This window comes from Nocardia sp. NPDC047648 (assembly GCF_040642815.1).
GTDB classification, from domain to species: domain Bacteria; phylum Actinomycetota; class Actinomycetes; order Mycobacteriales; family Mycobacteriaceae; genus Nocardia; species Nocardia gamkensis.
Genome location: NZ_JBEYSX010000019.1, coordinates 57473 through 163353, shown reverse-complemented (window position 1 = coordinate 163353; position 105881 = coordinate 57473). Strand labels below are relative to the sequence as shown.

General features: G+C 69.9%; 94 protein-coding genes (1 of these 94 cut by a window edge). 46 read left to right on the top strand and 48 right to left on the bottom strand.

From position 1 onward, the window contains the following. Positions 1-181 precede the first annotated feature (181 nt). Positions 182-1474: a 3-phosphoshikimate 1-carboxyvinyltransferase gene (gene aroA / locus ABZ803_RS31175; RefSeq protein WP_357044805.1), complete on the top strand. Its 1293-nt coding sequence runs from the start codon at positions 182-184 to the stop codon at positions 1472-1474. Continuing rightward, positions 1471-2472 (top strand): ribosome small subunit-dependent GTPase A, encoded by a 1002-nt coding sequence (gene rsgA, locus ABZ803_RS31170; RefSeq protein ID WP_084467132.1) that lies wholly within the window; start codon positions 1471-1473, stop codon positions 2470-2472. The genes aroA and rsgA overlap by 4 nt, the downstream gene beginning before the upstream one ends. 6 nt (positions 2473-2478) lie before the next feature. Here the strand turns inward: rsgA and ABZ803_RS31165 are convergent, their stop codons facing one another. Both ABZ803_RS31165 and secA read right to left on the bottom strand, forming a co-directional pair. Then, complete coding sequence (locus ABZ803_RS31165; RefSeq protein ID WP_357044803.1) at positions 2479-2856, bottom strand: nuclear transport factor 2 family protein; 378 nt, start codon at positions 2854-2856, stop codon at positions 2479-2481. A gap of 183 nt (positions 2857-3039) precedes the next feature. After that, positions 3040-5904: a preprotein translocase subunit SecA gene (secA, locus tag ABZ803_RS31160; protein WP_357044801.1), complete on the bottom strand. Its 2865-nt coding sequence runs from the start codon at positions 5902-5904 to the stop codon at positions 3040-3042. A gap of 591 nt (positions 5905-6495) precedes the next feature. Here secA and ABZ803_RS31155 point away from each other — a divergent pair. The 7 genes from ABZ803_RS31155 to ABZ803_RS31125 all read left to right on the top strand — a co-directional run bounded on the left by ABZ803_RS31155 (position 6496) and on the right by ABZ803_RS31125 (position 13658). After that, positions 6496-7917, top strand: coding sequence for a wax ester/triacylglycerol synthase family O-acyltransferase (locus ABZ803_RS31155; protein WP_357044799.1), 1422 nt, complete (start codon positions 6496-6498; stop codon positions 7915-7917). Positions 7918-7927: 10 nt separating this feature from the next. Then, entirely contained in the window at positions 7928-8476 is a 549-nt protein-coding gene (locus ABZ803_RS31150; protein ID WP_062973899.1) for a hypothetical protein, read from the top strand. A gap of 125 nt (positions 8477-8601) precedes the next feature. Then, positions 8602-9759, top strand: a complete 1158-nt coding sequence (locus ABZ803_RS31145; protein ID WP_357044797.1) for a ferredoxin reductase — start codon at positions 8602-8604, stop codon at positions 9757-9759. A gap of 45 nt (positions 9760-9804) precedes the next feature. Continuing rightward, positions 9805-11241 carry a fatty acid desaturase gene (locus ABZ803_RS31140; RefSeq protein WP_357044795.1) on the top strand — a complete coding sequence of 479 codons (1437 nt, stop codon included), beginning with the start codon at positions 9805-9807 and terminating at the stop codon, positions 11239-11241. A gap of 99 nt (positions 11242-11340) precedes the next feature. After that, positions 11341-12597: a fatty acid desaturase gene (locus ABZ803_RS31135; protein WP_357044793.1), complete on the top strand. Its 1257-nt coding sequence runs from the start codon at positions 11341-11343 to the stop codon at positions 12595-12597. Between the two features lie 127 nt (positions 12598-12724). Continuing rightward, positions 12725-13345 carry a 5,6-dimethylbenzimidazole synthase gene (bluB, locus tag ABZ803_RS31130; protein WP_357044819.1) on the top strand — a complete coding sequence of 207 codons (621 nt, stop codon included), beginning with the start codon at positions 12725-12727 and terminating at the stop codon, positions 13343-13345. Between the two features lie 145 nt (positions 13346-13490). After that, positions 13491-13658: a hypothetical protein gene (locus ABZ803_RS31125; protein WP_157172863.1), complete on the top strand. Its 168-nt coding sequence runs from the start codon at positions 13491-13493 to the stop codon at positions 13656-13658. A gap of 73 nt (positions 13659-13731) precedes the next feature. Here ABZ803_RS31125 and ABZ803_RS31120 read toward each other — a convergent pair whose 3' ends face one another. Continuing rightward, positions 13732-15024 (bottom strand): acetyl-CoA C-acyltransferase, encoded by a 1293-nt coding sequence (locus ABZ803_RS31120; protein WP_357044791.1) that lies wholly within the window; start codon positions 15022-15024, stop codon positions 13732-13734. A 310-nt stretch (positions 15025-15334) separates the two neighbouring features. Here ABZ803_RS31120 and ABZ803_RS31115 point away from each other — a divergent pair, with 310 nt between their 5' ends. The 4 genes from ABZ803_RS31115 to ABZ803_RS31100 are packed head-to-tail and all read left to right on the top strand — an operon-like array spanning position 15335 to position 18150. Next, entirely contained in the window at positions 15335-16036 is a 702-nt protein-coding gene (locus tag ABZ803_RS31115; RefSeq protein ID WP_357044789.1) for a helix-turn-helix transcriptional regulator, read from the top strand. Positions 16037-16046: 10 nt separating this feature from the next. After that, positions 16047-16481 (top strand): hypothetical protein, encoded by a 435-nt coding sequence (locus tag ABZ803_RS31110; protein ID WP_357044787.1) that lies wholly within the window; start codon positions 16047-16049, stop codon positions 16479-16481. Positions 16482-16528: 47 nt separating this feature from the next. Further along, positions 16529-17053, top strand: coding sequence for a hypothetical protein (locus ABZ803_RS31105; protein ID WP_357044785.1), 525 nt, complete (start codon positions 16529-16531; stop codon positions 17051-17053). Beyond that, positions 17050-18150 carry an MAB_1171c family putative transporter gene (locus ABZ803_RS31100; RefSeq protein WP_357044783.1) on the top strand — a complete coding sequence of 367 codons (1101 nt, stop codon included), beginning with the start codon at positions 17050-17052 and terminating at the stop codon, positions 18148-18150. The genes ABZ803_RS31105 and ABZ803_RS31100 overlap by 4 nt, the downstream gene beginning before the upstream one ends. Before the next feature lie 39 nt (positions 18151-18189). Here ABZ803_RS31100 and raiA read toward each other — a convergent pair whose 3' ends face one another. The 15 genes from raiA to cofD all read right to left on the bottom strand — a co-directional run bounded on the left by raiA (position 18190) and on the right by cofD (position 33754). After that, positions 18190-18804 carry a ribosome-associated translation inhibitor RaiA gene (raiA, locus tag ABZ803_RS31095; protein ID WP_245664033.1) on the bottom strand — a complete coding sequence of 205 codons (615 nt, stop codon included), beginning with the start codon at positions 18802-18804 and terminating at the stop codon, positions 18190-18192. A 303-nt stretch (positions 18805-19107) separates the two neighbouring features. Next, on the bottom strand, positions 19108-19752 hold the full coding sequence (locus ABZ803_RS31090) for a ComF family protein (protein ID WP_357044781.1): 645 nt from the start codon (positions 19750-19752) through the stop codon (positions 19108-19110). Between the two features lie 135 nt (positions 19753-19887). Continuing rightward, positions 19888-21711, bottom strand: a complete 1824-nt coding sequence (lpqB, locus tag ABZ803_RS31085; RefSeq protein ID WP_357044779.1) for an MtrAB system accessory lipoprotein LpqB — start codon at positions 21709-21711, stop codon at positions 19888-19890. Then, positions 21708-23750 (bottom strand): MtrAB system histidine kinase MtrB, encoded by a 2043-nt coding sequence (mtrB, locus tag ABZ803_RS31080; RefSeq protein WP_357044777.1) that lies wholly within the window; start codon positions 23748-23750, stop codon positions 21708-21710. The genes lpqB and mtrB overlap by 4 nt, the downstream gene beginning before the upstream one ends. 8 nt (positions 23751-23758) lie before the next feature. Then, positions 23759-24445 carry an MtrAB system response regulator MtrA gene (mtrA, locus tag ABZ803_RS31075; protein ID WP_174315456.1) on the bottom strand — a complete coding sequence of 229 codons (687 nt, stop codon included), beginning with the start codon at positions 24443-24445 and terminating at the stop codon, positions 23759-23761. Positions 24446-24514: 69 nt separating this feature from the next. After that, positions 24515-25162 carry a dTMP kinase gene (locus tag ABZ803_RS31070; protein WP_357044774.1) on the bottom strand — a complete coding sequence of 216 codons (648 nt, stop codon included), beginning with the start codon at positions 25160-25162 and terminating at the stop codon, positions 24515-24517. A gap of 244 nt (positions 25163-25406) precedes the next feature. Further along, on the bottom strand, positions 25407-26891 hold the full coding sequence (gene ahcY, locus ABZ803_RS31065; protein WP_357044772.1) for an adenosylhomocysteinase: 1485 nt from the start codon (positions 26889-26891) through the stop codon (positions 25407-25409). Positions 26892-27018: 127 nt separating this feature from the next. Then, on the bottom strand, positions 27019-28176 hold the full coding sequence (locus ABZ803_RS31060; RefSeq protein WP_357044770.1) for an alkane 1-monooxygenase: 1158 nt from the start codon (positions 28174-28176) through the stop codon (positions 27019-27021). Between the two features lie 170 nt (positions 28177-28346). Beyond that, the gene (locus ABZ803_RS31055) at positions 28347-28967 is read right to left on the bottom strand and encodes a TetR family transcriptional regulator (RefSeq protein ID WP_357044768.1); all 621 of its coding nucleotides are present in this window, start codon (positions 28965-28967) and stop codon (positions 28347-28349) included. A 40-nt stretch (positions 28968-29007) separates the two neighbouring features. Continuing rightward, positions 29008-29190: a rubredoxin gene (locus ABZ803_RS31050; protein ID WP_040869242.1), complete on the bottom strand. Its 183-nt coding sequence runs from the start codon at positions 29188-29190 to the stop codon at positions 29008-29010. Continuing rightward, complete coding sequence (locus ABZ803_RS31045; RefSeq protein WP_040869243.1) at positions 29187-29360, bottom strand: rubredoxin; 174 nt, start codon at positions 29358-29360, stop codon at positions 29187-29189. The genes ABZ803_RS31050 and ABZ803_RS31045 overlap by 4 nt, the downstream gene beginning before the upstream one ends. 70 nt (positions 29361-29430) lie before the next feature. After that, positions 29431-30678, bottom strand: a complete 1248-nt coding sequence (locus ABZ803_RS31040; RefSeq protein ID WP_357044767.1) for an alkane 1-monooxygenase — start codon at positions 30676-30678, stop codon at positions 29431-29433. 178 nt (positions 30679-30856) lie between these two features. Further along, positions 30857-31375 carry an NUDIX domain-containing protein gene (locus ABZ803_RS31035; RefSeq protein WP_357044765.1) on the bottom strand — a complete coding sequence of 173 codons (519 nt, stop codon included), beginning with the start codon at positions 31373-31375 and terminating at the stop codon, positions 30857-30859. Between the two features lie 37 nt (positions 31376-31412). After that, positions 31413-32759, bottom strand: coding sequence for a coenzyme F420-0:L-glutamate ligase (locus tag ABZ803_RS31030; RefSeq protein WP_357044763.1), 1347 nt, complete (start codon positions 32757-32759; stop codon positions 31413-31415). After that, positions 32756-33754: a 2-phospho-L-lactate transferase gene (gene cofD, locus ABZ803_RS31025; RefSeq protein WP_357044761.1), complete on the bottom strand. Its 999-nt coding sequence runs from the start codon at positions 33752-33754 to the stop codon at positions 32756-32758. The genes ABZ803_RS31030 and cofD overlap by 4 nt, the downstream gene beginning before the upstream one ends. A 492-nt stretch (positions 33755-34246) precedes the next feature. Between cofD and ABZ803_RS31020 the strand changes: the two genes are divergently transcribed. The 7 genes from ABZ803_RS31020 to ABZ803_RS30990 all read left to right on the top strand — a co-directional run bounded on the left by ABZ803_RS31020 (position 34247) and on the right by ABZ803_RS30990 (position 40730). Continuing rightward, complete coding sequence (locus tag ABZ803_RS31020; protein WP_029901515.1) at positions 34247-34480, top strand: WhiB family transcriptional regulator; 234 nt, start codon at positions 34247-34249, stop codon at positions 34478-34480. 123 nt (positions 34481-34603) lie between these two features. Continuing rightward, positions 34604-35083 (top strand): metallopeptidase family protein, encoded by a 480-nt coding sequence (locus tag ABZ803_RS31015; RefSeq protein ID WP_168434228.1) that lies wholly within the window; start codon positions 34604-34606, stop codon positions 35081-35083. A 288-nt stretch (positions 35084-35371) separates the two neighbouring features. After that, entirely contained in the window at positions 35372-35761 is a 390-nt protein-coding gene (locus ABZ803_RS31010; protein WP_217999270.1) for a DUF3499 domain-containing protein, read from the top strand. 51 nt (positions 35762-35812) lie between these two features. Then, positions 35813-37189: a phosphomannomutase/phosphoglucomutase gene (locus tag ABZ803_RS31005; RefSeq protein WP_357044759.1), complete on the top strand. Its 1377-nt coding sequence runs from the start codon at positions 35813-35815 to the stop codon at positions 37187-37189. A gap of 118 nt (positions 37190-37307) precedes the next feature. Next, positions 37308-38510 carry a hypothetical protein gene (locus ABZ803_RS31000; protein WP_062973824.1) on the top strand — a complete coding sequence of 401 codons (1203 nt, stop codon included), beginning with the start codon at positions 37308-37310 and terminating at the stop codon, positions 38508-38510. Continuing rightward, on the top strand, positions 38510-39730 hold the full coding sequence (gene manA, locus ABZ803_RS30995) for a mannose-6-phosphate isomerase, class I (protein ID WP_357044757.1): 1221 nt from the start codon (positions 38510-38512) through the stop codon (positions 39728-39730). The genes ABZ803_RS31000 and manA overlap by 1 nt, the downstream gene beginning before the upstream one ends. Positions 39731-39803: 73 nt before the next feature. Further along, entirely contained in the window at positions 39804-40730 is a 927-nt protein-coding gene (locus tag ABZ803_RS30990) for a cation diffusion facilitator family transporter (protein ID WP_357044755.1), read from the top strand. A gap of 73 nt (positions 40731-40803) precedes the next feature. On the opposite strand, the gene ABZ803_RS30985 is transcribed toward ABZ803_RS30990, so the two are convergent. After that, positions 40804-42273, bottom strand: a complete 1470-nt coding sequence (locus ABZ803_RS30985; protein ID WP_357044753.1) for an NAD(P)/FAD-dependent oxidoreductase — start codon at positions 42271-42273, stop codon at positions 40804-40806. Positions 42274-42443: 170 nt separating this feature from the next. After that, positions 42444-43028: a TetR/AcrR family transcriptional regulator gene (locus ABZ803_RS30980; protein ID WP_357044751.1), complete on the bottom strand. Its 585-nt coding sequence runs from the start codon at positions 43026-43028 to the stop codon at positions 42444-42446. A 110-nt stretch (positions 43029-43138) separates the two neighbouring features. Between ABZ803_RS30980 and ABZ803_RS30975 the strand changes: the two genes are divergently transcribed. Beyond that, positions 43139-43564: a DUF4267 domain-containing protein gene (locus ABZ803_RS30975; RefSeq protein WP_357044749.1), complete on the top strand. Its 426-nt coding sequence runs from the start codon at positions 43139-43141 to the stop codon at positions 43562-43564. 111 nt (positions 43565-43675) lie between these two features. Then, positions 43676-43891, top strand: coding sequence for a DUF4287 domain-containing protein (locus tag ABZ803_RS30970; RefSeq protein WP_357044747.1), 216 nt, complete (start codon positions 43676-43678; stop codon positions 43889-43891). Between the two features lie 113 nt (positions 43892-44004). Here the strand turns inward: ABZ803_RS30970 and ABZ803_RS30965 are convergent, their stop codons facing one another. After that, on the bottom strand, positions 44005-45369 hold the full coding sequence (locus ABZ803_RS30965; RefSeq protein WP_357044745.1) for a cation:dicarboxylase symporter family transporter: 1365 nt from the start codon (positions 45367-45369) through the stop codon (positions 44005-44007). A gap of 188 nt (positions 45370-45557) precedes the next feature. Between ABZ803_RS30965 and ABZ803_RS30960 the strand changes: the two genes are divergently transcribed. Further along, entirely contained in the window at positions 45558-47063 is a 1506-nt protein-coding gene (locus ABZ803_RS30960; protein ID WP_357044817.1) for an ATP-binding protein, read from the top strand. Continuing rightward, positions 47060-47764: a response regulator gene (locus ABZ803_RS30955; protein WP_040869265.1), complete on the top strand. Its 705-nt coding sequence runs from the start codon at positions 47060-47062 to the stop codon at positions 47762-47764. Before ABZ803_RS30960 ends, ABZ803_RS30955 begins: the two co-directional genes overlap by 4 nt. Here ABZ803_RS30955 and ABZ803_RS30950 read toward each other — a convergent pair whose 3' ends face one another. From ABZ803_RS30950 to ABZ803_RS30940, 3 genes are all read right to left on the bottom strand, one after another. Then, positions 47765-49066: a cytochrome P450 gene (locus tag ABZ803_RS30950; protein ID WP_357044815.1), complete on the bottom strand. Its 1302-nt coding sequence runs from the start codon at positions 49064-49066 to the stop codon at positions 47765-47767. Between the two features lie 105 nt (positions 49067-49171). Then, positions 49172-49894, bottom strand: coding sequence for a TIGR03089 family protein (locus ABZ803_RS30945; RefSeq protein WP_040869268.1), 723 nt, complete (start codon positions 49892-49894; stop codon positions 49172-49174). A gap of 3 nt (positions 49895-49897) precedes the next feature. Next, positions 49898-51322, bottom strand: coding sequence for an LCP family protein (locus ABZ803_RS30940; protein ID WP_357044813.1), 1425 nt, complete (start codon positions 51320-51322; stop codon positions 49898-49900). A 242-nt stretch (positions 51323-51564) separates the two neighbouring features. Here ABZ803_RS30940 and rfbD point away from each other — a divergent pair, with 242 nt between their 5' ends. From rfbD to ABZ803_RS30925, 3 genes are all read left to right on the top strand, one after another. Next, complete coding sequence (gene rfbD, locus ABZ803_RS30935; RefSeq protein ID WP_357044743.1) at positions 51565-52434, top strand: dTDP-4-dehydrorhamnose reductase; 870 nt, start codon at positions 51565-51567, stop codon at positions 52432-52434. Positions 52435-52514: 80 nt separating this feature from the next. Continuing rightward, entirely contained in the window at positions 52515-53411 is an 897-nt protein-coding gene (locus ABZ803_RS30930; protein WP_357044741.1) for a glycosyltransferase family 2 protein, read from the top strand. A 44-nt stretch (positions 53412-53455) separates the two neighbouring features. Beyond that, positions 53456-54535: an NDP-sugar synthase gene (locus tag ABZ803_RS30925; RefSeq protein WP_040869274.1), complete on the top strand. Its 1080-nt coding sequence runs from the start codon at positions 53456-53458 to the stop codon at positions 54533-54535. A 198-nt stretch (positions 54536-54733) separates the two neighbouring features. Here ABZ803_RS30925 and ABZ803_RS30920 read toward each other — a convergent pair whose 3' ends face one another. Beyond that, positions 54734-56329 (bottom strand): carboxylesterase/lipase family protein, encoded by a 1596-nt coding sequence (locus ABZ803_RS30920; RefSeq protein ID WP_357044738.1) that lies wholly within the window; start codon positions 56327-56329, stop codon positions 54734-54736. Positions 56330-56640: 311 nt separating this feature from the next. Here ABZ803_RS30920 and ABZ803_RS30915 point away from each other — a divergent pair, with 311 nt between their 5' ends. Continuing rightward, positions 56641-56868, top strand: coding sequence for a zinc ribbon domain-containing protein (locus ABZ803_RS30915; protein WP_084499109.1), 228 nt, complete (start codon positions 56641-56643; stop codon positions 56866-56868). Positions 56869-56884: 16 nt separating this feature from the next. On the opposite strand, the gene ABZ803_RS30910 is transcribed toward ABZ803_RS30915, so the two are convergent. The 4 genes from ABZ803_RS30910 to ABZ803_RS30895 form a co-directional block, all read right to left on the bottom strand. Next, on the bottom strand, positions 56885-57160 hold the full coding sequence (locus ABZ803_RS30910; RefSeq protein ID WP_357044736.1) for a SelT/SelW/SelH family protein: 276 nt from the start codon (positions 57158-57160) through the stop codon (positions 56885-56887). A gap of 18 nt (positions 57161-57178) precedes the next feature. Beyond that, positions 57179-57568, bottom strand: a complete 390-nt coding sequence (locus ABZ803_RS30905) for a YchJ family metal-binding protein (RefSeq protein ID WP_357044734.1) — start codon at positions 57566-57568, stop codon at positions 57179-57181. A 116-nt stretch (positions 57569-57684) separates the two neighbouring features. After that, positions 57685-58173, bottom strand: coding sequence for a hypothetical protein (locus ABZ803_RS30900; RefSeq protein WP_357044732.1), 489 nt, complete (start codon positions 58171-58173; stop codon positions 57685-57687). A 7-nt stretch (positions 58174-58180) separates the two neighbouring features. Beyond that, a complete protein-coding gene (locus ABZ803_RS30895) occupies positions 58181-60625 on the bottom strand; it encodes an AAA family ATPase (protein WP_357044730.1) in 2445 nt (814 codons plus the stop codon). 433 nt (positions 60626-61058) lie between these two features. On the opposite strand from ABZ803_RS30895, the gene ABZ803_RS30890 reads away from it, so the two are divergent. The 4 genes from ABZ803_RS30890 (at position 61059) to ABZ803_RS30875 (ending at position 68731) form a co-directional block, all read left to right on the top strand. Then, entirely contained in the window at positions 61059-63935 is a 2877-nt protein-coding gene (locus tag ABZ803_RS30890) for an SWIM zinc finger family protein (RefSeq protein ID WP_357044728.1), read from the top strand. Continuing rightward, positions 63932-65032, top strand: coding sequence for an AAA family ATPase (locus ABZ803_RS30885; RefSeq protein ID WP_357044726.1), 1101 nt, complete (start codon positions 63932-63934; stop codon positions 65030-65032). The genes ABZ803_RS30890 and ABZ803_RS30885 overlap by 4 nt, the downstream gene beginning before the upstream one ends. After that, complete coding sequence (locus ABZ803_RS30880) at positions 65029-67437, top strand: DUF5682 family protein (protein WP_357044724.1); 2409 nt, start codon at positions 65029-65031, stop codon at positions 67435-67437. Before ABZ803_RS30885 ends, ABZ803_RS30880 begins: the two co-directional genes overlap by 4 nt. A gap of 136 nt (positions 67438-67573) precedes the next feature. Further along, a complete protein-coding gene (locus tag ABZ803_RS30875) occupies positions 67574-68731 on the top strand; it encodes a VWA domain-containing protein (RefSeq protein ID WP_357044722.1) in 1158 nt (385 codons plus the stop codon). A 256-nt stretch (positions 68732-68987) separates the two neighbouring features. Here the strand turns inward: ABZ803_RS30875 and ABZ803_RS30870 are convergent, their stop codons facing one another. The 8 genes from ABZ803_RS30870 to ABZ803_RS30835 all read right to left on the bottom strand — a co-directional run bounded on the left by ABZ803_RS30870 (position 68988) and on the right by ABZ803_RS30835 (position 77961). Further along, positions 68988-69809 (bottom strand): phosphatase PAP2 family protein, encoded by an 822-nt coding sequence (locus ABZ803_RS30870; RefSeq protein WP_357044720.1) that lies wholly within the window; start codon positions 69807-69809, stop codon positions 68988-68990. Between the two features lie 484 nt (positions 69810-70293). After that, the gene (locus ABZ803_RS30865; RefSeq protein WP_357044718.1) at positions 70294-72822 is read right to left on the bottom strand and encodes an FtsX-like permease family protein; all 2529 of its coding nucleotides are present in this window, start codon (positions 72820-72822) and stop codon (positions 70294-70296) included. 34 nt (positions 72823-72856) lie between these two features. Continuing rightward, on the bottom strand, positions 72857-73633 hold the full coding sequence (locus ABZ803_RS30860; protein WP_357044716.1) for an ABC transporter ATP-binding protein: 777 nt from the start codon (positions 73631-73633) through the stop codon (positions 72857-72859). 62 nt (positions 73634-73695) lie between these two features. Next, on the bottom strand, positions 73696-74622 hold the full coding sequence (locus tag ABZ803_RS30855) for a hydroxymethylglutaryl-CoA lyase (RefSeq protein WP_357044714.1): 927 nt from the start codon (positions 74620-74622) through the stop codon (positions 73696-73698). Continuing rightward, positions 74619-74786 (bottom strand): hypothetical protein, encoded by a 168-nt coding sequence (locus tag ABZ803_RS30850; protein WP_357044712.1) that lies wholly within the window; start codon positions 74784-74786, stop codon positions 74619-74621. The genes ABZ803_RS30855 and ABZ803_RS30850 overlap by 4 nt, the downstream gene beginning before the upstream one ends. Next, positions 74783-76003, bottom strand: coding sequence for a CaiB/BaiF CoA-transferase family protein (locus tag ABZ803_RS30845; RefSeq protein WP_357044710.1), 1221 nt, complete (start codon positions 76001-76003; stop codon positions 74783-74785). Before ABZ803_RS30845 ends, ABZ803_RS30850 begins: the two co-directional genes overlap by 4 nt. A 162-nt stretch (positions 76004-76165) precedes the next feature. Beyond that, positions 76166-77095, bottom strand: a complete 930-nt coding sequence (locus tag ABZ803_RS30840) for a TauD/TfdA family dioxygenase (protein ID WP_357044708.1) — start codon at positions 77093-77095, stop codon at positions 76166-76168. Between the two features lie 95 nt (positions 77096-77190). Continuing rightward, positions 77191-77961, bottom strand: a complete 771-nt coding sequence (locus ABZ803_RS30835) for a deoxyribonuclease IV (protein ID WP_357044706.1) — start codon at positions 77959-77961, stop codon at positions 77191-77193. Positions 77962-78084: 123 nt separating this feature from the next. Here ABZ803_RS30835 and ABZ803_RS30830 point away from each other — a divergent pair, with 123 nt between their 5' ends. From ABZ803_RS30830 to ABZ803_RS30820, 3 genes are all read left to right on the top strand, one after another. Beyond that, positions 78085-79224 (top strand): serine/threonine-protein kinase, encoded by a 1140-nt coding sequence (locus tag ABZ803_RS30830; protein WP_357044704.1) that lies wholly within the window; start codon positions 78085-78087, stop codon positions 79222-79224. A 124-nt stretch (positions 79225-79348) separates the two neighbouring features. Then, entirely contained in the window at positions 79349-81175 is a 1827-nt protein-coding gene (locus ABZ803_RS30825; protein ID WP_357044702.1) for a protein kinase, read from the top strand. Positions 81176-81178: 3 nt separating this feature from the next. Next, positions 81179-82804, top strand: coding sequence for a serine/threonine-protein kinase (locus ABZ803_RS30820; RefSeq protein ID WP_357044700.1), 1626 nt, complete (start codon positions 81179-81181; stop codon positions 82802-82804). Between the two features lie 30 nt (positions 82805-82834). Here ABZ803_RS30820 and ABZ803_RS30815 read toward each other — a convergent pair whose 3' ends face one another. Beyond that, positions 82835-83665, bottom strand: a complete 831-nt coding sequence (locus ABZ803_RS30815; RefSeq protein ID WP_357044698.1) for a GNAT family N-acetyltransferase — start codon at positions 83663-83665, stop codon at positions 82835-82837. A gap of 89 nt (positions 83666-83754) precedes the next feature. Beyond that, positions 83755-84036: a hypothetical protein gene (locus ABZ803_RS30810; protein WP_040869308.1), complete on the bottom strand. Its 282-nt coding sequence runs from the start codon at positions 84034-84036 to the stop codon at positions 83755-83757. A gap of 291 nt (positions 84037-84327) precedes the next feature. Between ABZ803_RS30810 and ABZ803_RS30805 the strand changes: the two genes are divergently transcribed. Then, a complete protein-coding gene (locus tag ABZ803_RS30805; protein ID WP_357044696.1) occupies positions 84328-84762 on the top strand; it encodes a hypothetical protein in 435 nt (144 codons plus the stop codon). A gap of 39 nt (positions 84763-84801) precedes the next feature. On the opposite strand, the gene ABZ803_RS30800 is transcribed toward ABZ803_RS30805, so the two are convergent. Both ABZ803_RS30800 and ABZ803_RS30795 read right to left on the bottom strand, forming a co-directional pair. Next, positions 84802-85926, bottom strand: a complete 1125-nt coding sequence (locus tag ABZ803_RS30800) for an acyl-CoA dehydrogenase family protein (RefSeq protein WP_357044694.1) — start codon at positions 85924-85926, stop codon at positions 84802-84804. Positions 85927-85935: 9 nt separating this feature from the next. After that, a complete protein-coding gene (locus tag ABZ803_RS30795; RefSeq protein ID WP_357044692.1) occupies positions 85936-87108 on the bottom strand; it encodes an acyl-CoA dehydrogenase family protein in 1173 nt (390 codons plus the stop codon). A 204-nt stretch (positions 87109-87312) separates the two neighbouring features. Between ABZ803_RS30795 and ABZ803_RS30790 the strand changes: the two genes are divergently transcribed. Then, positions 87313-88002 (top strand): hypothetical protein, encoded by a 690-nt coding sequence (locus tag ABZ803_RS30790; RefSeq protein WP_357044690.1) that lies wholly within the window; start codon positions 87313-87315, stop codon positions 88000-88002. A gap of 71 nt (positions 88003-88073) precedes the next feature. Here ABZ803_RS30790 and ABZ803_RS30785 read toward each other — a convergent pair whose 3' ends face one another. Then, positions 88074-89246 carry an epoxide hydrolase gene (locus tag ABZ803_RS30785; RefSeq protein WP_357044688.1) on the bottom strand — a complete coding sequence of 391 codons (1173 nt, stop codon included), beginning with the start codon at positions 89244-89246 and terminating at the stop codon, positions 88074-88076. 97 nt (positions 89247-89343) lie between these two features. Here ABZ803_RS30785 and ABZ803_RS30780 point away from each other — a divergent pair, with 97 nt between their 5' ends. Further along, positions 89344-90330 carry a YafY family protein gene (locus ABZ803_RS30780; protein WP_357044686.1) on the top strand — a complete coding sequence of 329 codons (987 nt, stop codon included), beginning with the start codon at positions 89344-89346 and terminating at the stop codon, positions 90328-90330. Between the two features lie 74 nt (positions 90331-90404). On the opposite strand, the gene ABZ803_RS30775 is transcribed toward ABZ803_RS30780, so the two are convergent. Beyond that, complete coding sequence (locus tag ABZ803_RS30775; protein WP_357044684.1) at positions 90405-91316, bottom strand: hypothetical protein; 912 nt, start codon at positions 91314-91316, stop codon at positions 90405-90407. A 108-nt stretch (positions 91317-91424) separates the two neighbouring features. Between ABZ803_RS30775 and ABZ803_RS30770 the strand changes: the two genes are divergently transcribed. The 5 genes from ABZ803_RS30770 to ABZ803_RS30750 all read left to right on the top strand — a co-directional run bounded on the left by ABZ803_RS30770 (position 91425) and on the right by ABZ803_RS30750 (position 95347). After that, entirely contained in the window at positions 91425-92141 is a 717-nt protein-coding gene (locus ABZ803_RS30770) for an alpha/beta fold hydrolase (RefSeq protein WP_357044682.1), read from the top strand. 34 nt (positions 92142-92175) lie between these two features. Continuing rightward, complete coding sequence (locus ABZ803_RS30765) at positions 92176-92610, top strand: hypothetical protein (protein WP_357044680.1); 435 nt, start codon at positions 92176-92178, stop codon at positions 92608-92610. Further along, positions 92603-93910, top strand: a complete 1308-nt coding sequence (locus ABZ803_RS30760) for a hypothetical protein (protein ID WP_357044678.1) — start codon at positions 92603-92605, stop codon at positions 93908-93910. The genes ABZ803_RS30765 and ABZ803_RS30760 overlap by 8 nt, the downstream gene beginning before the upstream one ends. Continuing rightward, positions 93892-94713 carry an ESX secretion-associated protein EspG gene (locus ABZ803_RS30755; protein ID WP_357044676.1) on the top strand — a complete coding sequence of 274 codons (822 nt, stop codon included), beginning with the start codon at positions 93892-93894 and terminating at the stop codon, positions 94711-94713. Before ABZ803_RS30760 ends, ABZ803_RS30755 begins: the two co-directional genes overlap by 19 nt. 109 nt (positions 94714-94822) lie before the next feature. Further along, positions 94823-95347: a gamma carbonic anhydrase family protein gene (locus tag ABZ803_RS30750; protein WP_357044674.1), complete on the top strand. Its 525-nt coding sequence runs from the start codon at positions 94823-94825 to the stop codon at positions 95345-95347. Positions 95348-95353: 6 nt separating this feature from the next. On the opposite strand, the gene ABZ803_RS30745 is transcribed toward ABZ803_RS30750, so the two are convergent. Continuing rightward, positions 95354-95977 (bottom strand): phosphoribosyltransferase family protein, encoded by a 624-nt coding sequence (locus tag ABZ803_RS30745; RefSeq protein WP_357044672.1) that lies wholly within the window; start codon positions 95975-95977, stop codon positions 95354-95356. 12 nt (positions 95978-95989) lie between these two features. Next, the gene (locus ABZ803_RS30740) at positions 95990-96844 is read right to left on the bottom strand and encodes a carbon-nitrogen hydrolase family protein (protein ID WP_357044670.1); all 855 of its coding nucleotides are present in this window, start codon (positions 96842-96844) and stop codon (positions 95990-95992) included. Positions 96845-96906: 62 nt separating this feature from the next. Here ABZ803_RS30740 and ABZ803_RS30735 point away from each other — a divergent pair, with 62 nt between their 5' ends. Continuing rightward, a complete protein-coding gene (locus ABZ803_RS30735; protein WP_357044668.1) occupies positions 96907-98697 on the top strand; it encodes a DEAD/DEAH box helicase in 1791 nt (596 codons plus the stop codon). 116 nt (positions 98698-98813) lie between these two features. Next, on the top strand, positions 98814-102191 hold the full coding sequence (locus tag ABZ803_RS30730; RefSeq protein ID WP_357044811.1) for an AAA domain-containing protein: 3378 nt from the start codon (positions 98814-98816) through the stop codon (positions 102189-102191). Here the strand turns inward: ABZ803_RS30730 and ABZ803_RS30725 are convergent. Together ABZ803_RS30725 and ABZ803_RS30720 are read right to left on the bottom strand one after the other, a co-directional pair. Further along, the gene (locus tag ABZ803_RS30725) at positions 102161-103339 is read right to left on the bottom strand and encodes an alanine racemase (RefSeq protein WP_357044666.1); all 1179 of its coding nucleotides are present in this window, start codon (positions 103337-103339) and stop codon (positions 102161-102163) included. The genes ABZ803_RS30730 and ABZ803_RS30725 overlap by 31 nt on opposite strands. Positions 103340-103382: 43 nt before the next feature. Continuing rightward, a complete protein-coding gene (locus ABZ803_RS30720; protein ID WP_357044664.1) occupies positions 103383-103865 on the bottom strand; it encodes a TetR family transcriptional regulator in 483 nt (160 codons plus the stop codon). Between the two features lie 416 nt (positions 103866-104281). On the opposite strand from ABZ803_RS30720, the gene ABZ803_RS30715 reads away from it, so the two are divergent. After that, the gene (locus ABZ803_RS30715; RefSeq protein WP_357044662.1) at positions 104282-105028 is read left to right on the top strand and encodes a tyrosine-protein phosphatase; all 747 of its coding nucleotides are present in this window, start codon (positions 104282-104284) and stop codon (positions 105026-105028) included. 7 nt (positions 105029-105035) lie between these two features. On the opposite strand, the gene ABZ803_RS30710 is transcribed toward ABZ803_RS30715, so the two are convergent. Further along, positions 105036-105881: the 3' portion of a long-chain fatty acid--CoA ligase gene (locus ABZ803_RS30710; protein WP_357044660.1), read on the bottom strand. It continues 402 nt past the right edge of the window; 846 of the gene's 1248 nt are visible here — the last part of the coding sequence; its start codon lies beyond the right edge, outside the window; the stop codon is at positions 105036-105038.

The window sequence follows — 105881 nt, the reverse complement described above, 5'->3', positions numbered from 1 at the left end:
ACTCCGGGTTTCGAGCGAAGCGAGACCGAGCATGCGCCGTTCGCGGCCCGGCTCGCGTTTGCGCGGCCGTCGCGTAGGCGACGAAGGAGCAAGCGGCGGTCGCGCAAACGCGAGCCACAAAGGGGCCGCGAACACCCAGCGCCGCAGGCGCTGGAAAACAACACCGTGTGATGATGGACGAGTGAACTTCTGGCCAGCGCCCCATGTCGAGGTCCCCGTACACGCGACCGTGACCCTGCCCGGTTCGAAATCGATCACCAACCGGGCGCTTATTCTGGCCGCCCTGGCCGACGGCCCGTCCACGATCACCGGCGCGCTGCGCAGCCGTGACACCGACCTGATGATCACCGCGCTACGCGCGCTCGGCGCGAGCATCGAGGGTGCCGGCGACACGGTGACCGTGACGCCGGCGCCGCTGGGGGGCGGCACGGTCGACTGCGGACTCGCGGGCACGGTGATGCGCTTCCTGCCGCCGGTCGCGGCGCTGGCGTCGGGCGATGTCGCGTTCGACGGTGACGAACAGGCCAGGATCCGTCCGTTGCGCACCATCCTGGACGCGCTGCGCGCGCTCGGCGCCGACGTCGACGGCGACACGCTGCCCTTCACGGTGCACGGCAAGGGCGCGTTGCGCGGCGGCACCGTGACGATCGACGCGTCCGGGTCGTCGCAGTTCGTCTCCGGCCTGCTGCTGTCGGCCGCGCGCTTCGACGAAGGCCTGGTGGTGCACCACGACGGCAAGCCACTGCCGTCGATGCCGCACATCGAGATGACGGTGGAGATGCTGCGCCGCGCCGACGTGCGGGTGCAGGCGCCCGCGGACAGCTTCAAGGCGCAGACCTGGACGGTGGAACCGGGACCGATCCGCGCGGTGGACTGGGAGGTCGAGCCGGACCTGTCCAACGCCACCCCGTTCCTGGCCGCGGCCGCGGTCACGGGCGGCACAGTCAGCATCCCGCACTGGCCGCGGCTGACCACCCAGCCGGGTGACGTGATCCGCGAGATCCTGGTGCGGATGGGCGCCGAAGCGCGGATCTTCGACGGCGTGCTCACCGTGCACGGCCCGGACCGGCTTGCGGGCATCGACATCGACCTGCACGATGTGGGCGAGCTGACGCCCACCGTCGCCGCGCTGGCGGCGCTGGCCGATTCACCGTCCGTGCTGCGCGGGATCTCGCATCTGCGCGGGCACGAAACCGACCGCCTGGCAGCGCTTTCCACCGAGATCAACCGCCTCGGCGGCAAGGTGACCGAGACCGAGGACGGGCTGGAGATCGTGCCCGCCGACCTGCACGGCGGCAAGTGGCATTCCTACGCCGATCACCGGATGGCCACGGCGGGAGCCATTCTCGGCCTCCGGGTGCCCGGCATCGAGATCGAGGACATCGGCACCACGGCCAAGACGCTGCCGAACTTCGTCGCCCTCTGGGAACACATGCTCGAGCCCGCGCTATCCGAAGAAGGAGCGGCGCACTGAGCGGGGGACGGCGCTCCGCGGCCAGCTACGACGAATCCGATGTCCGGGTGCGTCCGGGGCGGAGTTCCCGTCCCCGCACCAAGACCCGGCCGCAGCACAACGACGCCGAGCCGGCCATGGTGGTCTCGGTCGACCGGGGGCGCTGGGGGTGTGTCCTCGGTGGTGATCCGGAGCGCCGCATCGTCGCGATGCGGGCCAGGGAACTGGGTCGCACCCCGATCGTGGTCGGCGACCAGGTGGATGTGGTCGGCGATCTGTCCGGGCGACCGGACAGCCTCGCCCGCATCGTCCGGGTCGCCGACCGGCGAACGGTGTTGCGCCGCACCGCCGACGACACCGATCCGTACGAGCGACTCGTGGTCGGCAACGCGGAGCGGCTGTTCATCGTGGTCGCGCTCGCCGACCCGCCTCCGCGCACCGGCTTCGTGGAACGGGCGATGGTCGCCGCGTACGCCGGTGGGCTGCAACCGGTTCTGTGCCTGACCAAGCACGATCTGGCCGCCGATTCCGAATTCGCCGCCGCCTTCGACGATCTCGATCTCACCATCGTCTACGGCGGCATCGACGATCCGCTCGAGCCGGTCCTGGAACTGCTCACCGACCACCTCACCGCGCTGATCGGCCATTCCGGCGTCGGCAAGTCGACGCTGGTCAATCGTCTTGTGCCGGATGCGGAGCGGGCCGTGGGCGTGGTGTCGGGGGTGGGCAAGGGCAAGCACACCTCCACCCAGTCGGTCGCGCTCCCGTTGCCGGATGGCGGCTGGGTCATCGACACACCCGGGGTCCGATCGTTCGGCCTGGCCCACATCACCCCGGACGACGTGATCGCCGCCTTCACCGATCTCGCCGGAGCCATCGAGGACTGCCCGCGCGGCTGCACCCATCTGGGCCCGCCCGCCGATCCCGAATGCGCGCTGGACGAGCTTCCCGGCAAGGAACGCCGGGTGGCCGCCATCCGCCTCCTGCTCGTCGCTCTGACCTCCAACGATCCCTGGTAAGCGGGGTCAGTGCCCATCCGGCTGTTCGGGCGCGAACGGCCACTCTTCGAACCACACACAGCGGCCACTGCGGTCGAAGCGCAGGATCCACAGATCTCGCCACCGAGCCGGGGTGTCCCGCGCGTATTCCACCTCCACCCGGACCACCGCGGTCTCCCCGTCCACCGCGACGATGCTCGATCGCAGGGCGAACTGCTCGTCGGGTCCGTCCCGGCCGCCTTCCCAGAAGTCGGCGAGCGCATCGCGACCGGTCAGCGGCCGCGCCCACGGCGAGACGAGGTATCCGGCATCCTCGGCGAACAGGTCGGCGAGTTGTTCCGTGCCCGCCGACCGCCAGGCTCGCTCGTATCCGGCGATCCATGCTTCGACAGCTGCGCGTTCCACGCCAGGAAGATACGCCGGTCCGCCCGGCTGTTCCGGCGCGCTCGGCTTACCGCTCGCGTGTCGTGCCGCACCGGCCGGCATCCGTGCAGACGCGCCCGGTCGGTGCTGCCGAAACGGCCGTGCGAATTCCACGACACGACGAAGGCGCCCGAGGAGACCTCGGGCGCCTTCGTTTTCAGCGGTTCAGTGGCGGCGGCGGGACTTCGGGCCGCGACGGCCCTTCGCGTCCGCGCGAGCCGCCTCGCGGCGCTCGCGGCGGGTGGGCTGCGGGGAACCGTCCGCGCCGTATTCCTCGGCGTCGCTGTGCACCGCGGCCCGGCCGCCCTCGTCGGGGCCGGAGTAGCTGAAACCGCGCTGGGCGGTCTCATCGATACCCCTGGCGCGCAGGGCCGCGGGCGCGGCGTGCCCGTTGGCGACCCGAGCCTCCTCGGTGGGCAAGGCCTGCGGGGCGGGCGGGGCTCCGACCGGCGAACGCAGACCCGGTCCGACGGCGACGCCTTCCGGCTGCGGCTGCTGCACCTCGACCTGCAGGTTGAACAGGAAGCCGACCGACTCCTCCTTGAGACCGTCGAGCATCGCGGTGAACATGTCGAAGCCCTCGCGCTGGTACTCCACCAGCGGGTCGCGCTGCGCCATCGCGCGCAGCCCGATGCCCTCCTTGAGGTAATCCATCTCGTAGAGGTGCTCGCGCCACTTGCGGTCGAGCACCGACAGCAGCACCTGCCGTTCCAGGTTGCGCATGCTGCCCTCGCCGGCCAGGCCGTCGATCTCGGCCTCGCGGCGCTCGTACGCGTCGTGCGCGTCGTCCAGCAGCGCTTCGAGCAGTTCCTCGCGGGTCAGCTCGCCCGCCTCGCCGACCTCGGTCTCACCGGTCAGGTCCCGGTAGTCCAGGCTCACCGGGTACAGCGTCTTCAGCGCCGTCCACAGCTTGTCCAGATCCCAGTCCTCGACGTAGCCATCGGCGGTGGCGCCGTCCACATAGGCGGTGATCACGTCGGTGATCATGCTCTGGACCTGGCCCTCCATGTCCTCGCCGCGCAGGATCCGGTTGCGCTCGCCGTAGATGATGGTGCGCTGCTGGTTCATCACCTCGTCGTACTTGAGGACGTTCTTGCGGATCTCGAAGTTCTGCTGCTCGACCTGCGTCTGCGCGCTCTTGATGGCCTTGGACACCATCTTCGCCTCGATCGGCACGTCGTCGGGCAGGTTCAGCCGCGTCATGATCGCTTCCAGCGCGGCGCCGTTGAACCGGCGCATCAGCTCGTCACCCAGCGACAGGTAGAAGCGGGACTCGCCCGGGTCGCCCTGACGACCGGAGCGGCCGCGCAGCTGGTTATCGATGCGGCGCGACTCGTGCCGCTCGGTGCCGAGCACGTAGAGGCCGCCCGCGTCGCGCACCGCGTCGGCGTCCTCGGCGGTCTGGGCCTTCACCTGATCGAGGGTGGGCAACCAGGCGCGCTCGTACTCCTCCGGCGTCTCGACCGGGTCGAAGCCCTGCTTGCGCAGCAGGATGTCGGCGATGATGTCCGGGTTGCCGCCGAGCACGATGTCGGTACCACGGCCTGCCATGTTCGTCGCGACGGTCACCGCGCCTGGCCTGCCTGCCTCGGCGATGATCTCGGCTTCCTTCTCGTGGAACTTCGCGTTCAGCACGTTGTGCGGGATGCCGCGCTTGGTGAACTGCTTGGACAGGTACTCCGAGCGCTCGACACTGGTGGTGCCGATCAGCACCGGCTGGCCGTTCTCGTGCCGCTCGGTGACGTCGTCGACCACGGCGGAGAACTTGGCCTCCTCCGTCTTGTAGATCAGGTCGGACTGGTCGGCGCGGACCATCGGCTTGTTGGTCGGGATGGGGACCACGCCGAGGTTGTAGATCTGGTGCAGCTCGGCGGCCTCGGTCTCGGCCGTACCGGTCATGCCGGAGAGCTTGTCGTAGAGGCGGAAGTAGTTCTGCAGCGTGATCGTGGCCAGGGTCTGGTTCTCCGGCTGGATCTCCACACCTTCTTTGGCCTCGATCGCCTGGTGCATGCCCTCGTTGTAGCGGCGCCCGACCAGGATGCGGCCGGTGAACTCGTCGACGATGATCACCTCGCCGTCGCGGACGATGTAGTCCTTGTCGCGGGTGTAGAGCTCCTTGGCCTTGATGGCGTTGTTCAGGTAGCTCACCAGCGGCGAGTTGGCGGCCTCGTAGAGGTTGTCGATGCCGAGCTGGTCCTCGACGAACTCGACGCCCGCCTCGTGCACGCCGATCGTGCGCTTCTTGATGTCGACCTCGTAGTGCAGATCCTTCTTCAGCAGCGGCGCGATGCGCGCGAACTCGGCGTACCACTTCGAGGAGGCGTCGGCCGGGCCGGAGATGATCAGCGGAGTTCGCGCCTCGTCGATGAGGATGGAGTCGACCTCGTCGACGATGGCGAAGTTGTGCCCGCGCTGCACCAGATCGTCCAGCGAGTGCGTCATGTTGTCGCGCAGGTAGTCGAAGCCGAACTCGTTGTTCGTGCCGTAGGTGATGTCGGCGCCGTAGGCCACCCGCCGCTGCGCCGGGCTCATGCCCGACAGGATCACGCCCACCTCGAGGCCGAGGAAGCGGTGCACACGGCCCATCCACTCGGAGTCGCGCTTGGCCAGGTAGTCGTTGGTGGTGACAACGTGCACACCATCACCGCTGATCGCGTTGAGATAGGCGGGCAGCACCGAGGTGAGGGTCTTGCCCTCACCGGTCTTCATCTCGGCGATATTGCCCGTGTGCAGCGCGGCGCCGCCCATGATCTGCACCTTGTAGTGCTTCTGGTTGAGCACCCGCCAGGACGCCTCACGCGCGACCGCGAACGCCTCGGCCATCAACTGGCCGAGCGGATCGGTCTCGCCTTCCTCGGCCATCTCGGCGTAGCGCTCGCGGAACTCGTCCGTTTTGGCCCGCAACTCCGCGTCGCTGAGGTCTTCGTAATCCGGTTCGAGGGCGAGGACCTGGTCGGCGAAATGCGCGAGCCGCTTGACCATGCGACCCTCACCAATCCGTAGCAACCTCGTCAGTGTCAGCGCAGGCACGGGTCTCGTCAGTCCTCTGGTCGGTGTGTCAAATCGTGTCGTCGGCCCCCGGGCCGGTGCGGGCCCACGCGGTTGCGCGGAATCCGCTGCATGCTTCATGGTAATGCTCTATCCGATGTGCAGCGCCTGCGGCGCTGCGTGTTCGCGGCCCCTTCATGGCTCGCGTGCGAGCGAATCGCCGCGGGCGACTTCGTCGCGGACGCACCGGACGCTCGGACGCGAGCCGGGTCGCGAACGGAACATGCTCGGTCTCGCTTCGCTCGAAACCGGTGGTTGGGCCGATGTGGGCGGGTGATGTGGTTCTCGTGCGATCTCGGTGTGCGCGACACGGCGGAGCAGGCGGACGGCGCCGTTCGCGACTTCGTTCGTCACATGTGCGACAACCGGCAGGCGGTTTCTACCGTACGACCCGGTGCGGACTGGGATCGGATCGAGGCACCCAGGGCGAGTGGGCGGCGTGCCACCGAATCCAAGGGTGCGGGAATAGGGTTGTACGAGATTCATCGGAAATGCCGCAACGGCAGGGGTAACGGCCGCCGCGGCAGCACAATGAAGCGGGGGACGGCATCGGGAAAAGGAGTACCGGGCAGCGTGATCACGAGACTGACGCCGCAGGACACGGCCTTCTACCGGCTCGAGTCGAGTAGCAATCCGATCCATATCGGCTCTCTCGCGATCCTGCGGAACACCGAACCCGGCGACGGCGCGGACCGGGCGGTTCTGGACTACGACCGGCTGGTCGACCTGGTCGAGAGCAGGCTTCCGCTGGTGCCGAGGTACCGGCGCAAGGTGCGCGAGATCCCGCTGTCGCTCGGGCGGCCGGTCTGGGTCGAGGACAGCCGGTTCGACATCACCTACCACATCCGGCGCTCGGCCCTCCCCGGTCCCGGCACCGACGAGCAACTGCACGACCTGGTCGCCCGGCTCACCTCTCACCCCTTGGATCCGGCCCGGCCGCTCTGGGAGATGTACCTGATCGAACGGCTGTCCGACGGCCGCTGCGCGATCTTCACCAAGACGCATTCCGCCCTGGTGGACGGGGACACCGCGCTGGAGATCGGTCACGTGATCCTCGACGCCGGGCCCGCGCCACGCGAACTGGCCGGTGACGATTGGATCGCGCCGCGCGAACCCGGCGATGCCGAGCTGCTGGTGGGCGCGCTGGCCGATCTCGCAGCGCAGCCGCGTAAGGCGCTGGAAGTGGCCCGCGACGCGAGCGCGGGTGCGTTCGCGGTGCTCGGGACGGCGGGCAAGGCGGTCGAGTCGGTGGTCGCCGCGGTGCGCACCGCGGCGACCGGCGCGCCCGCCAGCCCGCTGAACGCCCGTACCTCGCGCAACCGGCGCTTCGACGTGGTGCGCACCGACCTGGCGGACTACCGCACCATCCGCGGGCATTTCGGTTGCTCGATCAACGACGCGATCCTCGCCGTGGTCACCGGAGCGCTGCGCAACTGGCTGCTCTCGCGCGGGGAAGCGCTCACCGAGTCGACCGCGCTGCGGGCGGTGGTGCCGATGTCGGTGTACGTCGAGGGAGCCGACGGCGACCAGGCGCAGACGGCGAGCGAGGTGTCGTCGTTCCTGATCGACCTGCCGGTCGGCGAACCGAATCCGGTGATGCGGCTGTCGCACATCGCGCACGCGACCGAACTGAACGGACGCCAGCGGCGCGGCGTCCGCGCGCGCACCCTCGTGCACTTGGCCGGTTTCGCTCCGGCCAGCCTGCATGCGATGAGCGTGCGCGCGGCGAGTACGTTCGCAGAACACACGTTCAATCTGGTGATCACCAACGCGCCGGGTCCGCAGGCGCCGATGTACATCGGCGGCGCGCGGATGCTGGAGATGTACCCGGTGTCGCCACTGCTGCGCAATCAGGCATCGAGCATCGGGATCACGTCCTACGACGGACGGGTGTTCTACGGTCTCAACGCCGACCGCGACGCGATGGCCGACATCGGCGTGCTCGCCACGGCGGTGCGCGATTCCATGGAGGAGATGCTCGGTGCCTGCGTCTGATCAGAACAAGCTGCGGGTCTACATCCCGGCTACGGTGCCGATGCTGCGCGAGCTGGTCGACAACCGGGAACTGTCCGCCGTCGGCGGGACCGCGTTCGCGGTGACGCCCGCGCTGCGCGAGGCCTACGCCTCCGGCGACGACGAGGAGCTCGGCGAAGTCGCCATGAACGAGGCCGCCCGCGCCTCGCTGCGGCTGCTCGCCGCCGAACGCGAGGCGATCGGGTCGTCGGAGGAGTCCGACGACGAGGCAGCGCCGGTCGCGGGCGGCAGTCCCGTCTACCGGCGCGCGGTGATCGCCGCCGACGTGACCGGCGCGAAACTGCGGCCCGACCTCGACGACGCGGTGGTCCGGCTGGCCGGTCCGATCGGCTACCAGCAGATCGCCTCGGTGCACGTCGATCTGGCCGACGCCGAACCGCAGGTGGCCAAGGCCGTCGACGTGGTGGACGCGGCCGATCTCGGCGACACCGACGCGGAGTTCGTCCTCGGGGACGCCGAGGACCATCAATTGGCCTGGTACGCCGCTCAGGAGCTGCCGTTCCTGCTCGAACTGCTCTGACTCGCGGCCGCGTACTCGGGCTCACCCACCGCGATAACCTACGATGCCGTAACCTTGCTGGCGAGGCATCCGATCGGCGAGACGGCGGCCTGCGCATCCGGACGACAGGGAGATCAACGGCAGCGATGGGTTCGAAAATTGGGAGCTTCTCCGTGCGAAGCGTCCGCGCGTGGCTGGAGGCGCCCGCCGCAAGCGTCGCCGAGCGTGGCGGCAAACTGAACGTGCTGCGCGGCGCCGTGGCGCGGGTGACCACGCCGTTGCTACCCGACGACTACCTGCACCTGGCCAACCCGCTGTGGTCGGCGCGCGAGCTGCGCGGGCGCATCGTGGAGGTGCGCAAGGAAACCGCCGACGCCGCGACGCTGGTGATTCAGCCCGGATGGGGCTTCGACTTCAAATATCAGCCCGGCCAATACATCGGCATCGGCCTGTTGGTCGACGGACGCTGGCATTGGCGTTCGTATTCGCTGACCTGTCCGCCGGATTGGTCCGCGCCGGGTCACGCCGGTAAGCGGTTGATCTCCATCGCCGTGAAGGCGATGCCGGAGGGCTTCCTGTCCAGCCATCTGGTCAGTGGCGTGCCGGTCGGCACCGTCGTCCGGCTCGCCGCCCCGCAGGGCGGATTCGTGTTGCCGTACCCGCCGCCGGAGAAGGTGTTGTTCCTCACCGCGGGCAGCGGCATCACCCCGGTGATGTCCATGCTGCGCGCGATGGACCGGCGTGAGCTGTTCACCGACGTGGCGCATCTGCACTCGGCCCGGACCGCCGACGACGTGATGTTCGGTGCGGAGCTGCGCGCGCTGCACGAGCGCAACCCGAGCTTCGACACCCGTCTGCATCTCACCGCCGACAAAGGCAAGTTCGCGCTCGCCGAACTCGACACAGAGTTCCCGGATTGGCGCGAACGCCAGACCTGGGCGTGTGGTCCCGCCGGGATGCTCGACGAGCTCGAGAACCACTGGCGTGCGGCGGGCCTGCCCGAACGGCTGCACGTGGAGCGCTTCGAGATCGAGCGCTCGTCGGTCGGTGCGGGCGGCACGGTCACCTTCGGTAGAACCGGTCGCACCGTCGAGGCCGACGGCGCGACCAGCCTGCTCGAGGCCGGTGAGTCCGCCGGCGTGCAGATGCCGTTCGGCTGCCGGATGGGCATCTGCCAGACCTGCGTGGTCACGTTGAGTTCCGGCCACGCGCGCGATCTGCGCAACGGTGAGGAGCGCCGCGAAGGCGACAAGGTGCAGACCTGCATCTCGGCGGCCGCGGGCGACTGCACCCTGGACGTGTAGTCCAGCGGGTACTCTCGAGGTGGATCGAGTAGGGAAAGGACCCCGGTGGCAATCACCGACATCAAGACATTTGCCCATCTCACCGCGGCCGATATCGAGACACTGGGGCAGGAACTCGATTCCATCCGGCGTTCGGTGGAGCTGTCCCGTGGCGAGCGTGACGCGAAGTACATCCGGCGCGCGATCGCGGCGCAGCGCGGTCTCGAAGTCGCGGCTCGCGCCGTGCTGTTCGGCAGCCGCAACCGCTGGGCCTGGCTGACCGGCACCGCGCTGCTGTCGGTCGCCAAGATCATCGAGAACATGGAGCTCGGGCACAACGTCAGCCACGGGCAATGGGACTGGATGAACGACCCGGAGATCCACTCCACCTCGTGGGAGTGGGACATGACCGGGCCCTCCGCGCAGTGGCGCCGCGCGCACAACTACTCCCACCACACCTATACCAATGTGCTGGGCAAGGACGAGGATCTCGGCTTCGGCATCCTGCGGATGACCCGCGACGAGCCGTGGCGGCCGATCCACCTGGTGCAGCCGCTGGCGAACCTGCTGCTGGCCGCGACCTTCGAGTGGGGCATCGCGCTGCACGACTGGAGCATCGAGAAGGAGCTGGCCGGCACCCCACCCCGGGAGCTGATGTCGGAGCCGAACGTGGTGTTCGGACGCAAGATCTGCCGTCAGGTGGCCAAGGACTTCCTGCTCTATCCCGCGCTCACCGGCCCGGCGTTCAAGCAGACGCTGAAAGCGAACGCGACGGCGAACCTGGTGCGCAACCTGTGGGCGTACGCGGTGATCTTCTGCGGCCACTTCCCCGACGGCGCGGAGAAGTTCACCATCGAGCAGCTGGAGAACGAGACCAGCGGCGAGTGGTACCTGCGCCAGATGCTCGGCAGCGCGAACTTCAAGGCCGGGCCCGCCATGGCGTTCATGAGCGGCAACCTCTGCTACCAGATCGAGCACCACCTGTTCCCCGATCTGCCGAGCAACCGGTACCCGGAGATCGCGGTGCGGGTGCGCGAGCTGTGCGACAAGTACGACCTGCCCTACACCACCGGGTCGCTGGGCAAGCAGTATCTGCTCGCCTTCCGCACGATCCACAAGCTGGCGCTTCCCGACCGGTTCCTCAAGGCGACCGCCGACAACGCGCCCGAGACCTCGTCGGAACGCAAGTTCGCCGGTATCACGCTGCCGTCACTCGGCACGGAGTCCACGCACTGGCTGCGGATCGATCCGGAGACCGGCAAGCGCCGCGGCCTGCGTTCGGCGTTGCACGAGGCGAAGGTCGTGCTGAAGGAGAAGGCGCGACAGGAGAAGGAGATGTTGCGCGAGGCCAAGGCGGCGCTGAAGGAGAAGGCCGAGCACGAGGGTCAGGTACTGCGGGAAGCCAAGGTCGCGATCCAGGAGCGAGCGCGGCACGAACAAGCGGCGCTGCGCGAAAAAGCCATGCGGGACAGGCGGTTTCGCTTTCTCCGAAGGGCGCGCTAACCTACCAGCCGACGACCAGGACCGCAATAGGGTGATTGCCACATCCACGCGGCACACCTCGCAACCTACGCTTTCGTAACTTACGGTAAAGTAACCCGTATGGCGATCTCGGATGTCAAGGAATACGCGCACCTCACCGAGGCCGACGTGGAAGCACTCGGCGCGGAATTCGACGCGATCCGGCGGGAAATCGAGGCCTCGCGCGGCGAGCGCGACGCGAAGTACATCCGCAATGTCATCAGGTTGCAGCGAGCCCTCGAGATCAGCGGCCGGGCGGTGCTGTTCGCCAGCCCGGTGCGCGCCGCCTGGCTGGCCGGCGTCGCCCTGCTCGGCACCGCCAAGATCATCGAGAACATGGAGATCGGGCACAACGTCATGCACGGCCAGTGGGACTGGATGAACGATCCGGAGATCCACTCCAGCTCGTGGGAATGGGACAACACCGGTGCCGCCAAGCACTGGAAGCACACCCACAACTACCTGCACCACAAGTACACCAACGTGCTCGGCATGGACGACGACATCGGCTACGGCCTGCTGCGGGTGACGCGCGACCAGCGCTGGAAGCCGTTCAACCTGGGCAACCCGGTCTACAACCTGGTGTTGCAGCTGTTCTTCGAGTACGGCGTCGCCATCCAGCACATGGAGCTGGGCAAGCTGGTGGCGGGCCGGTACAAGCCGGGCTCCCCCGAGCGGGCCGAGTTCGAGCGCAAGCGCAGCGAGGCGCTCACCAAGATGGGCAAACAGATCCTCAAGGATTACGTCATCTTCCCCGCCCTCACCGGCCCGGCGTTCTTCTCCACATTGACGGCCAACCTGGCCGCCAACGCGATCCGCAACGTCTGGTCCAACGCGGTCATCTTCTGCGGCCACTTCCCCGACGGGGCGGAGAAGTTCACCAAGGCCGACATCGACGGTGAGACACACGGCCAGTGGTACCTGCGCCAGATGCTCGGCAGCGCCAACATCTCCGGCGGCCCGGTCATGCACTTCATGACCGGCAACCTGAGCCACCAGATCGAGCACCACCTGTTCCCCGACCTGCCGAGCAACCGGTACGCCGACATCGCCGTGCGGGTGCGCGAGCTGGCCGACAAGTACGACCTGCCCTACACCACCGGCTCGCTGCCGGTGCAGTACTTCAAGGCGTGGCGCACCATCCTCAAGCTGTCGCTGCCGAACAAGTACCTGCGGGCCACCACCGACGACGCGCCGGAGACCGCCTCGGAACGCAAGTTCGGAGGCAGCGCCGCGGCCACCATCGATCCGGTGACCGGTCGGCGCCGTGGTCTGCGCACCGCGCTCGCCCAGGGTCGGCGGCGGCTCGCCCGGCGCGGCGCGCCTGCGGCGCGCTGATTCCAATCGCGCGGTGACGTCGGCTCGGTCTCGGAATCCGAGCCGACGGGAGTCCCGGGCCGCTCGGCCGGGCCGTGTGCGGTGAGTTCGCCGGATTTGATTGACTCAGACGGTGCATCCTGAGGTTCTGAGCGTCTACGAGGCCATCCGGCGGCGCCGCGACGTGCGCGCCGAGTTCACCGGCGAGGTCGTGGACGAGGCGACGCTGTGGCGGCTGTTGGACGCCGCGCACCGGGCGCCCAGCGTGGGGAATTCGCAGCCCTGGGATTTCGTGGTGGTCCGCGATCCGGCGACGCTGCGCAAGTTCGCCGTCCATGTGGCGCGCAAGCGCATCGAGTTCCGCGACGCGCTGCCGCCCGAGCGTGCCGCCACCTTCGAGCCGATCAAGATCGAGGGCATTCTGGAAAGCGGTACCGGAGTGGTGGTCTGCTACGACCACGAGCGCGGCGGACCGCAGGTGCTCGGGCGGGCCACGGTGCCCGAAACCGGTATCTACTCCGCGGTTCTCGCCATCCAGAATCTCTGGCTGGCGGCCACCGCCGAAGGCGTCGGGGTGGGGTGGGTGTCGTTCTACGATCCCGGCTTCCTGTCCGACCTGATCAGCCTTCCGGAGGGCGTCCGCACGGTCGCCTGGCTGTGCGTCGGGCCGGTGCACGAATTCCAGCGCGTCCCCGATCTCGAGCGCTTCGGCTGGCGCGCGGGCAGACCGCTCACCGAAGCGGTGCACCGCGAAACCTATCGCGGCTGATCTCCCCGTCCCGATCGCGCATCGTTACGCAAATGTGTGGATCGTTCATGGTTCAATCGGATGCCCACTGGGTACGACAAGGGCGAAACTGCCTCTGACGCAGTGTTCTTCACGGGAGTTTGTCGGTTCCAGGAGGTTTTTGCATATGGCCAATGTCGATGCTGTTCGGCTGTCGAGCGAGCTGGGCATCGATCTGGCACAGGCGACGTTGCGCCTGCGTCGGGAAGGCATCCCCGGCGAGACCAAGCACCAGACCTGTCTGCGGATCCTCGCGGACGAGGGACGCAAGCGGCGGGGCGCCACGGGCAAGTGAGGGCGGCGGTAGCCGAGGCGACCGCCGCCCGGCGCGGCACTCTCGGCCGGCGGGTGCGGCCACCCCGCTCGCGTCAGACGCGTTCGAGCACCGCCGACGCGCCGATGCCGCCCGCGGCGCAAATCCCCAGCAGTGCCGTGTTCTTCCCCGTGCGGGCCAGCTCGTTGGCCATGGTGGTCACCATGCGCGCTCCGGTGGCCCCGAACGGGTGGCCGAGCGAGATCGAGCCACCGTGCACGTTCAGCTTGTCGATGTCGACCTCACCGACGGCGGTGTCGCGATCCAGCCGGGTCTTGGCCCACTCGTCGCTGGCCAGCGCGGTCAGCACCGCCAAGGTCTGGGCGGCGAAGGCCTCGTGGATATCGACGAGATCGGCGTCGCCCAGCGACATCCCGGCCTTCTCCAGCGCCCGAGGCATCGAGATGGCCGGACCGATCAGCACCTGATCGGCCGGATCGACGCTCACGTAGCTCCACGACCGGAACGCAGCCAGCGGTCGATAGCCGAGGGCGTGCGCCTTCTCCTCGCTCATCAACAGCACCGCGGCGGCTCCGTCGGTGAGCGGGCTGGCGTTGCCCGCGGTCACGCTGCCGTCCGCGGCGAAAACCGGCTTCAGAGCGGCCAGCTTCGCGATGCTGGTATCGCCGCGCACCAAGCCGTCGCGCAGGATCTCCACGTCTTCGGGGGTACGGACCCGCAGCACTTCGTCGTCGAACCGGCCGGACTCGATGGCGGCCGCCGCGCGACGGTGCGAGCGGGCGGCGAACTCGTCCTGGTCCGCGCGGCTCACGCCGTGGATACGAGCCATCTTCTCCGCCGATTCGCCCATCACCTCACCGGTGGTGCGCTCGGCGATCCTAGGCCTGCTCGGCAGCAGGTCGGTGAACGGGGCCAAGCGCGCGACCGCGGAGAGATAGTCCTTCGGCTTCGGCTTGCCCAGCGCCAGCGGCGCCGCCGCGTGCACCACCTTCTGCGGCAACTTGACCTCGGCGTTCGAGGTGGAATCGCTGCCGCCCGCGATCATGATGTCGTACTCGCCCCGCTCGATCGCGGCCGCCGCCGAGGTGACCGCCTGCAAGCCGGAGGCGCAGGCCCTGGTCACCGTGTAGCCCTCGCAACCCGCGTCCAACCGCAAGTCCAGCGCGATCTCCCGGGCGATGTTCGGCGCCGCGCCGGGCAGGATGACACCGCCCCATACGATCGCCTCCACTTGCGCGCCGGGCAGCCCGGTTCGCTCCAGCAGTCCCCGTACCGCGGCGTCGGCCAGCGCGATGGAATCCATCCGCGTGTATCCGGTGAACGCGCGCAGGAACGGCGTGCGCGCACCGGACACGATCACGGCACGGCGAGCAGCTTTGGTGGCCATGCGATTTCCTTTCGAAAGCCTCGGACCACCAAACTTACTCTAAAGTAAGTTCACCGTCGACCCCCTTCGCCGACGGTGAACCCGACGTAGCGGCACTCCCCTCCGCCGCCGCTGAACCGGTCCGCCGCGCGCCGTTGAGCGGCAGACCGGAGACGCCCGTCCCGGCGAACGCCCCTGCCCGTCCCGGAACCGCCGCAGGCCCTCCCCGGGACCTTCCGACGCAAAGAACCGTAACAAACTTTCGACTGATTTTCCAAATAGTTTCTATTGATTTGCCTAAGACCTCCTAGCGGCTTACCATGAACGCACTATGCATAGCCCTTCGGAGCTGTCGCGGCAGAAGAGATTCGGGCGAATCATCAGAGAACGCCGGGACGAGCTCGGCCTCACCCAGCTACAGATCGGCGACCTCGGGGGACCTTCGGCGCCGACCATCCGGAAGATCGAGGACGGCGAGGCGACCATCAGCATGCAGACGCTGAACAAGCTCGACGCACCGCTGCGATGGTTGCCGGGCAGCGCCGCCCGCACCTACGCGGGCGGCGTTCCCGCCGCCGACGAACCCGCGAACGCTCCGCGCGGCGCAGGCGAGTCGGTGGTGGCGGGCCCGGACGCGATCCGCTTCGAAATCTCCGATCTCACCGGTCTTCTCGCGGCTTCGGGCAGGCTCACCGACGCCGTCGAGAACGGCCGCACCACCGACCCGCAGGTGGTCGCGGCGATCGCGGAACTCAACCGGGTGGTCTCCAAGCTGTCCGCGCGGTACGCGACCGCCATGCTCGAACGCAACGGCGGACCGGGCAGGCAAGTGCATCCGCTGGTGGAGATGGCCTTCGCGCACCTGCTCGCGATCCCCGCGGAGGCAAGCGACCCCGGCGAGCTACAGGAACGCCGGTACCGCCGCTGGCTGGCCGGTCGATCGGAGGATATCGATGCGGCGACCGAAGCCCGATTCCGCGCACGCTGGCTGGCGGCCAACATGGCGACGACAACGGTTCGAAACGGTGAGTGACGAGGCAGCCATGACCGATAACGGGCCCGACCGCGCGGCACTCGCGCTGAGCCGCAAGATCAATCGGCTGTTCGCCGTCGTGCATCCGCGCGACGCACCGGAACGCAGCGTCGAATCCGTCGCCGAGCAGGCAGGCGATCTCCTCGGCCGCCCGGTGCCGCCCGGCCTTCTGACGCGCCTGCGCGACGGCGAGTTCGACAACGAGAACCCGGGCGCGGTCGATCCCGAGCTCCTCGCCGCGGTGGCGCGCAGCTTCGGCGTGGCCGCCGACTATCTGCTCACCCGTGGCCCCGCCGCCGACGCGATCGACCGGGAACTCGAGTTGCTCGCCACCATGCGCGACGCCAACGTCGCCAGCATCGCGCTGCGCGGTTCCAACATCGATAGGGGCATGCTCGCCAAGATCATCCAGAGCACGGCGGGGTCGATGCCGCCGAGTCGGTAGCATGCTTCCCTACATGGGCCACTGAGCTTTTGTAGGAGACCGATCGCATGGCCATCCAGGCCCGGTTCCGGAGCTTGACCCGGGACCTCCCGATACCCCACCCATGGGATTTGCAGACCTACCTCGATGACGTCGCGGCGTACCGGGGCCGCAGCATCAGCCTGTTACCGATCGATACCGCGCTGCTCGCCGGGACCGGATGCGGCACGGGCAGCGGCCTGTGGATCGCGAAGCAGGACAGCGATGTCATCGCCTACGGGGCCGACACCACCGAGTGGCATGCCGAGCACATCATCGTGCACGAGCTCGGGCACATGCTGCTCGGACACGGCCCGGAGCAATCCGAATCCGATGAGACGCCCGCGAACGCACCGACCGTGGCCGCGGTCGCCGATCTGCTGCCCTCGATCTCACCCGAGTCGATCGCCCACGTGCTCGGCCGCACCGACTACGGCACCCGGCGCGAACGAGACGCGGAGACCTTCGCCGACATGGTGATGCTGCACGCCATGCGTCCGCCGAGCCGCGATTCGCTGCTGCACCGCACGTTCTTCCGCGACCGGCGGCGGTGACCTCGCCGGTCCCGGCGCCGATCGCGATTCCGCTGATCGTGTTCGTCGCGGTGGTCGTGCTCGGGCGTCGTCTCGTGCTGCACCACGCCATCGTCGATCGCCTCCTCAACCGGGCCATGCTGTGGGGCATCGCCACCCTGATCCTGCTCGAACGCGGCATCGCACCGGAGATCGGCAGTCTGCTGCACCAGCTTTCGATGGGCACGCTGTTGATGGAGGTGGTCGGCCTGTACGGGGCGGCCCGGCTGTGGTCCGGCGCCGAACCCGCGTCCGCGTTCGCCCGGCAGCGGGTCTACGACCTCGCCGGACTGGCCGGAGCGGCGATCATCCTGGTCGTGGGGACCGCGGCACGCCAGGAGGGACGGCTGGTGGGGCAATCACCGGACTGGCAGGCGCTGGTGGTGTGGGCGATCCTGTGGTTTCCGCTGCTGGCCGCCGGCCGGCTGTGCTGGCGCGCGGCGGTGCGCGAACTGCGCTCGGACGAATCGACCGCCGCGGAGCGGATCGTCTACGTCACCCTGCTGGCCACCCTCGTCGTCGGGTCCGCGGGGCTGGTCGTCTCCGCAGTACAGCTCGCAGGGCCCGGCGCGACGGCCGACCCGGCTCTGGTGCGCTGGGCCGCACCGACTTTCGCCGTCTCGGGGCTCGGCGCGGCGCTCCTGGCGGTGCCGCTGGTCGCCTGGCTGCGGGCCCACACGGGCTGGGACCGCGCCGGACGATACTGCCGACGCCTGCGTCCGCTGTGGCGCGATCTGACCGCGGCGGTACCGGAGGTCGTGCTCGAGCCGGAGCTGCCCGTGGCCGAATCCGACGCGCGGCTGATCCGCATGACGGTCGAGATCCGCGACGCCCTGATGCACCTGCGGCACTATCTGCCCGAGGACGCCGCCGGCGCCGACTACGCGGCACAGATCCAGCGCGCCATCGCCGCGAAATCGAGCGGCGCGGCGGTGCGGACGCGGCGGTCGGACCATCCCGCCGGGCCGCCGGTGGGCGACATCCACTCGGATCTGCGGCTGTTACTCGCGATGGCACGCGACTGGCCGCAGGGTGGCCAGAGGCGTCTCGACATGATTCTCCGGGCATCCAGCCGGTGAGCCGAATGCCCGGAGAAGTGGGGCGGATGGTTCGTGCCGTCAGGCCAGACGGATCAGGCCGTAGTCGAAGGCATGGCGGCGGTAGACCACCGAGGGCCGGTCGCTCTCCTTGTCGTGGAACAAGAAGAAGTCGTGACCGACGAGTTCCATCTGGTACAGGGCGTCGTCGACGGACATCGGCGTCGCCGAGTGCACCTTCGTGCGCACGATGTGGCCGGGACCGGCCTCGTAATCCTGCTCGCGCCCTTGTTCGAGGTGGGTGTGCGCGGCATCGGACTCGGTGAGCCGCTCGAAGAGGGAGTCATCCACCAGATCGGCGGTGGCCTGGGCAACCGACAGCGGGGTCTTGTCGCCGTAGTGCACCCGGCGCCGATCCTTGGTGCGGCGCAGCCGGCTCTCCAGCTTCGCGGTCACCGACTCGAAGGCGGCGTAGAAGCTGTCCGCGCAGGCCTCGGCCCGCACGACGGGACCCTTTCCGCGCGCGGTGATTTCGACGCGCTGACAGTTCTTGCGCTGACGCCGGTTGCGCTCGTGGAACAGCTCCACGTCGAAGAGGAAGATCGATGGATCGAAGCGTTCTAATCGGGAGAGTTTTTCCGCGACGTAAATACGAAAGTGGTCGGGCACCTCGACATTGCGGCCCTTCACCACGATGTCGCCGCGTGGCGCACGTGGTCGTTCCGCTGCGGGTTGCTCGGGTGCTGCTTCCTGGGTGCCGGAGTCCAGCACCGAAGGAGCGGGATCTTTCACTGAAGGTCGTGAAGAAGTCGTCACGCGTACCTCCCGGATCTGGCCGCACCGACCGATTCCAGTGCGGCGGGATTGAGCCGTGCCGATCGACAATTACTCGGCACAAGTTGTCCGAGGCGCCACCTCCAAACTTGCGGTTCGGGTGTGTGTCCGCGACGCTAGTCCGCCGACGCGCTGATCGCCAGTGTTCACGCAAATTTCCCGGAGTCAAGCAACACACGTAACCAGAACGCCATGTGTCGGCAATCCGATGTGCCGCAGTGCACGCACCGATTCGCGGGCCGTGGCACCGGTGGTCAGCACGTCGTCGACCAGCACTATCTCGGCGTTCGCCGGTATTCCCCGATCGGCGAAACGGCCGGGGGCGGTGCGCACCCGCCCCTCCAGGTTGCGAGCCCGCTCGGCGGGTGTCAAGCCGACCGAATCACGCACCTCTGGCCCCACTCGCAACAGGGGTACCATGCGGGTGTCCGGTAGCCATTGCGCAGCTACCGCGGCCGACCGCAGCACCGGATCGCCGCCGCGGCGTCGCGCCGCCACGCTCCTGCTCGGCGCGGGAACCAGCACCAAAGGACGGCGCGGCGAACGCAACTCGGCGAGCGCGCCCGCGAGCGCCGCCCCGAGCGGCTTCGCCAGATCCCGCCTGCCTCGTTCCTTGACGGCGAGCACCGCCCGGCGCGCCGGCCCGGCGTACGGCCCGAGCGCCCAGCACGGAACGCCCGGATCGGTGCGCGGCCACACCCGCACCGGCGGGCCGGTCAGGGTGACGGCACAGGCGGCGCACCAATCGGCTCCGGAACGTCCGCAGCCCGCGCAGGCGGAGGGCAGCACCAGATCGAGCAGGGTTCGCATCGACCGAGTGTGCGCCCGTCCCCCGACAAGTTCGCTCGCTCAGGTCGACGGCGATGCCCCGGCGCGAACGTATGCGTCTGCGGCAGGGACGTTTACGCGGTGCACCACGGCCGCGTACCCGGGACCGGATGCAGCTCAGCCGGGCAGGACGGGTATGGCGTTCGCGCCCAGACCCGGAACCTCGCGCCAGTACGGCTGCCCTTGGTCCGGAGCGGAGGTCAGCTCCAGCACCGCGCGTGAGTCGGCGACGTACTGGTGGTCCGGGCTCGAGCTGACCGAGCGAACCGGCGCCGTCAGATTCTGTGAGGTCAGCGGGGTCGGCTCCGAGCCGTCGACCGACACCGTGCTGACCGGGTCCACATTGCCCTCACGGGCGATGATGATGGTGTCCGCGTCGAGCCAGTCCACCGAGACCGCGGCCGTGCTGAGTCCGACGCCCACGGGAAGCGCCGAGGTCAGCGCCACCTTTCCGTCCGGTTTGGGCACGACGACCGCGACGTACACCCTGCCGTCGGCGATCATCGCCGCCCGCACTCCGGACCGGGAGATCCGTAGTTCGGTGATCGGCAGCCGAGGCGAGGTGGCCGAGGACGCCGCCGTCAGCCCGGAGATGTCGACGTTCTGCACCGATACATTGCCGCTGCCCCGGTCATTGACCGCGCGGATCACCCGGTCGCCGTCGACCACCGCCCATGCCGCGCTGCCGTCCGCGGTCCAGGAGGGCCGGGTGATGGTGAAGCCCTCGGCCACCGGAAAGGCGTTGCCGCCGTAGGTGCCGACCATCAGCGTGCGCGACGGCACGCCCGGGGGTCTTCCGGCTTCCGCGACGGCGGCGACGAGCTGACCGTCCGGGGACAACGTCGCAGACTGGAGGTTGTTCACCCCGCCGAAGTAGCCGGGAGCGGGGATGATGCCACCGTTCTCGGCGATCTGCACCAACCCCCCGCCGCGCAGCGCGTGCAGCCCGGTCTGGTTGCGCGTGGAGGTGGCCGGATTGAACTGCTGCACGTCGGCCACGCTCCACCCGTTCGCGGCGAACCGCTCGTCCAGCGGCTTGCCGTCGGCGAGCAGCATGTACGGCCCGAGGATGTCGGCGCTGGACAAGGTGAGCACCACCTGCGCGGCCAGTAGTTCGCGCTCGCGCGGATTCAACGCCGACGCGCCCGCCAGGTCGATCTTGACGCCGCCGAGCCCGATGCCGACGCCGTCGGGATCACCGTTGGCCTTGGTGATTGCCCCGCGCAGCGCGATCGGCGGCGTCAGCTCGCTGCGCAGCACCGACGCCAGCGCCGGCTGCGGCCCCTCGAGCAACGAGTTGAGCAATCGCTGGGCCAGCTGGGCTTTCGGCACCGCCAGCCAGCGCAGATCCGGGACCGCCATATTGCCGCTCGGATCGATGAAGTACAGCACGTAGCGGCGATAGGACTTGAAAAACGCGGTGGAGTCCATGACGACGCCGTCGGGCAATTCGTCGATGCGCCACTCACCGTTGATCTTGGTCAGCTCGATCTTGTTCTCGACGAAGGGGATGTCGTCGTTGGGGCGGTACCCGCCGTCGGCGGACAGCTCCCCGACCTTGCGCGCGCGGATCAGATAGTTGGCTTTGTCTCCGGAGCGCGACTCTCGCAATGTGTCGGGCTTCTCGACGATGACGGTGCCCGCCGCGTCGTCCCATTGGGTGGAAGCCGCGGGGGTCATGTACTGCCGGGCGGCCAGATGCCGGTTGGCGGGATCGGCGGTGGCCTGGAGGAAGTCGCGCAGCAGCAGATCGGGATCGCGGTTGGCCACCGGTGGCGGCGGACCCTCGGAGGTGGGCTCCCGGTTGATGGTGCCCAGCGCCTCCGGCGCGGAGGACTCGGGCAGGCTGGCGCAGGCGGTGAGCGGAGCCACGACCGCGAGGATCGTCGCCACCAGCGCTGTCAGCCGCCGCCCCCGCGCAGATCTGACACGCATTCTCATGACTGTACGTCCCCCGGTTCGCGCGCCCCGCCGCCCCCGGCTTGCGCCGACTCCGATGCCGATGAGCCGTTCGTTCCGGACGCGTGCGCCTCGTCGGTCGAGGCGGTGTCGGTGGGCTGCGTGCTGCCGGCCGGAGCGTGCGGTTCCTTCGCACGAGCCTCCGAGCCGCCTTCCGCGCCCCTGCTGTCTCCTTCATCGCCGCTCGGGCCCTCGTCGGCCGACTCGCTCGCGTGCTCCGAACGCCCGTTGTCGGGCGCTGTCCCGGAATCACTCTGCTGCGCACCGGCCGGATCGGAACTGCCCGGCTCCGCGCTATGCGGCACGGCGCTCGCCCCCTGCGCAGCGCCCGAAGCGGTCGAGTCGTCGGTGGCACCGTCCGGTTCGGCGGCCACCGGCGGCGCCTTCTCCGGTTCGACGGGCGGTTCCGGCTCGACCAGGCGCATCGACTTGCGCGCCGGTTCCAGCGGAAGCGGGCTCGGGCCGAGTTTCTTGCCGCGCACCAGCGGCAGCGTCAGACGGAAGCTGGCGCCCATGCCTGCCTCACCCCAGGCCTCGAGCTTGCCCTCGTGCAGGTTCGCGTCCTCCACGCTGATCGACAGGCCGAGACCGGTGCCGCCGGAGCGGCGCATGCGGGACGGATCCGAGCGCCAGAACCGGTTGAAGACCAGCTTCTCCTCGCCCGGCCGCAGGCCGACGCCTTGATCGCGCACGACGACGGCGACGGCGTTGGCCTCGACGTCGCCGCGCATCCGGATCAGCACCGGCTTGCCCTCGCTGTGATCGATCGCGTTGGCGAGCAGGTTGCGCAGCACGCGCTCCACCCGGCGCGGATCGACCTCGGCGACGAGCGGGTCCTCCGGCATGTCGCTGATCACCTCGACCCCGGCGTCCTTGGCCAGGTGCCGCACGGTGGAGATCGCGGCCCGCGCGCACATCCGCACGTCCAGCGACTCGACCTGCAGTTCGGCGACGCCCGCGTCGTGCCTGCTGATCTCCAGCAGGTCGTTGAGCAGGCCCTCGAACCGGTCCAGCTCGTTGACCAGCAACTCGGCGCTGCGGGCCAGGGCGGGATCGAGGTCGTCGCTGCTGCCGTGGATCAGGTCGGCGGCCATGCGCACCGTGGTCAGCGGGGTGCGCAACTCGTGGCTGACGTCGGAGGTGAACCGGCGCTGCAGATTGCCGAACTCCTCCAGCTGGGTGATCTGATTGGACAGGCTTTCGGCCATCTCGTTGAACGCCTGGGCCAGCCGCGCCATATCGTCCTCGCCGCGTACCAGCATGCGTTCCTTGAGCCTGCCGTCGGCGAACCGGCCCGCGATCCGGGCGGCGGAACGAATCGGCAGGACCACCTGCCTGGTGACCAGCGCGGTGATCGCGGCCAGCAACACCAGCAGCACGATGCCGCCGACCAGCATGGTGCCGCGCATCAGCGACAGGCTGCGTTCCTCGTTGGCCAGCGGGAAGATCAGGTAGATCTCCAGGGTCGGGATCTCCGCGCTCGGGCTGCCGATGATCAGCGCGCGCCCGCGGTAGCCATCCGCGTCGTCGACCGTGGCGAACTGGTAGCTGACCTGGTTGCGCTGCACGAACCGGCGCAGTTCGTCGGGCACCTCTTGGATCGGGCCGCGCGGAATCTGCTGCGGCGGCATCCCGCCGATGACGCTCAGCGCCGAATCGAAGCTGCCCGCCGCGCCGGTGGACTGGCCGGTGCCGCCGCGGTTGGACAGCGCGTTGCGAGCCTCTTCCAACCGCTGCGGTTGGGCGCCGATGTCGTGCACGCCCGCCAGCTGGCTCTCCACCGTGTTGCGCGCACGGTCCATCTCCTCGACCGCGGCGTTGATCTTGGCGTCCAACAACCGGTCGGTGATCTGACTGGTCAGCACCACGCCAAGGATCGTGATGACGATCAGCGAGAGCGTCAGCGTGGACACGATGACGCGCAACTGCAGCGAACGACGCCACAGGTGGCCTAGGGCAATGCCGACCGCTTGGAACCAGGCCACCACCGGAGCCAGCGATCGTTCCAGACGCGTGATCACGCCATGGATCACGGCGGTCCGGCCTTGTAACCGACACCGCGGACGGTCAGCACGATCTCCGGGTTCTCGGGATCCTTCTCCACCTTCGCCCGCAACCGCTGCACGTGGACGTTCACCAGGCGGGTGTCGGCGGCGTGCCGGTAGCCCCAGACCTGCTCGAGCAGGACCTCACGGGTGAACACCTGGCGCGGCTTACGAGCCAGGGCGACGAGCAGGTCGAACTCCAGCGGCGTCAGCGAGATCTGCGCGCCGCCGCGGCTGACCTTGTGCGCGGGCACATCGATCACGATATCGGCGATCGACAGCAGCTCGGCGGGCTCCTCCTCGGTCCGGCGCAGGCGGGCCCGCACCCGGGCGACGAGCTCCTTCGGCTTGAAGGGCTTGACGATGTAATCGTCGGCGCCCGATTCCAGACCCAGCACGACGTCGACCGTGTCGGTCTTCGCCGTGAGCATCACGATCGGAACCCCGGAATCGGCCCGCAGCACACGGCACACGTCGATGCCGTTCATGCCGGGCAGCATCAGGTCCAGCAACACCAGATCGGGGCGGATCTCGCGAACCGCCGCCAGGGCCTGTGTGCCGTCGCCGACCACGTGCGGGTCGAACCCTTCCCCGCGCAAGACGATCGTGAGCATCTCGGCGAGTGCCATATCGTCGTCGACGACCAGAATCTTCGGCTTCATAACTACTATGTTGTCATCTCCCAGGCCAGGATCGGGCCGCCACGCCAACACTGGTGCGAACCCACGGCACAGCCAACCCTATCGACCAACGATTTCGGCGATCCGCGCGGCCAGCTCAGCCGGGCCGTCGTCGGATCGGTATGTCCACCAGGGTCCGCGCCAGTCGCGTTCGGCCAGCTCACGGTACACCGCGCCGGTCCGGTGCTGCAGACCGCCGTCACGCTCGTAGGCGTCGAGGGCGCGCTCGGCGTCGAGTTCGCCACGCCTGCGGGCACGCTCGGCCGCGAGTTCGGTGGGTACATCCAGCAACACCTGCAGGGCGGGCACGGGCAGCGCGAATCTGCCGAACTCCAATTCGCCCACCCAGTCCACGATTTCACCGTCGGCCGACTGACCGAGCCGGGCGGCCGAGTAGGCGGCGTTGGAGGCGACATAGCGATCCAGGAGTACAACGTCGTTGTCGGCCAACAGCTTCGACAGTTCATCCAGCGCGTCCGCGCGGTCCAGCGCGAACAGCAGGGCCATGCCGCTGACCGAGCCCGCGAGGTCGCCGTGCGCGCCACGCAGCGCCTCGGCCGCCAGATCGGCGTGCACCGAGACGCGGTAGCGCGGGAAGGCCACCGTCGCGACGCGCAGCCCGCGCCCACGCAGATCGGCGACAACCCGCTCGATCAGCGTCCGCTTGCCGGCGCCGTCGAGCCCCTCGACCGCTATCAGCACTCCCATGACCAGGCAGACTACCCCGCCGACCGCCCGCAGGTGACAGCAGCTCACCAGCGCATATACCCAGCTGCCCGGCCGGGCGCCGGGGTCACCGCGCAGCTCGGCCCGCCCCGACCGCCGTCAGTTCGTACTCGCCGATCCGGATCGCTCCTGGGCCCGAGAAGGGTCTCCGATTCAGTAGGCCGGCGCGGGAGAAGCGGAGGCCGCAGGCACCTTCAGTGCCCGCGGCATCCGGGGATTTCGCGGCTCAGTAGCGGTAGTGGTCCGGCTTGTACGGGCCCTCGACGTCGACGCCGATGTACTCGGCCTGGTCCTTGGTGAGCTTGGTGAGCTCGCCGCCGAGCGCTTCGACGTGGATGCGGGCGACCTTCTCGTCCAGGTGCTTCGGCAGCCGGTAGACCTCGTTGTCGTACTGCTCGGGCTTGGTCCACAGCTCGATCTGGGCGATCACCTGGTTGGAGAAGCTGTTGGACATCACGAACGACGGATGGCCGGTCGCGTTGCCGAGGTTGAGCAGACGCCCCTCGGACAGCACCAGGATCGAGCGGCCGCTCTCCTTGAACGTCCACAGGTCGACCTGCGGCTTGATGGTCAACTTCGTTGCGCCGGAACGCTCCAGCGCCGCCATGTCGATCTCGTTGTCGAAGTGGCCGATGTTGCCCAGGATGGCCTGGTCCTTCATCGCCTTCATGTGCTCGAGGGTGATGATGTCCTTGTTGCCGGTCGCCGTGATGACGATGTCGGCCTCGCCGATCGCGTTCTCCACGGTCACCACGTCGTAGCCGTCCATCAGCGCCTGCAGCGCGTTGATCGGGTCGATCTCGGTGACCTGCACCCGGGCGCCCTGTCCGGCAAGCGATTCCGCGCAACCCTTGCCGACATCGCCGTAGCCGCAGATCAATATCTTCTTGCCGCCGATGAGCACGTCGGTGCCGCGGTTGATGCCGTCGATCAGCGAGTGGCGGGTGCCGTACTTGTTGTCGAACTTGCTCTTGGTGACCGAGTCGTTGACGTTGATCGCGGGGAACACCAGTTCACCCGCCGCCGCGAACTGGTAGAGCCGCAGCACGCCGGTGGTGGTCTCCTCGGTGACGCCGCGCACCGACTCGGCGATCTTGCTCCACTTGCCCCGGTCGGTCTCGAACCGCTCGCGCAGCAGGTTCAGGAAGACCTTGTACTCGGCCGAGTGATCCTCGTCGTCGGGCGGCACCACGCCGGCCTTCTCGAACTGCGCGCCGCGCAGCACGAGCATGGTGGCGTCGCCGCCGTCGTCGAGGATCATGTTGGCCGGTTCACCCGGCCAGGTGAGCATCTGCTCGGCGGCCCACCAGTACTCCTCCAGCGTCTCGCCCTTCCAGGCGAACACCGGGGTGCCCTTGGGCTCCTCGACGGTGCCGTTCGGGCCGACGACGACGGCGGCCGCCGCGTGGTCCTGGGTGGAGAAGATGTTGCAGGAGGCCCAGCGGACCTCGGCGCCGAGGCTGGTCAGGGTCTCGATCAGCACCGCGGTCTGCACGGTCATGTGCAGCGAGCCGGAGATGCGCGCGCCCTGCAGCGGCCGCACCTCGGCGTATTCACGGCGCAGCGCCATCAGACCGGGCATCTCGTGTTCGGCCAGGCGGATCTCTTTGCGGCCGAAATCGGCCAGCGACAGATCCGCCACCTTGTAGTCGATGCCGTTGCGGACATCGGCGGTCAACGACGTGCGTGCGGGAAGTTCTGAGGTGGTCATCAGCCTCTCCTGGTTCGGCAAGTACCGAGGCAAGGCTAGTCGCTCACGGCCGGGTGCGGACGACGCGGCCGTCCTCTTCGCCCGGCCCGGCGCGAACCTGGGTCGCGCCGGGGCACCGATGCGCCCGTTACGCGGTGACCCCGCGGGCCGCCAGGATGCGGCGGCGCTTGCGCGGCTGGATGTTCGCCAGCGTGATGTCGCCGCCGTAGTGGGCGAGGACGCGGTCGTCCATCATCCAGCGCCACAGCGGCGGGATGGCGGCCAGCACGATCATGGCGGCATAACCCGCGGGCAGTTGCGGGGCCTGTTCGGAGGTCCGCAGCGTCTGGTAGCGACGGCCGGGATTGGCGTGGTGGTCGCTGTGGCGCTGCAGGTGGAACAGGAAGATGTTGGTGACCAGGTGGTCGCTGTTCCAGCTGTCGCGCGGCGAGCAGCGGGCGTACCTGCCGTTCGGGCGGCGCGCCCGCAGCAGGCCGTAGTGCTCGACATAGTTCACCGTCTCCAGCAGGCCGAAGCCGATCACGGCCTGCAACAGCAGCCAGGGAAGCACTTGGTAGCCGAACGCGGCGATCAGGGAGCCGAACAGCACCACCGTCATCGACCAGGCTTGCAGGATGTGGTTGTGCACGCTCCACCAGCCCTTGCCCTTGCGCGCGAGCCGTTCGCGCTCGAGCGCGATCGCGGAGCGGAAGCTGCCGGACACGCTGCGGGGCAGGAACTCCCACAGCGACTCGCCCAGCCGGGCGCTGGCCGGATCCTCCGGGGTGGCCACGCGCACGTGGTGGCCGCGATTGTGCTCGACGAAGAAGTGCCCGTAACCGGACTGCGCGAGCGCGAGCTTGGCCAGCCAGCGCTCCATGTGCTCGACCCGGTGCCCGAGTTCGTGGGCGGCGTTGATGCCGATGCCGCTGACGAATCCGAGGGTGGTGGCCAGACCGAACTTGTCGATCGTGCTCAGCTCGTCGCCGGCCCACATGTAGCTCGCGATGACCAAGCCGATCAGCTGGACCGGGAGCATCAGATAGGTGCACCACCGGTAGTACCGATCGTTGGACAGCAGCTCGTAGTCCTCGTCCCTGGGGTTGCTCCCGTCCACGCCGACCGCCCAGTCCAGCACCGGGATGACGATCAGCACGATGATCGGGCCGATCCACCAGAAGACCGCGGAACCGGTGTGCAGCACCAGTTGTGACGGCAGCAATGCCGACGAGGGCGCGAGCAAGCCGAGAACCCACAGATGGCGTTTGGGATCGGCCGATCCCGTCGGTTTGCCAACCGTTTGCACTATTGCTCCACTCAGAGAAGACCCGAACACCGTCGCCTGAGAATACTTCTTGACTTGTGGTCCGTTACAACGATGCCGTCGGTTGAAACGTGATCGCTATTACAAGCCGGGCAGTCTGTTTTCAATGTGCTGCATATGCGCCAGGTCGCGCACCGGTTGCCCGTCAGGGCTCAGCTCTGCACCCGCGCGGCGAGGATCGCTTCGACATATGGGCTCAGCAGCGCGCTCAGTTCCTCGGGCGCGTCGCGCCCCGGACCAGGCGGAGTGGGGATGTAGCTGAGGGCGATTCGCACCAGCGCGTGCGCGATGACGTCCGATTCGGCCGCCGTCGACGCCACCCAGCTGTGCTGGAAAGCGCCCGACAGCCGCTCGGTCGCGTGCTCGAGCAACGGCCCCGCGTCGAGCGTGATCAGGCGCAGCAGATCCAGCTTGACCTCACCCGCCACCAGCGACTGCACCAATGGATCGGACGCCGCGTCGAACAGGAAATTCGTTATCCCGTCGCGGAAAGCCGCGCGGACGTCACCGACGTTGCCGTTGATGGCCGCGTCGACGTGATCGACCAGGAAGTCCGCCAAGCGCAGCGCGTAGGCCTGGGAGAGTCCGCTGCGCGAGCCGAATTCGTTGTACAGCGTCTGCCTGCTCACGCCGGCCCTGGCCGCGACGTCACCGAGCGTGATCTTGGACCAATCCCGCTCGGTGAGCAGCTCGCGCATCGCGTCCAGGACCGACGTCCGCAGCAGATCCCGCGCGGCCTCCTGGTAGGGAATCCTGGTTCCGTTCCGCGGCATACCCGCGACACTGTCACGGGCGCCTGCCGCAGTCAAAATCTCACGACCGTTCGATTTCGACCATGAAGAAGTCCGCTTTCGCGGCGCCACAGTCCGGACAGGTCCAGTCGTCGGGGATGTCGTCCCAGCGGGTCCCCGGGGCGATGCCGTCCTCCGGCCAGCCCTCGGCTTCGTCGTACTCGAAGCCACACTGGATGCACTGATACAGCTTGTACTCGGTCATTTCATACTCCCCATCGGCTCGAAGTCGATCTTCTCCCGCACGCCGCAGTCCGGACAGCACCAGTCGTCCGGCACCGTCTCCCACCGGGTGCCCGGCGGAAAGCCCTCGTGCGGGGCGCCTTTCGCTTCATCGAAGACGTAGTCGCAGACGGGGCAGCGATACGCGCTCACGCCGTCTCCTTTCGGACACAGGCGCAACCCTCCGCGGTGGTCACTCGCCGCCACCTCCGGCCTCGGACGCTCATGCCGTGGCCTTTCCCGCTGAAGCGGCGCCGTAACGCGCCAGCACCTTCTCCCGCTTGCCCGGATCTATGTTGGCGCGGGTGATGTCGCCGTCGTAGTGCGCGAGCACCCGCTTGTCCATGACGCGACGCCACAGCGGCGGGAAGTAGGCGAGCAGGATCATGCTGGCGTAGCCGCTCGGCAGGTTCGGCGCGCCGTCCCAGCTGCGCAACGTCTGGTAGCGCCGGGTGGGGTAGGCGTGATGGTCGCTGTGCCGCTGGAGGTGGTACAGGAAGATGTTGGTGACGATGTGGTCGCTGTTCCAGCTGTGCACCGGGGCGGGCCGCTCGTACCGGCCGCTCGCCGTGCGCTGCCGCACCAGGCCGTAGTGCTCCAGGTAGTTGACCGCCTCCAGCAGGCTGAAGCCCACCACCGCCTGCAGGATCAGGTACGGCAGCAACTCGACGCCGAACACCGCGACCAGGACCGCGAACAGCGCCGCCGACATCAGCCAGGCGCTGAGCACTTCGTTGCGCGGGCTCCACGGCTTCTTGCCGAGCCGTTCCAGCCGGGCCTTCTCCAGCTGCCAGGACGACTTCAGGCTGCCCCACACAGTGCGCGGCCAGAAGGCCCAGAACGTCTCGCCCACCCGGGAGCTCGCGGGATCCTCGGGGGTGGCGACGCGCACGTGGTGGCCGCGATTGTGCTCGATGTAGAAGTGCCCGTAGCAGGACTGGGCCAGCGCGATGCGCGACAGCCAGCGCTCCAGGTCGACCTTCTTGTGGCCGAGTTCGTGCGCGGTGTTGATGCCGATGCCGCCGATCATGCCGACGGTGATCGCCAGGCCGATCTTGTCCACCACGTGCAGCCCGCCATCGATGCCGAGCCAGCTGACGTTGTCGGCGGTGATCAGATAGGCCGCCATCACCAGCGCGGCGTACTGGAACGGCAGGTACAGGTAGGTGAGGTAGCGGTAGTACCTGTCGTTCTCCAGGTACTCCATCACCTCGTCGGGCGGATTGTCGCCGTCCGGGCCGAAGAAGACGTCCGCGATCGGGATCAGCACGTAGATCAGGATCGGCCCGAGCCAGAACGGCACCTGCGCCAGGCGATGCCAGCCGAGCTCGTTCAGTGCCCAGATCAGCGGCAGGCCGATGGTGAACAGGCCGGTCGGGGCGAACAGCCCCCACAGCCACATATAACGCTTGCGGTCCCGCCAGGCCGGCACCTCGACCGGCTGCGCGGACATGTCGGCGTGCGTCGACATCGTCGTCTCCATTCCGAACGGCGCGTCAGCTGTGACGCGCATTACCTCACTTATGGACGATAGAGGCATATTTGTCGCATGTCTATACAAATGCGACAATTTGTAAACTCGCTCGGATGCCGAAAGCCCCGGCCGGATGTCATCCGGCCGGGGCTCGTCTGGAAGGAACGCGGCTAGGTCACCGCAGCAGGACGTCGGCGCCGGCGGGCAGGGCGTCTACCGGCCACCAGCGCAGGTCGGTGGACTCATGGCTGCGCACCGGGATCGCGCCCGCGGGGGCGGTGATGCGGAACAGGAGGTCCAAGTGCCTGGTGGGCGTACCGAGCGAACAGGTGATGGGATGCGCCTGCGCGCCGTAGAGGCCCGGATGCAGGCGCAGGTCGGCGATGCCGGACTCCTCGGTCGCTTCGCGCAGCGCGGCGCCCGCGACCGTCTCGTCCCCCTCCTCACAGTGACCACCGAGCTGGATCCAGCGCCCGACCCGCGGATGCAGGGTGAGCAGCACCTCGCGACCGTCGTGGGAGAACACCACCGCGGATGCGGTGATGTGCCCGGGCGCGTGCTCACGCAGGCAGCCACGCGGCGCGGAGCCGAGGAAGGCCAGCATCGCCTCGCGCAGCGAGCGCTCCGGATCGGTCGCGGGACCCCAGGTCGCGAGCAGCTCGGTCGCCGAGGCGTGCAGCGATTCCGCGCTCATCGGTGACCCGCCGTTGCGCGGAGGGCGATCCGTCCGATCACAGCTCGACCAGCCCGGAGCCCGCGCCGGGCGCCTGGCGCGGGGTCAGCTCCTCGAGTGGATGGCCGATGGCGACGGCGCCCAGCGGACTCCAGTCCTCGGCCAGGCCCAGCACCTCACGGGTGACCTCGGGCGCGAAGATCGTGGACCCGATCCAGCAGCTGCCGATTCCCTCGGTGGCCAAGGCGACCAGCAGCCCCTGCACCGCGGCACCCACCGCGACGGTGAACATGGTGCGCTCGTCGGCCCGCCTGCGCTCGTCCGGGTAGTCGTGCGCACCGTCCGGCACACAGAACGGAATGATCACCTCGGGTGCGTCGAACAGGATGCGCCCGCGCGCGACCCGGCGCTCGATCCGCTCCGGCGGCAGGCCGTCCGCGGCCAGATCCGCGCGCCACTTCCGCGCCATCGCCTCGAGCAGCCGAGTGCGCAGCTCCGGCGTGCGCAGCCACACGAACCGCACGGGCCGGGTGTGGTGCGGAGCGGGCGCGGTCAGCGCGATCGACACCGCCGAGCGGATCCGCTCCGGATCGACGGGCGCGTCGGAGAACTGACGGATCGAGCGACGCAGCAGGATCGCCTCCCTGCGACCGCGTTCGATCGCCTCCGCGGTGCCCAGCCAGAACAGATCGTCGGTGCCGCCACGGAGCAGATCGGTGGCGGCGGAGCCGTCGTCGACGATCGGCAGCCCGCGCACCACGGCCACCGGGACACCGCCGAGCTTGCCCTTGACCAGGTCCGCTGCCGCGGCCAGTTCGTCGGCCACGGCCACCTGCGTGACGAACAGCTCGTTGCCCTGGCCGTCGACCGTGCCCGCGTAGTCGTGCAGCACGCGCAGGCCCGCGGCGCCGATGGCCGCGTCGGTCTGCCCATTGCGCCAGGCGCGGCCCATCGTGTCGGTGACGACCACCGCGACCGTCACGCCCAGTCGTTCCGCGAGCGCGGCGCGTAGCGCCTTGGCGCTGGCGTCCGGGTCGGTGGGCAGCAGCACGAGCTCGCCCTGTTCGACGTTCGAGCCGTCGACACCGGAGGCCGCCTGCACGATCCCCAGCTTGTTCTCGGTGATCAGCGTGCGCCCCCGGCGCGCGAGCACCCGCACCGCCTCCTGGTCGACGAGCCCGCGCCGCACGGCGTCGCGCTCCTCGGGGTCCAACGGAGCTTCCACGATGCGGCCCTCGACCTTGGCGACGATCTTGCTGGTGACCACCAGCACGTCACCGTCGGCGAGCCAGGGCGCGCAGCGGGCGATCTGCTCGGCGAGGTCATCGCCGGGGCGGAATTCGGGCAGGCCGGTGACCGGCAGGATGCGCAGCTCTCCGGCCGCGTGGTCGATCGATGTGCTCACAGGGCGACTCCGGCGAGATCCAGCGCCGCACGCACCATTTCGGCGGTCGTGGGCGGGTCGGTCATCAACAAGGGCACGCTGCGTACCTCCACTCCGGGCACCTCGGCGGTGTCGGTGCTGTGGATCAGCCAGCCGTCCAGGATCCCGGTGGCCGAGCGGGCTCCGTAGTACCGGCCGATCGCCTCGGCGGTGGTTTCCACGCCGATCACCGACAGGCACTCGTCGGCCATACCGCGCAACGGCTTCCCGTCGATCACGCCGGACACGCCGATCACCTTGGCCGCGGTGGTGCGCAGCGCGCCGCGGATACCAGGCACGGCGAGGATGGCGCCGATGCTCACGACGGGGTTCGACGGAGCGAGGAGAACCGCGTCGGCGGATTCTATGATATCGATCACATTTGGGGCAGGTTTGGCTTCATCGGCGCCAATTGTGGCGAATCCATGGGTGTCGATGTTCGCGCGGTAGCGAACCCACCACTCTTGAAAATGGATCGCGCGCCGTTCGCCAGGGTTGTCCGGATCGGTCACCACGACATGCGTTTCGCAGCGATCGTCGGTTGCCGGGATCAGTTTCACGCCGGGCTGCCACCTGTTGCACAGCGCCTCGGTCACCGTCGAGAGCCGGTATCCGGCGCGCAACATTTCGGTACGAATCAGATGCGTGGCGATATCGCGGTCCCCCAAGCCGAACCAGTCCGGCTGGGCCCGATACTTCGCGAGCTCCTCCTTGGCGTGCCAGGTTTCGCCCACACGGCCCCAGCCGCGCTCGGTATCGATACCTCCGCCGAGGGTATACATGCAGGTGTCGAGGTCGGGGCAGATCCGAAGGCCGTGCATCCAGACGTCGTCGCCGACGTTCACGATCGCGGAGACGTCCGCCTCGGGCAGCAGCTCCCGGACGCCCTGAAGGAAACGCGCGCCACCGACGCCGCCGACCAGCACGGCGACCCGGGGTCCGTTCGCGGGTGTGGCGTCCGCTTGTTGTCCAGTCACATCCGCACAGCCTATGCGCTGGCGTGGCGGCTCCCGTTCGCGGCAAATTTGCTGTTTATTTGCTATTGCAGATCACAAGATCGTCTCGGAATGCGGGTGCGGATAGTAACGGAATAGCGACGGCGGCTTGACCATCGACGCGTCCGGCGTGTCTAATCACAGTCATGTCATTCCGGGTTCGCGCGAGAGATCAACGCGCGAACGGTATTTCGAACACCTGTTCGCATCGGTGTGACAAGTTCGGGGACGTCCGCGGGACAACGTCGCGGGGTATGGCCGTCGGTGCATGTGTTGGTCCGACGGAAAGAATCATTCTGCGCTAACACACAGTGAGGAGGCGGAGCGATGGCCAACGAGATGGTCTCGCCGACCGATTCCACAGCAGGCGCAGCACGTGGCGTCTGCGCAGACAACGGCGGCTGGAAGGACCAAGAGGGGGGTGACGGAGTCACGACGCCCCGGCTCAGCCTGGTCGTGACCGGCTTCGACGAGATGTTCGAATCCATCGAGGAGCAGTGGCAGGAGCGCGCCCTGTGCGCGCAGACCGATCCGGAGGCGTTCTTCCCCGAGAAGGGCGGCTCCACCCGTGAGGCCAAACGGATCTGCATGGGCTGCGAGGTACGCGACGAGTGCTTGGAGTACGCGCTCGCGCACGATGAGCGCTTCGGCATCTGGGGCGGCCTCTCCGAGCGGGAGCGCCGCCGCCTCAAGCGCGGCATCGGCTGACAGACGTACGCGGCGCCCGGAGCCGCCCGCCCACCAGGGCGCTCCGGGCGCGCGCGACACGGCCGAAGTTCTCCCACCGCCTCGGTGCGGACGGCCGCGGCCCGCTGGCCTAGATTTTGTCTCATGGCACGTTCCCGTAAGCGTCGACCGCCCACCGCGCGGTCGGTGATCCGCCGTGGCCGCGGAGTACGCGGGCCGATGCTGCCACCCACCGTTCCCGCTTGGCGGACCCGCGGCCAGAAATTCGACCGGCTGGTGCTGGAGGCGTTCGCCCCCTTGGACTCCCGCTGGCACGACCGGCTCACCAAACTCGACATCGCGGTCGACGACGTTCCGAAAATTCGTCCGCTGCACCCCGATTCGGTCACCTGGCCGGACGAGGTGGTCGCCGACGGCCCGGTCCCGCTCTCCCGGCTCATCCCGGCAGGCGTCGACCGGCACGGCGCGGCGACCAGGGCGCGGGTGGTGCTGTTCCGCAAGCCGCTCGAACTACGCGCCAGCGACCCCGACGATCTGGTGGATCTGCTGCGCGAAGTGCTGGTCCAACAGGTCGCGACCTACCTGGGCGTCGACCCGGACGTGATCGATCCGGAAGCCGAGTGAGTCGCACCCATCCACGCGGCGGCGGTCCTCGAATGCCGTTGCGGGGCAGGCGCGGGCAGGTGTAGGCCGCCGGTCGCCGGGTACCCCTGCACTTCCACTCTCGACAGACCACTCGCGGCGTCCGGGACACCGATGCCCGCGCGCCCAAGGGGACGTCGTCCACAACGCCGCAGAGCGCGTCGCGCGCACTGCGGAACGCCGTGCTGCCCTCGTTTCGTGGCATGCGGACCGAGATTCCTCGAGCGTGTCTGTCCCCATCGACGCGCCAGGGGGGTTACTCTCATCGGCGTGATTCCCATGCGTCGTTGCTGCCGTCCAGGCTGCAAGAATCCGGCCGTCGCGACGCTCACCTATGTGTACTCGGACTCGACGGCAGTGGTCGGACCACTCGCGACGGTCGCCGAACCGCACTCCTGGGATCTCTGCGAAACGCACGGCTCACGCATCACCGCTCCGAAAGGCTGGGAACTGGTTCGCCACGAAGGCGGATTCTCCTCCAGCACACCGGACGACGACGATCTGACCGCGCTCGCCGAGGCGGTGCGGGAGGCCGGGCTGCGCCGCCGCCCGCCGGAGCGCGAGCAGCGCGGCTACCACGACTACTCTCCCCCGCCGCCGCGTACCACGCGAACGGGTCGCCGCGGCCATCTGCGCGTCCTGCCCGACCCGCCGTCCTGATCGACGAGGACGGTGTCGGACCGGTCGGGCGCAACCACTAGGGTGTTGGGCATGACAGTCGCCCGCTCTGCCGAATTCGTGAACGCGGTGATCAAGGCCTACGACGTTCGCGGTGTGGTCGGTGAACAGATCGACGCGGAATTCGTCAGGGACGTCGGCGCGTCCTTCGCCCGGCTGATGCGCGCCGAGGGCGCGCACCGGATCGTCATCGGTCACGACATGCGCGACTCCTCACCCGAGCTGTCGGCCGCCTTCGCCGACGGCGCGCTCGGCCAAGGCCTGGATGTGGTGCACATCGGCCTCGCGTCCACCGACCAGCTGTACTTCGCCTCCGGCCGCCTGGACTGCCCGGGCGCCATGTTCACCGCCAGTCACAATCCGGCCCGGTACAACGGCATCAAGCTGTGTCGCGCCAAAGCCCTTCCGGTCGGGCAGGACACCGGCCTGGCCACCATCAAGAACGAGCTGATCGAGGGCGTGCCCGCGTACGCGGGCGAGCGCGGCGCCGCGACCGAACTGGACCTGCTGGCCGAATACGCGGAGTTCCTGCGCAGTCTGGTCGAGCTCGGCGGCATCCGGCCCCTCACCATCGCGGTGGACGCGGGCAACGGCATGGGCGGCCACACGGTGCCCGCGGTTCTGGGCGCGCTGCCCCAGGTGAAGATCGTGCCGCTGTACTTCGAGCTGGACGGCAACTTCCCGAACCACGAGGCCAACCCGCTCGACCCGGCCAACCTGGTGGACCTGCAGAAGCTGGTCCGCGAATCCGGCGCGGACATCGGCTTGGCCTTCGACGGCGACGCCGACCGCTGCTTCGTGGTCGACGAGAACGGCGAGCCGGTGTCGCCGTCGGCGATCACCGCCCTGGTCGCCGAGCGCGAGCTGGGCAAGGAGCCCGGCGCGGTGATCATCCACAACCTGATCACCTCCCGCGCGGTCCCGGAGCTGGTGCACGAGCTGGGCGGGACGCCGGTGCGCACCCGGGTCGGCCACTCGTTCATCAAGCAGGAGATGGCCGCCACCGGAGCGGTGTTCGGCGGCGAGCACTCCGCGCACTACTACTTCCGCGACTTCTGGGGCGCCGACTCCGGGATGCTCGCCGCCCTGCACGTGCTGGCCGCGCTCGGCGAGAAGGACCGGCCGGTGTCGGATCTGATGGCGTCTTACGCGGCCTACGCGGCCTCCGGCGAGATCAACTCCACGGTGGCCGACGCCGCGGAGCGGACATCGGCCGTGGTGGACGCCTTCGCGGACCGCGCGCACTCGGTGGACCGCCTCGACGGGGTGACCGTGCAGCTGGCCGACAACGCCTGGTTCAACCTGCGCGCGTCGAACACCGAGCCGTTGCTCCGGCTGAATGTCGAGGCCCGATCGGCGGAGGAAGTAGACGCACTCGTGACCGAGATCCTGAGCATCGTGCGCTCCTGACTGGAATAGTGGAATCACAGGCCTTGGATTCGCCCGGCTCGGTCTCGGTGTGGCAGCTGGACCGGGTGGGCGCGGGGGCGGAAAAGATACAGCGCGATGAGGGGAGGTGGGACGCCCGATGATCGCTGGAACACCGGTGCTCGACCTCGACGATGCCGCTTCACTCGAGGCCGCCGACGCAGGCGGCGCCCTTCGCTCGGCCGCCTCGGGCGGCGCCCAGGTGCGCGCTACCGCGGCCGCCGTGGGTGAGCACGCGCTCGCCCGATTGGCCGATCTGCGGCCGCGCAGCGTGGTGCTGGTCTCCGGTTCCGGACGTGCCGCGCGGGCCGCCGGATTGCTCGTGGCCGCACTCGGGGACCGCGCGGGCCTGCCCGTCGTGCCCGCCGCCGCCCTCCCGCCGTGGGTGGGACCGCTCGACGTGGTCCTGGTCTCCGGCGACGACGCGGGTGATCCCCGCCTGATCGATGCCGTCGACCGGGCGCTGCGCCGCGGCGCCGAGGTGGTCGTCGCCGCGCCGCACGAGGGGCCGCTGCGCGCCGCCGCGGCCGGTCGCGCCGCCGTTCTGGAACCGAGGGTGCAGGTGCTCGGGCACAACCGCCTGTTGCGCTTCCTGGCCGCCGGAATCGCGGTCCTGCGCGCGGTCGACCCCCAGCGCACCGGATCCGCCGTGCCCGAACTCGCCGAACTGGCCGACGTGCTGGACGCGGAGGCGCTGCGCGACGGCCCGCACAACGAGGTCTTCCACAATCCCGCCAAGACGCTGGCGGCCCGCATGCAGCAGCGGGGCATCGTGCTCGCGGGCGATTCGCCCGCCGCCGCCGAACTGGCCGAGCACGGCGCCGAGGTGCTGCTGCAGACCGCGGGCAAGGTGGCCACCGCGGTGGATCTGGCCGAGGCCGTTTCGGCGCGGACCCGGATCGCCGAGGCGGCGGGCGAACCCGCGCCCGGCTTCGACCCGATGTTCCACGACGAGGAGCTGGACGGCCCCGCGCCCGTGGAGCGCATCCGGGTGTTCGTGCTCAGCGCCGATCGCGATCGTGCGGCCGCGCGCCGCCGCGTCGCCATCTTCGGCGGTGGTGGACCGAATCTGGTGGACGCCGACCTGGTGAACGCCGATGTCGATCTGCTGCACACCGAGATGACCGACCCCGCCGCTCCCGCGCAGGCCCACGCCGAAGAGCCCGCGCAGGCGAACGGCACCGAACTCGAACAGCTCGCGGTGCTCGCGCTGCGACTGGAGATGGCCGCCGCCTACCTGCGGCTGATCGGCGCGCGTACCGCCGCGACCGACGGCCAGGGGCAGTACGGGGGAAGCTACTAGTGCACGAACTCGTTGGTGCGCTGCGCTCGTATGCCTGGGGCTCGCGCACCGCGCTCGCACAGCTGTGCGGCAGGCCGGTGCCATCGGCGCATCCGGAAGCGGAATTGTGGTTCGGCGCCCACCCGGCCGACCCGGCGTACGTCAGGATCGGGGACAGCCCCACCTCGCTGCTGGAACTGATCGCCGACGACCCGGACCGGGAGTTGGGCTCGGCCGCAACCAGGTTCGGCGAGAAGCTGCCGTTCCTGCTCAAGGTCCTGGCCGCGGAGGAGCCGCTGTCGCTGCAGGCGCACCCGAGCACCGAACAGGCGCGGGCCGGCTTCGACAGGGAGAATCGGGCGAAGGTGCCGCTTGATTCACCACTGCGCAACTACCGCGACGACAATCACAAGCCCGAGCTGGTCGTCGCGCTGGAGCGGTTCGAGGCGCTGGCCGGTTTCCGCGAACCGCACCGCACCGTCGCATTGTTGCGCGCGCTGGCGGTGGACGGGTTGCGCTCCTACTGCGAACTCCTCGCCGCGCAGCCGGATTCCGCGGGCCTGCGCACGCTGTTCACCACCTGGATCACGCTGCCGCAGCACGTGCTCGCCACGCTGCTGCCCGAAGTGCTGGACGGGTGCGTGCGATATCTGTCCGGCAAGGGCACGCGCGAATTCACGGCCGAGGCGCGCACGACGCTCGAACTGGCCGAGGCCTACCCCGGCGACGCCGGTGTGCTTGCGGCGCTGCTGCTGAACCGGGTGACGCTGGAGCCGGGCCAGGGCTTGTTCCTCGCGGCCGGGAATCTGCACGCCTACCTGCGCGGGGTGGCGGTGGAGATCATGGCCAACTCCGACAATGTGCTGCGCGGCGGCCTCACCCCCAAGCACGTCGACGTGCCGGAACTGTTGCGGGTGCTGGATTTCGAGCCGATCGGCCTGCCGGTGGTGCTCCCCGAGCCGGCCGGTGACGGATCGGTGCGCTACCGGACGCCCGCCCCCGAGTTCGCGCTGCGCCGCTTCGACCTGGTCGCCGGGTCCGCGCGGGTGCCGCTGACCGCGGCGGGGCCGGGCATCGTGCTGTGCACGGCGGGAACCGTGCGCCTGTTCCGCGACGGCTCGTCGCTGGAACTCACCCGCGGCGGCGCGGCGTGGATCTCCGCCGCCGACAGCGATATCCGCGCGCAGGCGGTGGACGGTCGCGTCCAGCTGTTCTGCGCGTGCGTCGGTGCGGCCGGCTGACCGATCCGGAACGCCTGTCCCAGGTGCCCTAGTCTGTTCGCGGGTATCTCGAAAACAGAGAGGACATGCTTCCATGTCGGCTGGCGGTGGCAAGAAGGCGATCATCGCGGCGTTGACCGCGAACGCGGGGATCGCCGCGGCGAAATTCGTCGGTGCGGCGATCACGGGTTCTGGGTCGATGCTCGCCGAGGCCGTGCACTCCGTGGCCGACACGGGCAACCAGGGACTGCTGCTGCTGGGGCAGCAGCGCGCCGCGAAGGAAGCCGACGAGCTGCACCCGTTCGGGTACGCGCGCAACCGCTACTTCTATTCGTTCATCGTGGCGCTCGTGCTGTTCACCCTCGGCTCCGGTTATGCCATATACGAGGGCATCCACAAGATCCAGCACCCCGAGGAGCTCAGTTCGCCGATCGTGGCGGTCGTCATCCTGGTGCTCGCGATCGCGTTGGAGTCCTACAGCTTCACCACGGCGGTGCGCGAGTCCGCGCCGCTCAAAGGCAACGCGAGCTGGTGGCGGTTCATCCGCAATTCGCGCAGTCCGGAGCTTCCGGTGGTGCTGCTGGAGGACACCGGCGCGCTGATCGGTCTGGTCTTCGCGTTCGCGGGTGTCGGCCTGACCATGCTCACCGACGACCCGGTCTGGGACGGCATCGGCACCCTGGCCATCGGCGGCCTGCTCGGTGTCATCGCGGTGGTGCTCATCGTGGAGATGCAGAGCTTGCTGATCGGTGAGGGCGCAACGCCGGAGGAGAACCGGCGGATCCGGACGAGCCTGGTCGACGAAACCCGCATCGATCGGGTGATCCACCTCAAGACGCAGTATCTCGGCCCGGACGAATTGCTCGTGGCCGCGAAGATCGGCGTGGTGCCCGGTCTCGACGTCGCCGCGATCGCCGACGCCATCGATGACGCCGAGTCCCGCGTCCGCGCGGCGGTCCCCGCGGCGCGCGTCATCTACCTCGAACCCGATCTCTACCGCACCGAACTCGCCACGGGATAGGCCCGCCTGGAGCGGAGACGGTGCCTCGCACGGCGTACGAGTCCGTGCGGGGGCCTGCGACGAACGGGCCGTTTCAGCGGTGCTGGAAAGCGGGAGCGCGTAAGAGGTCGAGCGGATCGGTGCGGATGGTGAAGCGTTCGCGCAGGGCGTGGCGGGCGGCGTGCAGCCCGCTCATGCCGTGCACTCCGGGACCGGGTGGCGTGGCGGACGAGCATAGATAGACACCGGGGATCGGTGTGGCATAGGGATTCCAGCGCGGGGCGGGGCGGAACGCGAACTGACGCAACGTCATCGCGCCCGCGGAGATGTCGCCGCCGATGTAGTTGGCGTTGTGCGAGGGCATTTCCGCGGCGGTGATCACGTTTCTGGCGACGATCAGATCGCGGAAGCCCGGCGCGAACCGCTCCACCTGAGCTATCACGTCCTCGCTGACATCGCGGGTGGAGCCGTTGGGCACGTGGGCGTAGGTGTAGAAGGTGTGGCCACCCGCGGGCGCGCGGGTGGAATCGACCACACCGGGCTGGATGGACAGCACATAGGGCCGTTCGGCGTGCCGTCCCATGGCCACGGCGTGCTCGGCCGCCATGGCCTCGGCGCGGGTGCCGATGACGTGTACCGTTCCGGCCAGCGCGCAGCCCTCGGCCTGCCACGGCACCGGCCCGGAGAGCGCGAAGTCGATCTTGCACGCCGCGCCGCCGTACCGGAAACGCCGCAACCGCTTCGCATACCGCGCGGGCAACCGGTGCTCGGCGATCCGCAACAGTTCGGCGGGGGCGAGATCGAGCAGAACCGCGCGGGCACCGGCGAACTCGTCGATCGAGTCGACCCGGTGCCCGGTGTGCACCCGGCCGCCGAGACGTTCGAGTTCGGCGATGAGCGCGTCGGGAATGGCCTGACTGCCGCCGCGCGGTATCACCCAGCCTCCGACGTGCGCCAGCGTGCCGAGCAGCAGTGCGGCGCCCGCGGCCGTGACCGCGCGCGGCGGGATGATCGCGTGGGTGGCGATACCGGTCAGCAGGGCAGGTGCGACCTGTTCGCGGAACCTGATGTCCCACAGCGGCGAGCCCTGCTCCACGGTGCGCAGGCCGAAACGGATCGCGGTGGCGAGCCCGGAGGGGACGCGGCGCAGATCCGACATCGCGATGTCGACCACGTCGGGCCAGTGCCGCACCAGCGGCGCGAACAGTTTGCGCCAGGTCGGGCCGTCGGGACCGAGAGACTCGACCGTCCGTTCCAGGTCCCGCCAGGCCAGCCCGGCCACGCCCCCGTCGAGCGGATGGGCGTAGGAGACCTCCGGCGCGAGCAGCTCGACGCCGTGCGCGGGCAGATCGAACGCCCGGAAGAACGGGGAGGCCGCCGCCATCGGATGCGCGCCGGCACAGACGTCGTGCCGGTAGCCGGGCAGGGTCAGTTCCGCTGTGCGGGAACCACCCCCGGCCGTATCCTCGGCCTCGTAAACCTCCACGGCGAGCCCCGCCCGGGCCAGGATCACCGCGGCGGCGAGCCCGTTCGGTCCGGAACCGACCACCACCACATCAGCCATACCCCCACGCTACCGGCCGGCCGGTCTTCGACGTGCTCACCGACACCACCCCCTGCGCGACCGGCACGCCGACCCAGCAGCGGTCCGGGCGTCGAGCTCCCGTCAGTGCGTGGCAGGTCCCGAGCACGCTCCACGGTTGTCGAGGAGAGCCGGAAGGGGCGAACCGGCCGCTAGCGCGCACCGACCGCGGCGAGCCACTCCGCCACCAGGAGTTCACACCGCCGGCTTCGCAGCTCCGGTCGAAGACGACCTCCGCGTTCGAGGGTGACCAGGCCGTGCAGGGCACTCCAGGCGACCTCGATGCGGGCGCCGAGGTCGGGTTCGCCGACCGAGGGGCAGTACATGGCTTCCAGCTCCCCGAACGCCTCGCGCAGCGGTAGGGGCGCTTCCGGTCCGAAGGTGAGATCGGTGTTCATCAGCAACATCGCGTCGTAGAGCGCCGGGTTGACCGCGGCGAATTCGAGGTACGCCCGCGAGACCGCGCGCAGTCGGCCGGCATCGTCGGAGTCCTCGGGTCGCGCGCGTCGCAAAACCTCGGTGAGTTCGGCGAAACCTTGCTCCGCGACCGCGGTGACGATCGCCGACTTCCCCGCGAAGTGGCTGTACAGCACGGGTTGGCTGTGTTCGATCCGTTCGGCGAGCCGACGCACGGTGACCGCCTCCCACCCGTGTGCCTCGGCGAGCTCGCGTGCGTTGTCGATGATGCGCTGCCTGCGTTCGGCCCGCTCGCGTTCCTTACGCGTTCGAATGGTCATACCTCCGTATTCTAGCTTCGCTAGACAATCTATCGAAGCTAGATTAGTATCACTATCAGATCTAGCGCCGCTAGATTTCGAAGCAGAGACTTCCAGCCAGGAGCATCGCCATGACCCTCTCCCGTATCGCCACCGTCCTGTCCGTGATCGGCGCCGCGTTCATCCTCTACATCGGGATCAGCTACCTGTTCGCGCCGGAGACCATCGCTCCCGGTTTCGGCCTGCCCGCCTGGCCTGACGGCGACGCGGCGGCGTTCATGAACCTCAAAGGCGTGCGGGACACCGTCTTCGGCGTGTTGATCCTGGTCCTGCTCGGCCTGCGACAGCGGTACGCGCTCGGCATCGTGACCTCGGTGGTGGCGCTCGTGCCGGTCGGCGACATGCTCACCGTGCTCAGCTGGAACGGTTCGGCCGCCGCGGCATTCGGCATCCACGGCCTGACCGCCGTCCTGGTGGCGCTGACCGGTGGGCTGCTGATCCGGGAGCACAGTCTGGACAAGCGCCGCGCCACCGATCCGGTCGCCGTGGCCGCCTGAGGCTACGTAGCGGGAGCGCATGATCCAGAACACTTTCGCGCCGACCGCCGATGACTTTCCGAAGCCGGCTCCGTCCGCACAATCGAACGCACGACGAGCAAGGAGATCGACATGGCGACCAAGCCGCACGGGCCCGCGTCCTACTTTCCCTCCATCGAGGCCGAATACGGTCGCGCCATCGACGAGTGGAAGTCCGCCATGCGCGACACCGGACTCACCTCGCACAAAGAACTCGTCGAATGGCTGAAGACCGAACACGGATTCGGGCACGGCCACGCCACCGCCCTGACCCAGCACCACCTGAATCCGGAGAAATGGGCGGCCTGACCCCGGACGCGACGAAGGGCCCGCCGATCCGCGGGCCCTTCGTCATTCACCCGGCGGCCGGGCGGCTGCCACACCTCAGCCCGGCGCTACGGATGACCTCTCCCCCACCGCCGTCAAGCCTTGACCAGATCTACGGCCTCGGCCTCTTGCGTGCGCGTCGCCTCCGGAGTCCCGTGGCCGTCGTCGACCATGGTCCGCTCGTCGAAAGGCACCTTGCGATCGAGCACCTCGCGCACCCGGTCGACGTCGACGGTCTTGGTCCAGGTGCCGATCAGCACCGTGGCCACCGCGTTGCCGGAGAAGTTGGTCAGCGCCCGTGCCTCGGACATGAAGCGGTCGATGCCGACGATCAAGCCGACGCCGTCGAGGAGTTCGGGCCGATGGCTCTGCAATCCGCCCGCCAGCGTGGCCAGCCCCGCGCCGGTGACACCCGCCGCGCCCTTGGACGCGACGATCATGAACAGCAGCAGCCCGACTTGCTCGCCGATGGACAGCGGCTTGCCCATCGCCTCGGCGATGAACAGCGACGCCATGGTCAGGTAGATGGCGGTGCCGTCCAGATTGAACGAATAGCCGGTCGGCACGACGACGCCCACGGTGGTGCGCTCCACGCCCATGTGGTCCATCTTCGCGATCAGCCGTGGCAGCGCCGATTCCGACGACGAGGTCGCGAGGATCAGCAGGTACTCCCGCGCGAGGTAGCGGACCAGCTTGAAGATCGACACCCGCGAGACGCTCCACAGCAGCACCCCGAGCACACCGAAGACGAACACCAGGCAGGTGAGGTAGAAGGCGACCATCAGCGTGCCGAGCTTCACCACGGCGTCCAGGCCGGTCTTGCCGACCACGTTGGCGATCGCGCCGAACGCGCCGATCGGCGCCAGCCACAGGATCATCACCAGGATGCGGAACACGAGTTTCTGCAGCAGCGCCACGCCGCGCAGGATCGGCTCGCCCGTCGTGCCCATCGCCTGCACCGCGAAGCCGACCAGCAGCGCGACGAACAGCGCCTGCAGGACATTGCCCGTGGTGAGCGACGACAACAGAGTGGACGGGACGATGTTCTGGATGAATTCCCAGGTGCCGCCCGCGCTGTGCGCGGTGTTGGCCAGGTCGTGACCGGCCTTGGTCGACTTGGCGATATTCAGTCCCGCGCCGGGTTGCAGCAGATTGCCGACGACGAGCCCGATCCCGAGTGCGATGGTCGACATGACCAGGAAGTAGCCGATGGCCAGGCCGCCGACCTTGCCGACGGTGGCCGCCGCGCGCACCGAGCCGATTCCGAGCACGATGGTGCAGAAGATGACCGGAGCGATCATCATCTTGATGAGGTTGACGAAGATGGTCCCCAGCGGGGCGAACGACTGCGCGGTGCCGGGCGCCTGCCACCCGACGAGGACGCCCGCCACCACCGCCACGATGACGGCCAGATACAGCCAATGGGTGCGGTCGCGCCGCGTTCGAGTCGAGTCGCTCATAGCGAGGATTTCCCTTCGAAAGGTACCGACGCGAACTGACTCACGCCTTCCAGGCAGAATGATGGTCGGCCGGGTGATCCCGGTCACTGTTTGGTGCATTACGTTCAGCGGAGGCAGAGCTTGTGAGACGCGGTCGGCTCTCCCTCGCCGGGCAGGCGTTCGTCTTCCAGTTGGTCGTCCTCGCGGTGATGATCGCGATCGGTGTGGTGCTCGCGGTCCTGGACGCCAGGCACGACAGCGACGTCACCACCACCAGGGAGGTCACCGACGTCGCGGTGAGCGTGGCCGACGCGCCCTCCACCATCGAGGCGCTGCGCGGGCCGGATCCGACGGCGCGATTGCAGCCGGTGACCGAGGAGATCCGGCGTGAGACCGGCATGGACTTCATCGTGGTCATGGCGCCGGACCGCACGCGCTATACGCACACCAACCCCGCCATGATCGGGCTGCCGTTCAGTGGCACCATCGATCGCGCGCTGGCCGGGGAGACCTTCACCGAGACCTTCACCGGCACCCTGGGCCCCTCGATCCGGGCGGTGACTCCGGTGCACGACAACGGGCGGATCGTCGCCTTGGTCTCCGCGGGCGTGACTCGGGCGAAGATCGGCGACCAGGTCGCCACCCAGCTCCCGGTGATCCTCGGCGTCGCCGGCGCGGGCCTGCTGCTGGCCGCGGGCGGATCGTTCCTGCTCAGCCGCAGGCTACGGCGGCAGACCCACGGCTTGGCGCCCGACGAGCTGCGCGCGATGTACGAGCACCACGACGCGGTCCTGCACTCGGTGCACGAGGGCCTGGTGGTGTTCGGGCCCTCCGGCGAGGACGCCGAGGTGGTCAACGACGAGGCGCGCCGCCTGCTCGACCTGCCCCCGGGCGACGTCCGGCGCAGCGATCTCCCGCTGTCGTTGCAGCGGATGAGCTGGGGCACCGTCCGTGACGAGATGCACGTGACCACCGACCGGATCCTGCTGGTCAACCAGGACACCGTGGAGTGGGAAGGCCGGGCGATCGGCACCGTGATGACCATTCGCGACCACACCGAACTGCAGTCGGTGATGGGCGAACTCGATTCCGTGCGCGGCTTCGCGGCATCGTTGCAGGCGCAGGCGCACGAATCCGCCAACCGTTTGCACACCGTGGTCACCATGGTCGAGCTCGGCCGCCACCGGGAGGCGGTCGAGTTCGCCACCGCGGAACTCGAACTGTCCCAGTCGCTGATCGACCGGCTGTTCGCCGCGGTGGGCGCGCCTGCACTGGCCGCCCTGCTGCTCGGCAAGGTGAATCAGGCCGCCGAACGCGGCATCGAGCTGACGATCACCGACGACACCGCGCTCGACTCGGTGGACCCGCTGTCCCCGCACGAGACCGTCACGCTGGTGGGCAATCTCGTCGACAACGCCATCGATGCCGCGGCGGACAGTACCTCCGGCTGGGTGGAGGTCACCTTGCGACACCAGCGCGCGGACGCCACGGACGAGTCCCTGCTCTACATCCGGGTGGCCGACAGCGGCCCCGGCATGTCGGCGGAGATGTTCGCGCGCGCGTCCCAGCGGGGTTATTCGACCAAGACCGATCACCACGGGCTCGGACTCGCGCTGGTCCACCGGCTGGTGGCCCGCCACGGGGGAAGCATCCGCACGCAACGGGACCCCGAAAGCGCGGTGACCGTGACGATTCCACGGAAGGAAGCACGATGATTCGTGTGCTGATCGTCGAGGACGAGCCGCTGATCGCCGAGGCGCACCGCGCCTATGTGGAGCGCATCGCCGGATTCACGCCCGTCGGCGTCGTCCATACCGGCCGCGAGGCGATGCGCGCGGCGGCCGACGCCGCGGCCGAGGGCACGCCGATCGACCTGGTGCTGATGGACATCGGCCTGCCGGACGCGAGCGGCCTCGACGTGGCCGCCGCGCTGACCGGCCTGGCGCCGCGCCCGGACGTCATCGCCATCACCTCCGCCCGCGACCTGGCCATGGTGCGCACCGCCGTATCGCACGGAGTCGTGCTGTATCTGCTGAAGCCGTTCACCTTCGCCGCGTTCCGCGACAAGTTGGAGCGGTATCGGGAGTTCCGCACCGCACTTCCGGCCGGGGAGAGCGCCATCTCGCAGCACGACATCGATCGGGCGCTGAGCGCGCTGCGCACCCCCGACCAGCGCGCGGCCACCCCCAAGGGCGTCGCGCCGCAGACCCTCGACGAGATCTCCCGCACCGTGCGCGCGGCCGAGGCCGAGGGCGTGACGGCCGCGGACACCGCGACCTCGATCGGCGTCTCGCGCATCACCGCCTGGCGTTACCTGGAGAAATTGGCCGACGACGGGCTGGTCGTGCGCCGCTCGGACTACGGAAGGGCCGGACGCCCGAAGACCCGCTACGTCTGGAAGACCACGACCGGCTGATCAGACCGGCTCCGGCGCCTGCGCGGGCTGACCGAGGCGCACCGGCATCCGCTCGTAGCCGTGCAGGGTGAACAGCGCCCGGCGCTCGGGCGGACCGTCCAGGCGCAGGTCCGGAAAACGCTCGAACAGGGCTTGCAGCGCGTAGACGCCTTCCATCCTGGCCAGACTGGCCCCGAGACAGACGTGCACGCCGCTGCTGAAGGACAGGTGCTCCTTGGCGTTGGCCCGTCCGACATCGAACCGGCCGGGCTCGGCGAACATCGCCGGGTCACGGTTGGCGCCGGCCAGCGACAGCACCACCGTGTTGCCCTTGCGCACCGTCATCCCGTCGATCTCCACGTCGGTCAGCGCGGTCCGTGCGGTGGTCTGCACCGGCGAGTCGAAGCGCAGGATCTCCTCGACGGCGTTGGGCCACAGCTCCGGCTCGTCGCGCAGCCGCGCCAGCTGATCCGGATGGGCCAGCAGTTGTGCGACACCGTTGCCGATCAGGTTGACCGTCGTCTCGAAACCGGCGCCCATGAGCAGGCTGGCGGTGGCCTTGAGCGCGTCGGAGTCCAGCTCACCGGCGGTGACCAGGCTGGAGAGGATGTCCTCGCCGGGCTCGCGGCGCAACCGTTCGATGTGCCGGTCGAGGTAGGCGTTCATCACCTCCATGGCCAGCAGTGCTCTGCGGTGCGCGCGCCACGGGATGCCGACGTCCAGCAGGGGCGTCATCCGATCGCCCCAGTCCAGGAATTTCGCCTTGTCCTCGTCGGGGAAGCCGAGCATCTCGGAGATGATCGCGATCGGCACCTGGGCGGCGAACGATCGGATCAGGTCCGCCGAACCGTGCGCGGGCAGCGCGTCCAGCAGTTCCTCGGTGACCGTCTCGACGCGGTCGCGCAGCCTGCGGATCGCGCGCGGGGTGAAGGCGGAGGCCACCGGCTTGCGCATCGCCGTGTGCTCCGGCGGATCGATCACCAGCATGGACGGCGGCTCGACCGGATTCGGCGGCAGCGGGAAGCGCTCGGCCAACTTCTGCAGCGGCTTGGGGATGTTGAAACTCTCCGTGGTGCGCACGCCGAAACGGCTGTCGCGCAGGATGGACCGGCACAGCTCGTGGTCGAAGGTCGCCCACGCGATCGAGGTGCGCAGCAGCCTGTGCTGCCCGCGCAACCGCTCGATCAGCGGGTACGGGTCGTCGAAGCCCGCGGTCCCGCCCATCAATTCGGCGAACGGGTCACCGCGGCGCGCCTGCACGCGCAGGACGAGCCGAGGCGCGCCCTGCACGGACAACCAGCGGAACCAATAGTGTGGCTTCATCGTCCAGCCCCCGTCGTCGTGGGATGACTCCACCGTACGGAACGTCACCGGGTTGTGGAACGTCCTCAGGTCGGATTCTGCGCTTATACCGTGGTAGGAGCCCGCTCAGCCACGCTGTGCGGTGACCCGCTCCGACGTGATGCGCCGGTCACGCAACGCCGGATCGGGGTTGACCACCTGCACCAGCGAGGCGCCCGCGGCGAGCACCGCGAGATATCCGTCGATCAGTTCGGCCGGTGTGTCCCACGGCGTACTGGACAGCACCCGGTCCCCCTCGGCGAAGCCCTGGCGCATAGCCGATTTCCGCGCTTCGGCGAGCACCTCCGAGACCGGCATGCCGTCCAGCGCGACACCGGCGCCGCGGGGCAGGAACTGGTCGCCGTGCACGCGTACCGAGGTCGCGAAGTCGGTGACTCCGATCGGCAGGTCGCGCACCGGGGAGCCCATGGCGTCCAGCGACAGCGCCGCGGCCTCGCCCGCGCCGTCGGCGTCGTCCAGGCGATCCGGGGTGACCAGGGCCAGATCGGCGTCCTCGTCGGGGCGCAGCACCACCTCGGTACCCGCCCACCAGCAGCCCAGCAGCACCGCCGCGGTCTGCCAGTGCGCCGGGAGCAGGACGGCGACCCTGGCCCCTGGGCTCAGACCGAACTCGTCGCGAATCAGGTTGGCGGTCTTGGCCGCCCAGTTCGCCAGCGTCGCGCCGGACAGCTCGATGCGCGCTCCGGTGGCGTCGTCGTAGTAGGTGACCCGCGGGCCCGCGGGCTCGCGGGCGAGGATCGGATCGAGTACCGCTTCGGTGAGAGTGTGTGCCTGGTCGATATCACGCATGGTTCAGTTCACGCATTTCGGTCCGTTCTGGCCTGCGTCGATCGGTGGAGCGGGTGGGACTGGCGTGGCCGCGCTCGACGCTCCGGACAGATCGAACACCCGGCTCGCCGATGAGCCCGGACCAGAATAGTCGCTCGCCAGCACGACGCTCACCGAATCCGGGGACAGCGCCGGATCCGCGAGCACCGCCAGGCCGCCGAGCGCCTTGGCCACCGCCTGAGCTTTCGGGCTGGAAGTGTCCGCCGCGAGCACCCGGCTGCTGGTCACGCGGCTGCCGCTGTAGTTGGTCACGACGCCTTGACGGAATCCCTTGGTGTTCAGGGCCTGGGCCACCTCGGCCGCGAGTCCGCCGACGCCACCCGCGTTGTAGACGCTGACGGTCACCGTCGCGGGGTCGAAGCCCGGCTCGGCGTTCCGCGGGGCCGGAGCGTCGCCCACCAGCGAGGCGATATAGGACCGGACCGCCTTCGGCTCGACCTTGACCACGGACTCGCCGTTGCCGGTCTCCCCGTTGAGGTCGGCGACCGGAATGGTCTCGAATTTCACCCGGCCGCCGGACAGATCCTTCAACCGCTGCAGGAACGCCAGCACGTCCCAGTCCTCGTCCAGCACGATGGTGCGCCCCACCGCGTCGCTGAGTTGCTGGAGTTTGAGCGGATTGGCCAGCGTCTTCGCGCTGAGCACCTGCTGCACCAGCTGGGCCATGAACACCTGCTGGCGCACGATGCGGTCGATGTCGCCGCGCGGCAGATCGTGGCGCTGGCGCACGAAACTCAGCGCTCGCGGCCCGTCCAGGCGCTGGCGTCCAGCGGGGAATCTGGCGCCGGACATCCATTCGTCCACCGGGTTCTTCAGGCACACCTCGACCCCGCCGACGGCGTCGGTGAGCAGCGCGAAGCCGAGCAGGCTGACCTCGGCGTAGTGGTCGACGGTGATGCCGGTGAGCCCGGCCACCGTCTTGATCAGCGCCTGCCTGCCCGCCTGCGTGGACTGCCGATCGGCGTCGGCGGCCGAGACCCCCTGATCGGTGAGCTTCTGGATCTGCATCGCCTTGGTCGCGCCGTAGGCCGAGTTGATCTTGCCCATGCCCAGACCAGGAATGTTGACGTAGGAGTCGCGCGGGATCGAGATGGCGGTCGCCGAGCGCCCGTCGTTCGGCACGCGCAGCAACACGATGGTGTCGGTGTTGGTGCCGACCTCGTCGCCCGCGTGCAGCATCGCGCGCTCAGCGTCCGAGAGGGGGTTGCCGTGTGCGTCGGTGCGGCTGTCCACACCGACCAGCAAGATGTCCACCGCGCCGTCGCGATTACCGCCGAGGCCGAGATCGCCCAAGCGCTCGATGTCGGCGACCAGCGCGTCCACGCTGTGCCAGGCGAAACCGGTGAGCGCCAGCACGATCACGGCGGCGGCCACCGCGATCGAGCGCAGCGGCCCGAAGGCCGGGCCGCGGGATCCCCTCGTCCGCGACAACGCCGATGTGCCCCTCCGCTGCGACAAGTCCCAATCCTCTCGCCGAAACTCGGTGTCATGGCGATGCGTGCGCAACCGATCCGCCACCATGGTTACCGCTCGCCCCGCCCGATTTCGGGATCCCCGATAGCTCAAGGCTATCGAACGGTTATCGCGAACGGCCGTAACCGCGCAATCGGCGGCGTGCCAGACTTGCGCCCGTGACCGACCCCACCGCGCCCGAGTCCACCGTCTCCGTCCGCCTTGTCGTCACGGGGGCGCACGGACAGGTGGGCCGGGAACTGCTGCGTCTGGCTCCGGCCGCCAGCGGCTACGGGCGCGCCGAACTCGACATCACCGACCCCGTCGCCGTGCGCGCGGTACTCGCGCCCGGCGACGTGGTGCTGAACTGCGCCGCCTACACCGCCGTGGACCGGGCCGAAACCGAAGCCGAAGCGGCGTACGCGGGCAACGCCACCGGACCGGCCGTGCTCGCCGAGGTCTGCGCCGACCTCGGTGCCCGGCTGATCCATCTGTCCACCGATTACGTCTTTCCAGGTACCCAGGATCGGCCGTACGACACTGCGGATGTGACGGGGCCGACGTCGGTGTACGGAGCGTCCAAGCTCGCGGGTGAACAAGCGGTGCTCAGCCGTTGCCCGGACGCGCACGTGGTGCGCACCGCGTGGGTATACACCGGGCGCGGTGGCGATTTCGTCGCCACCATGCTGCGGCTGGAGCGAGAACGCGAGACCGTCGACGTGGTCGACGACGAGGTCGGCTCGCCCACCTACGCCGCCGATCTGGCCGCCGCGCTGCTGGAACTGGCGGGCCGGCCGGACGCCCCCCGGGTGGTGCACGCCACCAATGCGGGGCGGGCCAGTCGATTCGAACTCGCCCGCGCGGTATTCGCGGGTATCGGTGCCGATCCGGGGCGGGTCCGCCCGTGCGACTCATCCGCTTTTCCCAGACCCGCACGGCGCCCGGCGTATTCGGTGTTGTCGCCGCGGGCCTGGAACGATGCCGGGCTGCGCCCGCTGCGGGATTGGCGGACCGCGCTGGGGGACGCGCTGGCACGACGGTCCGGCTAGCGCATACCTTCGCCTTCGCCGCGGCCAAGGGCGGGCCATCGGCGAACGGAGTCCGGCTGCGCCCACTAGAGTTGCCTGTCGTGAGTGATTCCGATTCCGCGGCGCCCGCGGGCCTGGCCGTCGTCACGGTGACCTACTCGCCGGGTGAGCACCTCGAGCACTTCATCAGCACCCTTGCCGGGGCCACCGCGGAGAAACCGCAGGTGATCCTCGCCGACAACGGGTCGGTGGACGGTGTGCCGGAGCTGGCCGCCGAGGCGAATTCGCACGTGCGGCTCCTACGCACCGGCGGCAACATCGGCTACGGCGGCGCGATCAACCGGGCGGTCGCGGAGATCGATCCGGACATCGAGTTCATCGTGATCGCCAACCCGGACATCCGCTGGGGCACCGATTCCATCGACAAGCTGCTCTCCGCCGCCAAGCGCTGGCCGCGCGCGGGTGCGCTCGGGCCGCTGGTGCTCGAGCCGGACGGCAGCGTGTACCCGTCGGCCCGCCGGGTGCCCGGCCTGCTCGACGGAGCCGGGCACGCGATCCTGGGCACGGTGTGGAAGTCCAACCCCTGGACCCGCCGGTACCGGCAGGAGAACGAGGAGATCTCCGAGCGGGCCGTCGGCTGGCTGTCGGGCTCGTGCCTGCTGGTACGGCGCGCGGCGTTCGACTCGATCGACGGCTTCGACTCGCGCTACTTCATGTACATGGAGGACGTCGACTTCGGCGACCGGATGGGCAAGGCCGGGTGGCACAACGTGTTCGTGCCGGACGCCGAGGTGACCCACGCCAAGGGCCACGCGGCGGGCCGCCATCCCGAGGTCATGCTGCCCGCCCATCACGCCAGCGCCTACCGGTTCCAGGCCGACCGGCATCCGCACTGGTGGCAGGCTCCGCTGCGGCTGGCGTTGCGGGCCGGACTTGCGATCCGCTCGCGGATTGCGGTTCGATCTGCCCTGCGTCAGCAGGCGCGCGACGCCGGGTAGCCGGCGGCGCAGGCGAGAAACGACCTTGTGAACAGGGGAGCTTGATGGCAGGAAATACAGGCACCGACGCGGTGATCCTGGTCGGCGGGCAGGGAACGCGGTTGCGTCCGCTGACCCTTTCGGCGCCCAAGCCGATGCTGCCGACGGCCGGGCTGCCTTTCCTGACCCATCTGCTCGCCCGCATCGCGGAGGCCGGGATCACCCATGTGGTGCTCGGCACGTCGTTCAAGGCCGAGGTGTTCGAGGAGCACTTCGGCGACGGCTCCGAGCTCGGCTTGGAGATCGAGTACGTCACCGAGACCGAGCCGCTCGGCACCGGCGGCGCCATCCGCAACGTGCTGCCCAAGCTGCGCGCGGACAACGTGATGGTGTTCAACGGCGACGTGCTGGGCGGCACCGATCTCGGCGCGGTGCTCGACACCCACGAGTCGACCCGCGCCGACGTGACGCTGCACCTGGTCCGGGTCAGCGACCCGCGCGCATTCGGCTGCGTGCCCACCGACGAGGACGGCCGGGTCACCGCGTTCCTGGAGAAGACCCAGGATCCGCCGACCGATCAGATCAACGCCGGATGCTACGTCTTCCGCCGCGAGTACATCGAGAAGATCCCGGCCGGGCGCCCGGTGTCGGTGGAGCGCGAGGTGTTCCCCGCGCTGCTGACCGAGGGCGCCCGCCTCCAGGGGTACGTCGACGCTTCCTACTGGCGCGACATGGGCACTCCCGAGGACTTCGTGCGCGGCTCCGCCGACCTGGTCCGCGGCATCGCGCCCTCCCCCGCCCTGCCCGGTCAGCGCGGTGAATCGCTGGTCCATCCCGGCGCGGGCGTCGCGCCGGGTGCGGTGCTCATCGGCGGGACGGTCGTCGGCCGCGGCGCCGAGATCGGCGCGGGCGCGCGCCTGGACGGCGCGGTGGTCTTCGACGGCGCGGTGATCGAGGCGGGCGCCACGGTCGAGCGCACCATCATCGGGTTCGGGGCGCGCATCGGCCCGCGGGCGCTCGTCCGCGACGGCGTCATCGGGGACGGCGCGCACATCGGCGCCCGCTGCGAACTGCTGCGCGGAGCCCGCGTCTGGCCCGGTGTGGTGATTCCCGACGGCGGCATCCGCTTCTCCACCGACGTCTGAGGCGCGTTCCGCTCGCCGCGCCGAGGGGTGACCATCGGGCGAGTTCGGGCCGCGGACGTGCGGCGCCGGGGAGGCGGCGGTCGACCTGACGCGCGGCTCGGGCAGGAGCTGCCAGGACGACCCGCAGCGGACTTCGCTTGGCCGGGCCGCGCACGCCGTCCTGACATCCACGCACGCGACGGTGCGAGCAGCGGCCGGTCAGGAGAAGCCGACGGCCTGTTGCCCCCAGGCGGTGTGCAGGTCGCGGTCGGGATCCTCGACCACGCGATCGACGCTGTCGATGAGCAGGGTGGCGCGGTCCGCGAGGCGGTAGGGCGGCCAGTGTTTGGAGCCGTCGAGCGCTGCGGGGACGCCGTGGGTGACGAAGGCCAGCCAGCGGCGCATCATGCGCCCGGAGACCTCCGTGGCCGCTTTGCGGCCGCCCAGCCAGAAGGTGGGGTCGCGGTTGATCGTGCCGAAATTGCCGAAGACATACGGCAATTCGGTGGCGTGACCCGCGCCGACCCGGGCCGCCCGCAACATCGGGGTGGCGTAGTCGAAGCGGTACATCCAGGTGGGCGAGTGCTCGGCGTGACCGTCGGCCACCCAGTGCGCGGGCATCCGGAACGCCGCGTCGGTGGACATCGCCAGCGCGCCGCGCGCCTTGTTCAGGTCCGGGTAGGCCGAGGTGATCTCGGCGATCCGCTCCGCGGACATCTCCGGGTGGCCCGCGGCGACGTCACGCAGCATCGCGTTCACCGCATCCGGCGTCACCGGCATGATCGGCGAGCGCAGCAGCCGGAACAGCGAAGCCTCGTCCTTGTTGGTGCCGATGATCAACGGCACCCGGTGCGATCGCCCGCCCTGGAACCGGTCGATCGGGTAGGTCGGCAGCAGATCGCCGTCGACCACGGGTGCCGCCGCCAGCCTGCCCGGCTCCTTCAGCGGTATCTCGTCGAGCAGGACGCCCGCCGCCGCCACGATCCGGTCGATCGGGCATTCCAGCAGTTCCCCGGCCCTGCTCGCGGGCAGTTCGATCAGCTCCAGGAAGCGCTGCGCCACCGTCGCGGCGCGTTCGGGCCCGAACACCGTGGTGGCGGGCGGGCTCTGCGCGATCGCCCGGTGGAACAGCCCGGCCGCGCGCGGTGCGGTGAGCAGCGCGGTGACGCAACCCGCGCCGGAGGACTCGCCGAAAAGCGTGACATTGCCGGGATCGCCGCCGAACGCGGCGATGTTCTCGCGCACCCACTGAAGTGCGGCGATCTGATCGTGCAGGCCGAGGTTCGGCGCGAAGTCGTCGCCGAGCGAGGACAGGTCGAGGAAGCCGAGCGCGCCGAGCCGGTAGTTGACGCTCACGACCACGACGTCGCCGGTCGCGGCCAGCTTGCGCCCGTCGTAGATCTGCTGCGCCGCGGTGCCGAGGCAGTACGCTCCGCCGTGCAGCCAGACCATGACCGGGCGCGGTTCGGTTTCCGCGCCCCGGGCGGGATCGCCGGTCTCGGGCCGCGGTGACCAGACATTGAGCCACAGGCAGTCCTCGCCCATGGTCAGGCCCGAATCGATGGGGACCATGGTGCCCATCGTCTGGGGCGCGATCTGCCCGAACGCGGTGCAGTCGCGCACTCCGTCCCACGGCTGCGGGGGCTGGGGGCGCGCGAACCGGGCCGGGCCGGCGGGGGCCGCGGCATACGGGATGCTGCGCCAGACGGACACCGCACCCTCGCGCACGCCGCGTACGTCGCCGTGCACCGTTCGCGCGATGGGCTCGGCGGAACCGTCGGGACCGGGCACCGCCTCGGAGAATTGAGCACGCATCGCCGACCTCCTCATACTTCTTTTTCGAGAGTACGTCGAAGATCAGGTAGTCCACGTTGGGTTGCCGAGACATGGCCGCGTCGCCTGCGATTCATCCGCTGTTCAGGCACCTGTCCGGAGCCGCGATGTCGAATCGGTCACTGCGGGGGCCATCACTCGCCGCCGCCCTCGGTAGCCGCAACGGTGCTCCCGCTCGCTTCTCGCCATGATCGCGGCGTCGTTCGACCGACGTTCGGATGTGCCGAACTGCCGCGAACGTTTCGGCGCGGTCCGAGCCGAACGCAGAGCGCCGCGGCGCTTAAACTGAGCGGATGCCGAGTTACAGCTACCGGTGCCGCAGCTGCGGCGACACGTTCGAGGTCTCCCGCCCGATGGCCGAGGCGTCGGCGCCTGCGACCTGCCCGATCGGCCACGACGACACGGTCAAACTGCTGACCACCTTCGCCACCGTCTCCCGGGGCGGCGGGTCCGCGCCCGCGCCGAGTCCGGCGGCGCCGCCCGCGGGTGGCGGCTGCTGCGGGGGCGGCTGCTGCGGCTGACTTCCCGGCGGCGGTTTCAGTCGCGCCGGTCGGCGTGACCGAGGTCGCGCTCGGGTGCCACCCGGTCGCGCACCCGCTGCTTCAGCACCGCGATGTCGGGAAAGCCGCCGTCGGTCTTGCGCTCCCAGATCTGCTCGCCGTCGACGGTGATCCGGAAGATCCCGCCCGAACCCGGCCGGAGCGCGACTTCGTCCAGGTCGGTGGCGAACGTGCTGAGCAATTCCTGCGCCATCCAGCCTGCCCGCAGCAGCCAGCGGCATTGGATGCAGTACTCGATCGCGACGCGTGCCATGCCCGCCGACGCTACCGGTCAGTCGGCGTGCGTGCCGTCCAGGTACACCCAGGCGCCATCGGATCGGGCGAATCGGCTGGTCTCGTGCAGCGCGCCGCGACCGCCCGCGTCCCGGTAGTGCGCGACGAACTCCACTGTTCCGGTGTCGTCGAACAGGCCACCGCGGTCGGTCCGAGTGATTTCGAGGAACAGCCAGCGCTGGGCTGGGTCGAGGGTCAGATCGGCCGGTCGCGTCCGCGGATGCCAGGAACGCAGCAGGTAGGCCACATCGCCCACCGCGAACGCGGTGTAGCGCGAGCGCATCAACGCTTCGGCGGTGGCAGCGGGACGCTCGCCGCGAAGCACCGGACCACAACAGTCGTCGAAGGCCTCGCCACGCCCACAGGGGCAGCGCCGTGCTCCGCTCACGCCACGTCCTTTCCGGTTCGAGCAGCGCCGTTCATGGTCACGTTCGCAACCGCTCGTCCTGATCCGTTCCATCGTGCCGGTTCCGGCCGATCTTGCCGACAGGCATGATCGCCGGGTCAATCCCGGCGCGCCTGCACCGCCGCCAGATCCGCCGCCAGGGCGACGGTCTGTTCCCGCCAGCGCCGCAGATCGGTGACGCTGGGCGCGAGCTCGTAGTCGTGATGATGCGCGGCGCGCGACAGCGCCGCCCAGAGCACGGCCACGCGCGCCGCCTCGTCCGGGCCCGCGAAGGCGCGCAGCGCGATCAGCTGCGCCCGCATCGGACAGCGGACCAGCGGTGGCGCCAGCCGCAGCCACAATTCGTCCACGGCTTGCTCCAAGGCGATCCGCAGAATCCAGGCCGTCGCCCGGGACCACAGCCCGCCCGCGTCGGTCACCGATCCGGCGAGCAGCAGATCGACCGTCTCCAGCCGCTCGGCGACCGACGGCCGATTCCCGCGCGGCCGGTGCGCTCCGTCGTTCCGCCCACCCCGCCCGGGCCGAGGCGCGCTGCCGCCGCCGGCGGGGCCGCGACGTGCGCCGACCGGCCGACGCCGCCCGCTCATCGGCGCCTCACCGGGCCAGCCAGGCGACGAATCTCTCGGTCTCGCCGATCAACTCGCGCATGTCGCGCCCGATCGGCACGTGCGCGCCCGCCGTGGCGTCGCGCAGTGCGTCCACCACCCACCGTCCTTCCGCCGCGATGAGATTCTTGTTCAGATCGTCGACCTTGCTGCCGACCCCGAAGACCGCCAGCGCCACCTTCGCCCTGGTGGATTGCGCGGCGTCGATGTGGCGCTCCACCTCGCGGTGATTCATGCCCGCGGCGAGCAGCGTGTGCCGCGCCCTCGCCAGGCTGGCCGCCTCCACCGCGGAACGGCAGCAGGTGGCCACCAGTTCGTCGGCGATCGCCGCGGGCAGCTGCGGGGTGCGCACCAAGGCGCGGGCGTCGTCCAGATAGCGGCGGATCGGATCGCTGGACACCCGCACCTCGACCACCGAGCGGTCGCGCCGCTGCACCTCCAGCACGGTCGCGTCCAGCTGCATCCGCCGCACCGCCTCGGCGAGGCGCTCGTCATGGGTGAAGACCACCACCTGCCGAGTCCAGGCCACCGTGGCGAGCACCTGGGCCAAGCCGTCCACCTTGGCCGGGTCCATCGCCTGCACCGGGTCGTCGATCATGACGAAGCGGAACGGGCTCTGCTCCACCGTGGCTCGCGGCAGGAACAGCGAGAGACCGAGCGCGTGCAACTCGCCCTGGCTCATCACGCCGAGAGCTGCGCCGTCCACCTCGTCCACGGTGACGTCGAGCAGCACGCGGCGCGCGGTGCCCGCGTTGCCCTGCAATCGGATCGCGCCCAGTTCCACGTTGCTCTGCTGCCGCAGCGTGCGCCACACCCATCGGGCCGTCGTCTCCAGCGGCGTCATGCGCTCGCCGCGCAGGCCCGCGGTGGCCGACTTCAGCCAGTCCTCGGCCTTCTTCACCGTGCGCAGTTCCGCCGCGTGCGCGGCCACCTCGCGCGCGCCCTCCAGCCAGGCCACGATCCGCGGCACCAGCGGCGTCCACACCTCGTCCAGGCGGTCGAGTTCCTTGCGGGTGCCCTTCTGCAGCAGGTCGAGCTCGTCGACCAGCCGCGCGTGCGCGCTGCGCAGCCTGCCGGGCAGGTCCGGGGTGTAGTCGGTGGCAGTCAGCGCGGCCCACTCCGCCCAGGCCTCGCGCACCGCCGTGGTGTCGACCGACGGCGGGTTGCGCGGGTCGAATTCCAATTCGGCGGGCACGAGGTCGGGAAGCGCCCGCGCGGCGCGCACGGCGTCGCCGAGTTCGATGCGGGCGGTGGTGAGCGCGTCCACCCGGGCGGCGAGTCGCTCGATGGCGGCGTCGGTCTCGCGCACCCACGTCTCGTCCAATGCGCCGCGGCCGCACACCGGGCACGGACATGCTCCGCTCGCCGCTTGGTGCTCGCGGGCTTTGCGCAGCAGTTCGAGCAGGCGCAGATCGGATTCTGCGTCTGCGGTCGTACCCTCGGCGAGGGCCGCGCCACACGCTTCCAGCCGGGTGGCCACCGCGTCGACTTCGGCGTCGTCGGGCAGCGCGAGCCGCACGATCGCGCGCAAGCCGTCCGGGCCGGCCGGATCGTCCACCACGCCCAGCACTTCGCGGCCCACCGCGGCGAGATCGGGCTGGGCGGGCCGCAGCAAGCCTGCCACCCGGACCGCACGGTCGTCGGCCACCGACGCGAGCAGTTCCAGCAGTTCCAGCCGTTCCTGACGCGAATCCCGTACGGCGCGTTCCAGTTCCAGGCGGCGCATCCGGATCCGTTCCTGCGCCAGGGTGAGTTCGTCCAGGCCCAGCAACTGGTGCAGCGCGTCGAACAGATCACTCGGTTTCCCGTCCACCAGCGCGCCGAGTTCGCTGTAGGACAGGAAGGGACGGTAGAGCTCGAGTTGGGCCGTCCACCGGTCCATGTCGAAATCCGTGGGAGCCGCGGGCGGATACCGCTGGGTCCAGTGTGCGTCCGGCAGGTCGGCGTCGGCCGCCCATTCCTTGGTGATGGTGAGCCGGGGCGCGTCACCGGCGGTGAGCATCTCCAGCTCGATCCGGGCGGCCGTACCGTCGTGCAGGTTGCGCCAGCCTTCCCGCCAGGCCGCCGATCGCCCGTCCCACCGGCGGTTCCCGCCGGTCAGCGCCAATTCGGCGGCCTCGGCGAAACTGGATTTGCCGCTGCCGTTACGGCCTACCACGAGGGTGAGACCCGGCCCCGGCGGCAGCTGTAGCGTCGTCTCGGGACCTATGCCGCGGAATCCGCACACCCGGATGGCGCTCAGGAATATCCCGGAGTGATCGAACGCCGTTGCCGCCTCGTCCGATTCGGCGGCGCCCAGGGCGCGCAGCACGGTCCGCGTGACCGAGGGAGTGACCGCCGGATCCTCGGCGAGGCGCCGGGTGACCACCTCCGAGAGCCGGGGCGGCGCGTCCACGGAGCCGGTGGCCTGGACAGCGTCGGGATCCAGGCGCATGCGAAAAATCCCCTCCACCATCGAGCCGCCACACGTCCTCCGACCCCGTGCGCGGCGCCTGTCGAAGCTGTGCGAAACGCTACCCGATGGCATCGGGATCGCCCACCGCACCCAGGCGAATCTGCCCGCGGGGATGGATATGGTCATCGAAACGCCTGCGCCGCGTCTCGATGTCCACCCCTCGCCAACCCCGGCGGGCAGCTCGATGGTGTCAACACCCGTTCCGGGTGGCTCGGTCGAGCCGAACAGGACAGAATGCCAGAGCGCCACGATCGGCGCAAGATTCGTTCGGGTGGCGAATACGGCGCCGGGACAAGCCGTTCCGTGCCCGGCCGGGCACCGGTGGCGGCACTTGTCGGTGCGCTGCGGTAGAAATCCGGTCAACCGAGCAACGAAGGAAGGCGATGAGCCACCACCGAGCTGGAGCCTCCCGATGACGACGCAGACGGCGCCGTGGACCGAAGACCAGGTCACGGCGCTGGCGCCGGACGCGAATTCATTGTCGGCGGCCCGCAAGCTGGTGAGCCGCTGGCGCGAGTGCGGGCAGCACGGCACGGCGCTGTGGGGGCAGTGCCAGGGCAGCGGCGCCACGCCGTATCAGACGATCGTCGACCTGTCCGGCCCGGCATATCGGTGCTCCTGCCCGAGCCGCAAGTTCCCCTGCAAACACGCGCTGTCGCTGCTGCTGCGCTGGGCCGCGGGCGAGGTCGCCGTCGTTCCCGAGACCGCCGACTACGCGGCGTCCTGGATCGGCGGCCGTGCGGCGCGGGCCTCCGCGACCGCGGACCGGCCGCGCACCGCGAACCCGGCCACCGCCGAACAGCGGCGGGTGCGGGTGACGGCAGGCTTGGAGGAACTCGACGTCTGGCTCGGTGATCAGGTACGCACCGGGCTCGCGCAGGCCGATCGCTCGTATCGCGCCTTCGAGGCCGTGGCTGCCAGAATGGTCGACGCGCAGGCCCCCGGCCTCGCCTCCGCCCTGCGCAGGCTCCCGGTCGCCATCGCCACCAGAACCGACTGGCCCGATGTCGTGCTGCGCGAGTACGCGCGGATGCACCTGCTGATCGCCGCGCACCGGCAGCTCGACTCGGTGGCTCCCGCGCTGCGCGCGAGCATCCGAACCCACGTCGGCTATCCCAGCCCGGCCGAGGCGGTGCGCGCCGAACCTCCGGCCCGCGACCGATGGATGGTGTTCGGATCGCGGATCACCGAGGACGAGCGCCTCTACACCCGGCGGACCTGGCTGTACGGGAGGGAAAGCAGACGCTGGGCGCTGGTGGTCGACCATTCCTTCGGGTCTCCCGGCTTCCCTGCCGACGTTCCCGCGCTCGGTCGGATGGCCGACGCGCAGCTGCATTTCTATCCGGGCGCCGCGCCGCTGCGTGCACTGTGGGGGGAACGGCACAGCGCCGCCGAACCTTTCACCACACTGCCCGCCGCCGACAGTCCCGCTACGATCGCCGCCGCGCTGACCGCGCACGCGTCGGCGCTGGGCGCCGATCCGTGGTTGCGTTCCTGGCCGATGCTGCTGGCCGACGTGGTGCCCACCCGCACCGAACAAGGCTGGTACGTCACCGAATCCGACGGCACGGCGCTGCCGATCCGGCCGGGCGAGCAACCGTGGACACTGCTGGCCGTCTCCGGTGGTCATCCGGTGACCGTGATCGGCGAGTGGAGCGCCGACGGGCTGGAGCCGATCTCGGTGTTCACCGCCGGTGCGGTCGTCGACCTGGTGCGCACCGAGGTCTTCGGATCCGAAGCGTCCCACTCGCCCGCCGGGTCGACCAGCGGGGCGGACCTCACGTCCGTCGCGCTGCTGGGCACCGCACGCCGAGCGCCGGATCTCGCCGCGCTCGCGCCGTCGATCGCGCGCGCGGCGAATCGATTGCCGAGCGATCCCGCGGTGCGGCTCCTCGAAACAGCCGCGCTGCAAGACCTTTTCCTCCGTGGCGGCCTCGAACCGGCCACCGCGGCCGCACCCGAGCCCGCCGCGGACGATCCGCGCCCTCCGTTGCCGCGCGCCGCGGCGGCACGCCTGTCCCGCATGCTGCGGGAGCGCTCGGCATTTCTTCCCGAATGGTTCGACGCGGCGCGGCCGCACGATTACCGGGCGCCGGACGCGCTCTGCGCGCAACTGCTCGAGCACGCGAAGATCAACGCCACCTTGCGCGAGCCGCTGCTCCGGCTCGCGGGCGCCCGCGGCAGCTGGCTGGCGGCCAGGCATCCGGACTGGCGCGACCTGGTCCGGCAGCCGTCCACCGCGTCCGAGCGCTCCGCTGACACCTGGCTGTTCGGCAGGCCGCCCGAGCGCCGCGACTGGCTCGCCGAACTCCGGCGCGACGACGCGGGCGCGGCCAGGGCGGCACTGACCGCGGCGTGGCCGAAGGAAACCGGCCCGCTGAAGGCCGAACTGCTGGCTGTACTCGCCGACCGGCTCGGCCCGGACGACGAGCCCCTGTTGGAAGCGGCACTGGACGACCGGCGCGCGGACGTGCGCCGCACCGCCGCCGGACTGCTCGCCCTGCTGCCGGAATCGGCGTTCACCCAGCGGATGCGCGAGCGGGCGAACGCGTGGATCCGCGCCGAGCACCGGATGCTGCACACGAATGTGCTGCTCACACTGCCGGATACGCTCGACGCCGCCGCACAGCGCGATGGGATCACCGACCGCACGACCGAATTCGCCTACCGCTGGAATGGCGCGCCCGACGTTTCCGCGGCCCGGCTCCGGCAGGTGGTCGCCGCCACCCCGCTCGCGCACTGGGCCGGTGTGCTCGGCACGCCGCAGCAGGCGGTGCGCGCCACGATCGACGACCGGTTCCGGCAGCCGGTCTTCGACGGCTGGGTGGATGCCGCGCTGGCGCAACGCGATTCGGCCTGGGCGCGAGCGCTGTTCGACGCGGGTGTGCCCACGGACCTGGCGATGCTGCGCAGGCGAGAGCTGTTCGCGCTGCTGCCGCTGCCGGATCGGACGGCGCACCTGACGCGGCTGGACGGCTCGTGGCTCTCGGAGATCGAGGCGCTGCTGCCCGCGATGGGCCATCCGTGGCCGGAAGCGCTGGCCCAGCACGTGGTCCTGCTGCTGTTCGAGCGGGCGCGGGCGGCGGCGCGGCGTCCCGAGACGCACGGCGCCGCACCGAACGCGCACCGGTCGCTGCTCGCCGCGGCCGCGGTGCACCTTCCCGTCGCCGCCGCGGGCACACTGACCGCGGTGGCCCGCCGATGCGACGATCCCGCCTGGGAGCGGGCCTTCGACCAGCTCGCCCATGACCTCAACCACCGCTCGATGATGCTCGAGGAGCTGCAGTGACCACCACCGACCCGGCGCCGGATCTGCTGCGCCCCCACGCCGAACAGGCATACGCCGACGAGCTGCGCGCCCTCGCCGCCGCCGACGACCGGCCCCGCCCGCCGTCCTGGCGACTGTCGCCCTGGGCGGTGGTCACCTACCTGCTCGGCGGCTCCCTCGCCGACGGCACGGTGATCACCCCCAAGTACGTCGGCCCGCGCAGGCTCATGGAAGTGGCGGTCGCGACGCTGGCCACCGACCGTGCGCTGTTGCTGCTCGGTGTGCCGGGCACCGCCAAGACCTGGGTGTCGGAACATCTCTCCGCCGCCATCAGCGGTGCGTCGACGCTGCTGGTGCAGGGCACCTCGGGCACGGCCGAGGAGGCCATTCGCTACGGCTGGAACTACGCGCGGCTGCTCGCGGAGGGGCCGAGCGAGGCGGCGCTGGTGCCGTCGCCGGTGCTCACGGCCATGCGGGCGGGCTCCATCGCCCGGCTCGAGGAACTCACCCGCATCCCGTCGGACGTGCAGGACGCGCTGATCACCATCCTGTCCGAGAAGACCCTGCCGGTACCCGAACTCGGCATGGAGGTGCAGGCCGCCAAGGGTTTCAACGTCATCGCCACCGCCAACGACCGCGACCGCGGGGTGAACGAGTTGTCCTCCGCGCTGCGCCGCCGGTTCAACACGGTGGTGCTGCCGCTGCCCGCGAGCGAGGACGAGGAGGTCGCCATCGTCAGCAGGCGGGTCGAGCAGCTCGGCGCCGCACTGGAACTGCCCACCGTGCCCGCGGCGGCCGAAGAGGTGCGGCGGGTGGTGCGGGTCTTCCGCGAGTTGCGCTCCGGCAGCACCGCCGACGGCCGGACCAAGCTCAAGTCGCCGTCCGGAACGCTGTCCACGGCCGAGGCGATCTCGGTGATCACCAACGGGATCGCGCTCTCGGCACACTTCGGCGACGGCGTGCTGCGCGCCTCCGACATCGCGGGCGCGGTGCTCGGCTCGGTGATCAAGGATCCGGTGGCCGATGCGGTGGTGTGGACCGAGTACTTGGAGGCCGTGGTCCGCGAGCGCCCCGACTGGGCGGATTTCTACCGCGCCTGCCGTGAGGTCAGCGGGTGACCTCCGGCACCGAAACCGCCACGACGACCAGGGTTTTCGGCATCCGCCACCATGGTCCGGGGTCGGCGCGCTCGCTGCGGCTGGCCTTGGCGGCCTTCCGGCCCGACATGATTCTCATCGAGGGCCCCGCGGACGCCGATCCGCTGGTGGGCCTCGTCGCCGCCGAAGGGATGTCCCCGCCGGTCGCGCTGCTGGCCTACGTCCCCGACGCACCCGCCAAGGCCGCGTTCTGGCCCTACGCGGTGTTCTCCCCCGAATGGCAGGCGCTGCGCTACGCGGTGGACAACGACGTGCCCGTGCGGTTCTGCGATCTGCCCGCCACCGTCACGCTCGCGACGGAGGACGAGCCCGGCGACCGGTTCGATCCGCTGGCCGCGCTCGCCGAGGCGGGCGGCTACGACGATGCCGAACGCTGGTGGGACGCCGTCGTCGAGACCGTCCCGGACGCCGACGCGTTCGAGGCGATCACCGAGGCGATGGGCGCGCTGCGCGAATCCGTCGAGCGCACGGGTGGCCAGGGCGACATGCTGCCGGAAACCGGTCCACCGGACGCGGACGAGAACCCGTCGAACCGCGAGGACGTCGAAACCGTCCACACCCCGCCGACGGTCGAACTCACCGGGGAGCTCGCGAACGATTCGGGGCCGGAGCCCGATTCGGTCGCGGAAGCGGTTGCCGAAGCGCCGGCGCGCGAAACACCGTCCGAGCCACTCGTGGTCGACGCCCACACGCTGCGGCGCGAGGCCTATATGCGCCAGACGATGCGCAAGGCGCTCAAGGATGGAGCGAGGCGGCTTGCGGTGGTGTGCGGTGCGTGGCACGCGCCCGCGCTCACCGGCGCGCTCGGTCCCGCCGCGCCGGACGCCCGGTTGCTCAAAGGTCTGCCGAAGACCAAAGCCCGGCTCACCTGGGTGCCGTGGACGCATTCGCGGCTGTCCACGTCCTCCGGCTACGGCGCGGGGGTCACCTCCCCCGGCTGGTACCACCATCTGTTCACCGCGACCGAGCGGCCGATCGCGCGCTGGCTGACCAAGGTGGCCGGTGTGCTGCGCGCCCACGATCTGCCCGTCTCCAGCGCGCACGTCATCGAAGCCGTCCGGCTCGCCGACGCCCTGGCCGCGTTGCGCGCCCGCCCGCTCGCCGGTCTGTCGGAGGTCACCGAGGCCACGCGGTCGGTGCTGTGCGGCGGAGACGAGACGATGCTGCGGTTGGTGATCGGTGAACTCGTCGTCGGCGAGGCGCTCGGCGCCGTTCCGGAGCAGACGCCGACCGTGCCGCTGGACGCAGACCTGCGCGCCACCATCCGGTCGCTGCGGATGAAGCAGGAGCCCTCGATCCGCACCGTCGACCTGGATCTGCGCAAGGAACGCGAGGTCGAGCGGTCGCGTCTGTTGCACCGGCTGCGGGTCCTGGACATCGAGTGGGGCACGCTCACCACCAGCGAGGTCCGCAGCACCGGCACCTTCCGGGAGACCTGGACGCTGCAATGGCTCCCCGAGTACGCGATCTCGATCATCGAGGCCTCCCGCTGGGGCACCACCATCCGCGGCGCGGCGGAGTCGAAGATCCTCGACACCGCGAGCCGCGCCGACCGCTCGGTCGGCGAACTGACCGCCGCGCTGGAAGTCGCGCTGCTGGCCGATCTGGGCGGCGCCACGGACGGGTTGATCGCCCGGCTGGAATCCACCGCGGCGCTCGACCATGACGTCACCCACCTGCTGGCCGCGCTGCCCGGCCTGATCCGGACACTGCGTTACGGCGACGTGCGCGGCACCGACACCAAGGCGCTGGCCCATGTCGCCGACGGGCTGCTGGTGCGTATCTGCGCGGGCCTGTCGGCGGCGGTGACCGGATTGGACACCGACGCCGCCACCGAGTTGCGCGGTCTCCTCGACGCGGCGCACACCGCCATCCACACCAGGGACGACGACTGGGCCAGCGGCGAGTGGCTGGCCGCGCTGCGCCGCGTCGCCGACCGCGACGACGTGCACGGCGCGCTGGTGGGGCGTGCCGTCCGTTTGCTCGCCGACGCCGGCCGCATCGACGACGCCGAAGCCGCGCGCAGACTCTCCGCCGCGCTGTCGGTGGGCGCCACCGCCGCGGCCAAGGCGGCGTGGATCGACGGGTTTCTCGGCGGTCGCGGCCTGTTGCTGGTGCACGACCGGGAACTGTTGCGGCTCATCGACGACTGGCTGCGCGGCCTCGGCGACGACACCTTCGTCGAAACCCTGCCGCTGCTGCGCCGCACCTTCGGCGCGTTCGAATCGGGTGAGCGCCGCGCGATCGGGCAGGCGGTCCGCGACGGCGGATCCGGCGCCGCCGCGTCGGCCGTCGCGGGCGTCGACGTCGACCGGGCAACAGCCGCGGTGCGCACCGCGGCGGAGATCTTGGGGGTGACGGTATGAGAGGTCAGGACCGGAGGGGGCGGCGCAGCCCAACCACCGACTACCTCCGGCCCTGGCGGGAAGGACAGAGCATAAGTGATCAGGTAGCGCGGCGAGACGGCCGCGGGGTGCTCACTCAGATCGGGGAGGACAGGGCATGACCGGCGAAGCACAGTCTCGGCGATGGCGGTTGGTGCTCGGCGCGGCCGCGGAGGAAGGACTGGGCGGGCTGGGCTCCGGCACGGACGCGGCCATGGATCGGGCGCTGTCAGCGCTGTACAACACCGATGACGAGACCTCGCCCGGCAAGCGCACCGGCGGTTTGCAGGGCTCGGCCCCGCGGGTGGCCCGCTGGCTCGGCGACATTCGCAGCTACTTCCCCGCCTCCGTCGTCGAGGTGATGCAGCGCGACTCCGTGGAACGGCTCGACCTCACCCAGTTGCTGCTGGAGCCGGAACTGCTCGAGGCGGTGGAGCCGGACGTGCACCTGGTCGGCACCCTGCTGAGCCTGAACCGGGTGATGCCCGAGACCACCAAGGCGACCGCGCGCATGGTGGTGGAGAAAGTGGTGCGCGAGATCGAGCAGCGCGTCGCGGCCCAGACCGTCGCCGCGGTCTCCGGTGCGCTGAACCGCGCTGCCCGCGTCACCCGGCCGAGATTGCGGGACATCGACTGGGATCGCACGATTCGCAAGAACCTCGCCACCTACCTGCCCGAGCACCGCACCGTGGTCCCCGAACGCCTGGTCGGTTACGGCCGCAAGGCCCAGGCGGTGCGGCGCGATGTGGTGCTGGCCATCGATCAGTCCGGTTCGATGGCCGCCAGCGTCGTGTACGCGTCGGTGTTCGGCGCGGTGCTCGCCTCGATGCGGTCGCTGCGCACCTCGATGGTGGTCTTCGACACCGAGATCGTCGATCTGACCGACAAACTCGACGACCCGGTGGAGGTGCTGTTCGGCACGCAACTGGGCGGCGGCACCGACATCAACCGGGCTCTGGCCTACTGTCAGTCCCTGGTAACCCGCCCGGCCGAGACATTGTTCGTCCTGATCTCCGACCTCTACGAGGGGGGCATCCGCGACGAGATGCTGCGCCGCGTCCGCTCGATGCAGGAGTCCGGCGTGCAGGTCGTCGTGCTGCTCGCGCTGTCCGACGACGGCGCGCCCGCGTTCGATCACGACAATGCCGCGGCGCTCGCCGCGTTGGGCGTCCCGGCGTTCGCGTGCACGCCCGACAAATTCCCGGAGCTACTGGCGCTGGCTCTCGATCGCGGCGACGTCCAGTCCTGGGCGCACGCCAACGCCGCCCACCACTGAATCGGCCCCACACCGCGACGACGGTCAGGGAAACGGAGGGCGCGCGAGCCGCGGCCGGAACGCGTCAGCCCGGGTAACCCCCGGGGAATCCCCCCAGCAGAGAGAACACCTGGATCGCAAGCCAGGACAGCAGATTCGGGATCGTCATCGGCTCCATGGCAACTCCTTGTCCGGGCAGGGCGAACAGGACAGCCCTGCGATCGTACGCGCCGCAGCGAGCTTTTCCGGGCAGCGCCGCCGGGCGTGTGCGCAACCACTACGAGCGGTTCGAAACGGGTTCCTTCGAGACAGGACCCATCACACCCCAAGCGGTGGCCGCCGCGGGAACCACGAAGGGATGCAGGGCCGCGGACACCGCCAGCAACGCGACAGCGATCATGGTGTCCAGCCAGTAGTGGTTGGCGGTGCCCACCACCACGATCGTGGTCAGCACCGGATGGGCCAGCGCGAGCCAGCGCCACGACGTGCGAGTCGCGGCGACCACCGCCACCCCGAGCAGCAGCGCCCAGCCGACGTGCAGCGAAGGCATGGCCGCGAACTGATTGGACAGTCCGCCGGAATCGGCGTCGCCGTAGACGGATTGGCCGTACCGCGCGGCCAGATCGATGAAGCCCTGATCGGGCAGCATGCGCGGCGGCGCGAGCGGGACCAGTATGTGCACCACGAGCGCGGCGCCGGTCAGCGCCACCATGAGGTTCCTGGTCCAGCGATAGTGTCCCGGGCGAAACACCCACAGCCACAGCAGGACCCCGACGGCTACGGTGAAATGCGCAGTGGCGTAGTAGAAGTTGGCCGGAACGGCGAGGAACTCGCGGTCCAGGAACAGCGCCTGAATCGTGCGCTCGTCCGGCAGGCCGAGCCGTCTTTCGAAGCCGAGCAGGCCGTGCGCGTTGACCATGGCGCGCCCGGTGTCGTCGGCGGTGATCAGCCGTCCCGCGCGATAGCCGAGGTAGAGCACCGTGATGAGGACGAGCTGCCCGACCGCCTCGCCGCCGCGACCGCGAACAGCCGCCCGCACCCGTTCGACGACTCCGCCCGGCGCGAACTCCAGTCCGGCGCCGAAGTCCACAGCGACCATCGCGCGGCCTCCTTCCCCGTTGAATCAGGCCGTTTACCAAGAATTAAGTGGAGTGGTAACCTCCGTTTAAACTAACACTAGGAAACCGACAACTTCAGCAAGATGTGACGGGACAGACACCGGCACGCCGAGGAACGAGTTCGCTTGCGACACAAGTGAACTCGCGATTCGTGCCGCCCGCTCGGAGGGCATCGGTACGACAACGCGATGTTCATCGCCCGCTTCGCCGACGACCGAGTCACCGAGCGATCCGGGAGGGCGTGGACGGCTTCGCGCGGATGCGACAACTCGGCGGTGAACCGCCCCCCGCGTCGGCGACCCGCCGCGCGAACGCCACCGCCTTGTTCCCCCGTTTCGGCGCAACGCCGGCGAACGCACCCGAGTCGCCGTGGTTCACCCGAATGCGTTGCGAGGTGCGAACCCGCCTGTTCCGGGTCGGCAACCGCCGCGTGCGGCGCACGGTGGACGTGCGCCGCACGGGCTTTCAGAGGTCGGCGATGGCCGCCAGCGGCGGCGTGCGCGCGGCCCGCACCCCCGGCCAGAGGGCGGCCAGCACCCCGACGACCGCCGAACTGATCAGAACCAGCACCAGCTGACTCCACGGTACGGCGATCTGGTCGAGGCCGAACTCACGCAGCGTGCGCAGGAAACCGACGCCGAGCCCGAGGCCGAGCAGCATGCCGACGATCGCGCCGAACACCGCGATCAGCATGGACTCCAGGTAGATCGTCCGGCGCACCTGGGCGCGCTGCATACCGACCGCGCGCAGCATGCCGATCTCCCTGCGCCGCTCCACCACCGACAGCGCGAGCGTGTTGACGATGCCGAGGATCGCGATCACCACCGCCAAGGCGAGCAGGCCGTACAGGATGGCCAGCAGGGTGTTGATCTGCTTGCCCTGCGCGCCTTTGAACTCCTCGCGGTCCTGCACCTGTACCACCACGAACTGCTCGGTGGCCTTCTCCAGGTCGGCACGCATCTGGGTGAGGTTCGCGCCCGGCTGCGCCTTGATCAGCACCAGGAAGTTGGTCCGGAAGTTGAGCGGGACGACCTCGTCGTAGACCGTCTGCGACACCACCATCGGACCGAGCAGCGGGTTCTTCTTGTACACCCCGGTCACGGTGAGCGGTACCTTCTTGCCGTCGACACTGGTCGGGGTCACCTGGTCGCCGACCTTCCATCCCCGGTCACCGGCCTCGTCCTCCGACACCAGGACGTCCCTCGCGCCCAGAGTGTCACTGCCGCGCACGATCTCGTAGTTCAGCACGCCGGCCAGCGGACCGTCCGGCGAGGTGGCGAACACCTGCTCGCCGCCGAGCTTGAAGCCCGCGCCCCGCATCCCCACCGCTTGCTCCACGCCCGGCACCTCGGTGCGCACGGCGTCGGCCGCGCCGAACGGCACGCCGAGCAATTGCGGTCCCGCCAGCACGTAGTCGGCTCGCACGCCCTTGTCGACCAGCACGCCGACGCTGGCCTTCGCCGAGGCGCCCAGCATGCCGATCGCCGAGACGAGCATCAGTCCCAGGGTGAGCGCGAACGCCGTGGCGGCGGTGCGGCGAGGATTGCGCGCCGCGTTGTTGCGCGCCATGCGGCCGATCGGCCCGAACGGACGCACCAGCGCTCCGAGCCCGCCGACCAGCGGACGCGACAGCGCGGGCGCGGCGAGCAGCACGGCGAAGATCAGCCCGAGCGCGCCGACACCGACCGTGGCGGCCGCCGTGCCACCGGTGCGCTGCGCACCGAGCACGACGAACCCGGCGCCGAGCACGGCGAGCACCGCGCCGCAGATCGTGCGCAGGCGCAGCGACTCCCCCGCCGACGCGAACTCTTCGCGCATGGCCTGCACCGGCGGAATCCGCGATGCCCGGCGGGCGGGGGCGTAGGCGCTCACCATCGTCACGGCGAGACCGACCAGCAGCCCCACCGCGATGGTGCGCGGCCGCACCGCCATCGATCCGGTCGGCAACCCGAGGTCGAAAGCGTTGAGCACCGCCGACAATCCGAACGCCAGCCCGACGCCGCCGGCCAGACCGATCGCACTGCCGATCAATCCGATGACGAACGCCTCCGCCACCACCGACGTGCCGACCTGCTGCCTGCTCGCGCCGACGGCGCGCAGCAGCGCCAGCTCCCGCAGTCGCTGCGCGACGATCATGGAGAACGTGTTGTAGATGATGAACGTGCCCACGATCAGCGCGATCGCGCCGAAGGCGAGCAGGAAGTAGTTGATGAAGTTCAGCGCGTTGGAGATTTCCTTCTTCAGATCCGCACGCACCTGCTCGCCGTTCTGCACCTTGTAGCCGGTCAGCTCTTTCGCGAGATTGTCGCGCAGTTCGTCCCCGGGGATGCCGGTGGCCGCGAGGTCGACGTAGGCGACGTGCAGTCCGTCGGTGAACAGCTTGCGCGCCTGCGTGTCGTCGAACAGCACCCCGATGAAACCGCCGGTATCGGACGGGACTTCGTAGACACCGGTGAGCGTTACCTCGATGGGATCGGGCTGGGATGGGATGAGGATCTTGGTCCGATCACCGATCTTCAGCCCGGCCCGCTCGGCGCCGCCGGTGTTGAGCGCGACCTCGCCGGGGCGAGCGGGCGGGACGCCCTGCAAAAACTTCTCCGGCTCCGCGACGGCCTTCTCCGGCGGCAGGTACGACTTGCCGAACGTAGGAGCACCGCCCGTCTGCACCGCCTTCTTGCCCGTCGGATCGAGCAGCACCACCGGTCCGTTCACGCTGGGCGCGACCGTGCGGACGCCGGGGTACTTCACCAGCTCGTCCACCACGTTGTTCGGAACGCCCTGCGCTTGGCGCTCCTTCGGGCTCACCCGGACGTCGACGCCCTTCGCCTCGTTGGCGAAGATCCCGTCGAAGGTGCTCTGCAACGTATCGGTGAACACGAACGAACCCGCGATGAACGCGGTGCCGAGCACCACCGACAACAGGGTCAGCGCGAGACGCACCTTGTGCGCGGCGAGATTGCGCAGCGCGACTTTGCGCATCGGACTACCGGCCATCACGCCCGCCCCCGATTCTCCCGTGAACGCCCGCTCACGCCTGCTCCAGCGCTTTCATCCGGTCGAGCACGGTGTCGGCGGTCGGATCGCGCATCTCGTCGACGATGCGTCCGTCGGCCAGGAACACCACCCGGTCGGCGAATCCGGCGGCATGCGGTTCGTGGGTGACGATGACCACCGTCTGCCCGAACTCGTCCACCGCGGCGCGCAGAATCGACAGCACCTCCTCCGAGGCGCGGGAGTCCAGGTTGCCGGTGGGCTCGTCGCCGAAGATGATCTCCGGCTTGCCCGCGAGCGCACGGGCGCAGGCCACCCGCTGCTGCTGTCCGCCGGACAGCTCGCTGGGACGGTGGGTGAGCCGATCGTTCAGCCCCAGCCGCCGCAGCACGGTGTCGAGCCACTCCTCGTCGGGCTTGCGCCCCGCGATGTCCAGCGGCAACGTGATGTTCTCCAGCGCCGTCAGCGTCGGCACCAGGTTGAACGCCTGGAAGACGAAGCCGATCCGGTCCCGGCGCAGGCGCGTCATCTGCTTGTCGGACAGACTGGTCAGGTCGGTGTCGCCGATGCGGACGGTGCCCGAACTGGCGCTGTCCAGCCCCGCCAGGCAGTGCATGAGGGTCGACTTGCCCGATCCGGACGGGCCCATGATCGCGGTGAACTCTCCCTTCGCGAACTCGGCCGACACTCCGTCCAATGCCCTGACCTGGGTGTCACCAGATCCGTAGACCTTGGTCAGTTCGATAGCGTGGGCCGCGACATCGGTCGATGCCGCCAGGTCGGCGATGTCGGCGCCCAAGGCTTGGGAAGTCATGCCGTCCAGTCTTACCGCCTTCGCGGCCCCACGCCATCAGGGAAGACCCTGTGTTGGTTTTCCTACTCCGACTTTCCGCCGACCACCCACGCGAAGGCCGAGGCTTTCGAGCGGGCGCCTTCGAGGGCGCGTGAGCGGTTGGGTTCGCCGAGTTCGGCCAGTAGCTCCTCCGACATGTCCACCAGAGCGGCCAGCGTGGCAGGAGTGAACCAGTCCGGTCTGGTGGCGAACAGGATGTCCTCGGATGCGGTGTTGCCGCTCGCGCCGGGGGCGAAGGGGCAGCCGCCGAGTCCACCGAGTGCGCCGTCGACCATGTCCGCGCCGGCCGCGACGGCGGCGAGGGTGTTGGCCACGCCCATTCCCCAGGTGTCGTGACCGTGGAAGACCACGCGGCGCGGCGGCGTCCGGTCCCGGACCGCGGCGACCAGCGCGGCGACCTCGCCGGGATGGGCTTGACCGAGCGTGTCGGCCAGGACGATGTCGTCCGCGCCCTCGGTGCGCGGGTCGCGGGCGATGGCCAGCACCCGCTCCGGGTCGACCGGGCCGTCGAACGGGCAGGTGAAGGCCGTCGCCAAGCAGAGCTGGATCGACCCGCCCGCCTCGCGGGCCAGGCGCACCGCGTCCGGCATGGCGGCGACGCTGTCGGCGGTGTGGCGCCCGATGTTCGCCCGGTTGTGCGCGTCGGAGACCGAGAAGCAGTACTGAAAATTACACACGCCCGCCGCGGCGGCCTTCTCGACATGCCGCGGCGTCGCCACCCATACCCAGCAGCGGCGCAGCTCCTCCGGCGTCAACGCGGCGACCAGTTCCATGGTGTTCGCCATCGGCGCGACCAGATCCGGGCGCGCCATCGAGCCGATCTCCAGCGCGGGCACCCCGAGCGCGAGCAGGCGGCGCACGATGTCCACCTTGCGCTGCACGGGCAGCAGTTTGCCGGTCAGTTGCAGTCCGTCGCGCAACGTGACGTCGCGCAGCACCGGCGCGGTCATCGCTGCTCCCGTGCCCGGTGGTGACCGCACATCACGCCGCCCCAGGGCTTCTCGCCCGCCCCGGTCGGATTCGGCTGGACGGCGGGCCTGCTGGTGCCCGGCGAGAGCAGCTCCCGCGCGCCGCGGCCCTTCGGACGCCTCCGGTCGTGCGACCGCGTGCTCATCGCGCCTCCAACGCGTCGATCTCGGCCTCGCTCAGGCCGAGCAGACCGGACAGCACCTCCCGGGTGTGCTCACCCAGGTCGGGGCCGACGGTCCGGATGGGCAGGGACTGATCGCCGATCACCGGGACGATGCCGGGAAAGCCGACGACCTTCGGCTCCGGCGCGCCGACATCCACGGCGAACGGCTGGATCATGTTGCGGGCCCGATACTGCTCGTCGGCCACGATGTCGGCCGCGGTGTAGATCGGGCCGCACGGGATCGCGGCGGCGTCGAGCAGCTTCAGCGCCTCGGCGCGGGTGTGCCGGACCGTCCACTCGCCGATCGCCGCGTCCAGCCGCTCGCGGTGGCGCCAACGGCCCGCGTTGTCCTGGAGTTCCGGGTCCGCGGCCAGATCGGGCCGATCGATGACCGCCATGTAGCGCTGGAAGATGGCGTCGCCGTTGCCGCCGATGATGACGCTGGTGCCGTCCGCGCACGGATAGGCGTTGCTCGGCGCGATGCCCTCCATCCGGCCGCCGACGCGTTCACGCTGGATGCCGTAGGCGAGATAGTCCGGCACCAGCGACTCCATCACCGACAGGATCGCCTCGTTGAGCGCCACATCGATCACCCGCTCCCGCAGCGGGACCGGCGTGGCCGGCTCCGCCCGGCGCTCGCGCTGGAACAGCGCCATCACGGTGCCGAACGCGGCGTAGATGCCCGCGATCGAGTCGCCGATCGAGACGCCGGTGCGTACAGGGGGACGGTCCGGATCGCCCACCAGTTCACGCAGCCCGCCGACCGCCTCGGCCACCGCCGCGAACCCGGGACGCTCCGACAGCGGCCCGGTCTGCCCGTAGGCGGAGATCCTGGTGATCACCAGGTCCGGATTCGCCTCGTTCAGCACCTCGGGGCCGAGGCCCCACTTCTCCAGCATGCCGGGCCGGAAGTTCTCCAGCAGCACGTCGCAACGGCGGACCAGATCGAGCACGATCCCGCGCCCCGCCTCGGTGCGCAGGTCCAGCGTGATCGACTTCTTGTTGCGGTTGATCGTCCGGTAGAGCATCGAGGTGTCGCCGCCGTAGAGCCGCCAGTTGCGCAGCTCGTCGCCCGCTTTCGGGCGTTCCACCTTGATCACCTCGGCGCCGAAGTCACCGAGGATGCGCCCGGCGGTCGGCGCGGCTATGTAATTGCCGAGTTCCAGGACGCGCACCCCGTCCAGCGGCCGAATACTCATGGCAACCAGTCTGGACCATGAGGTGCCGAGTTGGTTTTGCGGCGCCGCGTGTTCGCGCCCCGGAGAAGTCCGGCGACAGCGGAACCTGCCCGCACCGGAACCCGAAGACACCGCATGGCCCCTCAACAGCCGGAAGATCCGGCAACCATGCGGGGTCCTCGCTCAGGACGCGAGCAGCCGCGTGTCCTCGATGATCGAGTAGTGCTCCGCGTTGCCCGAGATGGTGGTGCTCGTCGAGCCGTCGACGCCGACCGGGACGTCGCCGGCCAGGGTGATGCGGGTCAGCTTGCGCGGCTGGTCGTCGTAGTCGTCGATGGCGTAGTGCTGGGTGGCGCGGTTGTCCCAGATGGCGACGTCACCCGGCGCCCAGTTCCAGCGGGCGGTGTTCTCCAGCCGGGTCACCCGGTCCTGGAACAGCCGGAACAGCGCATGCGATTCCGTGCTGGACAGCCCGACGAAGTGCTTGACGAAGTGGCCGAGCAGCAGCGCCCGCTCCCCGGTCTCGGGGTGCACGCGCACCACCGGGTGCTCGGTCTCGTAGTAGGTGGACTCGAACTCCGCCCGGTAGGCGGCCGTGTTGGGACGCGGCGTCTCCTCGACGCGGGCGTAGTCGTAGACGTTGGTGTGCACGGCGCGCAGGGATTCGGCGAGCCGCTTGAGCGGCTCCGGCAGCGACTCGTAGGCCGCGACGGTGGAGGCCCAGGTGGTGGCGCCGCCGTAGGAGGGCAGCTGCACCGCGCGCAGGATGGACGCCTTCGGGATGCGGTCGACGAAGGTGACGTCGGTGTGCCAGCTGTTGGCGCGACCGTGCTCGGAATCGATCGCCAGGCTCTTCACACCGTGCGAGGTGACCGTCGGATGCGGCGTGGTGGGTGAGCCGAGCAGCTCGGCGAACTCGTACTGCGCGTCCTCGGTGAGGTGATCCTGCCCGCGGAAGAAGATCACCTTGTGCTCCAGCAGCGCGCGACGGACGACCTCGACGGTGACCGGATCCAGATCGCCGCCGAGCCGGACGTTGTCGATGCGCGCGCCGATACGGGCGCCGAGCTTGGTCACCACGGCGGTGGATGGGGTGGCGGGTGCGACCGTCATGAGATCACCTTCGCTGTCGAGATCGGTTACTGCTCCCTAGAGCACATCACCGAGACCACCTCGCTGACCAGGGTTTTCGTCGCGCTGATCGCAAACTAGACGCAGTGCTCGCGCAGGTACGCCAGGTCCTGCGCGAGGCCGTCACCCGGGGTTTCCAAGACCACCGGCGCGCCTGCCGTCCGGCACACCTCGGCGAGCAGTTGCGGGTCGATCGTGCCGTCGGCGAAGTTGGCGTGGCGGTCGGCGCCGGAGTCGAACTCGTCGCGCGAGGAGTTCAGGTGCACCAGGTCGATCCGCTCGGTGATCGCCTTGATCCGGTCGACGACGCCGATCAGGTCCTCACCGCCCGCCCAGGCGTGGCAGGTGTCCAGGCAGAAGCCCGCGCCGTAGTCGCCGACCGCGTCCCACAACCGGGCGATGGAATCGAAATGCCTGGCCATGGCGTGATTGCCGCCCGCGGTGTTCTCGATCAGGATCGGCACCGCGAATCCGCCCTTGTCCTGCTGGCGCTCGAACAGTTTGCGCCAGTTGTCGATCCCGGTCTCCAGCTCGGCGTCGGAACGCACGTGCCCGCCGTGCACCACCAGGCCGAACGCGCCGAGTTCGGCGGCCGCCTTCGCCTGCTGCGCCACCGCGTTGCGGGACGGCATGCGCAACCGGTTGTTCAGGCTCGCGACGTTGATCTGATAGGAGGAGTGCACCACCACCTCGATCGGGCTGGCGAGAATCTCCTCGGTCCGCGGATGCGGGGTGGGTTTGTCCCAGCTCTGCGGATCGACCACGAACATCTGGATGACGTCGGCGCCGAGTTCCTCCCCGAAGCCGATCGGGTCGCTGTCGAGCCGGACGTGTGCTCCAATGCGCATGCGGGCCACCATACTGGCAGCTACCGACGACAATCGAAGTTGCGCCGCGACTGTTGCGTCCCCATGGCTCGCCGAGATACATGGGTAGTGTTCGCGCGCTCGACTCGAGAAGGGGGTGTAGCGGTGTTGCAGACCGGCGATGTCTTCGCGGGCTACGTCATCAAACGCGTCCTCGGCCGGGGCGGCATGGGCACCGTGTACCTGGCCCAGCATCCTCGGCTGCCCCGCCTGACGGCTCTGAAGCTGCTCGAACGGGAGCTCTACGCCGACACCGGCATCCGCCGCCGCTTCGAGCGCGAGGCCGATCTGGTCGCGGGCCTGGACCACCCGAACATCGTCACGGTGTTCGATCGCGGCGCCGAGCATCAGCAGCTGTGGATCTCCATGCAGTACGTGCCCGGCGCGGACGCCTCCTGCGCGGACGTCGACGTGCTCGCGCCCGGCCGCGCGGTGCAGATCGTCGCCGATACCGCCGCGGCACTGGATTTCGCCCATGCCAACCAGGTACTGCACCGCGATGTGAAACCGGCCAACATCCTGCTGGCGAAGGCGCCGATCGGGCAGCCGGAGCGGGTGCTGCTCACCGATTTCGGGATCGCGGGCATCCGTGGCTCGGAGTCCACGATCGGCTCGTCGGGCACGATCACCGCGACACTCGCCTTCGGCGCTCCGGAACAGCTGATCGGACAGCCGCTGGACGATCGCGCCGATCAGTACTCGCTGGCCTGCACATTGTTCTGGATGCTCACCGGCGCGCCGCCGTATCCCGGCGCCAACCCGGCGGCCGTGGTGAACAACCATCTGTACGCACCCATCCCGGTACCGAGCCGCGTGCGCCCCGCATTGCCGCCCGCGCTGGATCCGGTGCTGGCTCGCGCGATGGCCAAGCGGCCCGCGGACCGATTCGCCAGTTGCGCCGAGTTCGCCGCAGCGGCGAAACATGCTCTCGGCGGCCACCCCGCCGGGCACTGGACGGCGCCGCCGCACGCCATCCACGGCAACGGGCGCGCGACCGAGCCGACGCACCGCACTGCCGCGCCGCCGCCGCAGCAGCGGCCGAGGCAGCCGGAAACCGCTCGGCCGCTGCCGAGTTTCCTGCCGCCGCGCCGTCCCGTTCATCCGGGCCTGATCGAGTTGCCGAACTTGCCCATGCGCCCGGGATCCGCGGTGCGACAGCACCAGCAACCTCCGGACCCCCGGCCACCGCCGGGCGGTCCGGCGCACGCCGATCGCCCGAACGTCGCCATGCTCGACGAGCGATAGGCGGCGCGCGACTACTGCTATGGTTTCGATGTTTTCCGTGGTCGGGCCCATTCCGGCCACGCATTCTTATGCTGTACGCCTGTTCGCCGGTGGGTCCCGGCGGGCGGCGGGAAGTGGAGCAGTCATGCTGGCCAGCGGTGACGTTTTCGCCGGCTATGTCATCGAGCGGCAACTCGGCCGTGGTGGCATGGGCTCGGTCTATCTGGCGAAACATCCGCGGCTGCCGCGGATGACCGCGCTGAAACTGCTGAATCGGGAGATGTGCTTCGACAAGGAGGTGCGGGCGCGGTTCGAACGGGAGGCGGATCTGGTCGCCCAGCTCGATCACCCGAACATCGTCACGGTCTACGACCGCGGGCTCGACGACGAGCAGCTGTGGATTTCGATGCAGTACGTCGACGGTATCGACGCCGCGTCGGTGGAACCGAAGTCGCTACCGCCCGAACGCGCGGTGCAGATCATCAAGGAGACCGCCGACGCGCTGGACTACGCGCACGGCAACGGGGTGCTGCACCGTGACGTGAAACCCGCCAACATCCTGCTGGCCCGCTCCACCGCCGGTCGCGGTGAGCGGGTGTACCTCACCGACTTCGGCATCGCGCGGCTGCGTGACGACACCGGTCATCTCACCCAGACCGGCACCTTCACCGCGACGCTGGCCTACGCCTCCCCCGAGCAGCTCACCGGCGCCTCGCTCGACCACCGCTCCGACCAGTACTCGCTGGCCTGCTCGCTGTTCTGGTTGTTCACCGGCACCGGCCCGTTCTCCGCGACGAACCCCGCCGCGGTCATCCAGGGACATCTGCAGGGAGCGCCGCCCGCGCTGAGCGGCGTCCGGGCGGGATTGCCTTTCGCGCTGGACGGCGTCCTGGCCAGGGCAATGGCCAAGCGGCCCGACGACCGGTACGGCAGCTGCGCGGAATTCGCCGCGGCCGCCAAACAGGCGCTGACCGGTTCGAGCGCGCCGTCGATGCCGGTGGTGGGCGGTCCGCGTCCGGTCACCGGGCCGCCGCACCCGACCGCGGGGCCGCGCCCGACGACCGGGCCGCAGATCCCCACGACCGGCTCGCCGTATCCGGTGGCGCAGGGTCACTACGTCAGCGGTCCCGGTCACCAGGCGCACACTCCCCAGACCAGCGGACCGAACGCGCTCGCCGCCTCGGCCGTACCAGCGACTCCGCCGCCCGCGCCGGTGGTGAACTCGCGGCCGCAGACCGGCCCCGCGCCGCAGCCGACGGCCTCCAACCCTTACAGCCAGCAGCAATCCGGGTTCTCCGGCTTCGCCGCCCCACCGGCACCCCCGCACGGCGCGCACCTGCACCCGTCGGCCCCGCCGCCGCAGCCGAAGAAGAACACCGGGCTGATCGTCGGTCTCGCGGTGGGCGTGGTCGTGCTGATCCTGGTGGTGCTCGGCATCATCGGCGCCGTCTCCGATTCGGGCTCGAACAACGCGGGCACCACGACCACGTCGGCGGTGAAGCCGAACCTCGTCGACGCGACACCGGAGTCGATCAGCGCGGAATTCCCGCGGATGGTGCCCGCCTCCCAGACCGAGGATGTCGGATACAACGGCGCGGAGTGCTGGCTCGCCTCACCGAGCTCGCCCCCCTCGCCGTCCAAGGGCGACCCGGACTTCGGCGACTGGGCCGCGCAGTGGCGCTGCTTCAAGGGCGGCAACAACGATGATCCGTACTACCGCATCTACGTCTACAAGACCCCGGCCGATGTCCAGGCGGTGCTGAAGACGCTGCCCTCGTCCGCCACCAAGTCCAGCGACACCAACGGCGGGAAGACCTACACCAATTACAAGTACGTCGACGAGGGCGCCAAGATGGTCACCGCGTTCACCGGCGACCCGGATCGGACCCAGTTCCTGATGTACACCGACGGCTTCGCCCACACCACCATCGACGAAGCGCTGCGCTGGTGGCGCTCGGCGCCGCTGAACTGACCGATGCTGCACACCGGCGAGGTCTTCGCGGGGTACACCATCGAACGCCTGCTCGGCCGCGGCGGGATGGGATCGGTGTACCTCGCCCGGCATCCGCGGCTGCCCCGGTTGACGGCGATGAAGCTGTTGAACCCGGAGCTGTTCGACGACAAGGAGATCCGCGCCCGCTTCGAGCGGGAGGCGGACCTCGTCGCGCGGCTCGACCACCCGAACATCGTCACGGTGTTCGACCGGGGCGTCGAGGGCGATCGGCTGTGGATCAGCATGCGCTATATCGACGGCACCGACGCCGCCGCGCTGGACGCGTGGACGCTGCCGCCGCAGCGGGCGGTGCAGATCATCGCCGAGACGGCTACGGCGCTGGACTTCGCGCACAGCCGCGGCGTGCTGCACCGTGACGTGAAACCGGCGAACATCCTGCTGGAGCGGGTGGAAGGCGGGCAGGAGCGCGTCTTCCTCTCCGACTTCGGCATCGCCCGATTCCGGGACGACACCGGACGGCTCACCCAGACCGGAACCTTCACCGCCACCCTCGCCTACGCCGCCCCGGAGCAGCTGTCCGGTGCGCCGCTGGATCACCGCGCCGATCAGTATTCGCTGGCCTGCACGCTGTTCCGCCTGCTGACCGGCACGGTGCCGTTCGACGCCACCAATCCGGTCGCGGTGATCCATGGCCATCTCAGCGCACCGCCACCGCAGGTCAGCAGGCTGCGGCCCGGCTTGCCGCCGGCACTGGACGGCGTGCTGGCCAAGGCGATGGCCAAGCACGCGGCCGACCGCTTCGACTCGTGCACGGAGTTCGCCGCCGCCGCGTGGCAGGCGCTGACCGCGCCCGCGGCACCGTGGCCACCACCGCCCCCGCCGAATTCGTCTCCGCCACGGGCCGACGCGGCCGTCCCGCAGCGACCGGCGCGCGCCTACCTCGGCCCGCCGCGACGTTCCCGTTGGCGCGCCTCGGTGGGCGGCTGGATCGGCCTGCTGTTGGTGGTCGCCCTGTTCGGCGGCGCCGTCGCGATGGCCCTCAGCAGCCCTGATTCCTCCGGTACCGCCGCACCGACGACGACCTCCCGCCCGTGGAACACCGCGTCCCCGGCGCCATCGGTCACCGGCCGTCCGGCCACGACCGTCGCGGCAACCACGGACCGTGCCACGATCGGTGCTCGCGCGGCCGAGTTGAGCGCGGCGTTCCCGGACATGCTGCCGGAGACCTCCGCCCAGCGCCTGGTGCACTCCGGAACCGGATACAACAAGGCGGGCTGTTTCGCCCACACACCGGATGCCCCGGCGCCCGGCGACCCGGAAGACCCCGACTTCGGTGCCTGGCTGGTGATGTGGAGCTGCTTCGGCGGGCCGAACAAGGCGTCCTTCGACTTCTACCTCTACGGCTCGCCCGCCGACGCGCAGGCGGTGCTCGCCGCGTTACCCGCCAACGACCACGCGACCGCCACCACCGACAGCGGCCGCAGTTACCCGAACTACACCCTGCGCGGCAGCCGCGACCTGCGCCCGCGCATGGTCACCGCGTTCCCTTCGGATCCCGGCCGGGCAGCCATGCTGATGTACAGCGCCGGATTCATCGCCACCGAAGCCGAGTTCATGGATTGGTGGAAATCCGCGCCACTGAATTGAGTTTCCCCCTAGGGGGAGACGCGGCTGGCGTTACTCGAAGACGTAGTGCGCGAACTCGTGGGTCGGGTGGAAGCCGATCGTCCGGTAGATCCGGTTGGCCGTGGCGTTGGCGATGTCGGCGAACAGGCACACGTCCAGGCTCTCGGCGCGCAGCAGTTGGGCGACATGCGCGGTCAGCGCGCTGGCGTAACCGTGCCCGCGCGCGTCCGGCGGGGTGTAGACCGGCCCGATCCGCGACCAGCCTTGGATCGGAACGTGGTGCGCGGCCAGAGCGACCGGCTTCCCATCGCGTTCCCACAGCCACCACCGGCCCGAGTCCACCCGGCGCCGGATCGCGGCCTCGTCCAACCCGGACGCCATTCCGGATTCCTCGCGCATGGCCCTCAGCCAGTCCCCGCACAGCGCGACATCGGATTCCACGGCGCGGCGCGGCGCTCCGGCCACGTCCGGGATCCGCAGCGCGCCGAGCCGGTAGAGCCGGGTGAGGTAGGACTGGTGGAAAGCTTTCCCCAGCAGGGCGCCCCAGTGCTGAGCGAAAGCGGTCGCGTCGGCGACGACGCCCTCCACACCCGCGCTCTCGGGGACGACGTCGGCCAGCGCGCGAGCCACCGCGGGAATCCCCTCGGGCGGTAGCTCGCCGAGATACACGTCGCGACCGGCTACGCGCATGGCGGCACCGACCACCGAGGCGTCCTCGCCACGGACGGAAAGAAATCGCGATACCTCCGCCGGGGCGTCGATGCCCATGACGTGGTTGGCGACGGTCGTGGTGAGCACCGTGTGCCGCAACGGATCGCGGAGCAGGAACGACCCCGCGACCGAGCGGAACTCGGCGGCGTCGGTGGTGATCTCGATCCTCATGGAAATCACGGTAGGCGCCTGAAGTGTTGCGCGCCTTGCTTTCTCGCGGCCGATCCGAGACCGGCGACCGGGCGACCGGCCGGTTCGCCTCAGTCGGCTTCGCCGCCACCCTCGCGCAGTTTGAGCAGAACCAGTCCCGCGGTGCACGCGAGAATGAGTCCGGCGACTGTGATTTCGACGTGCAGTCCGGCGATGCCGAGCACCGCCCCGACGAGTCCGCCGATGAAGATCAACCAGGCGAGCGTCCGCGACACAATCGTGGACAGCGTGCGCCCCTGCTGGTTCGACGCGGGATGCTGTGCCGTTGCCGACACCACATCCTCGGCGGCGCGGGATGAACCACGCCGCGACGCTGTCGAGTAAGCTCCCATCATCAACTCCTCGATGACGCCGGTAAGAGAACCACTATCACGTTCTCACACAACGTGTCTCTCATCCTGAAACCGGCGTCTCACGCGTAACTTTGCTCACACACGCTACGACTCCGGGACGCCGGAAGATAGCGACACGTGCCCACGACACGCCGAAGAGACCAATTCGATATCTGAATTAGTACCGTTTTATATGCGCCGACCGGCGTATGCCCAGCGACCTCTCGCCTCGCCTGGCCGACGGGCCTCGATTAAGGTGAGTCCACTCGATACACACGAGGAGTGTCACCGTTGGAAAGCAGCAGGGCCAAGATCGCCGGTCCGGCGATCGCCGCGGGAGCGGTTTCCATCGGACTCGTCCTGATCGGCGCCTGTGGCGTCGGTAGACAGGACACCTACGTGCCGCCCCCGCCGCTGAAAGCGGGCGAGTACGCCGAGCCGGTGGTCCACGAAAGCACTACCGGCGGCTCGACGACCCCGAGGGTCGTCATCCCGCCATCCCCCACCTGGCGGATCGCGCCTGCCGATCAGAAGCGCCCGACCCCGTTCGCGGGCTTCGTCAGCAGCACCACCGCCGAGCCGTCCGCACGCAATCCGCACGAGGACACCTCGCAGGCGGCAGCACCGGCCGAGGAACCGAGGACGAGCACCGCGCGGACGCCCACGAACGAATCGACCGGCGAGGCGCCCACGCAACTGCGGACCACGCCGGGCGACGACGAGTGAGAGGCGGTGGTGCGCAAGCACGCACCACCGCGGCACTCCTTACAGTTCCGGCTGCTCGTAGTCGCCGACCCGCGAGCTGAGCACGCGCAGGTGCTCCAGTCCGCTGCCGAGCGTGCGCTCGATCGCGGTCAGCCGGGCCACGTAGTGGCTCACCGGGTACTCCGCGGTGACGCCGATGCCACCGTGCATCTGGATCGCCTCCTGCCCGATGTGCCGGGCCGCGCGGCCGACCTGTAGCCGCGCGCGCGAGGCGATCACCGGATCGTCGGCCCCGTCGGCCAGCGACGCCGTGGCGTACAGGCTCATGCTGCGCGCCAGCTCCAGCGAGACGTACATATCGGCCGCCCGCTGCGTGAGCGTCTGGAACTTCGACAGCGTGACGCCGAACTGCTTGCGCTGCTTGAGGTACTCGGCGGTCAGCCGCAACGCCTCCTCCATCGCGCCGACCGACTCCGCGCACAGGCTCGCCTGCGCGTGCGTCAGCACCGACGCGATCGCCTCGGCCGCGTCCGCCCCGCCGAGCCGCTCGGCGGGCGCGTCGGTCAGCTCGAGCTGTGCCCCGCGCTGGCCGTCCACTGTGCGGTAGGACTTGCGGACTACACCGGACGCGTCGGGCGCGACCAGGAACAGCCCCACACCGCCCTCGGGCAGCGCGGCGCTGACCACCAGCTCGTCGGCGCTGTCGCCGTGCGGGACGGGGTTCTTCACGCCGGTCAGCGTGTACGAATCACCCTGCGCCGCGGCGGTGGTCGCCAGTTCGCTCGACGACCAGCGCACACCGGGCTCGGTGTGGGCGAAGGCCAGCAGCTTCGTGCCCGAAGCGACCTCGGGCAGGATCCGCTGACGCTGTTCGGCGCTGCCCACCGCGGCGACCAGCCCGCCGGGCACCAGCACCGCGTCCAGGATCGGTTCGGGGGCGAGCCTGCGGCCCACCTCCTCGAGCACCACCATCGTCTCCACGGGACCGGCGCCGACGCCACCGTCCTCCTCGGCGAAACTCAGGCCGAGCACGCCCAGTTCGGCGAACTGACGCCACACGTCGCGGCTCCAGCCGAGTTCGGAGTCGACGACCTTCAGCCGGGACTCCGCGTCGTAGTTGCGGGCGAGCAGGTCACGGACCGTGTCGCGGAGCATGACCTGTTCATCGGTCAGATCGAAATCCATGGTGTCGCCTCACAATCCGAGGATCGTGGAGGCGATGATGGTGCGCTGCACCTCGCTGGAGCCTCCGTAGATGGTTGTCTTGCGGTAGTTCAGGTAGGCGGGGCCGCTGCGCTGCGCCCACCCGGGCGAGGCGATGTCGTCCGCGCCCACCGGGATGGCGTCCGGTCCCGCGATGTCCAGCAGCAGCTCGGTGGCGGCCTGCTGGAGTTCCGAACCGCGCAGCTTCAGCACCGACGAGGCCGGATTCGGCTTGCCGTCCGAGGAGTTGGAGACCACCCGCAGCTGGGTGAGTTCGAGCGCGAGCAGCTCGTTCTCCAATTCGGCGATCCGCGCCGCGAACACCGGGTCCTCCAGCAGCGTGCCGTTGCCCGACTTGGTCTTCGCCGCGTACTGCTTCGCCACGCCGATCTTGACCTTGGTGCGGCCGACACCGGTGATGCCGGTGCGCTCGTTACCGAGCAGGAACTTGGCGTAGGTCCAGCCCTTGTTCTCCTCGCCGACCAGCTGATCGGCGGGCACCCGGACGTTCTCGAAGAAAACTTCGTTCACTTCGTACCCGCCGTCGATCAGCTTGATCGGGCGGATGGTGACACCGGGCGACTTCACGTCGAACAGCAGGAAGGAAATGCCCGCCTGCTTCTTCGCCGCGCTGGGGTCGGTGCGCACCAGGCAGAAGATCCAGTCCGCGTACTGGGCCAGCGTGGTCCAGATCTTCTGGCCGTTGACGATGTAGGAATCACCGTCGCGGACCGCGGTGGTGCGCAGCGAAGCCAGGTCGGAGCCCGCGTCCGGCTCGGAGAAGCCCTGGCACCACCAGATGTCCAGCGCCGCGGTGGGCGGCAGGAAACGCTCCTTCAGCTCCTGCGAGCCGAAGTGGGCGATCACCGGACCGACCATCTGCGCGTTGAACGTCAGCGGCTCCGGCACCGAGGCCAGCTGCATCTCGTCCTGCCAGATATGGCGCTGCATCGGCGTCCAGTCCTTGCCGCCCCAGGCCACGGGCCAGTTCGGCACCGCGAGGCCGTGGTCGTTGAGGATCTTGTGCGCGGTGACGATGTCGTCGCGGGACAGCTCACGGCCGTCCCGGACGCGCTCGCGGATGTCGGCCGGGATCTCGGTCCGATAGAACTTGCGCAGTTCGTCGCGGAAGGCGACGTCGTCGGGGGACAAGGATAGTTTCATACGCATCTCCCTGCGTGTCTCGTACGTCCGAGTCAAACGTACCCCCCGGTAATCCTCCGTTGTCGAGTGGATCACAGGAGCGGGCCGCCGGGGCCGGTCACCAGGCCGGATTCCCCGCCGCTCCCCGGGACGGCGATAGCGGCGAGCTGGTACGTTGCTGCACGTGGGTCGGGGTCCCACAGGCTTCGGTATCGAGGAGAACGAGTGAACGGCAGGACCATCGCACGCGCCGCGGCGGCCGCGGCATCCCTCGGCATCGGCGCGGTGCTGACGTTCTCCGCACCGGCCGGCGCGGAGCAGAACCAGGCGCCGGTCGACTCCGGCCTGACCCATCTGACCGAGATCGCGGGCGCCGACCCCTCCGCCCAGGAGGGCATCGCCGCGCTCACCCGATACGCCGGTTTGATCGACGCAGCGCACCTGCGTGAGGTCTCCAGCGTGTTCACGCCGTTCTCCTACGCCGCGCCCACCTTCGGCTGCGGCAGCAACGGGCCGATCACCACGATCATCGCGGCCGCGACCACCGAGGGGACGGGCAACGGCCGGGACCTGAACGTCGCGCCCGGCGAACTGCGGTTCAGCGCGACACCCTCGCACTCCGGCGCCCCCCTGGCTTCCGGGCTCGTCGTCGCCTGGGTGAACGTGAACACCGGCGCCAGCGGCCTCGACCCGCTCGACGACGTGACCGAGTACCGTCTGCCGACGCTGTCCAAGACGGTCAAGAGCGGACCGGGCACCGTACTCGCCTCGATGTGGGGCATCATCGACTACCCGTTCGCCCACTGCGTGATGACCCCCACCGTCGGCCTGTTCACCGTCCCGGACTTCCCGGCTCCGCCGCCCGCGGCACCCCAGCCGGCACCGGCGGCCCCGCAGCCCGCGCCCGCCCCCTAGCCGGGACCGGCGCCGCGAACGCCGGTTTCGGCGAGACGCCCGCCGCACCGCGACGGGATGCCCGGTAATCGCTACCGCGTGAACCGCGCGTGAGGGTTTTCGCCAACTCGATCCAGGGCGGCGAAGAATGCGCGAATGTCGGCGACGTGCGCGTCGGGGCGTTCCATCGCGATGAAGTGGTTGCCGGTGTTGCCCTCCGGCCAGTGCACGATGGTGTTGTCGCGTTCGGCGAGCCGCCGCATCAGCGCGGAACCGCCGCCGTAAGTGCCGGTCGGCACCGATTTCTGGCCTTTCGGCCAGACGAATCCCCCGTCGCCGAGGCCGTTGTACATCGGCCATGACGACGAGGCCACGGTGTCGGTGAACCAGTACAGGCTGATGCCGGTCAGCAGATGGTCGCGGCTGATCACGTCCTCCACCCGGTCGGCGAGCGGGGCGAACTCGGTGAACTTCTGCATCAGCCAGGCGAGCAGACCCACCGGCGAATCGGTCCACGCGTGGGCGAAGGTCTGCGGGGCGGCACGCAGCAGGACGTGATGGTTCACGCCGCCGGTCATCCACTGCTGCATCCGGTCCCACTCGGCGCGTTCCTCCGGCGTCATGGTGGGCACGTCCGCCTCGGTCGGCATCCCGATCCCACCGTCGAGGTGCACACCGATCACCCGCTCCGGTGCGGCGATGGCGAGTTCCGGCGTCACGTAGGCGCCGAGGTCGCCGCCCTGTGCGCCGAAGCGCCGGTAGCCGAGCCGGTCCATCAGCGTCAGCCACATCCCGGCCACCGTCGCCGGTGTCATGCCGGGTTCGCGCGGCCCTTCGGAGAAGCCGAAACCCGGAACCGAGGGCACCACTACATGGAATGCCTGCGCCGGATCGAGTCCGTACGCCCGCGGGTCGGCGAGGGGGCCGATGGTCTCGGAGAATTCGACGAACGAGTTGGGCCAGCCGTGCGTGAGGATGAGCGGCGTCGCGTCGGGCTCCGGCGAGCGCACGTGCAGGAAGTGCACGTCGAGACCGTCGATGCGCGTCTTGAACTGCGGGAACTCGTTCAGCGCCGCTTCCCGTGCGCGCCAGTCGAATCCGGTCCGCCAGTACTCGGCCAGCTCGCGCAGGTAGCCGACCGGCACGCCGCGATCCCAGCCGGAGCCGGGCAGCTGCGCGGTCCAGCGGGTGCGGGCGAGCCGGTCGTGCAGGTCGTCCACGTCGGTCTGCGGGATCTCGATGCGGAACGGGCGGATGTCGGTCATTCGGTCGGCTCCTTGCCGGTCGGTCCTGCGGTACGAGGACGACGTTAAGGACCATCTAGGACTGACCAGGTCCTAGATTTCGGGCATCCTCGACGTCATGAACGGCACACCCGCCCGGCTGCTTCGTCTGCTGTCGCTGCTCCAGACGCCGCGTGACTGGCCGGGCAGCGAATTGGCCGAACGTCTCGGCGTCACCGATCGCACGGTGCGCCGTGACATCGACCGGCTGCGTGACCTCGGCTATCCGGTCACCGCGACGCTCGGCGCGACGGGCGGCTATCGACTGGTGGCGGGCGCGGCGATGCCTCCGCTGCTCGTGGAGGACGACGAGGCCGTCGCCATCGCGGTCGGGTTGCGCGCCGCCGCCGGGACCGGGGTGGCCGGGATCGAGGAGGCGTCGGTGCGGGCGCTGGCCAAAGTGGAGCAGGTGCTGCCCGCGAAGTTGCGGCGCAGAGTGCGGGTCCTCGCCACCGCCCTGACCTCACCCACCGGCGGCGGGCCCGCCGCCGACCCCGACGTGCTCACCACACTCGCGGCGACCGTGACCAACCGGGAGCGGGTGCGTTTCGCCTATCGCGACGAGGCGGGGGCGGAAACGAGGCGCAATGCCGAGCCGGTTGGCCTTGTCCCCGCCCGGCGGCGCTGGTATCTGGTCGGCTACGACCTCGACCGGGCCGGCTGGCGGGTGTACCGCGCCGACCGGATCGACCGTCCGCAGCCCACCGCAGCCCGGTTCACCCCACGCCCGCTTCCCGCCGCCGATGCCGCCGCCTACGTCGCGGGCCGCCGCACCGACTGGGGTTCACCGACCTTCCGTCTTCGCCTCACCATCCACGCTCCCGCCGACCTGGTCGCGGGGCGGTTGGGCGAGAACCCCGGCGAGGTCGTCGCGATCGATGCCGACACCTGCCGGATCGATACCCCGCGGGACGACGCGCCGGAATGGCTGGCCCATCGGCTGCTCGGGCTGGGAGCGGACTTCCAGGTGCACGAACCCCCGGAATTGATCGCACACCTGCGCGCCATCGCCGAACGCGCCGGGCGTGCGATCGGCGCGAATCCGCCGCACCGTGCCGATGCCTGAGCCTCCGGCACGGCCCCGGGGCTCGCGAATCCGCCACCCGTGCCGATGCCTGAGCCTCCGGCGCGGCGCGGGGCTCAGCGGGAAAGGTCGATGCGGAGCAGAGCGCCGGATTCGGTGCCCGCGATCAGTCGTCCGGGGTCGGCCGGAGTGGCGGCGACGGCGGTGAGCGGCTGCGTTTCGAGGACGGCGCAGGCCGCGCCGGTAGCGGGATCGACGCGAATCAATCGGCCGGTGAGGGTGGTGACGTAGAGGATGCCGGTCGGGTCGATCAGCAGGTCGTCGGCGAAATCCGGGAGGCCGGGCAGCCGCGAGGACAAGTCGGTCACGGTGGCGCGAGCCGCGGGGGCGTCGAGCGGGATGCGGACGATCCGGCCGAGCGGGCCGCCGTTGGCGGTGACATACAGCGCGCCGTCGTGCACGGCCGCGCCGTTGGCGGCCAGTCCCGCCAGCGGCGCGCCCCACGCGGTGTCGACGGACGCGTCGGGACGGATCTTGACCACGCCGGACCCGGTCGCGACGTAGAGGTTGCCGCTCGGGTCGAAGGCCGCGCCGTTGGGCATCGTGTAGCCGGAGACGAAGATCTCCGGCTTCGGCACGGCCGCCGCCGGATCGAACCGGACCACGCCGCCCGGCCGGACGACGCTGACCGGCGCGTCACCGTAGACGACATACAGCAGCCCGTCGGGACCGAGCCGGACCGCGCCCGGGAATTCCACCGGAACGGTCGCGGTCAGCGTGCCCGCGGCGTCGTAGCGCTGGACCTCGTTGCGATAGAGCCGCGATACCCACAGGTTGCCCTGCGCGTCGTAACCCAGATTCTCCGACCAGTCGAGCACCGGAACGGGCGCCGGAACGGCCGTGACCGCCACCGCGGGGTCGCACGCGGCGACCGGCGGCGCGGCGACCGCGCCCGGCGCGAGTATCGCGGTGAGTGTCGACGTCGCGGCGGACAGAAGAAGAGCGCCTGGACGGCGGAGGATTCTCAACGCGGGCACCTCGGGCTCGGGTAGGTGGGAGTCGCCGCGGATCCTAACCGCTTTCGACGCCGAATCGTGCGGTCCCCTCCGCGACACGATCTTTGGCACTATCGGTGAATGCCATTCTTCGACGGCGCGCGCGGCCGGATGCACTATCGGCGGTGGTCGACCGAGAACTCTTTGTGCACCGTGGTGCTGCTGCCCGGAATCGGCCAGCACAGTGGGCACTACCATCGCTTCGCGCGCGCCTTGCAACCCAGCGGGGCGCAGGTATGGGCGTTGGATACCGCCGGGCACGGCTTGAGCGAGGGCGATCCGGAACGGCCCGGCACGCTGGCCGAACTGGTGGCGGACGCGCTGCGGCTGGTCGAGCTGGCTCGCGCGGATCGGCCGCTGATCTTGATGGGCCATTCTTTGGGCGCGGTGACCGCGCTGGGCATGCTCGGCGCGGCGGTGCCGGATCCCGCCGATGCGACAACGCATTCGACGGTATTGGAACGGGACTACCCGCTGCGGCCCGCGCTGCCCGCAGGCGCTCTGGCGGGCCTGGTGCTGTCGGGCGTTCCGAAGCGCGCGCTGGGCGGTGGTGCGCCGGGCGCACCGGGAACGCCACTGCCACGCGAACTTCCGGTGCTCGCCGTGCACGGCGTGGACGATCGGCGCGCGCCGATCGATGCGATCAGGGTCTGGACTAGCCGCCACGAATCGGTAGATTTACGGGAGTACATCGACGCAGGGCACGACCTGTTGCACGAGCCGGTGCACACGCGGGTCACTGCCGACATCGCGGATTGGATGCAGGGTGTCGTCGTGGGGTTGGCACGACATCCGTGAACCGCTCTTCGGACGAGGAAGGGGGACGGCGCAGATGCCATCACAGGAGAACGGGTTCGGCGGGGAGCCGCCCGCGGAGGTCACCGCACCCGGTGTCGATATCGCCGCACTGAACCGAGCGGTCGACGACGGCTCGCTGTGGATCGACGGCCTCTTGGTCGCCGAAGGCGCGCACGAACGCTGCGCGCGCCAGTACGAGCTGCTCGCCGACCGCGTCGAAGAGCAGATCCGCATCCTGAGCGCCGCCACCGGACTGCCGGGATTCGGCGGATTCGCCTCCGGCGATGCGCTGCGCGCCGGTTTCGAGCGCAAGGCCGACGGCGCGATCACGCGATTGACCGGATATGCCTCCGCCGCAAGGGATCTCGCCCAGACCTTCCGCGCGGCGGCCGCCACCTACCAGCAGGCCGACGAGGCGCTCGCGCAGGCGGTCGAACGGATCGACGTGACGGGAGCCGCGCATGCGTGAGATGCCGCGCGCGGGCGAGCGGGCCACCCACCGGCGCACCGACCCCGCGTACGCGCCGAACGTCGAGGTGTTCGACAACCTCACACATACCGAGATCCATGCCAAGGTGCAGCTGCTCGACCCGGCCGTGCTCTCGGGCGGCAGGCAGGCATGGAGCGATGCGGCGGCGCACCTCGCCGACGCGGTCTTCCAGGCGCACACCGAGATTCGCGCGGCCATCGCCGACGGCTGGCGCGGCTCCGCGGCGAAGAGCGCGGACGCGGTGGTGCGCGTGTTCGAACAGAGCGGCCAGGACTTGGCCGACGTGTTCGCGGTGGTCTCGCAGCGTCTCGGGCAAGCGAGCGACGCGGCCGAAGCGCTGCGCGCCGCGGTGACCGAGCCGCCCACCGCGGCACCGGATCTCGCGGGGGCGCTGCTGGATCCGTCCCGGGCGACCAGCAATGTCGAAGGACAGAAGGCGAGTGAGCACGCCCGCCAGGACGTCGTGCGAGCGATGAACGACATCTACGCGGGTGTGTTCGCGCAAACCGGCACCGACGTGCCCGCGTACCCCGACGAAGCGGACCGGCCGACCGCCGCGGCGCCCGCCCCCGCACCGGCGAGCAAGCTCGTCGGGACCGTGCAGCCATCCGTTGACGCGCAGCCGATGTCGCTGGGAACGCACGCGCGGGAACCGAACGGCGCAGCGGAGCGCAGCGCCGGCACGGCGCCCGCCGATCAGGCGCTCGCCGCGGAGAATCCGGCCACGTCCGCTGCCGCTGCCGCGCCCGCCGCCGCCCCGATCACGGCCGAGACACCGGCGACGACCGCGCCCAGGGTCGCATCCGCCGCCACGGCGGCGCTCCCGACGGTGGCGGCGGCGGCATCTCTCCTGCGCACCGTGCCCGCCGCGGCCACATCCGGACCGACCACCGCATCCGCCTCGGCGACGAGCGAACCGATGACAACTCCCGCCGTACCGGGCGTGGGGGGCCAGGTTCCCCCCGAGGAACAACGCAAGCGCGACGAGCGGCGCAAGAACAACGACAGCGGCGACGCGGCGGTCACCGGCCTGAGCGCGGGCGCGATGGGCGGTCTGATGGGCGGTGCGGTGGCCGCGGCCGACACCCCGCGCGCGGGTTCGAGCGTGGCCGCGAACGCTGTGTCCGCACGCTCGGCGCCGCTCGATGACGAGGACGACGAGTTCGATCTCGACGATCTGCCCACCTTCCTCGAGCCCTCCGACGACGGCGGCGAACTCATCGGATCGCTCGATCCGACCACGCCGCCCGTGCTCGGTGAATGGTCCGAGTACGAGTGAACTGGACGCTGACCCCGGACCAGTTCGCGCTGGCCTGGTCACGCACCGACGGTGATCGCATCCCCTATCCGCTGGCCGTACGCCTGTCCGCCCGCGACAGCGGTGAGCGCGCCGCGCAGCTTCCGGCGCTCGATCATTGGTGTGCTCAGGTGCTGGACGCGGACCTGGAAGCGGCGCTGCGCATCCTCGCCCAGCCGGATCTGCGCGTGGAGGTGTTCGGTCAGCGTGACGCGGCGGCCACACGGGGAAACGGCGGCCCGCCGTCCATCGCATCGGCGGAAAGCGAACCGGCGCGCCCGATCCGTATCCTCGGCGCCGCCGCCGGGAACATCGCGGTCGTCGCGGCACAGCGCCCCGGCTCGACGCCCGACCGCGGCGGCGACGTGCGGCTGTTCGCGGGCAGCTCGAAGAGCCTCTGCGCGCGAATCGTTTCGATGCTTCCGGACAACACCCCCGGCACGCTCCCGCGCATGACCGCTCCGCTGGCCCAGGTCGGGGAAGACAGTCGCAACCTGGTCACCGTTCCGGTCGCCGGGCCCTCCACCTCGTCCCGGATTCGCAAGCTGCTCAAACAGCCGCGCGAAGGCATCGGCCAGATGGTGGTCTCCGCGCGACGCGGCGCGGGCGAACTGCGCCCGTTCGGCGTGCTGTGCTGGATCGATGTCCTCGCCGACGGCCGGTACGCGGTGCGCACCGGCACGGACGTCGATGTCGTCGCGGTGACCGCGGAGGGTTTCGCCGCCCATCTGCGACCGCTCGTCACCGCGGCAGCGCGCACGTCGACGGCTTTCGCCGGGCGTTGAACATCTCGGCGGGCCGCGTGGTCAACCCCCTTGACGGGTCGACCGCCGTACCACGGCGGGTTCCCAACGCCTCCGGCAACGGCGCGACTGGACCGTTTACGGTGTACGAGTGCCACTCTACGAATTCGAAGGCAAACGGCCGCAGGTCGATCCGACGGCGTTCGTCGCGCCGACGGCGACCCTGATCGGTGACGTCCGGGTCGAGGCGGGCGCCTCCATCTGGTACGGCGCGGTGCTGCGAGCGGACCTGGCGCCGATCGTCATCCGGGAACGCGCCAACATCCAGGACAACTCGGTGCTGCACGTGCCGCCGGACGTGCCGATGGAGATCGGGCCCGGTGCGACGATCGCGCACAGCGTGGTCTTCCACGGCGCAGCGGTCGGCGCGGAGGCCATCGTCGGCAACGGAACGACGGTGCTGGATCTGGCCAAGATCGGGGCGGGCAGCATGATCGCCGCCCACTCGCTGGTACCACCCGGGGCCGAGATTCCCGACGGCGTGCTCGCCGCCGGATCTCCCGCCGAGGTGAAACGGCCGATCGAGGGCACTCAGGCGCAGATGTGGGTGCGGCTCAACCCGGGCTTCTACGCGGAACTGGCGCAGCGTCATCGAAAGGGCATCGTCGAGATCTGACCGCCGTCAGCACAGCAGCGCGGTGACCTCGGCGTCCTCGAGCTGGTGGAAATCCCGATAGGCGCCGCCGACGCCGCCGAGCGAGCGCGGCACCCACGGGCAGACCACCTCGTCGGCCTCGTCGGCGACCCGGCGCATCGCCTCCGTGGAGGAGACCGGGACGGCGGCGACGACTCGCGCGGGCTGGTGCAGGTGCGCGACCCGGCAGGCGACCACTACGGTGGCGCCGGTCGCCATGCCGTCGTCGACGATCACCACCGTGCGCCCCGCCAGCGGAATCGGCCGCGACGCTCCGCGCAGCACCTGCCTGCGCCGCTCCAGTTCGGCGCGCTCGCGCGCCTCGATCGAGTCGACCTTTCTCGGCGTCAATCCCGTGTGCGCCAGCACATCCGGGTTCAGCACCCGGACCCCGTCCTCGCCGACAGCGCCCAGCGCCAGCTCCGGCTGCCACGGCACACCCAGCTTGCGGACCAGAAGGATGTCGAGGTCACCGCCGATCACCTCGCGCACCGCCGCCGCTACCGGCACCCCGCCGCGCGGCAGACCGAGCACCAGCGGGTTCGACGCGCGTAGGTGTTCCAGATGCTCACCCAGCGCGTGACCGGCCGAGGTCCGATCGGCGTACATCATCGATGTCGAACGCTACTCCGGTCCGCGCTCGGTGATCGCGAATCGCCGCAACGCGAGGCTCGGGTTGGCGGTGCGCACCTTGCTCAGATACGCCAGGTCGATTCCGGCGGTGAGCACGCCCGTTTCGTCGCCGAGTCCGGCGAGCACCGAACCGGCCGGGTCCACGATCATCGACGCGCCGGCGCCCCGGGGTGCGGCCTGGTCGGCGGCGGCCACGTACACGGTGTTCTCGATGGCCCGCGCCCGCACCAGCGTGGTCCACTGGTCGACCTTGCCCGGTCCGGGGATCCATTGCGCGGGCAGCAGCAGCACCTGCGCGCCCGCCGCGGCGACCCGGCGGGCGCCTTCGGGGAAGCGAAGATCGAAACAGGTCTGCATGCCGAAAATCACATCACCGACCGCGAAGGTGGCAGGCGCCTCGATCGCGCCCGGCTCGACCACGTCGGATTCGAGGTGGCCGAACGCGTCGTAGAGGTGGACCTTCCGATAGCGGGTGACGAGGGAGCCGTCCGGGCCGAGCACGACGAGGGTGTTGCGGATGCGGTCGCCGCCGGGAGCGACCTGCTCCACCGTTCCGGCGACCAGGAACACGTCGGACTCGCGCGCGATCTCCCCGAGGCCGGTGACGAATGGGCCGGTCAGGGGCTCGGCGACGGCGACGACCCGCTCGTCGAGCCGGGTGACGGCGAACATCGAGTACTCCGGTGCGACGACGACGCGGGCACCGCGCTCGCGGGCCGTGCGCACATGCTCGCGCAGCGCCGTGAGGTTCGCCGAGGGGTCCGTCGAGGGGGCGAACTGGACGACCGCCACGTCCAGCTGATCCGGCGTCGCGTCCTGCCGCGCGGGCGAGTTGTCCAGTTGCATAGGTCTCACCGTATTGGGGCGGTGGCCGGGACGACCAGCACGAGGCAGTAAACTCCTGGTCAATGAGCACCAATCAGGTCGACAGCGTTTCTGGCGACAACGACAGGGACACCGACGGCCCGTCTTTCGCCGATCTGGGCATCGATGACCGCATCCTCGCGGCCATCGCCGACGTCGGTTACGAATCGCCGTCGCCTATTCAGGCGGCGACGATTCCTCCGCTGCTCTCCGGCGCCGACGTGGTCGGTCTCGCACAAACCGGTACCGGCAAGACCGCGGCCTTCGCCATCCCGATCCTGATGGGGCTCGAAGCCACCGGCCGCACCCCGCGCGCCTTGGTGCTCGCCCCGACCCGCGAGCTCGCGATCCAGGTCGCCGAGGCGTTCGGCCGCTACGCCGCGCACATCCCCGGGCTGCATGTGCTGCCCATCTACGGCGGACAGAGCTACGGCGTGCAGCTGTCGGGCCTGCGCCGCGGCGCGCACGTCGTGGTCGGCACGCCGGGCCGGGTGATCGATCACCTGGAGAAGGGCACGCTCGACCTGTCGCAGCTGCAGTACCTGGTGCTCGATGAAGCCGACGAGATGCTCAAGATGGGCTTCCAGGAGGACGTCGAGCGCATCCTCGCCGACACTCCGTCGGACAAGCAGGTGGCGCTGTTCTCCGCCACCATGCCCGCCGCGATCCGCAAGATCTCCAAGCAGTACCTGCACGATCCGGTGGAGATCACGGTCAAGGCCAAGACCTCGACGGCCACCAACATCACCCAGCGCTGGGTGCAGGTCTCGCATCAGCGCAAGCTGGACGCGCTCACCCGGGTGCTCGAGGTCGAGTCGTTCGAGGCGATGATCATCTTCGTCCGCACCAAGCAGGCCACCGAGGAGCTCGCCGAGAAGCTGCGCGCCAGGGGCTTCTCCGCCGCGGCGATCAACGGCGACATCGCGCAGAACCAGCGCGAGCGCACCATCGGCCAGCTCAAATCCGGCGCCCTGGACATCCTGGTCGCCACCGACGTGGCCGCGCGCGGCCTGGACGTGGACCGCATCTCGCACGTGGTCAACTACGACATCCCGCACGACACCGAGTCCTACGTGCACCGCATCGGCCGCACCGGCCGGGCCGGGCGCAGCGGCGAGGCACTGCTGTTCGTCGCGCCGCGCGAGCGGCACCTGCTCAAGTCGATCGAGCGCGCCACCCGCCACCCGCTGACCGAGATGCAGCTGCCCAGCGTGGAGGACGTCAACGCGCAGCGCGTCACCAAGTTCGGCGACACCATCACCGAGAACCTCACCTCGGCGAATCTCCCGCTGTTCCGCAAGCTGATCGAGGACTACGAGCGCGAGCACAACATCCCGCTGGCCGACATCGCCGCGGCGCTGGCGGTGGGCTCCTATGACGGCGACAACTTCTTCATGGAGCCCGAGCCGGAGCCGGTGGAGCGCCCGCAGCGTGACCGGACCCCGCGCGAGCGGCCCGCCCGGCGCTTCGAAGAGGACCGGCAGGCCGGTGCGCATCACCGCGCCACCGGCGCCGAGCTGGCGACCTACCGGATCAGCGTGGGCAAGCGGCATCGCGTGGTGCCCGGCGCGATCGTCGGCGCCATCGCCAACGAAGGCGGCCTGCGCCGCAGCGACTTCGGGCACATCAGCATCCGTCCGGACCACAGCCTGGTCGAGCTGCCCGCGCAGCTGCCGGAGGAAACGCTGGAGGCGTTGCGGCGCACCCGGATCAGCGGTGTGCTCATTCAGCTGCAACTGGATCAGGGCCCGCCGCAGCAACGCTCGTTCACCCGTGGTCCGCGCCGCGAGCGCGAGGGCGTCAAGCGGACGGAGCGTCGTAAGCCGCGTTCCTGAGCCGGGGAGGGTAGGCCGAGGTCAAGCGCGCTAGCTACAGTGTTGCGGTCCGTGTGTAATTCGGCGCACGCCGGCAGCGGGTGTCCCGCGAAGACACAGGAGGGCCGCGTTTGTTCGTGTTCGGTGATCGTGTCGTCTGCACCACCGTCGATCTCGTCCGCGCGGCGCACTGCGAGTTCGCGCTGCTGCGCGCCCTCGACGCCGAACTGGGCACCATCCCGGCCGAACCAGCAAGCACCGCGGCGGGCCGGGAGGCCGCGCGGGGAACCGAGGATGTGCGGCAACGCCTTCGCGCCGACTACCGCGCACGGTTCGGCGGTGCGGTGGTCGAGATCGACCGTCCACCGGACGAACCGGGCGATCCGGCCCGTCACGTCGCGGCACTGACCGCCGCCCACGCCGACACGGTCGCCGCCTTGCGCTCGGGCGCACACGTGGTGCACGGCGCGACCTTCTTCGACGGCCGGTTCCAGTGCTCCGCCGACTTCCTGGTGCGGGCCGAACACCGCGTTCGCTACACCGTGCACGGCATCGCGCCGACCACCGCGGACCGGGTGGCCGCCGCACTCGAACTCGCCGCCTGCGCCGAGGCCCTCGACCGCTCGGGCGCGCTCACCGCGCCGCTGGTGCGGCTGCACCTGGGCGAGGAGAGCAGCGCCAAGGCGCTGAGCGAGCTGCTTCCGCTGCATCGGGCGCGCAGGCGCAGGGTCGAACGCATCGTGGAGGAGAAGCTCGGCGAACTGCTGCCCGTGCAGTGGGGCGATCCCCGTTATCTCGCTTGCGGCCGCTGCCGCACTTGCGTCGAGGCCCTGTCCGCCGCGCGTGATCTGCTGCTCGTGGCCGGTATGCCGCCCGCGGCGCGCGCCCGGCTGCGCGAAGCGGGGGTGAACACTCTCGATCGGCTGGCCACCACGGAGATCGCAGTGCCGGGCGTGCCGCCGCGCACCGTCTCCGCGCTGCGCCGCCAGGCGGAAATGCAACTGCGGCGCGAAGTTTCGGGCGAGCCCACATACGCGCTGCTCGACGCGGCCGCGCTCGGGGCGCTGCCCGCGCCCTCCCCCGGCGATCTCTCGCTCACCATCGCGGGCGGCGGGCGCACTCCGCTCCTCGTGCAGATCGGCGGGCCGGATACGGTGCACCTCTCGTTGCGCGGGCCGAGCGGATCGAGCGAACCCCGCGCTGCCGCCGCCGCGGAACGCCGGGTGCTCGAGCAGGTGCTCGACTATCTGACCCAGCGCCGCCGGACCTATCCCGACCTGCACGTCTACCACTACTCGGCCATGGTGCGCACGGCACTGCTGCGCTGTACCGGACGGCACGGCGTCAACGAAGAACTCGTCGACGAGCTGCTGTGCGACGGCGTCCTGGTCGACCTGTATCCGATCCTCCGTAACGCGCTGCTCATCGGGGAGTCCTCCTACCGGCTCAGCGGGCTGCGGCGGCTGCTTCCCGATTCGAGCGCCGCCGAACACGATTGCCACACGGTGCTGCGCTTACGCGATTGGCTGCTCGATCGCGCGGGCGAGCAGCGCATCGCCACGCGGGCCGTGGCGCCGGGGCGGCCGGACGCGTGGTGCGCCGCGGTCCCCGGTGAGCCCGCGCCGCCGCCGTCGTCCCGGCCGTCGTCGCTGGAGGCCGCGCTCGCGGAATACGCCGCCGCGCAGGGCGATCCGCTGCATCCCGCCGCGATGATGGCCGCGGCGCTCGGCTACCACCGGCGCGAGCGGCAGCCGCTGTGGTGGGCGCACGCCGACCGGCTCAGCCATCCGGTGGACGAATGGGCCGAGGCTCCAGGCGTTCTGGTCGCCGACTGGGGCACGGTGGACACCAAGTGGCATCGGCGCCCCGACCGCCCGGCGATGCGGCGCTACCTGACCCTCACCGGCCGGATCGGTACCGGTTCGAGCGGCGCACCCGGCCCGAGCACACTCACTCCGGGCACCACCGTCTACACCTTCTACGACCAGCCGATGCCGGACGGCATGGTCACCGGGGCGGGCTTGCGGGCCACCGCGACGGCGACGGTGCTCGGCTGCTCGGTGGACACCGAATTCGACGACGCCGTCCGGCTGGAGGAATTGCTGCCCGAGAGTTGCGAACCCTACGACGACCTGCCCTCCGCGATCGCGCCCGGCCTCCCGGACTGGGACGAGAACGCGGAACTGGCGATCGAACTCGCGGCGCAGCAGTTGCTGATGACCCTGCCGGACGCCCCGCGCTCGGCCGTCTTCGACATCCTCGCCCGCCGTCCGCCGCGGCTGCGCGGCGAGGCCAGGTTGCCCGAGGTGCACGGCGACTACGCCGTGGCGATCACCGCCGCGCTGTGCGCGCTCGACGACTCCTACGTCGCCGTGCAGGGCCCGTCGGGCACCGGGAAGACCGCGACCGCGGCCCGGGTGCTGGAGCGGCTGATCACACGGAACAAGTGGCGGATCGGCATCGTCGCGCGAGCGGCCGCCACCGTGGAGAACCTGCTCGACGCCGTCGTGCGGGCGGGCGTGCTGCCGGAACTGGTCGCCAAGAAGGACGCGGCGGCGGTCTCCCCGGAGTGGGTGGTGATCGACGCCGCCCGCTATCCACGATTCCTGGACAACGCGATCAGCGGTTGCGTCCTCGGCGGCGATCCGGCCGATTTCGCGAACGAGGATCTGGTGCCGCGTGCGGGCCTCGACCTGCTCGTCGTGGCCGACGCGGGCCGTTTCCCGCTGGCCGAGACCGTCTCCGTCGCGGCGTGCGCACGCAACCTGTTGCTGCTCGGCGACCCGGTCGCGTCGAGCGCACGCGGCGCCCACCCCGCCCCGATCGGCGAATCGGTGCTCGGCTGGCTGGCCGAGGGACGCCAGACCTTGCCCACCGAGCGGGGCTATTTCCTGGACCGCACCTGGCGGATGCACCCGGCGGTCTGCGAACCCGTCTCCCGCCTCTACTACGACGGGCGGCTGCGCGCCAACGAGACGGTCACGCTGGCCCGTCGCCTGGACGGCGAGCAGCCCGGCGTGGAAACCGTCCTGGTGGACCACTACGGCAACGCCACCGAGTCACCGGCGGAGGCGCGCGAGGTGGTGCGCCGGGTCCGCGCCCTGCTCGGCATGTCCTGGACGATCGGCGCGACCACGCGCAGGCTGCATCCGCACGACATCTTCGTGGTCGCGCCGTACGCCGCTCAGGTGGGGCGCATCCGCACCCTGCTGGCCCGCGCCAAGATCGAGGACGTCCTGGTGGGCACGCCGGATCGCTTCCGCGGCCGGGAGGCGGCGGTGGTGCTGCTGTCCATGACCACCTCCTCCCCCGCCGACGCGCCCTACGGCATGCCGTCGCTGTTGTCGCGCGGCTTGATCCACGCGCTGTGCCGCGCCATGTGGAAGGCGATCGTCATCCGCTCGCCGCTGCTCACCGAGTATCTGCCCGCGAGCACGGACGAACTCGCCGATCTCGGTGCGTTCCTGCGGCTGACCGACGCGGGTCAGCCGAAGCAGACGCCCTCGCCCCGATAGGTCGGCGCGCCGACGCGGGAGCCGTCCTCGTCGACCAACTGCACGGCGTCGAACCGCTCGCACAATTCACCGGCCTTCGCGTGCCGGAACCACACCCGGTCGCCGATCCGGAGTTCCGCGGCGCCCGACAGCGGGGTCTGCACCTCACCCGCGCCCTCGGTGCCGAGCAGCTTCAGTCCGCGCGGCCACACCGGCTTGGGTACCCGCGACGATCCGGCGGGGCCGGAGGCGATGTAGCCGCCCGCGAAGACGGTGGCGATATCGGCCGTGGGCCTGCGCAGCACGGGCATGGCGAAATACAGCGCAGGCCTGGGGGTGAACGCCCGGTAGTCGTCGAACAGCGTGGGCACGTACAGCCCGGACCCGGCGGTCACCTCGGTGACGTCCGGATCGGCGACGCTGACCTCGATGGACCCGCTGCCGCCGCTGTTGACGATCTCGAGTTCACCGGTCACCGAACGGACCGCGTCGAGCACCTGGGCCCGGCGTTTGCGGATCTCCGCCGCCGACGCCCGCTTCACCAAGCGCACCGCGACGTTCGAATCGGGAAGCCCCGCGATCTGCGCCTCGTAGGTCATCACGCCCACCACGTCGAAGCCCCGCCGCAGCGCCGCATCCGCCAGGGCAGCCGCCTGCTGCGGCGTGCGGACCGGAGAACGGCGCACACCGAGGTGCAGTGGGCCGATGCGCAGGGAGGCGTCGACGTCCAGACAGACCCGTGGCCGCACCCGATCGGTGCCTAGGGCGGCGCGGATCAGGTCGAGTTGCGCGGCATCGTCGATCATCAGCGTGATCGATCGCGACGCGATGTCGTCGGCGGCCAGTTCCGCCAGTGCCGCGCGGTCCACGGTCGGATAGCCGAGCAGGACATCGCGCGCTCCGTGGCGCACGAGCCAGAGGGCCTCGCGCAGGGAGTAGGACATGACGCCCGCGAAGCCGCCGGCGGCGGTGAGATCGGCGCCGAGGACTTCGGCGAGCACGGCGCGGCAGCGCACGGATTTGCTGGCCACTCGGATCGGGGTGCCCGCGGCGCGACGCACCAGGTCGGCGGCGTTCGCGCGCAGGGTGGGCAGGTCGAGGGCGGCCAGGGGCGGGTCGAGTTCGGCGGTGGCCGCGTGCAGCCCCGCGATCGGCGACGTCTCGGTCACCAGGACAACTCAACCACCAAGTTGGTCAAACGTCCAGTATTTGTCAGATCTCCGCGGCCTTGGCGGCAAGTCCACTGACCATCTCGTCGAGCACCACCAGCATGGTCTCGTCGTTGCAATCGGCCAGCCAGCGCAGGACCGTGCCCTGCACGATCGAGACCACGTTGCAGGCGATCGCCTCCACCGGCTCCAGCCACTGCGTTCCCGACCGCTCGGCACACAGCTTCAAGAACGCGGTGACCTCGGCGTCCTTTTCGCGATAGAACTCCGTCGCGATCGGATCCGGGAAGCAATCGGTCCTGTGCGCCCAGCGCGCGCGCAGCGCCTGCAAGGTCATCTCATACGACTTGATCTGCCTGTCCGGGGTGGCCTTGACCAGCGGCCAGTAGGCACTGACCCCCGCGTGCAGCAACACCCGCAGCGCGCGCAGGCCCGTGCACTCGAGCGTGGCGGCCGCCGTTTCGACCGCGTCGGTGACGGCGGGGCGTAGCCGGATTTCTGTTATCACTTCTCCACGTGCGCTCAACGACGACTCCCTCTCGGCGAAAGAACTCACGCACCTGCGTTGGCGCGACTCGCTGAACAGGGCGGGCAACATCGGGAAATACTCGGGCTACCCGGTCCAACGTTCACCAATGGTAGAGCGTTTTCGGGGTTTGAGAACGGGTTCGATGGGTAATTCCAGACTGAAAGAATGTTTTGTTACCCAACCGGGATCGCAGCGCGATCATGCCGTGCCGCCCGGAAATCCCGCTATGACGGGGGATCTGGGCCTCCGGCCGCGCCCCTACAGACCGTTGACAACGGTACGGTCCGAGCCGTCGGCAACCCAAATCCTGTGGCAAATGCCACAGCGAAACCGCGCGAATCGGTCAGCATAACGTGCGAGGTTCGATCCGCTCCCGACACCGTTTCGTTCCGCGTGCCCGATAGCCTGGATCGGTGACTCTCTCGCCCCCCGCCGACCAGTACTTCCTTTCCGGCACGTTCAACTTCCGCGACACCGGCGGGCTGCGCACCCATGACGGCGCCAAGGTTCGCCCGGGGGTCCTGCTGCGCTCGGCCCAGCTGAGCGGACTCGACGACGCGGGCCACGCCGCGCTCCGGGAACTGAGCATCAGCGACGTCCACGACCTGCGCGGACAGCGCGAGATCGACCACATCGGCGCCGACCGGTTGCCCGCGGACGTCCGGCTGACCATCACTCCGTTCGACTCCAGGATGGCCGAGGCGCCGCCGCACGAGGCGACCGCGCGGACCGCCTACACGCACATGCTCGAGGTCTACCGGATGTTCCCGGCGCTGCCCGAGGCGCACGCCGCCATCGCTTCGCTCGCCGAGTCCGTCCTGCGCGGCGAAGGCGCCGTGCTGGTGCACTGCGCGGCGGGCAAGGACCGCACCGGCTGGGCCGTCGCCACGCTGCTGCGCGCGGTCGGGGTGACCGAGGCCGATGTCCAGGCCGACTACCTGCTCAGCAACGGGGCCGTCCCCGCACTGCGCGCCCTGATGACGGGCAAGCTGCTGGCCGGCGAGGAGTTGTCGATCGACCTGCTCGGCGTGCGCGAGGAGTACCTGGACATCGCCACCGCGTCGATGCGCGAGTTGCACGGCGACCTGGACGGTTACCTCGCGACCATCGGGCTCACGCCCGAGTTGCTCACGCGGCTGCGCGAGCGAATGCTGGAGTGAGAACCGATCACTCGACCGGCACCGCTCCCCTGCGTACCAAGCCGTCGGCGTCGATCGTCACCTGATCGCCGGTGTGGAACCAGGTTCCGGTGAACCGCGCCGCCGTGGTGGTGGGGTCGTTCCAGTAGCGCGGGGTCACATTCGGCCCGCGACAGAGCAATTCGCCGCGGCCCGCCGTCGCCCGCGGCCCCCACAGCGCCAATTCCGTTCCGCCGAAGGGAAACCCGAGCACCGCGGCCGCGTCGGACGAGTCCGGCTGCTCGGCGTCGTCCACCGCGAGACCGATGCCGCTGGTTTCGGTCGCACCCCACACCGACCACTGCCGGGCCGCGGGGAACACGCCGCGCAGTTCGGCCGTGAGCTCGACGGGAGCGACCGGGGACGCGGCGCGTTCGGCGCGATGACCGGCTTTGCTGATCCGCGCGATGCCCTCGGTGCACAACCCTTCGGCGCGCAGTTCGGCGAGTTCGGGCAGCAAGCCCGCGAAGATCCGCGGCGTCGCGGAGACCATGTCGATCCGCTCGGCGGCGATCGCCTCGGCCATGCCTCGGGCGTCCCGGGTGAGCACCACGGTGCCGCCGACGGCGAAGGTCGGCAACAGCTGATCGACGCAGCCGCTGGCGTGCGCCAACGGCAGCAGCACCAGGTTGCGCAGGCCGTCGGTGGGCAGGTCCAGCGCGGCGACCACCGAGCGCACGGCCGACAGCAGATTCTCGTTGGTCAGCTCCACACCCTTGGGCGTGCACGTCCCGCTCGTGTAGCTCAGCAGTGCCAGGTCGCCGAGCGCGGCGCCGTCGTCGATGTAGGCGGCGCCGTCGGGCAGCTCGGCGCCCTTGGGGCCGAGCACGAAATC

Bases quoted from the DNA above. Each gene is read 5' to 3' on its own strand.
- ABZ803_RS31145 (WP_357044797.1), top strand. From the start codon at position 8,602: ATGGGTTCGAAAATTGGGAGCTTCTCCGTGCGAAGCGTCCGCGCGTGG.
- ABZ803_RS31135 (WP_357044793.1), top strand. From the start codon at position 11,341: ATGGCGATCTCGGATGTCAAGGAATACGCGCACCTCACCGAGGCCGAC.
- ABZ803_RS31125 (WP_157172863.1), top strand. From the start codon at position 13,491: ATGGCCAATGTCGATGCTGTTCGGCTGTCGAGCGAGCTGGGCATCGAT.
- ABZ803_RS31120 (WP_357044791.1), bottom strand. From the start codon at position 15,024: ATGGCCACCAAAGCTGCTCGCCGTGCCGTGATCGTGTCCGGTGCGCGC.
- ABZ803_RS31115 (WP_357044789.1), top strand. From the start codon at position 15,335: ATGCATAGCCCTTCGGAGCTGTCGCGGCAGAAGAGATTCGGGCGAATC.
- ABZ803_RS31110 (WP_357044787.1), top strand. From the start codon at position 16,047: ATGACCGATAACGGGCCCGACCGCGCGGCACTCGCGCTGAGCCGCAAG.
- ABZ803_RS31105 (WP_357044785.1), top strand. From the start codon at position 16,529: ATGGCCATCCAGGCCCGGTTCCGGAGCTTGACCCGGGACCTCCCGATA.
- ABZ803_RS31090 (WP_357044781.1), bottom strand. From the start codon at position 19,752: ATGCGAACCCTGCTCGATCTGGTGCTGCCCTCCGCCTGCGCGGGCTGC.
- lpqB (WP_357044779.1), bottom strand. From the start codon at position 21,711: ATGAGAATGCGTGTCAGATCTGCGCGGGGGCGGCGGCTGACAGCGCTG.
- ABZ803_RS31070 (WP_357044774.1), bottom strand. From the start codon at position 25,162: ATGGGAGTGCTGATAGCGGTCGAGGGGCTCGACGGCGCCGGCAAGCGG.
- ahcY (WP_357044772.1), bottom strand. From the start codon at position 26,891: ATGACCACCTCAGAACTTCCCGCACGCACGTCGTTGACCGCCGATGTC.
- ABZ803_RS31055 (WP_357044768.1), bottom strand. From the start codon at position 28,967: ATGCCGCGGAACGGAACCAGGATTCCCTACCAGGAGGCCGCGCGGGAT.
- ABZ803_RS31050 (WP_040869242.1), bottom strand. From the start codon at position 29,190: ATGACCGAGTACAAGCTGTATCAGTGCATCCAGTGTGGCTTCGAGTAC.
- ABZ803_RS31040 (WP_357044767.1), bottom strand. From the start codon at position 30,678: ATGTCGACGCACGCCGACATGTCCGCGCAGCCGGTCGAGGTGCCGGCC.
- ABZ803_RS31035 (WP_357044765.1), bottom strand. From the start codon at position 31,375: ATGAGCGCGGAATCGCTGCACGCCTCGGCGACCGAGCTGCTCGCGACC.
- ABZ803_RS31020 (WP_029901515.1), top strand. From the start codon at position 34,247: ATGTTCGAATCCATCGAGGAGCAGTGGCAGGAGCGCGCCCTGTGCGCG.
- ABZ803_RS31015 (WP_168434228.1), top strand. From the start codon at position 34,604: ATGGCACGTTCCCGTAAGCGTCGACCGCCCACCGCGCGGTCGGTGATC.
- ABZ803_RS31005 (WP_357044759.1), top strand. From the start codon at position 35,813: ATGACAGTCGCCCGCTCTGCCGAATTCGTGAACGCGGTGATCAAGGCC.
- ABZ803_RS31000 (WP_062973824.1), top strand. From the start codon at position 37,308: ATGATCGCTGGAACACCGGTGCTCGACCTCGACGATGCCGCTTCACTC.
- ABZ803_RS30990 (WP_357044755.1), top strand. From the start codon at position 39,804: ATGTCGGCTGGCGGTGGCAAGAAGGCGATCATCGCGGCGTTGACCGCG.
- ABZ803_RS30985 (WP_357044753.1), bottom strand. From the start codon at position 42,273: ATGGCTGATGTGGTGGTGGTCGGTTCCGGACCGAACGGGCTCGCCGCC.
- ABZ803_RS30980 (WP_357044751.1), bottom strand. From the start codon at position 43,028: ATGACCATTCGAACGCGTAAGGAACGCGAGCGGGCCGAACGCAGGCAG.
- ABZ803_RS30975 (WP_357044749.1), top strand. From the start codon at position 43,139: ATGACCCTCTCCCGTATCGCCACCGTCCTGTCCGTGATCGGCGCCGCG.
- ABZ803_RS30970 (WP_357044747.1), top strand. From the start codon at position 43,676: ATGGCGACCAAGCCGCACGGGCCCGCGTCCTACTTTCCCTCCATCGAG.
- ABZ803_RS30965 (WP_357044745.1), bottom strand. From the start codon at position 45,369: ATGAGCGACTCGACTCGAACGCGGCGCGACCGCACCCATTGGCTGTAT.
- ABZ803_RS30960 (WP_357044817.1), top strand. From the start codon at position 45,558: ATGATCGCGATCGGTGTGGTGCTCGCGGTCCTGGACGCCAGGCACGAC.
- ABZ803_RS30955 (WP_040869265.1), top strand. From the start codon at position 47,060: ATGATTCGTGTGCTGATCGTCGAGGACGAGCCGCTGATCGCCGAGGCG.
- ABZ803_RS30950 (WP_357044815.1), bottom strand. From the start codon at position 49,066: ATGAAGCCACACTATTGGTTCCGCTGGTTGTCCGTGCAGGGCGCGCCT.
- ABZ803_RS30945 (WP_040869268.1), bottom strand. From the start codon at position 49,894: ATGCGTGATATCGACCAGGCACACACTCTCACCGAAGCGGTACTCGAT.
- ABZ803_RS30925 (WP_040869274.1), top strand. From the start codon at position 53,456: ATGGCAGGAAATACAGGCACCGACGCGGTGATCCTGGTCGGCGGGCAG.
- ABZ803_RS30920 (WP_357044738.1), bottom strand. From the start codon at position 56,329: ATGCGTGCTCAATTCTCCGAGGCGGTGCCCGGTCCCGACGGTTCCGCC.
- ABZ803_RS30915 (WP_084499109.1), top strand. From the start codon at position 56,641: ATGCCGAGTTACAGCTACCGGTGCCGCAGCTGCGGCGACACGTTCGAG.
- ABZ803_RS30910 (WP_357044736.1), bottom strand. From the start codon at position 57,160: ATGGCACGCGTCGCGATCGAGTACTGCATCCAATGCCGCTGGCTGCTG.
- ABZ803_RS30900 (WP_357044732.1), bottom strand. From the start codon at position 58,173: ATGAGCGGGCGGCGTCGGCCGGTCGGCGCACGTCGCGGCCCCGCCGGC.
- ABZ803_RS30895 (WP_357044730.1), bottom strand. From the start codon at position 60,625: ATGCGCCTGGATCCCGACGCTGTCCAGGCCACCGGCTCCGTGGACGCG.
- ABZ803_RS30890 (WP_357044728.1), top strand. From the start codon at position 61,059: ATGACGACGCAGACGGCGCCGTGGACCGAAGACCAGGTCACGGCGCTG.
- ABZ803_RS30875 (WP_357044722.1), top strand. From the start codon at position 67,574: ATGACCGGCGAAGCACAGTCTCGGCGATGGCGGTTGGTGCTCGGCGCG.
- ABZ803_RS30870 (WP_357044720.1), bottom strand. From the start codon at position 69,809: ATGGTCGCTGTGGACTTCGGCGCCGGACTGGAGTTCGCGCCGGGCGGA.
- ABZ803_RS30865 (WP_357044718.1), bottom strand. From the start codon at position 72,822: ATGGCCGGTAGTCCGATGCGCAAAGTCGCGCTGCGCAATCTCGCCGCG.
- ABZ803_RS30860 (WP_357044716.1), bottom strand. From the start codon at position 73,633: ATGACTTCCCAAGCCTTGGGCGCCGACATCGCCGACCTGGCGGCATCG.
- ABZ803_RS30855 (WP_357044714.1), bottom strand. From the start codon at position 74,622: ATGACCGCGCCGGTGCTGCGCGACGTCACGTTGCGCGACGGACTGCAA.
- ABZ803_RS30850 (WP_357044712.1), bottom strand. From the start codon at position 74,786: ATGAGCACGCGGTCGCACGACCGGAGGCGTCCGAAGGGCCGCGGCGCG.
- ABZ803_RS30845 (WP_357044710.1), bottom strand. From the start codon at position 76,003: ATGAGTATTCGGCCGCTGGACGGGGTGCGCGTCCTGGAACTCGGCAAT.
- ABZ803_RS30840 (WP_357044708.1), bottom strand. From the start codon at position 77,095: ATGACGGTCGCACCCGCCACCCCATCCACCGCCGTGGTGACCAAGCTC.
- ABZ803_RS30835 (WP_357044706.1), bottom strand. From the start codon at position 77,961: ATGCGCATTGGAGCACACGTCCGGCTCGACAGCGACCCGATCGGCTTC.
- ABZ803_RS30825 (WP_357044702.1), top strand. From the start codon at position 79,349: ATGCTGGCCAGCGGTGACGTTTTCGCCGGCTATGTCATCGAGCGGCAA.
- ABZ803_RS30820 (WP_357044700.1), top strand. From the start codon at position 81,179: ATGCTGCACACCGGCGAGGTCTTCGCGGGGTACACCATCGAACGCCTG.
- ABZ803_RS30815 (WP_357044698.1), bottom strand. From the start codon at position 83,665: ATGAGGATCGAGATCACCACCGACGCCGCCGAGTTCCGCTCGGTCGCG.
- ABZ803_RS30810 (WP_040869308.1), bottom strand. From the start codon at position 84,036: ATGGGAGCTTACTCGACAGCGTCGCGGCGTGGTTCATCCCGCGCCGCC.
- ABZ803_RS30800 (WP_357044694.1), bottom strand. From the start codon at position 85,926: ATGGATTTCGATCTGACCGATGAACAGGTCATGCTCCGCGACACGGTC.
- ABZ803_RS30795 (WP_357044692.1), bottom strand. From the start codon at position 87,108: ATGAAACTATCCTTGTCCCCCGACGACGTCGCCTTCCGCGACGAACTG.
- ABZ803_RS30785 (WP_357044688.1), bottom strand. From the start codon at position 89,246: ATGACCGACATCCGCCCGTTCCGCATCGAGATCCCGCAGACCGACGTG.
- ABZ803_RS30780 (WP_357044686.1), top strand. From the start codon at position 89,344: ATGAACGGCACACCCGCCCGGCTGCTTCGTCTGCTGTCGCTGCTCCAG.
- ABZ803_RS30770 (WP_357044682.1), top strand. From the start codon at position 91,425: ATGCCATTCTTCGACGGCGCGCGCGGCCGGATGCACTATCGGCGGTGG.
- ABZ803_RS30765 (WP_357044680.1), top strand. From the start codon at position 92,176: ATGCCATCACAGGAGAACGGGTTCGGCGGGGAGCCGCCCGCGGAGGTC.
- ABZ803_RS30760 (WP_357044678.1), top strand. From the start codon at position 92,603: ATGCGTGAGATGCCGCGCGCGGGCGAGCGGGCCACCCACCGGCGCACC.
- ABZ803_RS30755 (WP_357044676.1), top strand. From the start codon at position 93,892: ATGGTCCGAGTACGAGTGAACTGGACGCTGACCCCGGACCAGTTCGCG.
- ABZ803_RS30745 (WP_357044672.1), bottom strand. From the start codon at position 95,977: ATGATGTACGCCGATCGGACCTCGGCCGGTCACGCGCTGGGTGAGCAT.
- ABZ803_RS30740 (WP_357044670.1), bottom strand. From the start codon at position 96,844: ATGCAACTGGACAACTCGCCCGCGCGGCAGGACGCGACGCCGGATCAG.
- ABZ803_RS30735 (WP_357044668.1), top strand. From the start codon at position 96,907: ATGAGCACCAATCAGGTCGACAGCGTTTCTGGCGACAACGACAGGGAC.